The 112171-nt window shown below is 59.2% G+C and carries 116 protein-coding genes, 4 pseudogenes and 1 riboswitch; of the genes and pseudogenes, 52 read left to right on the top strand and 68 right to left on the bottom strand.

The window, feature by feature from the left end:
* Positions 1-75: 75 nt before the first annotated feature.
* The 6 genes from ASE07_RS11170 to ASE07_RS11145 all read right to left on the bottom strand — a co-directional run bounded on the left by ASE07_RS11170 (position 76) and on the right by ASE07_RS11145 (position 8173).
* Complete coding sequence (locus ASE07_RS11170; protein WP_156396530.1) at positions 76-909, bottom strand: citrate/2-methylcitrate synthase; 834 nt, start codon at positions 907-909, stop codon at positions 76-78.
* Positions 906-1739 (bottom strand): hypothetical protein, encoded by an 834-nt coding sequence (locus ASE07_RS11165; protein WP_057290893.1) that lies wholly within the window; start codon positions 1737-1739, stop codon positions 906-908. Before ASE07_RS11165 ends, ASE07_RS11170 begins: the two co-directional genes overlap by 4 nt.
* 13 nt (positions 1740-1752) lie before the next feature.
* Positions 1753-3573, bottom strand: coding sequence for a thiamine pyrophosphate-binding protein (locus ASE07_RS11160; RefSeq protein WP_082584084.1), 1821 nt, complete (start codon positions 3571-3573; stop codon positions 1753-1755).
* A gap of 511 nt (positions 3574-4084) precedes the next feature.
* A complete protein-coding gene (locus ASE07_RS11155; protein ID WP_057290892.1) occupies positions 4085-5326 on the bottom strand; it encodes a multifunctional CCA addition/repair protein in 1242 nt (413 codons plus the stop codon).
* Between the two features lie 10 nt (positions 5327-5336).
* A complete protein-coding gene (locus ASE07_RS11150) occupies positions 5337-6050 on the bottom strand; it encodes a glutathione S-transferase family protein (protein ID WP_057290891.1) in 714 nt (237 codons plus the stop codon).
* 155 nt (positions 6051-6205) lie between these two features.
* Positions 6206-8173, bottom strand: a complete 1968-nt coding sequence (locus tag ASE07_RS11145; protein ID WP_057290890.1) for a lytic transglycosylase domain-containing protein — start codon at positions 8171-8173, stop codon at positions 6206-6208.
* Positions 8174-8268: 95 nt separating this feature from the next.
* On the opposite strand from ASE07_RS11145, the gene ASE07_RS11140 reads away from it, so the two are divergent.
* Positions 8269-8835 (top strand): 5-formyltetrahydrofolate cyclo-ligase, encoded by a 567-nt coding sequence (locus ASE07_RS11140; protein ID WP_057290889.1) that lies wholly within the window; start codon positions 8269-8271, stop codon positions 8833-8835.
* 146 nt (positions 8836-8981) lie between these two features.
* On the opposite strand, the gene metF is transcribed toward ASE07_RS11140, so the two are convergent.
* The 5 genes from metF to metK all read right to left on the bottom strand — a co-directional run bounded on the left by metF (position 8982) and on the right by metK (position 14079).
* Positions 8982-9818: a methylenetetrahydrofolate reductase [NAD(P)H] gene (gene metF, locus ASE07_RS11135; protein ID WP_057290888.1), complete on the bottom strand. Its 837-nt coding sequence runs from the start codon at positions 9816-9818 to the stop codon at positions 8982-8984.
* Complete coding sequence (locus ASE07_RS11130; protein ID WP_057290887.1) at positions 9815-10156, bottom strand: phage holin family protein; 342 nt, start codon at positions 10154-10156, stop codon at positions 9815-9817. Before ASE07_RS11130 ends, metF begins: the two co-directional genes overlap by 4 nt.
* A gap of 180 nt (positions 10157-10336) precedes the next feature.
* A complete protein-coding gene (gene ahcY, locus ASE07_RS11125; protein WP_057290886.1) occupies positions 10337-11755 on the bottom strand; it encodes an adenosylhomocysteinase in 1419 nt (472 codons plus the stop codon).
* 33 nt (positions 11756-11788) lie between these two features.
* Positions 11789-11867: riboswitch (S-adenosyl-L-homocysteine riboswitch) on the bottom strand.
* A 67-nt stretch (positions 11868-11934) separates the two neighbouring features.
* Positions 11935-12912, bottom strand: coding sequence for a M14 family murein peptide amidase A (locus ASE07_RS11120; RefSeq protein WP_235548432.1), 978 nt, complete (start codon positions 12910-12912; stop codon positions 11935-11937).
* Between the two features lie 3 nt (positions 12913-12915).
* On the bottom strand, positions 12916-14079 hold the full coding sequence (gene metK / locus ASE07_RS11115; RefSeq protein ID WP_057290885.1) for a methionine adenosyltransferase: 1164 nt from the start codon (positions 14077-14079) through the stop codon (positions 12916-12918).
* A gap of 204 nt (positions 14080-14283) precedes the next feature.
* Between metK and ASE07_RS11110 the strand changes: the two genes are divergently transcribed.
* The 8 genes from ASE07_RS11110 (at position 14284) to ASE07_RS11075 (ending at position 21804) form a co-directional block, all read left to right on the top strand.
* Complete coding sequence (locus ASE07_RS11110) at positions 14284-15135, top strand: lysophospholipid acyltransferase family protein (protein ID WP_057290884.1); 852 nt, start codon at positions 14284-14286, stop codon at positions 15133-15135.
* Positions 15135-16034: an LpxL/LpxP family acyltransferase gene (locus ASE07_RS11105; RefSeq protein WP_057290883.1), complete on the top strand. Its 900-nt coding sequence runs from the start codon at positions 15135-15137 to the stop codon at positions 16032-16034. The genes ASE07_RS11110 and ASE07_RS11105 overlap by 1 nt, the downstream gene beginning before the upstream one ends.
* A 64-nt stretch (positions 16035-16098) precedes the next feature.
* Positions 16099-16950 carry a diaminopimelate epimerase gene (gene dapF / locus ASE07_RS11100; protein WP_057290882.1) on the top strand — a complete coding sequence of 284 codons (852 nt, stop codon included), beginning with the start codon at positions 16099-16101 and terminating at the stop codon, positions 16948-16950.
* A gap of 196 nt (positions 16951-17146) precedes the next feature.
* On the top strand, positions 17147-17815 hold the full coding sequence (locus tag ASE07_RS11095; protein ID WP_057290913.1) for a DUF484 family protein: 669 nt from the start codon (positions 17147-17149) through the stop codon (positions 17813-17815).
* Positions 17808-18791: a tyrosine recombinase XerC gene (locus ASE07_RS11090; RefSeq protein WP_442946064.1), complete on the top strand. Its 984-nt coding sequence runs from the start codon at positions 17808-17810 to the stop codon at positions 18789-18791. Before ASE07_RS11095 ends, ASE07_RS11090 begins: the two co-directional genes overlap by 8 nt.
* Positions 18792-18924: 133 nt before the next feature.
* Positions 18925-20127: a class I SAM-dependent rRNA methyltransferase gene (locus ASE07_RS11085; protein ID WP_057290881.1), complete on the top strand. Its 1203-nt coding sequence runs from the start codon at positions 18925-18927 to the stop codon at positions 20125-20127.
* 129 nt (positions 20128-20256) lie between these two features.
* Positions 20257-20742, top strand: a complete 486-nt coding sequence (locus tag ASE07_RS11080) for a Fur family transcriptional regulator (RefSeq protein ID WP_057290880.1) — start codon at positions 20257-20259, stop codon at positions 20740-20742.
* 12 nt (positions 20743-20754) lie between these two features.
* The gene (locus ASE07_RS11075) at positions 20755-21804 is read left to right on the top strand and encodes a CobW family GTP-binding protein (RefSeq protein WP_057290879.1); all 1050 of its coding nucleotides are present in this window, start codon (positions 20755-20757) and stop codon (positions 21802-21804) included.
* Between the two features lie 116 nt (positions 21805-21920).
* On the opposite strand, the gene ASE07_RS11070 is transcribed toward ASE07_RS11075, so the two are convergent.
* Complete coding sequence (locus ASE07_RS11070) at positions 21921-22367, bottom strand: hypothetical protein (RefSeq protein WP_057290878.1); 447 nt, start codon at positions 22365-22367, stop codon at positions 21921-21923.
* 37 nt (positions 22368-22404) lie between these two features.
* On the opposite strand from ASE07_RS11070, the gene dksA reads away from it, so the two are divergent.
* From dksA to ASE07_RS11045, 5 genes are all read left to right on the top strand, one after another.
* Positions 22405-22890 carry an RNA polymerase-binding protein DksA gene (gene dksA, locus ASE07_RS11065; RefSeq protein ID WP_082584082.1) on the top strand — a complete coding sequence of 162 codons (486 nt, stop codon included), beginning with the start codon at positions 22405-22407 and terminating at the stop codon, positions 22888-22890.
* 511 nt (positions 22891-23401) lie between these two features.
* The gene (locus ASE07_RS11060; protein ID WP_057290877.1) at positions 23402-24859 is read left to right on the top strand and encodes an STAS domain-containing protein; all 1458 of its coding nucleotides are present in this window, start codon (positions 23402-23404) and stop codon (positions 24857-24859) included.
* Positions 24860-25063: 204 nt separating this feature from the next.
* Positions 25064-25600 carry an ATP-dependent protease subunit HslV gene (gene hslV / locus ASE07_RS11055; protein WP_057290876.1) on the top strand — a complete coding sequence of 179 codons (537 nt, stop codon included), beginning with the start codon at positions 25064-25066 and terminating at the stop codon, positions 25598-25600.
* 40 nt (positions 25601-25640) lie between these two features.
* Complete coding sequence (gene hslU / locus ASE07_RS11050; RefSeq protein ID WP_057290875.1) at positions 25641-26990, top strand: ATP-dependent protease ATPase subunit HslU; 1350 nt, start codon at positions 25641-25643, stop codon at positions 26988-26990.
* 17 nt (positions 26991-27007) lie between these two features.
* Positions 27008-27205, top strand: coding sequence for a hypothetical protein (locus ASE07_RS11045; RefSeq protein WP_057290874.1), 198 nt, complete (start codon positions 27008-27010; stop codon positions 27203-27205).
* Positions 27206-27475: 270 nt separating this feature from the next.
* Here ASE07_RS11045 and ASE07_RS28010 read toward each other — a convergent pair whose 3' ends face one another.
* The 12 genes from ASE07_RS28010 to gspG form a co-directional block, all read right to left on the bottom strand.
* Positions 27476-28357, bottom strand: coding sequence for a type II secretion system protein N (locus ASE07_RS28010; protein WP_082584081.1), 882 nt, complete (start codon positions 28355-28357; stop codon positions 27476-27478).
* A 73-nt stretch (positions 28358-28430) separates the two neighbouring features.
* Positions 28431-29651: a type II secretion system inner membrane protein GspF gene (gene gspF, locus ASE07_RS11035; protein ID WP_057290873.1), complete on the bottom strand. Its 1221-nt coding sequence runs from the start codon at positions 29649-29651 to the stop codon at positions 28431-28433.
* Positions 29652-29708: 57 nt separating this feature from the next.
* Entirely contained in the window at positions 29709-31148 is a 1440-nt protein-coding gene (gspE, locus tag ASE07_RS11030) for a type II secretion system ATPase GspE (RefSeq protein ID WP_057290872.1), read from the bottom strand.
* A 16-nt stretch (positions 31149-31164) separates the two neighbouring features.
* Positions 31165-33411, bottom strand: coding sequence for a type II secretion system secretin GspD (gene gspD, locus ASE07_RS11025; RefSeq protein ID WP_082584080.1), 2247 nt, complete (start codon positions 33409-33411; stop codon positions 31165-31167).
* A complete protein-coding gene (locus ASE07_RS11020) occupies positions 33408-34181 on the bottom strand; it encodes a type II secretion system protein N (RefSeq protein WP_057290871.1) in 774 nt (257 codons plus the stop codon). The genes gspD and ASE07_RS11020 overlap by 4 nt, the downstream gene beginning before the upstream one ends.
* Positions 34182-34226: 45 nt before the next feature.
* Entirely contained in the window at positions 34227-34760 is a 534-nt protein-coding gene (gene gspM, locus ASE07_RS11015) for a type II secretion system protein GspM (RefSeq protein ID WP_057290870.1), read from the bottom strand.
* Complete coding sequence (gene gspL / locus ASE07_RS11010) at positions 34757-36007, bottom strand: type II secretion system protein GspL (RefSeq protein WP_235548431.1); 1251 nt, start codon at positions 36005-36007, stop codon at positions 34757-34759. The genes gspM and gspL overlap by 4 nt, the downstream gene beginning before the upstream one ends.
* Positions 36008-36026: 19 nt before the next feature.
* Entirely contained in the window at positions 36027-37034 is a 1008-nt protein-coding gene (gene gspK / locus ASE07_RS11005; RefSeq protein ID WP_057290868.1) for a type II secretion system minor pseudopilin GspK, read from the bottom strand.
* Entirely contained in the window at positions 37031-37705 is a 675-nt protein-coding gene (locus ASE07_RS11000; RefSeq protein ID WP_057290867.1) for a prepilin-type N-terminal cleavage/methylation domain-containing protein, read from the bottom strand. The genes gspK and ASE07_RS11000 overlap by 4 nt, the downstream gene beginning before the upstream one ends.
* A complete protein-coding gene (gspI, locus tag ASE07_RS10995) occupies positions 37702-38097 on the bottom strand; it encodes a type II secretion system minor pseudopilin GspI (protein WP_057290866.1) in 396 nt (131 codons plus the stop codon). Before gspI ends, ASE07_RS11000 begins: the two co-directional genes overlap by 4 nt.
* A gap of 1 nt (position 38098) precedes the next feature.
* Positions 38099-38587 (bottom strand): GspH/FimT family pseudopilin, encoded by a 489-nt coding sequence (locus ASE07_RS10990; RefSeq protein ID WP_235548429.1) that lies wholly within the window; start codon positions 38585-38587, stop codon positions 38099-38101.
* A 20-nt stretch (positions 38588-38607) separates the two neighbouring features.
* Positions 38608-39072 carry a type II secretion system major pseudopilin GspG gene (gene gspG, locus ASE07_RS10985; RefSeq protein ID WP_057290909.1) on the bottom strand — a complete coding sequence of 155 codons (465 nt, stop codon included), beginning with the start codon at positions 39070-39072 and terminating at the stop codon, positions 38608-38610.
* 621 nt (positions 39073-39693) lie between these two features.
* On the opposite strand from gspG, the gene ASE07_RS10980 reads away from it, so the two are divergent.
* Complete coding sequence (locus ASE07_RS10980) at positions 39694-40053, top strand: cupin domain-containing protein (protein ID WP_057290865.1); 360 nt, start codon at positions 39694-39696, stop codon at positions 40051-40053.
* A 33-nt stretch (positions 40054-40086) separates the two neighbouring features.
* On the opposite strand, the gene ASE07_RS10975 is transcribed toward ASE07_RS10980, so the two are convergent.
* The 5 genes from ASE07_RS10975 to ASE07_RS10955 form a co-directional block, all read right to left on the bottom strand.
* Positions 40087-41097 (bottom strand): NAD(P)H-dependent glycerol-3-phosphate dehydrogenase, encoded by a 1011-nt coding sequence (locus ASE07_RS10975; RefSeq protein ID WP_057290908.1) that lies wholly within the window; start codon positions 41095-41097, stop codon positions 40087-40089.
* A 97-nt stretch (positions 41098-41194) separates the two neighbouring features.
* Positions 41195-41641, bottom strand: a complete 447-nt coding sequence (locus ASE07_RS10970) for an SH3 domain-containing protein (protein WP_057290864.1) — start codon at positions 41639-41641, stop codon at positions 41195-41197.
* A gap of 99 nt (positions 41642-41740) precedes the next feature.
* The gene (gene secB, locus ASE07_RS10965; RefSeq protein ID WP_057290863.1) at positions 41741-42241 is read right to left on the bottom strand and encodes a protein-export chaperone SecB; all 501 of its coding nucleotides are present in this window, start codon (positions 42239-42241) and stop codon (positions 41741-41743) included.
* A gap of 94 nt (positions 42242-42335) precedes the next feature.
* Positions 42336-42599, bottom strand: coding sequence for a glutaredoxin 3 (grxC, locus tag ASE07_RS10960; RefSeq protein ID WP_057290862.1), 264 nt, complete (start codon positions 42597-42599; stop codon positions 42336-42338).
* 56 nt (positions 42600-42655) lie between these two features.
* The gene (locus ASE07_RS10955) at positions 42656-43057 is read right to left on the bottom strand and encodes a rhodanese-like domain-containing protein (RefSeq protein ID WP_057290861.1); all 402 of its coding nucleotides are present in this window, start codon (positions 43055-43057) and stop codon (positions 42656-42658) included.
* A 129-nt stretch (positions 43058-43186) separates the two neighbouring features.
* Between ASE07_RS10955 and gpmA the strand changes: the two genes are divergently transcribed.
* The 4 genes from gpmA (at position 43187) to ASE07_RS10935 (ending at position 48123) form a co-directional block, all read left to right on the top strand.
* Positions 43187-43933, top strand: a complete 747-nt coding sequence (gpmA, locus tag ASE07_RS10950; RefSeq protein WP_057290860.1) for a 2,3-diphosphoglycerate-dependent phosphoglycerate mutase — start codon at positions 43187-43189, stop codon at positions 43931-43933.
* 104 nt (positions 43934-44037) lie between these two features.
* Positions 44038-45393, top strand: a complete 1356-nt coding sequence (locus tag ASE07_RS10945) for a peptidoglycan DD-metalloendopeptidase family protein (RefSeq protein WP_057290859.1) — start codon at positions 44038-44040, stop codon at positions 45391-45393.
* Between the two features lie 3 nt (positions 45394-45396).
* Complete coding sequence (locus ASE07_RS10940; protein WP_057290858.1) at positions 45397-46875, top strand: S41 family peptidase; 1479 nt, start codon at positions 45397-45399, stop codon at positions 46873-46875.
* 438 nt (positions 46876-47313) lie between these two features.
* Complete coding sequence (locus tag ASE07_RS10935; RefSeq protein WP_057290857.1) at positions 47314-48123, top strand: HesA/MoeB/ThiF family protein; 810 nt, start codon at positions 47314-47316, stop codon at positions 48121-48123.
* 36 nt (positions 48124-48159) lie between these two features.
* On the opposite strand, the gene ASE07_RS10930 is transcribed toward ASE07_RS10935, so the two are convergent.
* Positions 48160-48573, bottom strand: coding sequence for a hypothetical protein (locus ASE07_RS10930; RefSeq protein ID WP_057290856.1), 414 nt, complete (start codon positions 48571-48573; stop codon positions 48160-48162).
* A 241-nt stretch (positions 48574-48814) separates the two neighbouring features.
* On the opposite strand from ASE07_RS10930, the gene ASE07_RS10925 reads away from it, so the two are divergent.
* Together ASE07_RS10925 and ASE07_RS10920 are read left to right on the top strand one after the other, a co-directional pair.
* A complete protein-coding gene (locus ASE07_RS10925) occupies positions 48815-49705 on the top strand; it encodes a DMT family transporter (RefSeq protein ID WP_057290855.1) in 891 nt (296 codons plus the stop codon).
* Positions 49706-50908, top strand: coding sequence for a YbfB/YjiJ family MFS transporter (locus ASE07_RS10920; RefSeq protein WP_057290854.1), 1203 nt, complete (start codon positions 49706-49708; stop codon positions 50906-50908).
* A 68-nt stretch (positions 50909-50976) separates the two neighbouring features.
* Here ASE07_RS10920 and ASE07_RS10915 read toward each other — a convergent pair whose 3' ends face one another.
* Positions 50977-51321 (bottom strand): hypothetical protein, encoded by a 345-nt coding sequence (locus ASE07_RS10915; RefSeq protein WP_057290853.1) that lies wholly within the window; start codon positions 51319-51321, stop codon positions 50977-50979.
* Entirely contained in the window at positions 51322-52560 is a 1239-nt protein-coding gene (locus tag ASE07_RS10910) for a PAAR domain-containing protein (RefSeq protein ID WP_162256872.1), read from the bottom strand.
* Positions 52561-52881: 321 nt separating this feature from the next.
* On the opposite strand from ASE07_RS10910, the gene ASE07_RS10905 reads away from it, so the two are divergent.
* Positions 52882-53778: a DMT family transporter gene (locus ASE07_RS10905; RefSeq protein WP_057290851.1), complete on the top strand. Its 897-nt coding sequence runs from the start codon at positions 52882-52884 to the stop codon at positions 53776-53778.
* Here the strand turns inward: ASE07_RS10905 and ASE07_RS10900 are convergent.
* The 4 genes from ASE07_RS10900 to ASE07_RS10885 all read right to left on the bottom strand — a co-directional run bounded on the left by ASE07_RS10900 (position 53752) and on the right by ASE07_RS10885 (position 58110).
* Positions 53752-55605 carry a chorismate-binding protein gene (locus tag ASE07_RS10900; RefSeq protein WP_235548428.1) on the bottom strand — a complete coding sequence of 618 codons (1854 nt, stop codon included), beginning with the start codon at positions 55603-55605 and terminating at the stop codon, positions 53752-53754. The two genes, ASE07_RS10905 and ASE07_RS10900, sit on opposite strands and share 27 nt — an antisense overlap.
* Before the next feature lie 68 nt (positions 55606-55673).
* Positions 55674-56564 carry a DMT family transporter gene (locus ASE07_RS10895; RefSeq protein WP_057290849.1) on the bottom strand — a complete coding sequence of 297 codons (891 nt, stop codon included), beginning with the start codon at positions 56562-56564 and terminating at the stop codon, positions 55674-55676.
* Positions 56565-56790: 226 nt separating this feature from the next.
* Positions 56791-57366: a nucleoid occlusion factor SlmA gene (slmA, locus tag ASE07_RS10890; RefSeq protein WP_057290848.1), complete on the bottom strand. Its 576-nt coding sequence runs from the start codon at positions 57364-57366 to the stop codon at positions 56791-56793.
* A gap of 15 nt (positions 57367-57381) precedes the next feature.
* Positions 57382-58110 carry a pyrimidine 5'-nucleotidase gene (locus ASE07_RS10885; RefSeq protein WP_057290847.1) on the bottom strand — a complete coding sequence of 243 codons (729 nt, stop codon included), beginning with the start codon at positions 58108-58110 and terminating at the stop codon, positions 57382-57384.
* 49 nt (positions 58111-58159) lie between these two features.
* Here ASE07_RS10885 and ASE07_RS10880 point away from each other — a divergent pair, with 49 nt between their 5' ends.
* Positions 58160-59125, top strand: coding sequence for a TraB/GumN family protein (locus ASE07_RS10880; RefSeq protein ID WP_082584077.1), 966 nt, complete (start codon positions 58160-58162; stop codon positions 59123-59125).
* Between the two features lie 77 nt (positions 59126-59202).
* On the opposite strand, the gene argB is transcribed toward ASE07_RS10880, so the two are convergent.
* Entirely contained in the window at positions 59203-60114 is a 912-nt protein-coding gene (gene argB / locus ASE07_RS10875; RefSeq protein ID WP_057290846.1) for an acetylglutamate kinase, read from the bottom strand.
* Between the two features lie 129 nt (positions 60115-60243).
* Here argB and ASE07_RS10870 point away from each other — a divergent pair, with 129 nt between their 5' ends.
* The 4 genes from ASE07_RS10870 (at position 60244) to ASE07_RS10855 (ending at position 62547) form a co-directional block, all read left to right on the top strand.
* Positions 60244-60807: a sigma-70 family RNA polymerase sigma factor gene (locus tag ASE07_RS10870; protein ID WP_057290845.1), complete on the top strand. Its 564-nt coding sequence runs from the start codon at positions 60244-60246 to the stop codon at positions 60805-60807.
* Between the two features lie 38 nt (positions 60808-60845).
* Positions 60846-61061, top strand: coding sequence for a zf-HC2 domain-containing protein (locus tag ASE07_RS10865; protein WP_057290844.1), 216 nt, complete (start codon positions 60846-60848; stop codon positions 61059-61061).
* Positions 61058-61270: a cysteine-rich CWC family protein gene (locus tag ASE07_RS10860; protein ID WP_057290843.1), complete on the top strand. Its 213-nt coding sequence runs from the start codon at positions 61058-61060 to the stop codon at positions 61268-61270. Before ASE07_RS10865 ends, ASE07_RS10860 begins: the two co-directional genes overlap by 4 nt.
* A gap of 152 nt (positions 61271-61422) precedes the next feature.
* Positions 61423-62547: a branched-chain amino acid ABC transporter substrate-binding protein gene (locus tag ASE07_RS10855; RefSeq protein ID WP_057290842.1), complete on the top strand. Its 1125-nt coding sequence runs from the start codon at positions 61423-61425 to the stop codon at positions 62545-62547.
* 50 nt (positions 62548-62597) lie between these two features.
* On the opposite strand, the gene ASE07_RS10850 is transcribed toward ASE07_RS10855, so the two are convergent.
* Genes ASE07_RS10850 through ASE07_RS10840 form a run of 3 tightly spaced genes read right to left on the bottom strand, consistent with a single transcriptional unit; the run spans position 62598 to position 65022 of the window.
* Positions 62598-63428: an SPOR domain-containing protein gene (locus tag ASE07_RS10850; protein ID WP_057290841.1), complete on the bottom strand. Its 831-nt coding sequence runs from the start codon at positions 63426-63428 to the stop codon at positions 62598-62600.
* A complete protein-coding gene (locus ASE07_RS10845; protein WP_057290840.1) occupies positions 63422-64195 on the bottom strand; it encodes a type III pantothenate kinase in 774 nt (257 codons plus the stop codon). The genes ASE07_RS10850 and ASE07_RS10845 overlap by 7 nt, the downstream gene beginning before the upstream one ends.
* A 2-nt stretch (positions 64196-64197) precedes the next feature.
* Complete coding sequence (locus tag ASE07_RS10840) at positions 64198-65022, bottom strand: biotin--[acetyl-CoA-carboxylase] ligase (protein WP_235548427.1); 825 nt, start codon at positions 65020-65022, stop codon at positions 64198-64200.
* 119 nt (positions 65023-65141) lie between these two features.
* On the opposite strand from ASE07_RS10840, the gene ASE07_RS10835 reads away from it, so the two are divergent.
* The 10 genes from ASE07_RS10835 (at position 65142) to ASE07_RS10790 (ending at position 73064) form a co-directional block, all read left to right on the top strand.
* On the top strand, positions 65142-66269 hold the full coding sequence (locus ASE07_RS10835) for an MlaE family ABC transporter permease (RefSeq protein WP_057290905.1): 1128 nt from the start codon (positions 65142-65144) through the stop codon (positions 66267-66269).
* Positions 66269-67045, top strand: coding sequence for an ABC transporter ATP-binding protein (locus ASE07_RS10830; RefSeq protein ID WP_057290839.1), 777 nt, complete (start codon positions 66269-66271; stop codon positions 67043-67045). Before ASE07_RS10835 ends, ASE07_RS10830 begins: the two co-directional genes overlap by 1 nt.
* Before the next feature lie 10 nt (positions 67046-67055).
* Positions 67056-67991, top strand: coding sequence for an MlaD family protein (locus ASE07_RS10825; protein WP_057290838.1), 936 nt, complete (start codon positions 67056-67058; stop codon positions 67989-67991).
* Between the two features lie 12 nt (positions 67992-68003).
* Entirely contained in the window at positions 68004-68663 is a 660-nt protein-coding gene (locus ASE07_RS10820; protein WP_235548426.1) for an ABC-type transport auxiliary lipoprotein family protein, read from the top strand.
* Positions 68664-68744: 81 nt separating this feature from the next.
* The gene (locus ASE07_RS10815) at positions 68745-69893 is read left to right on the top strand and encodes a VanZ family protein (protein WP_057290837.1); all 1149 of its coding nucleotides are present in this window, start codon (positions 68745-68747) and stop codon (positions 69891-69893) included.
* Between the two features lie 50 nt (positions 69894-69943).
* On the top strand, positions 69944-70261 hold the full coding sequence (locus ASE07_RS10810; RefSeq protein WP_057290903.1) for a (2Fe-2S) ferredoxin domain-containing protein: 318 nt from the start codon (positions 69944-69946) through the stop codon (positions 70259-70261).
* A gap of 29 nt (positions 70262-70290) precedes the next feature.
* Complete coding sequence (locus tag ASE07_RS10805) at positions 70291-70914, top strand: alpha/beta hydrolase (protein ID WP_057290836.1); 624 nt, start codon at positions 70291-70293, stop codon at positions 70912-70914.
* Positions 70915-71054: 140 nt separating this feature from the next.
* Entirely contained in the window at positions 71055-72200 is a 1146-nt protein-coding gene (locus ASE07_RS10800; protein WP_057290835.1) for a D-alanyl-D-alanine carboxypeptidase family protein, read from the top strand.
* Between the two features lie 199 nt (positions 72201-72399).
* Positions 72400-72690 (top strand): DUF1330 domain-containing protein, encoded by a 291-nt coding sequence (locus ASE07_RS10795; protein WP_057290834.1) that lies wholly within the window; start codon positions 72400-72402, stop codon positions 72688-72690.
* Between the two features lie 104 nt (positions 72691-72794).
* Complete coding sequence (locus ASE07_RS10790) at positions 72795-73064, top strand: DUF493 family protein (protein WP_057290833.1); 270 nt, start codon at positions 72795-72797, stop codon at positions 73062-73064.
* On the opposite strand, the gene gcvA is transcribed toward ASE07_RS10790, so the two are convergent.
* Positions 73061-73975, bottom strand: a complete 915-nt coding sequence (gcvA, locus tag ASE07_RS10785) for a transcriptional regulator GcvA (RefSeq protein ID WP_057290832.1) — start codon at positions 73973-73975, stop codon at positions 73061-73063. The two genes, ASE07_RS10790 and gcvA, sit on opposite strands and share 4 nt — an antisense overlap.
* A 148-nt stretch (positions 73976-74123) precedes the next feature.
* Between gcvA and ASE07_RS10780 the strand changes: the two genes are divergently transcribed.
* From ASE07_RS10780 to ASE07_RS10770, 3 genes are all read left to right on the top strand, one after another.
* Entirely contained in the window at positions 74124-74489 is a 366-nt protein-coding gene (locus tag ASE07_RS10780; protein WP_057290831.1) for a DUF2917 domain-containing protein, read from the top strand.
* A 144-nt stretch (positions 74490-74633) separates the two neighbouring features.
* Positions 74634-75098 carry a DUF3291 domain-containing protein gene (locus ASE07_RS10775; RefSeq protein WP_057290830.1) on the top strand — a complete coding sequence of 155 codons (465 nt, stop codon included), beginning with the start codon at positions 74634-74636 and terminating at the stop codon, positions 75096-75098.
* A gap of 47 nt (positions 75099-75145) precedes the next feature.
* Positions 75146-75457 (top strand): cupin domain-containing protein, encoded by a 312-nt coding sequence (locus ASE07_RS10770; RefSeq protein ID WP_057290829.1) that lies wholly within the window; start codon positions 75146-75148, stop codon positions 75455-75457.
* 22 nt (positions 75458-75479) lie between these two features.
* Here the strand turns inward: ASE07_RS10770 and ASE07_RS10765 are convergent, their stop codons facing one another.
* From ASE07_RS10765 to ASE07_RS10750, 4 genes are all read right to left on the bottom strand, one after another.
* Positions 75480-76646, bottom strand: a complete 1167-nt coding sequence (locus ASE07_RS10765) for a benzoate/H(+) symporter BenE family transporter (RefSeq protein WP_057290828.1) — start codon at positions 76644-76646, stop codon at positions 75480-75482.
* Between the two features lie 104 nt (positions 76647-76750).
* Complete coding sequence (locus ASE07_RS10760) at positions 76751-77827, bottom strand: tartrate dehydrogenase (RefSeq protein WP_057290827.1); 1077 nt, start codon at positions 77825-77827, stop codon at positions 76751-76753.
* A gap of 184 nt (positions 77828-78011) precedes the next feature.
* Complete coding sequence (locus ASE07_RS10755; protein ID WP_057290826.1) at positions 78012-78974, bottom strand: Bug family tripartite tricarboxylate transporter substrate binding protein; 963 nt, start codon at positions 78972-78974, stop codon at positions 78012-78014.
* 112 nt (positions 78975-79086) lie between these two features.
* Positions 79087-80145, bottom strand: a complete 1059-nt coding sequence (locus ASE07_RS10750; protein ID WP_057290825.1) for a tartrate dehydrogenase — start codon at positions 80143-80145, stop codon at positions 79087-79089.
* A gap of 237 nt (positions 80146-80382) precedes the next feature.
* Here ASE07_RS10750 and ASE07_RS10745 point away from each other — a divergent pair, with 237 nt between their 5' ends.
* On the top strand, positions 80383-81321 hold the full coding sequence (locus tag ASE07_RS10745) for a LysR family transcriptional regulator (RefSeq protein WP_057290824.1): 939 nt from the start codon (positions 80383-80385) through the stop codon (positions 81319-81321).
* Between the two features lie 123 nt (positions 81322-81444).
* Here ASE07_RS10745 and ASE07_RS10740 read toward each other — a convergent pair whose 3' ends face one another.
* From ASE07_RS10740 to ASE07_RS10705, 8 genes and pseudogenes are all read right to left on the bottom strand, one after another.
* Positions 81445-82461 (bottom strand): type I asparaginase, encoded by a 1017-nt coding sequence (locus ASE07_RS10740; protein WP_057290902.1) that lies wholly within the window; start codon positions 82459-82461, stop codon positions 81445-81447.
* A 39-nt stretch (positions 82462-82500) separates the two neighbouring features.
* Entirely contained in the window at positions 82501-83277 is a 777-nt protein-coding gene (locus ASE07_RS10735) for an aspartate/glutamate racemase family protein (RefSeq protein ID WP_057290823.1), read from the bottom strand.
* Positions 83278-83460: 183 nt separating this feature from the next.
* Positions 83461-83773: pseudogene (locus ASE07_RS29425) on the bottom strand (ABC transporter substrate-binding protein); the annotation flags it as partial.
* A 1-nt stretch (position 83774) separates the two neighbouring features.
* Positions 83775-84464 (bottom strand): annotated as a pseudogene (locus tag ASE07_RS29420) (branched-chain amino acid ABC transporter substrate-binding protein); the annotation flags it as partial.
* Between the two features lies 1 nt (position 84465).
* Positions 84466-84683 (bottom strand): annotated as a pseudogene (locus ASE07_RS29665) (ABC transporter substrate-binding protein); the annotation flags it as partial.
* A gap of 1 nt (position 84684) precedes the next feature.
* A partial coding sequence (locus ASE07_RS29415) for an ABC transporter substrate-binding protein (RefSeq protein ID WP_235548425.1) occupies positions 84685-84906 on the bottom strand: 222 nt, incomplete at its 3' end.
* A gap of 124 nt (positions 84907-85030) precedes the next feature.
* Positions 85031-85552 (bottom strand): Rrf2 family transcriptional regulator, encoded by a 522-nt coding sequence (locus ASE07_RS10710; protein ID WP_156396528.1) that lies wholly within the window; start codon positions 85550-85552, stop codon positions 85031-85033.
* 87 nt (positions 85553-85639) lie between these two features.
* Positions 85640-85825, bottom strand: coding sequence for a hypothetical protein (locus ASE07_RS10705; protein WP_057290818.1), 186 nt, complete (start codon positions 85823-85825; stop codon positions 85640-85642).
* Here ASE07_RS10705 and ASE07_RS10700 point away from each other — a divergent pair.
* The 4 genes from ASE07_RS10700 (at position 85824) to ASE07_RS10685 (ending at position 89407) form a co-directional block, all read left to right on the top strand.
* On the top strand, positions 85824-86672 hold the full coding sequence (locus ASE07_RS10700) for a helix-turn-helix domain-containing protein (protein WP_057290817.1): 849 nt from the start codon (positions 85824-85826) through the stop codon (positions 86670-86672). The genes ASE07_RS10705 and ASE07_RS10700 overlap by 2 nt on opposite strands.
* A gap of 17 nt (positions 86673-86689) precedes the next feature.
* Entirely contained in the window at positions 86690-87328 is a 639-nt protein-coding gene (gene lipB / locus ASE07_RS10695; RefSeq protein WP_057290816.1) for a lipoyl(octanoyl) transferase LipB, read from the top strand.
* A 43-nt stretch (positions 87329-87371) separates the two neighbouring features.
* Entirely contained in the window at positions 87372-88373 is a 1002-nt protein-coding gene (gene lipA / locus ASE07_RS10690) for a lipoyl synthase (protein ID WP_057290901.1), read from the top strand.
* Positions 88374-88711: 338 nt separating this feature from the next.
* The gene (locus ASE07_RS10685; protein WP_082584085.1) at positions 88712-89407 is read left to right on the top strand and encodes a phosphatase PAP2 family protein; all 696 of its coding nucleotides are present in this window, start codon (positions 88712-88714) and stop codon (positions 89405-89407) included.
* 103 nt (positions 89408-89510) lie between these two features.
* On the opposite strand, the gene ASE07_RS10680 is transcribed toward ASE07_RS10685, so the two are convergent.
* The 7 genes from ASE07_RS10680 to ASE07_RS10650 form a co-directional block, all read right to left on the bottom strand.
* Positions 89511-90038 (bottom strand): peroxiredoxin family protein, encoded by a 528-nt coding sequence (locus tag ASE07_RS10680; protein ID WP_057290815.1) that lies wholly within the window; start codon positions 90036-90038, stop codon positions 89511-89513.
* A gap of 94 nt (positions 90039-90132) precedes the next feature.
* Positions 90133-90573 carry a DsrE family protein gene (locus tag ASE07_RS10675; protein ID WP_082584076.1) on the bottom strand — a complete coding sequence of 147 codons (441 nt, stop codon included), beginning with the start codon at positions 90571-90573 and terminating at the stop codon, positions 90133-90135.
* A gap of 182 nt (positions 90574-90755) precedes the next feature.
* The gene (locus ASE07_RS10670) at positions 90756-91343 is read right to left on the bottom strand and encodes a LemA family protein (RefSeq protein ID WP_057290814.1); all 588 of its coding nucleotides are present in this window, start codon (positions 91341-91343) and stop codon (positions 90756-90758) included.
* A gap of 88 nt (positions 91344-91431) precedes the next feature.
* On the bottom strand, positions 91432-92073 hold the full coding sequence (locus tag ASE07_RS10665) for a BON domain-containing protein (RefSeq protein ID WP_057290813.1): 642 nt from the start codon (positions 92071-92073) through the stop codon (positions 91432-91434).
* Positions 92066-92662 carry a phosphoheptose isomerase gene (locus tag ASE07_RS10660; RefSeq protein ID WP_057290812.1) on the bottom strand — a complete coding sequence of 199 codons (597 nt, stop codon included), beginning with the start codon at positions 92660-92662 and terminating at the stop codon, positions 92066-92068. Before ASE07_RS10660 ends, ASE07_RS10665 begins: the two co-directional genes overlap by 8 nt.
* Before the next feature lie 69 nt (positions 92663-92731).
* Positions 92732-93106: a YraN family protein gene (locus ASE07_RS10655; protein ID WP_057290811.1), complete on the bottom strand. Its 375-nt coding sequence runs from the start codon at positions 93104-93106 to the stop codon at positions 92732-92734.
* Positions 93106-94341: a penicillin-binding protein activator gene (locus tag ASE07_RS10650; RefSeq protein WP_057290810.1), complete on the bottom strand. Its 1236-nt coding sequence runs from the start codon at positions 94339-94341 to the stop codon at positions 93106-93108. Before ASE07_RS10650 ends, ASE07_RS10655 begins: the two co-directional genes overlap by 1 nt.
* 12 nt (positions 94342-94353) lie before the next feature.
* Between ASE07_RS10650 and rsmI the strand changes: the two genes are divergently transcribed.
* Positions 94354-95262, top strand: a complete 909-nt coding sequence (rsmI, locus tag ASE07_RS10645) for a 16S rRNA (cytidine(1402)-2'-O)-methyltransferase (RefSeq protein ID WP_057290809.1) — start codon at positions 94354-94356, stop codon at positions 95260-95262.
* A gap of 66 nt (positions 95263-95328) precedes the next feature.
* Here the strand turns inward: rsmI and ASE07_RS10640 are convergent, their stop codons facing one another.
* The 6 genes from ASE07_RS10640 to ASE07_RS10615 all read right to left on the bottom strand — a co-directional run bounded on the left by ASE07_RS10640 (position 95329) and on the right by ASE07_RS10615 (position 102965).
* Complete coding sequence (locus ASE07_RS10640) at positions 95329-96510, bottom strand: septal ring lytic transglycosylase RlpA family protein (protein WP_057290808.1); 1182 nt, start codon at positions 96508-96510, stop codon at positions 95329-95331.
* A 202-nt stretch (positions 96511-96712) separates the two neighbouring features.
* The gene (gene rodA, locus ASE07_RS10635) at positions 96713-97837 is read right to left on the bottom strand and encodes a rod shape-determining protein RodA (RefSeq protein ID WP_442946063.1); all 1125 of its coding nucleotides are present in this window, start codon (positions 97835-97837) and stop codon (positions 96713-96715) included.
* Positions 97837-99855, bottom strand: a complete 2019-nt coding sequence (gene mrdA / locus ASE07_RS10630; protein WP_057290807.1) for a penicillin-binding protein 2 — start codon at positions 99853-99855, stop codon at positions 97837-97839. The genes rodA and mrdA overlap by 1 nt, the downstream gene beginning before the upstream one ends.
* A 150-nt stretch (positions 99856-100005) precedes the next feature.
* The gene (gene mreD / locus ASE07_RS10625; protein ID WP_057290806.1) at positions 100006-100518 is read right to left on the bottom strand and encodes a rod shape-determining protein MreD; all 513 of its coding nucleotides are present in this window, start codon (positions 100516-100518) and stop codon (positions 100006-100008) included.
* Complete coding sequence (gene mreC / locus ASE07_RS10620; RefSeq protein ID WP_082584075.1) at positions 100515-101831, bottom strand: rod shape-determining protein MreC; 1317 nt, start codon at positions 101829-101831, stop codon at positions 100515-100517. Before mreC ends, mreD begins: the two co-directional genes overlap by 4 nt.
* Before the next feature lie 90 nt (positions 101832-101921).
* Positions 101922-102965 (bottom strand): rod shape-determining protein, encoded by a 1044-nt coding sequence (locus tag ASE07_RS10615; RefSeq protein WP_057290805.1) that lies wholly within the window; start codon positions 102963-102965, stop codon positions 101922-101924.
* A 275-nt stretch (positions 102966-103240) separates the two neighbouring features.
* On the opposite strand from ASE07_RS10615, the gene gatC reads away from it, so the two are divergent.
* The 4 genes from gatC (at position 103241) to gatB (ending at position 107071) form a co-directional block, all read left to right on the top strand.
* On the top strand, positions 103241-103543 hold the full coding sequence (gatC, locus tag ASE07_RS10610; RefSeq protein ID WP_057290804.1) for an Asp-tRNA(Asn)/Glu-tRNA(Gln) amidotransferase subunit GatC: 303 nt from the start codon (positions 103241-103243) through the stop codon (positions 103541-103543).
* Positions 103544-103591: 48 nt separating this feature from the next.
* Positions 103592-105052, top strand: coding sequence for an Asp-tRNA(Asn)/Glu-tRNA(Gln) amidotransferase subunit GatA (gatA, locus tag ASE07_RS10605; RefSeq protein ID WP_057290803.1), 1461 nt, complete (start codon positions 103592-103594; stop codon positions 105050-105052).
* Positions 105049-105543 (top strand): hypothetical protein, encoded by a 495-nt coding sequence (locus tag ASE07_RS10600; protein WP_057290802.1) that lies wholly within the window; start codon positions 105049-105051, stop codon positions 105541-105543. Before gatA ends, ASE07_RS10600 begins: the two co-directional genes overlap by 4 nt.
* A 67-nt stretch (positions 105544-105610) precedes the next feature.
* Entirely contained in the window at positions 105611-107071 is a 1461-nt protein-coding gene (gene gatB / locus ASE07_RS10595; protein ID WP_057290801.1) for an Asp-tRNA(Asn)/Glu-tRNA(Gln) amidotransferase subunit GatB, read from the top strand.
* A 45-nt stretch (positions 107072-107116) separates the two neighbouring features.
* On the opposite strand, the gene ASE07_RS10590 is transcribed toward gatB, so the two are convergent.
* Together ASE07_RS10590 and pyrE are read right to left on the bottom strand one after the other, a co-directional pair.
* The gene (locus tag ASE07_RS10590) at positions 107117-107740 is read right to left on the bottom strand and encodes a hypothetical protein (protein WP_057290800.1); all 624 of its coding nucleotides are present in this window, start codon (positions 107738-107740) and stop codon (positions 107117-107119) included.
* Positions 107741-107767: 27 nt separating this feature from the next.
* Positions 107768-108433 carry an orotate phosphoribosyltransferase gene (pyrE, locus tag ASE07_RS10585; protein WP_057290799.1) on the bottom strand — a complete coding sequence of 222 codons (666 nt, stop codon included), beginning with the start codon at positions 108431-108433 and terminating at the stop codon, positions 107768-107770.
* A gap of 364 nt (positions 108434-108797) precedes the next feature.
* Here pyrE and ASE07_RS30640 point away from each other — a divergent pair.
* Positions 108798-110264 (top strand): annotated as a pseudogene (locus ASE07_RS30640) (DUF6861 domain-containing protein); the annotation flags it as partial.
* A gap of 1500 nt (positions 110265-111764) precedes the next feature.
* A partial coding sequence (locus ASE07_RS10565; protein ID WP_235548424.1) for a hypothetical protein occupies positions 111765-112171 on the top strand: 407 nt, incomplete at its 3' end.

Here is a 112171-nt window from a genome sequence, read left to right as displayed (position 1 = left end):
GTGCAACGATGTTCTACAGTCCATTCCGGCAAGCAAATTTTTCAGCCGGCTGCAACAGCATTGCCAAATGCACTTTCACTTCTGCCAAGGGCGCTTGCCGACGCCTTCATAGGCGATGCCGTCGCAAGGCGTCGGGAACAGTGTGCCTTCGGGCTTGTGTGCGGCTTCCACCAGGCAGGGGGGCATCCCGGCAAGGAACAACGGCAGCCGGAAGATCTGGAATTCCCGGACCGACAAGCCCATGTCGGCGCCAAGTGCCGCCGTCATCGCCGCATAGTTCATCTTGAGCGAAGGCTTGCCAAGTTCAGCCAGCGTGCGCTCCACCTCGAACGCCATCCGGAAATACCGTCCGTCGGCGAGGCCCAGCGACTTCGCGAGTCCCGACAACCAGGGCAGCCGCTCATCATGCGCCTCGATCGGGCGGCCGTAGCCATAGATGTAGCGCGCCGCCAGTTCTTCTTGCACGAAGGCCCGCAACGATTGTCCTGCATCGACCGCCCTGCCCGCGCGCTGGAAAAAGTCGATCGCCCGCAGCCCCGGGCCACCGCCGTAAATACGCGCTTCCGATACCGACAGCGCCGCCGCCAGACCGAGTATCGGCGAACTACGCACATTGCCGGCCAGTGCCGCAATCCGGTTGTTCCACAGGCGCGTGTCGGGATAGCTGGTGTTGGTCCAGATGCCATGCAACAGCTTGATCTGTTGCGGAGTAAAACGACGTCCGGTAATGCCGTAGAGGTAAAGCGCCATCCAGTCCGCATCATGGAATTCCTGGTGCAGGTCGACCCCGCGGAATACCGCCCGGCTGCCGGGCCAGCAGGCACCCACCCGGGTGCGAAGGATACCCGCGTGCTCATCGAGCAAGGCCGATCCCCTGGCAACCGGCGCTTTTGCATTGTGTCCGCTCATACCGACTCCTTCTTTTCGGCCGGGTCGTCTTCCAGTTCAACCGCGTAAAACGGGAACTGCGTGTAGTCCTTGCGTTGCTGTTCCAGTGCATGCGCTGCCGCGCCGGGCAGGCGTAACAGCAGGTACAGCATTTCGCCTTCCGACGGCTCGAACCCGAGATCGGCCAAGGCTGCAGCGGCAACGCCTGACATATCCAGACCCATCCCTGTCGCCTGCTCCAGCGCTTCCCGCTGCTCGAGCAGCCAGCCAAGGCGCGGTAATGCAGCGATGCGAGCGATTGCCTCGAGTCTTTCAAGCAGCGTCAGCGTTGCGCCCGGCGTGACGGCGGCATGCGGCTCGAAGCCCGGAGGATGTTCCGCTTGCGGCCAGGTATCTGCTGTTTCCTGGGGTACGGGAGCGAGACAAGCCTTCCATGCGGCCAGATCCATGCCGCACCTGGTCCATAACCGCATTGCGTCATGCACATCGCGCGCACCGTGGTAACGCCCGGCGCCGACCGATAAGGCGGCGATCAGCGACGCGGCCGCATTGGAGCCGGCAATGCCGCCGCACATGGCGGCATGTACCGAGGGATCACGCGGTCCGGGATTGGCGAGCGCCACCGCGAGCGCCTCGAGCAAGTCGAGCGCGGCCGGCGCGGGCAATTCCGGGCGAAACAACAGGAACAGCATTTCCACCCAGCGCGCATTGCCCACCATCTCGCCGAATACATCATAACCACGGCAATATGCGGCACGAGCGGCGTAGCGATTCCCGGGTTCGGGGTCTTCATTCCAGATTTCGGTATGGATGAGCGGAAGCGGTCTTTCGGTCAATTCGGTGTCTTTCATGAATGATGATTTGTCACAACAGCGTGCCAAGCACGCGCATGCGGACGCTAATGGGCGGCACTTCTTCGGGATCGATAAAGACGTCGAGCAGCGTCGGCCCCTTGCGCGCGCAGATCGCATCGATGTCCAGCGCATTCAGGTCGGCCGCGGTACGGATGGTATGCGCTTCGGCACCGAGCGCACGCGCCAGCATGGCAAAGTCGGTCGGCGGGAGCGCGAACGCAATCTGCTCCGCGCCCGCGAGCCGTTGCCCATGCTTGACCATCCCGAGCGCGGCATCGTTGAGCACGACAAAAATCACGGTCAATCCTTCGGCGACGGCAACCGACAACTCCTGGCCGTTCATCATCAAACTGCCATCGCCGGTGATGCATACCACCGGCCCGTCCGGATTACCGAGTGCGGTCCCGACAGCGCCGCCGATAGCCCAACCCATCGGGGCGAAATCCATGGTGGTACGCAGCCAGCCGCCATGGCTGCTGGTGCTGCGCTCATCGGGATGCGCGAATTGCGGCGCCAGGTGATGCACCGCCCAGGCGACGCTATTGCCGGCATCGGCGAGATACCGCGTCGTTGCGGGAAACAGGCGGCCCAGGTCATGCATCAGCTGCGATGGCTTGACCTTTGCATCCGGGGGCTGCGCCGGCCCGGCCGGCAGCGTGAACAGTAGCGCCTCATGACACGCTGTGACTGTGGTTGTGGCCGTAACCGTGGCGACATCAGCATCTGGACTAGTCGTCGTGGCAACCGTATCAAGCTGCGCGAACAATTTTTCAAACACGGTCAGGATGCGGCCGGACACGTGCAGCTTTGCCATTGGCGTCCGGGCAAGATGGTCATCGGACTCGTCCACATGCACGAGGCGGGTATTGAGCAAGGAATCGCTCCAGCCGCTGCTGGTCCATTCATTCATGCTGGTGCCGACGGCGAGAATCAGGTCCACCGATCTGTCGCGTAGCGCCGCTTCTGCCGACGCATGGCCGGCAAAACCGAACACGCCCCGGTACAACGGATGGCGCGGATCAACCAGACCCTTGCCGTCTGGCGTGGTCACAAAAGGCACCTGTCTCAGCTCGGCGACACGCAAAATGGAGGCGATCGCTTCGCCGCACCAGCCGCCAATCAGCAGCACCGGATTGCGGGCATCCCGCAGCATGAGCGACAAGCTGTCTACCGCCTGTTGATCCAGCATCGATGACGGCTTGAGCAGGGTGCGCAAGTCATACGACGGTGCAGCGACTGTCGCCGGACTGTTGAGAATATCAAGCGGAATGCTCAGGTGGACAGGTCCACGCGGCGTACGTGTCGCACGCATCAGGGCGGCGATGAGTTTTGCTTCCAGCTGTTGGGGATGGGAGACAAGGGAATTGTATTGTGTGCAGTGTCGGAACATGCCCACGGTGTTGATGCCGGTGCAGGACGACTCTTGTAAGGCGCGACGCCCGAAGCCCGGCAAGGCAGGCTGCCCTGTAATCACCAGCATGGGGATGCCGTTGTCGTAAGCACATGCCACGCCCGTGATCAGATTGGTGGCACCCGGACCGGAAGTAGCGCAGACGACGCCAAGTGCGCCGGTCTCGCGGGTATAGCCGTCCGCCATGAACGCCGCGCCCGCTTCATGACGCGCCACCACGGGACGCGGGCCACCGCGCCGGCTGCTTTGTGCAAGTGCATTGTAAATTGGTTCGATCGCGCCTCCGGGTACCCCGAACACCTGTTCTACCCCTAGCTGCTCCAGATAGGCAATCAGAAGCCCGGCGATATTGAGGGGCGGTGAAACCTGTGGTTCCGGCCAGCCCGCATCGGTTGATGCGAGCGAATTGTTAAAGCGCATGTCGGAAATATCCTCGATGATGATGGTCGGCCGCCAGTCTTTATAGGGACGGCAGGTAAGGCTTTGCTTTCGTCACGTTTGACTAGCCGCCGTATCTTAGGTGAGGGCAACGGCACTGTAAACTAGCAAGCGGAACCGCATGGCCTGAATGGCATTGGCGTGCGTACCGATATGGCATTGCGCTCCGATCCATGCCATGCGTGACATAAGTAATATGTACTGCGCCCTCCGCATGCGCATGCCGCATTACACCGACGGTCCAGTCTTATGCATGGTGTTCACTGGTATACATGAATACATGACGTCGTCACGTTGATGGGCGCACTCAAGAATTCTGTCAATCATTGAGCGTCGGTTGGATGCGAAAAGCTACTAGATGTTCCCATATGGAATCATCGTTATTTGTGCGGATAAACCACAGGGAAACGCACTACTGCGGGAGCAGCAGATGCGGCGCCACAATGAAAGGTATGACGAAGTCGCCTGCCTGCGGCGATGTGACTTGCGCCGCTCAGGCAGGTCCGCCTTCGCTCCTTGACGCGTTGACAACCTGGCTCACTGCATCGACACGAGCGGCATGGATTGCCTCCGCGATGCGTTGCGGCTGGCTGGCATGGCGCCTTGCTACTTCACCGGCATTGACCGATTGCGCTGCACGCAACGCCGCTTCCAGATAGGCCGCCTGCGGAAACGGCGTGTCCGCATAGCCGGTGCGGCCGCGACTATCGCATTCGGATGCGCGCAGCATGTCAACGAAGCGTTCAGGCTTGCGAAATCCGTCGCAGCGTTCAAGCAGGCTGACTAAGGTATTGGCGCGCAACTCAAAGGCACGCCCGATGTTGCCGTGCTCACGTGCCGTCATGACGGCGAGATCGCGGCAATCGTTGGGAATCTTCAGTCGCTTGCAGACCTGCTCGACCAGTTGCACACTGCGGCCTTCATGGCCGTAGTGTCTGGGCCACTGCTCCGGCGGCGTGGCGCCCTTGCCAAGGTCATGCAGCAGCGCCGCGCAGCGAATGGCGAGACCGTACCCCTGGCTGGCCGCGTAATCGATCACCATCATCACATGCACGCCGGTATCGATTTCGGGATGATGCTGTTCCGGCTGGGGAATACCCCACAGCACATTCAGTTCAGGCAGGATGCGCGCGAGCGCGCCGCACTCGCGCAAGACATCAAACATGCGCGATGGCCGGATTTCCATCAGGCCGCGCGATAATTCCTGCCACACGCGTTCCGGCACCAGGGCGTCCACTTCCCCGGCGTCGACCATCTTGCGCATCAGTTGATTGGTTTCCGGGGCGACGCTGAAGTCGGGAAGGCGAGCGGCAAAGCGCGCCACACGCAGGATGCGCACCGGGTCTTCGGCGAAGGCGTCAGAGACATGCCGGAAGACGCGCGCCTGCAGATCGCGCTGTCCGTCGAAGGGATCGACGATCTCCCCGTCGTCGCCGCGTGCCATGGCGTTGATGGTCAGGTCACGACGGATCAGATCCTGCTCGAGCGTGACATTGGCATCGGCATGGAATACGAAGCCCTTGTAGCCGGGTGCGGTCTTGCGCTCGGTACGAGCGAGCGCGTATTCCTCGTGCGTCTCCGGATGCAGAAAGACAGGAAAGTCCTTGCCGACCGGCGTGAAGCCCTGGGCAATCATCTGTTCCGGCGTCGCCCCAACCACGACATGATCGTGGTCCTGTACCGGCAGTCCCAGCAGTGCATCACGGACCGCGCCACCGACAACATAGGTTTTCATTGCGCAGCAATCAATCCGGGTAGACGTCGTACTTTTCCAGCGCTTCCTTTTCTTCAAGCGCCTCATGAATCCAGCGCGCGACCGCAGGATGCGCAACCACGCGATCGACATAAGCCTGCAACGCCGGCGGCAACCAGACGCCATAGGTGCGGAAGCGCATGACGACGGGAGCGTAGTAGGCGTCGGCAATCGAAAAGTCGCCGAACAGGAAATGATGCGGTCCGGAGCGCACAAGGCAGTCGTCCCAGATTTCGCAGATGCGGGCGATGTCGTTCTGCGCTTCGGTGGTGCGTCCCTTGCCGGGAAAGCTGGCCTTGATGTTCATCCACATCGCCGAACGCACCCCGGTAAATCCCGAATGCATTTCAGCGCAGATGGACCGGGCCATCGCACGTGCCGTCACTTCCTGCGGCCACATGCCCTTGTCCGGGAACTGTTCGGCCAGGTATTCGCAAATAGCCAGGGAATCCCACACCGTCGTTTCGCCCGCAACCAATACGGGCACCCGCCCCGCCGATGTATGCCGCGCGATCAGCGAGGACGTCTCGGGGCGGCCGAGTGAAACGCGCACCTCCTCAAACGGAATACCGAAGGCCTTCATCAAAACCCAGGGCCGCATCGACCAGGAAGAGTAATTCTTGTTACCGATGACCAGCTTGTAGCCTGCCTTGCCGGCGGCATCGAGGGTCTGCGACAGGGTGGGGTCAAGTTCTGTACTTTGCATACGTCGTGTCCATTCTTATCGGGCTCTGGAAGCATCAATGCCGCGCTGCAGATAAATTCGCTGCAACGCGGCATTCGAGGATAAAGCTTTTGCGGGCGTTTGCCAAACCGTCAAGGCACCACGCTATGTACAGCGCCCGGGCGGTGGCTTAACCCTCAAGGCAATTCGGTGGGCGCGAAGCCTTTCGGCGCCACCGTGCCAAGACGTGCCTTGAGCGATTGCGGCTTGCCTTCGAATACCCCCGCGTAATAAGTCGCGTTCGACAATACCTTTTTCACGTAATCGCGGGTTTCATTGAACGGAATCGACTCGGCAAAAATCGCACCATCGACCGAGCGCGTCAGGGTCGAACGCCAGGCGCGCGGACGTCCCGGCCCGGCGTTGTACGCGGCCGTCGCCATGGCTTGCGATCCATCGAGGTCGTTAAGCACCATGTTCAGATAGTTGGTGCCAAGGATGATGTTGGTATTGATGTCGTTCACCTGGTGCTGTGAGAAATCATTCATGCCGATCTTGCGGGCAACGAACTTCGCGGTGGCCGGCATCAACTGCATCAGGCCGGATGCGCCGACATGCGAACGCGCGTTCTGAATAAATCGCGACTCCTGGCGAATCAGTCCATACACCCAGGCAAGGTCCAGCCCAAGCCGTTCGGTGGACGCTTGCATCACATCCCTGTGCGGCGACGGGAAACGCTGTGTGAAGTCGAATTCCGACTTCGTGCGATCCGAAGTGTTGACCATGCGGTCGAGCACATTTTTCTGGCGCGCAAATTCAGCGGCGGCAAGATGCTGGCGATCGTTCATCTTGCGCAGTTCCCAGTTCCACTCACGATAGCCTTCGAAACGCATGTCGAGGTCGAAGAACTTCAGTGCCCGGCGGAATCCGGCGTTCCCGGCCATCGGTGCAAGTTCTTCCGCACTCACCGGCTGCGCGCGCGGCGGGATGACGATCTTGCGACCGAGTTCTTCCAGCGCGAGCTGGCCATAGAAGTTGGTCTGGTCGGAAATCGATTCAAAGAGTTTCTGGGCCTGTTCGATCTTGCCTTCGGTGCGATAGGCGCGGCCCAGCCAGTAGATCCATGTGGGGTCGTCCGCCAGGCTTGCAGGCATGGACTCAATGGTGGTTCTCACCAGCTTCCATTCACCCACGCGCAGTGCGGCGCGCACCTTCCATTGCTGCGCTTCGAGCGACAGTGTCGCTCCCGTGGTGCGGTGCCAGAAGATGGCAGCCTCAGGCGCAAGCTTCAACGAAGCCTGCAAAGCGATCTGTGCCCATGCCTGCGCCAGTTCACGTTCATTGAGGCGATCGGCTGCCGCGACCAATTTCGGCACAACGCGTTCAATATCGTTCTTGGCGCTACGACCGAGCGCGAGAATGAAGACTTCATGCGCGGCACGTCCATTTCCCGGTCCGCGCGCCAGAACCGCGTCGGGTTTCTCAAGCGCCTGCATCAAGGTGGTTTCGCTGACTTCGGTCAGTGGCGCAATGCGGCGAATCGATCCGGGAACGCCGGACTCCGCGATCAGCCGGACCTGTTCCCAGATATCGTCGGCGGTGAATTGGCCAGCTTGCGCCAGCGAAGTAATCAATGCCGGACAGGCTTCGCCATAATTCTGCGGCGCCACCAGCACGGCGCGCGCCTCCTTGGCGACGTTCTGGCCCTTTGCCGCTTTCGACATCAATGCATAGCATTTAAGCTGCGTGTCGTCATTGAGTACAAACTGCGGATATTGTTCATCGAACAGCGTCCAGTTACGCGCACGACCGAGTTCCAGCAACCAGTCATTACGCAACCGGTCGGCAATCGCCTGTCCGTCATAACGTGCCAGGTAATCGCGGATTTCCTGTTCCGACGCGATGGTGATGCGAGGACGCAACTGGAAATAGTCGACATACGAAGGGATGGCATAATTGCCAAGGCGGGCGGCGAGTTCACCGGTGCGGCCGATGTCGCCGTTGCGCGCGGCATCGCGCAATGCCAGAAAGGCATCGTCATCACTGGCAAAGTTTGCGGCGGGACGCGGGGCCGGGGCTGGCTTCTTGGCTTCGGCCACGGGTGCCAATATCGCTGCGGAGGCAGCGGCAAGCGCCACGCCGGCCATCCATTTCATTGGAAACATTTAAAAAAACCGCTTTCTTTAAAAAGTGCTGGGGTCACGCTAGGGTCATAACTTCTAGAATAGCATGTGAGAACATGGAGAGATGCATCATCACTATGCCGGAATCAAGTTCAGTCAAAACCGCGTTGCGTCGGCAACTGCTTGCCAACAGACAAGGCATCGCCGCGGAAGTTCGTCGCCATTCGGATCGTTTGATCGGCGAACGCTTGCTCGCGTGGCTGGAATGGCATCCTGTCGATGTACTCGGTGTGTATTGGCCAATACGGAGTGAACCGGATTTATCGGAAGCTTATGAGGTACTCGCTGCGCGTGGTGTAAAACTGGCATTACCAGTTGTCGTGGAAAATAATGCCTCGCTTCGCTATAACGCATGGACGCCGGGCGAGCCGATGCAAAAAGACGCGTTCGGCGTTGCCATTCCGGTATCCTCGACTGCCGTCGCACCGCAGGCTATTCTTGTTCCCTGCGTCGGTTTCAACCGCCAGGGTTTTCGTCTCGGGTATGGCGGCGGGTTTTACGATCGCACACTTGCCGCCGAAGCCCGCCCGCTTGCGATTGGTATTGCTTACACAATGGCGATGGTGAGCTTTGCGCCAGACATCCATGACATTGCGCTCGACGTGGTCATGACCGAATCGCTGCAGCTTGAGGCTGGGGACTAAGCTTGGAAGGTCATGCGCTCGCTGTGCTTCAATGCCAATACAATTTTCATAAAAAAAGCGGCACGATGTGCCGCTTTTCTTTTCAGTACTTCGTCAGTAGTTGGCACTTCAATACGCCAATGCCGCAATACTAAAGCTGCATCATTTCATGCCGACAGATTCAGCCGCTTCCACAATGCCGTGGTTGCCGCAGCCTGGTTCAAGGTATAGAAATGCATGCCCGGTGCGCCGCCAGCCAACAGCCTTTCGCACAATCCCGTCACGACGTCGAGCCCGAAGGCTTTGATCGATTCGGTATCGTCGCCATAGCTGGCCAGCTTGAGGCGAATCCAGCGCGGGATTTCGGCGCCGCACATGTCGGAGAACCGCATCAGCTGCGAATAGTTCGTAATCGGCATGATGCCGGCGACAATAGGTACGTCGGCACCGGCCTTGCGCGCGTCGTCGACAAACCGGAAATAGGCGTCGGCGTTGTAGAAGTACTGGGTGATCGCCGCATTGGCGCCGGCATTCACCTTGCGCACGAAGCTTTGCACGTCATCCTGCGGCGATTTCGCTTGCGGATGGGTTTCCGGATACGCGGCTACTTCGATGTGAAACCAGTCACCCGTTTCGGCGCGAATGAATTCCACCAGTTCATTGGCATAACGGAACTCGCCCGACGCGCCATAACCGCTCGGCAGGTCGCCGCGCAGGGCAACCAGGCGGCGGATACCATTCGCTTTGTACTCGTTGAGAATGGCCCGCAGGCTGTCACGCGAACTGCCGATGCATGACAGATGCGGCGCCGCTTCATGCCCTTCGCGCTGGATGTCGAGCACGGTTTCAAGCGTGCCCCTTTGGGTGGAACCGCCCGCGCCGAAGGTCACCGAAAAATATTTCGGCTGCAGTTCGGCCAGTTTCGCGCGCGTGATGCGCAGCTTTTCCACGCCTTCGGGCGTCTTCGGAGGATAAAACTCGATGCTGAAATTTTTCTGTGTCATTTTTTGAGCAAGAGACCAGAGAGTGCCCACGAGATAAGGCTGTACAGGATGGCGCCGCCAACGGCGGACCACAAGCCCGCGACATAAAAACCGCTGACGAAATTGGCTACCAGCCAGAACATGATGCCGTTGACAATAAAAATGAACAGCCCCAGTGTCAGCAGCGTGACCGGAAGCGTCAGCAACAACAGGATGGGACGGATCAGTGTATTGACGAGTCCGAGCACCAGGGCCGCGATCAACGCCACCACGAAGTTTTCGATATACACCGTCTTCAACAGGTAAGGCACCGCGAACAACGCCGCGGCATTGATCAACCAGGTAAGCAGCAAACGCATGTCGACCTCCTCTCGCCGGCAATGCAGAAACAGGGAGCCCGGCTGTGCGGCAAGCACAACCGGGCCAAGCAACTACGGACTTGCCTGAGCAGACAACCGCGACGCTCGCCAGCGGCAAGGATGCAAACGAAACCACTGCGCCCTGCCCTGGCAATGCGCCGCCGAAGCGGCTTGGCTATGTTAGTAGCGGTAGTGATCCGGCTTGTACGGACCGCTCTGCTTCACGCCGATGTAGCTGGCCTGCTCTTCAGTCAGTTCAGTCAGTTGTGCATTCAGCTTTTTCAACTGCAGGCGCGCGACCTTTTCGTCCAGGTGCTTCGGCAGCGTATATACGCCAACCGGATACGCCTTGGTGTTAGTGAACAGTTCGATCTGTGCAATCGTCTGATTGGCGAACGACGAGCTCATGACATACGACGGGTGGCCGGTTCCGCAACCGAGGTTGACCAAGCGGCCTTCCGCCAGCAGGATGATGCGCTTGCCGTCGGGGAAAATCACGTGGTCCACTTGCGGCTTGATGTTTTCCCAAGTGTATTGCTTCAAGGCGGCGACTTCGATTTCATTGTCGAAGTGACCGATGTTGCAGACAATCGCCTGGTCTTTCATCTTCTTCATGTGCTCGTGCGTGATCACATGGTAGTTACCGGTTGCGGTGACGAAGATGTCGCCGTGTTCGGCGGCATAGTCCATGGTGACGACGCGATAGCCTTCCATGGCGGCCTGCAGCGCGCAGATCGGATCGATTTCAGTCACCCATACCTGTGCCGACAAGGCGCGCAATGCCTGTGCCGAACCCTTGCCCACATCGCCATAGCCAGCGACCACGGCAACCTTGCCCGCAACCATGACGTCGGTGGCGCGCTTGATGCCGTCGACCAGCGATTCACGGCAGCCGTACAGGTTGTCGAACTTGGACTTGGTGACGGAATCGTTGACGTTGATGGCGGGGAAAGCCAGCTTGCCTTCCTTGTGCATCTGGTACAGGCGATGCACGCCGGTCGTGGTTTCTTCGGTCACGCCCTGGATTTTCGACAGGCGGGTCGAGTACCAGGTCGGATCGGTGGCGAGCTTCTTTTTGATCGAATTGAACAGGCAGACCGCTTCTTCCGAATCCGGCTTGGCGAGGACGCTGATGTCTTTTTCAGCACGGGTGCCAAGATGCAGCAGCAGTGTCGCGTCGCCGCCGTCGTCGAGGATCATGTTCGAAAATTCGCCGTTCGGCCACTCGAAGATGCGGTGGGTGAAGTCCCAGTATTCATCCAGATTTTCGCCCTTGAATGCGAATACCGGTGTGCCGTTGGCAGCGATGGCTGCAGCGGCATGGTCTTGTGTCGAGTAGATATTGCACGATGCCCAGCGTACGCGTGCGCCAAGCGCTTCCAGTGTCTGGATCAGCACGGCGGTCTGGATGGTCATGTGCAGCGAGCCGGTGATCAGCGCGCCCTTGAGCGGCTGCGCAGCGGCGAATTCCTCACGGATGGCCATCAGGCCAGGCATTTCCGTTTCGGCAATTTTGATTTCCTTGCGGCCCCAGTCGGCAAGACTCAGATCGGCGACGAAGAAATCCTGGGATGTGGTGTTCGAGATAACGGCGCTCATCACGCCCTCCTTTCCTGATAAAGATAGAAAAAAGTAACGTGAGCGCCGTTGCGAAAAAGATATCCAAGCCTGACACGATGTGGAACACCGTGCTGCAACGCTCCTTGGAATAAAAGATTATACCGTAGTCCTGCTGGCCCGAAGTCCAAAATGCTTTAGCGTTCGGGCTTGTTTTCAGGTCAGTGCTCGACCAAGACCTTCGATGCAATGCGCGGTCCCGGGACATCGAACTTGCCGGCCTTTGACGGCGCATCGCGCGCAATCCAGACCAGCATATCGCCCCAGATCCGCTGCACCTCATCCGATGGCGGCATCTTCAGCGCATTCGGCAATTCAATCGTAATCACCGGCACGTTCTTGTGCATCCCGCCATAGTTGCCCAGGGAACCGGGATAAACGCCGACGCGGCTGAAATGCAGTCGGCCGAATTTTCGCGGGGCCTTGGCCGGGCCATCGAAATCGAGCACGCCGAAAGGCGCATGGACCGAGATGATGACATCCGGCCGGAAGCGTTCCATTTCTTCATTGAGCCAACGGGTTTCCGGTTCCGACAGCGGCGACTGGCCGGGGAAACGACGCGGATCCTTGCCGGTCGTCTTGGTCCAGTAATGTTTGGCATCCTTTTCCCATCCGGGTGTTGGGAAATTGCGGTTGAGATCCACGCCGTTGGCATTCACGCGCTGCGGTTTGTGCGCGAGCAAACCGTCCGGATTGACCACCGGTGCAATGTGCCAATGAAATTGTTGCGCGGCCGGCGTTGGCAGCCACTTCATCCATTCGAAAACGATGGCTGCAGCGGTCAATTCATCGCCATGGATCCCGCCCAGCAGCAAAACGCGCTTCGCTTCCTGCTTGCCATTGGCCGCAGCGGGAACCGTACGCATCAGGATGGGAAAACCCTTGCGTGACATGGCACCGACCGGAACGAGACCGCCGGCCTTGCAGCTGGCGACAGAAATGCCGGGCAAGCGCGGCGTCAGGCGCTCACACCAGTCAGGATTGACTGCTGCGGGGGCAGCGGAGACAGAAGGTTTAGAGGCTGGAGATGTGGTGGCCGCATTACCCGGCACAAGGGCTGCGGCCAGCGAAACTGCGGCGGCGGTCTGGCAGATCCGCATGATCGACAGAGAGTGCCGATACCGCCGCCGTGTGGACATAGTTTACAAACCGGCAGCGGCGCGTAACGCTGCGGCCTTGTCGGTCCGCTCCCACGAGAACTCCGGCTCTTCACGGCCAAAGTGGCCATAAGCCGCAGTCTTGCCGTAGATCGGGCGCAGCAGGTCCAGCATCTGCACGATGCCCTTGGGACGCAGGTCGAACAATTCCTGCACCAGTTGCGACAGATGCTCGTCGCTGATCTTGCCGGTACCGAAGGTAGTCACCATGACCGAAGTCGGACGCGCGATGCCGATCGCGTAGGACACCTGGATCTGGCAGCGCTTTGCGAGGCCTGCGGCAACGATGTTCTTTGCGACGTAACGACCGGCATAGGCGGCGGAACGATCCACCTTGGACGGATCCTTACCGGAGAATGCGCCGCCGCCGTGCGGTGCTGCGCCACCGTAGGTGTCGACGATGATCTTGCGGCCGGTGAGGCCGCAATCACCCTGCGGACCACCAATCACGAACCGTCCGGTCGGATTGATCAGGTAACGCGTATTTTTCAGCCATTCCTGCGGGACGACCGGCTTGATGATTTCTTCGATCGCGGCTTCTTCAATGGTCTTGTGCTCGATCTCGGGCGCATGTTGCGTCGACAGCACGATGGTATCGATGGCGACCGGCACGCCATCGACATAACGCAGTGTGACTTGCGACTTCGCATCCGGGCGCAGCCAGGGCAGGCGACCGTCCTTGCGCAGTTGCGACTGGCGCTCGACGATGCGGTGGGCATAGTAGATCGCGGCCGGCATCAGTTCCGGGGTCTCGTCGCAGGCATAGCCGAACATCAGGCCTTGGTCGCCCGCGCCCTGATCAAGATCGATGCCCTTGCCTTCGTCGACGCCCTGGGCGATGTCCGGGGATTGCTTGTCGTACGCGACCAGTACGGCGCAGCTCTTGTAGTCAATGCCGTAGTCGGCATTGTCGTACCCGATGCGCTTGATGGTGTCGCGGGCGACGGTAATGTAATCGACATTCGCGGTGGTGGTGATTTCGCCGGCCAGCACGACGAGACCGGTGTTGCACAGCGTTTCGGCTGCGACACGGGCTTTCGGGTCTTGCGTCAGGATTGCATCGAGGATTGCATCCGAAATCTGGTCGGCGACCTTGTCAGGATGACCTTCGGAAACGGATTCGGAGGTAAAGAGGTATTCGTTTGCCATCGCAGGCTTCCTATCAATAGTTGGTGAGGACCATGTCGCGGCCATAACCAATGTGCCTGCGACGCTTTAGCGAAATTTGTATTCCGCCTCGCAAGTTGTCATTAACTCGGCGGATATCCGCTTCATATCATACAAAATGAATTGGATCATGTGATATTTTACGCGTCTGGAAAAAAATCACAAAATTTTCTAAAGCGCATCTTAATGCTCGTCATACTTTTTCGCCTGCTCGCCAGGTTGCCGTTGCCGGTGTTACATGCAATCGGCGCAATCCTTGGCTGGCTGGTCTACCTGTTGACACCTTCTTATCGGCGCAGACTAAAAAACAACATCGAGGCGGCGGGCTTCGGAGAGCATTTATCGTCGGCAATTAGCGAGGCTGGCAAGAATGTCATGGAACTCCCATTCGTCTGGTGCGCAGATCCGCAGCGCGTGGCCAGCAGCGTGCGCATAGAAAACTGGGAGGTCGTGGAAGCCGCGCTACAAACCGGACGTGGTGTGGTCTTTCTTACGCCCCATCTCGGCTGCTTCGAAATCACAGCACAAGTCGTCGGTGCCCAAAAGCCCCTCACCGTGTTGTATCGCCCGCCGCACAAAGCTGCGCTCAAACCCTTGATCGAAGGCGCACGGGCACGTGGCAAACTGAAGCTGGCGCCGGCCAATCTGTCTGGCGTACGGATGTTGCTGAAAGCCTTGCGCCAGGGCCAACTGATTGGATTGCTGCCGGATCAGGTGCCGCAAAACGGCGAAGGTATATGGGCACCTTTTTTCGGCAGGCCCGCCTACACCATGACCTTGCCGGGCAAACTGCAGCAGATGACTGGTGCGGTGGTCATCATTACCTTTGCGGAACGGCTGCCTCATGGCAAAGGTTATGTCATGCGTATGGTGGAACTGCCCGGGGCGCTTGGCGAATCAGCGCTGACGCAGGCTACCGCTGCCAACGCCGCCATGGAACACATGATTGCGCAATGTCCGGCACAATATTTCTGGAGCTACCACCGATACAAGGTTCCGGACGGCGTCGCTCCTCCCAACGAACAGGAAACTGATTAATGAGATTGCTGCTAGGCCTGATGTGGCTGCTGCACTGGCTGCCCCTTCCCGTTTTAGGCCGCATTGGCGACGCGATCGGCACTTTACTGTTTGCGACAGTACGTTCACGCCGCAAGATTACGCTCACCAACCTGCGGCTGTGCATGCCTGAGATATCTGAGCGCGAGCGACACAATATCGCAAGGAAACATTTCCAGGGCTATGCACGCAGTGTGCTGGAGCGCGGCATATTGTGGTGGGGTTCCGACGCACGTCTGAAACGCTTGCTGGTGATTGAACCGGGCGTGCCACTTGAAGCCATTGCGTCAGGGCCGACCATCCTGCTTTGTCCGCATTTTGTCTGCCTCGATGTCGCCGGCGTCGCCGTGATGCTCGAGTCAGCCTTGTGCTCCATCTATACCCGTCAGCAAAATCAGGTATTCGATGAAGCGCTGCGCAAGGGACGTACCCGCTTTCGCCCGGTAAAGCTGTTCTCCCGGGCGGAAGGTGTCAAACCCATCATCCGTGCAATGCGGGAAGGTTTGCCTTTTTTCATGCTGCCGGATATGGATTTCGGCGAAAAGGATGCGGAATTCGTGCCCTTCTTCGGCATTCCGGCGGCCACGCTGACCGCCCCGGCACGGATCGCTGCAGCCACCGGCGCCAAGGTGATTCCGGTCATCGCCACGTTCCTGCCCGGTTATCGCGGCTGGAGAGTCAGGTTTTTCCCGGCCTGGGAAAACTATCCCGGCACGGACATGGTGGCGGCAACACGCCATATGAATGCATTTATCGAGGATCGTGTCAGGGAAGCGCCGTCCGAATACTTTTGGGCGCACAAACGTTTCAAGACCCGGCCGCCGGGTGTGCCCAGCGTGTACGCAGCAAACAGTCCGGCCACTGTGCCGCTGGAGTCCTGAAGAACCCTGAATATCGGACGACGCTCGCAAAAATGAAATCTGCTCTAGCGACTATAATTTTCGCATGAAACTCAAATTCACCAAAATGCATGGGGCCGGCAATGATTTCGTTGTCATTGACGCGATCAGCCAGCACATCGACTTCACGCCGGAGCAATGGAAGGCGCTCGCAGACCGCCGTTTCGGCGTTGGCGCGGACCAGATGCTGGTTGTGGAAAAGCCGCAGTCGGACAATGTCGATTTCCGTTATCGCATCTACAACGCCGACGGCGGTGAAGTCGAGCAATGCGGCAACGGCGCCCGCGCCTTTGTCCGGTTCGTTACCGACAAGGGACTGACCGGCAAGCGTGCTATCAGGGTGGAGACCATGGCTGGCGTGATCGAGCCCCGACTTGAAGCCGACGGCCGTATTACCGTCGATATGGGCGCACCCATCCTGGATGCGGAAAAAGTACCGTTCAACGCTGCTGGCCTGGAAGCGAAACCGGAAGGTGGTGACAGCTTGTGGCCGCTCGACGTCAATGACAAGACCACATGGATTTCCGTCGTCTCGATGGGCAATCCGCATGCGGTGCAGGTAGTCGAGCATGTCGACACGGCGCCCGTCAATGTTGATGGCCCTGCAATTGAACACCACCCGCGTTTCCCCCGGCGGGTGAATGCCGGTTTCATGGAAATCATCGATCGCCACGCCATCAGGCTGCGCGTCTTCGAACGCGGCGCCGGGGAAACCCTGGCCTGCGGTACCGGCGCCTGCGCCGCGGTCGTCGCTGGTATTCGCCGCGGCCTGCTGGACTCCCCAGTCAAGGTGGCGACTCGCGGTGGCGAGTTGTCAATTGCCTGGGCCGGCACAGGTTCTCCGGTAATGCTGACAGGTCCGGCAGTGACGGTGTTTGAAGGCGAAATGGAAATTTGACAATCCTGCGACGCACCGCCGCGCCCTACATCCGACGCATCGGACAGTTGCGTGGCTTGCCTTTCCCTCCGAATACGGCGTCATGCGGGCCGGGATGTCGGTTAAAATCACGCCTTACCTCGGGCATGCCTTAACGCAAGAAGCAGCACGCGACAATGCAGGCCTCCGAATGCTGCGACCATCACCACACTGCGCTATGACTTACGAACTGGACTCCAACGCCGTCGCCGAATTCCTGTCGGACAATCCTCACTTTTTTGAAGAACATAGTGAACTGCTCGCGCGGGTCAAGCTGACCAGTCCTTTGGCCGGACGTGCTGTCTCGCTGCAGGAGCGCCAGATGGAAGTCTTGCGTGACAAGATCAAGTCACATGAATTACGGCTGGCGGAGTTGCTGCGCATTGCGCAGGAAAACGACGCGATCACGCAAAAATTTCTGTTGTGGACACGCTCGTTGCTGCTGGCACGCAATGATGTCGATATGCCGCATACCCTGGTCATTGGCTTGCAGACCATATTTTCGGTGCCGCACGTCACCCTGCGTATCTGGGGCGTGGCCGAGGAATTTGCCCATACCTGGTTCGCCGCGCCGGTATCGGACGATGCAAAGATTTTTTGCCATGGATTGACAGCGCCCTATTGCGGTCCCAACCAGGATTTCGAAGCTGCTGCCTGGCTCGAGGATGCCGAATCGGTCAAGTCGATCGCGATGCTGCCGTTGCGTGTCGGCGGCGCACCGGAAGCGTTTGGCCTGCTGGTGCTCGGCTCCCCCGATCCGGACCGTTTCGGATCTGAAATGGCAACCGACTACCTGTCGAAGATTGCCGAGATCGCCAGCGCCTCCATGAACTGCCTGCTTGCCTGAACACACCGTGTCACAGGAGACCAACCGGGCCCGCATTGCCGGCTACCTCGACCATCTGGAAAAACAGCGCAAGCTGTCTCCGCATACCGTTACCAATTACCAGCGCGACCTGCTCGACCTGGCGTTGATGGTGGAAGCCTTGCCGGGTTCGCTGGCAATGGCTGCAGTGGGTCACTTCCATATTCGCAAGTTTGCATCGCAGCTTCATGCAAAAGGCCTGAACCCGCGCTCAATCGCACGCAAGCTGTCAGCGTGGCGCGGCTTCTTCGAATGGCTGGCCGATCAGGAAACACTGGCCGCCAATCCGGTCGACGGTGTCAAGGCGCCCAAGCGCAGCAAGCCTTTGCCGAAGGCGCTGTCGGCCGACGATGCGGTACGCGTGGTCGCTGAAGGCACGCCGGGAAAAGATGCCCAGGCTCCCGGCCAGTTATGTAATCGCGCGATGTTCGAATTGCTCTATTCCAGTGGCCTGCGGGTATCGGAACTGACGTCGCTCGATTTGCGTTTTACGAAGGAAGGCGATTACCAGTCCGCAGGCTGGATCGACTTTGCCGAAGCCGAAGTAAATGTCACCGGCAAGGGCAACAAGCAGCGCAAGGTGCCGGTCGGCGGTCCCGCGATGGAAGCCTTGCGCGCCTGGCTGGCAGTGCGCGACACGCTGGTGCGACTGGACCCGCGCCCACTGTTTTTGTCCGACCGCGGTGTGCGAATAACGCCGCGCATCCTGCAATTCCGCCTGAAAGCCCACGCGCAGGCGCTCGGTATCCCCGCAAATGTGCATCCGCACGTGCTGCGGCACTCCTTCGCATCCCATGTATTGCAGTCTTCCGGCGATTTGCGCGCGGTGCAGGAAATGCTCGGACATGCGTCGATTGCGGCCACGCAGGTGTACACCTCGCTGGATTTCCAGCGGCTTGCACAGGTGTACGATGCTGCGCATCCGCGGGCAAAAAAGAAAGCGGATTCCGGCGCCTGAAGCGCCCTCGATGCGTCACCACAGCGCTAAAGAGTGTGGTGCACCGCATAAAACGACACTGCCATGGTGTCACGCTTCCCAATGCAATTCAGCGATACACTTCGCCCCAACAGATAACCGCGCCCGATCAGACATGCTTACCATCACTCTCAAACCCGGCAAGGAAAAAAGCTTGCTGCGCCGCCATCCATGGATCTTTCCGACCGCCATCGAACGTATCGAAGGCAAGCCGGAGGAAAAGAACAAACCGGGCACCACCGCTGTCGTGCAATCCGCTTCAGGACAATTCCTTGCCCGCGCCGCCTACAGTCCCAAGTCGCAGATCCGTGCGCGGGTCTGGAGCTTCAATGAAAACGAACCGATCGACCATGCGCTGATCAAGCGTCGCATCAAAAAAGCGATTGCCTATCGCATGGCGATGGTGAAGGGGTCCGATGCCATCCGGCTCATCTTTGGCGAAGCGGACGGTTTCCCGGGTCTGGTTGTCGACTGGTATGCGGGCAAACAGGGACACCTGGTCTGTCAATTCCAGTCCGCCGGCGTTGATGCCTGGAAAGTACCGATTGTGCAGGCGTTGATCGCGGAAACCGGTTGCCCGAATGTGTATGAGCGTTCCGACGCATCGGTGCGCGAGCGTGAAGGCCTGCCGCTGATCATCGGCACGCTGGCTGGCAATGAACCCGGCGATGAAACGCCCGTCACCGAAAACGGCGTGCGCTATGCAGTCGACATCAAGACCGGACACAAAACCGGTTTCTATGTCGATCAGCGTGATAACCGTCGACTGGTGATGGAACACGCCGCAGGTCGCGACGTGCTCAATTGCTTCTGCTATACCGGCGGCTTTTCGCTGGCCGCCCTGAAAGGCGATGCCCGCAGCGTCATATCAATCGACTCTTCCGGCGAGGCGCTTGCCATCGGAAAGCGCAATGTGCAGCTTAACGGCTTCGATCCGGCCAAAGCCGAATGGCAGGACGCGGATGTGTTCAAGGCCTTGCGTGCTTTCCGCGAACAGGGAAAAAGCTTCGATCTGATTGTGCTCGACCCGCCCAAGTTCGCCTCCTCGCCCGATCACGTGGACCGCGCCGCACGCGCATACAAGGACATCAACCTGCTGGGCTTCCAGTTATTGCGCGAAGGCGGTTTGCTGTTCACCTACTCCTGCTCAGGCGCGATCAGCGCAGACCTGTTCCAGAAAATCGTCGCCGGCGCAGCCAACGACGCCAAGGTCGATGCCCGTATCCTGAAGCGCTTGTCGGCCGGGGCCGATCACCCGATGACGACCAGCTTTCCGGAAGGCGAATACTTGAAAGGACTGATGCTGCATAAAGCGTGAAGCCTGAGGTTCCTGAGGTTCTATGCCTGGGGAAGCCGCTGCATGACGGTTTGAGAATGCCTATTTTTTGCAACTTGATTGCAAAATGCGTCATAATTTTACTTTCGCCTCCGATATCGCGGCAATCCGATGAATATCAAAGCAAAGCCATCCTACAGCCCTGCCGAAGCCAGCATTGCCCGCGCGGAAGTGCAATTGCGCGACGCGGCCGTGCGCCTCACGAGCGCGCGGGTCAAGGTGCTGGCGGCCCTGCTGGACGCCGAACGTGCCTTTTCCCATCAGGACATGCAGGACGCATTCACCGACATGGATCGCGTTACGCTGTACCGCGCACTGGATTGCCTGACCGACGCCGGTCTCGCTCACAAGATCGCGGGCGACGACCGCGTGTTCCGCTATAGCGCGGGTGCCGAACACGGCGCGCAAGGCGACGCCGCGCCGCATCATCAGCACGGGCATTTCAAGTGCACACGTTGCGCCAGGGTATTTTGCCTTGACAGCATCGCGGAAGCGGGCTTGCTGCGCAATGCGCTTGAGGAAAGCCTGGGCAAGGGCTTCCAGAGCCACGATATCGAATTCACGATCAAAGGATGGTGCGCTGATTGCGCACAATGAAAGGAAGCACCCATGACACTTGTTCCTGCCACGATCCTGACCGGCTTTCTCGGCGCCGGCAAAACCACCCTGCTCAACCGCATCCTGCGCGAACCGCACGGCTATCGCATCGCCGTGATTGAAAACGAGTTTGGCGAGGAAAATATCGACAATGAAATCCTGGTGCAGGATAGCAAGGAACAAATTGTGGAAATGAACAATGGCTGCATCTGCTGCACCGTCCGCGGCGATTTGATCGTTGCACTCGGTTCGCTCGCGCAAAAGCGTGAGGCTGGTGAACTCAACTTCGACCATGTGGTGATTGAGACAACCGGCTTGGCCAATCCGGGACCGGTTGCCCAGACGTTTTTCATGGACGATGAAGTCGCGTCGTACTTCCTGCTCGATGCGGTGGTAACCGTCGTCGACGCGCGGCATGCCATGCAGCAGCTCGATGAACATGAGGAAGCACAGCGCCAGGTCGGCTTTGCCGACAAGCTGCTGTTGTCGAAGACCGACGTGTCCACTGCCGAACAGGTCGAAGCGCTAACAGCCCGCCTCAAACGCATCAATCCGCGCGCATCAATGGCAAAAGCCGATTTTGGCAAGGTGCCGATCGGCGAGGTACTCGACCTGCGCGGCTTCAATCTCAACGACAAGCTCGAGATCGACCCGGATTTCCTGGCTGCTGAAGAGCATGCGCACGATGACCACGACTGCGACGAACATTGCGGCCACGATCACAGCGGCGACCATCACCACGATCATCATCATGCGCACCATTCGGACGATATCGCGGCGTTTGTCTTTCGCAGTGACCGCCCGTTCAACACGGCACGGCTGGATGAATTCCTGGGTGGCCTGGTGCAGGTTTTTGGTCCCCGCATGTTGCGCTACAAAGGCGTGCTCTGGATGGAGGATGCGGATCGGAAAGTGCTTTTTCAGGGCGTGCACCAGATGATGGGTACCGATATCGGTGCTAAATGGGACGACGCGGAACCGCGTGGCAGCAAGATGGTTTTCATCGGCAAAAACCTGCCCAAGGAAACGTTTGTCCAAGGTCTGGAACAGTGTTTGGTATAAACTGCTGTCGTTTTTGATTTTTATTCATGCAATAAGGAGTGTCATCTGGCAAGATATACAGGCACGTCGTATACCGCTTGATATAGCCCGGTTTTGCCGCGAACGCAGCAAGGGTTTCAGGCCGGGAGCTGAGTATTGGGTGTTTCACTGAGCGAGGGCATCATGAATGCAACCGTTACAAGGTCAGTCACGAAACGCAGCGCCGTCAAGACCGCGGCAAAGTCACGAACCCCGTCCAGCGGAAAAGCGGCTGGCAGCGATGCGGTAAAAATGGACAGTGCAGTGCCCAAAACCGCGTCGGCGCGCAAAAATCCCCCGGCAGCAACAAAATCGATTGCCAAATCCCCCCAAAGCACGGTAAAAAGCACAGTTAAATCCGCTGCAAAGACAGCGGCAAATATGAATGCCGGGGGGACGACACCGAAAACGGCAGCAGCCAGGTCACGAACCACCCTGGCATCGGAGACCTCCCTGGCAGCCAGCAAGGCAGTAACAAATTCGAAGCGACCGTCGACGACGGCCGCGACGAAGGTCGGTTCCAAAGAGACGCCCGGCTCTTCCATGAGCGGTAACAATGCAAGTGCCGGATTAATAGATACAATGGAAAAACCCGCAGTTTCGAAAGTAAGCGAAGTGGCTACCAAAACAACTAAATCGACCCCCGCCGTCCCGGATGGCACCCTGTTGACCGAAGAGCAGATCCTTCAGATGAGTGAGAAGGATTACATGAACGAGGCCCAACTGGCGTTCTTCAAGGCGCGCTTGCAGCAGCTTGAAAAAGACCTGCTGAAAAACGCCGGTGAGACAACCGAGCACCTGCGTGAGACCGTCCTGGTGCCGGATCCTGCCGATCGTGCGACGATCGAAGAAGAGCATGCGCTGGAATTGCGTACCCGTGATCGCGAACGCAAACTGCTGAAGAAGGTGCAGCAATCCATCGCGAGCATCGACGCCGGTGAATACGGCTGGTGCGAAGAGACCGGCGAACCGATCGGCATTCCGCGCCTGCTGGCTCGTCCGACCGCGACGCTGTCACTGGAAGCGCAACAGCGCCGCGAACTCAAGCAGAAGCTATACGGGGACTAAGTTCGGGCCGGAGCCATCCGGCCTTCCTCCCACGCCGCAAGCGTACGACGCATAGCCTCGTACGCTTGTTTGCTTTTGGGACCACGTTATTGGCAAATATGCCAGTCAGCAAAGCACTGATTGCTCCTTTCACAATGCTAGAGCGGATGGCGTGCAGGACAAGGCGCGCGAAGTGCCGTGTGGCGGGCCACACAAGCGACAAGCAACGCCGTCCTGCGCGTCAAGGCGGACCGAGGCGACAGTACAGACGATGAAATCCGCTCCTAGTTACGTTCGACCGCAACCATACCCGTTGATATCGATTGATATCCGTTGGGCTTGAAATAGGCATGACGAGAAATTGAGCACTGTTGAAGCGTGACACAAGCGGGAAACCACAGAAACATAACAAAAAAACATGTTTTCGGTCTCCCGCATGACAACCTGGCCAAGGGATGTGTTACCTTTATACAATTGTATTTTCCTTCTTTTCTATCGCGAAGAAGGCCGGCAACTTTGAGTTGGGAACACAGTGGGTATTTTTTCGCTTTTTGGAAAGAAGGATCGTCAGCCGGCAAAGCTTGCCGAGAAAGATGCTTCTCGCGCAAAGAAGCCCTCCTCCAGATCCGCCACTGATGCAGATCGGGCAAATACCAAGGCCCTGGCAGCCAAGCGAGATGCACAAACTGCGCTGCAGACCGCACTGAAGATTGATGCGATCGAATCGGAGATGTCTTCCGAGTTCGTCAATGTGGCGACAACGCTGGGTCCAAAGGTCAAACCGTCCCTTGCGAAGCCAAGCGCCCCTGCTTCAAATTCAATCACCCCATCTCCCTCCGGAAACCGGGCCGAAGTGCCCAAACTTGCCAGGGAAACGTCGCACAGACCGGCGGCCGAGCCTACATTGACCTTGCAACCGCTGAGCGCGGATATGGGCAGCACGACAGAGTTTCTTCTTGATGGGCAGACCGCGGTCAGCAACATTGCCACTCCCACATCGGAAGCGGAAGCTGTTATTGAAGAAGCCGCCATCATGTTCGCCAATGGCCAATCCGTCGTGGTTGAACAAATGCTGCTCGCCGCCATCGGTGCCGACGATCTCGGCAATGTCACGCAAACCGCGTGGCTGATGCTGCTGGATCTGTACCAGATCAATGGCAAGCAGCAGGAATTTGAAAATCTGGCGATTGAATTCGCTGGCAAGTTCGAGACTTCGCCACCTGCATGGAGCGGTCCCGAGTCATGTGACGCACCGCAGGCAAACGCTTCCGGCACGACGCCGATGGTGCCCTTTAGCGCACGACTCGACGCCAACTGCGCCAAACAGATCGAGCGCATCCAGAAACTTGCCGAAACCTTCCATACCCTGCGCCTGGAATTCGTACGCGTTACAGAAGTGGATGCCGCCGGCTGCGGCCTCCTGCTCGGTATCCTGCACAAGCTGCAAAAGTCCGGACACGACCTGATCCTGGTCGGCGCGTCGGAGCTGGCCGACAAGATTCGTGGCATCGTCGAAGTCGGTCGTCGCGACGACACTGAAGATGCCTGGCTACTGCTGCTGGAAGTGCTGCGCCTGCTGAACCGCGAAAAGGAATTCGAAGAAATCAGCATCGATTATTGCGTGACCTTCGAAGTTTCGCCACCCGCCTTCGTCGCGCCCCAAAACAAGGTGACGACTGCCGCCGCCGAACTGGCGGCGGCCGCTCCCAAGGCCGAAGGCTTCATGATGCCGCCGGTGGTCGAAGGACGCATCGATGACCTGATCGTTGCCATCGCCAGCTATTCCGATGACCATGATCCCGCCGTCATCGACTGCTCACGCCTGAACAGGATCGATTTCAATGCGGCAGGCCGCCTGCTGACGGGGCTCAGTCCGTTTTGCGGCAATGGCAAGGCGCTGGAGTTTCACCATGTCAACCATCTGGTTCATGCGCTACTCAATGTGATCGGTCTCAAGGACATCGTCCGCATCGTCCCGCGCAAGAACTGACGCGTGATATAAAGACGGCTTCGCTCCGTCGCCAGACCGGCCTCTTTCCTTCCGTTATCCCGTACTGCCGCACGCTACCGTGCACTATCGTTTTGTCTGGCTTCGTTCAGTTCCGCATGTGGACGCATTGTCACCGACACTTGTATTAACCGGTGCCGCCCTCATCTGCGATGAATTACAGACTCTGATTCCTTTGAGGCAAGCATGGAACAATTTCACGGCACGACCATCCTCTCAGTGCGACGCGGCAATACCGTCGCGCTTGGCGGTGATGGTCAGGTGACTCTTGGCAACGTCGTCATGAAAGGCACGGCCCGCAAGGTACGCAAGCTGTACCAGGGCAAAGTCCTGGCGGGGTTTGCTGGCGGCACCGCCGACGCCTTCACGCTGATTGAGCGTTTTGAAGCCAAGCTGGAAAAACACCAGGGCAACCTGCTGCGTGCTTCCGTCGAACTGGCGAAGGACTGGCGTACCGACCGCATCCTGCGACGTCTGGAAGCGATGCTGCTGGTCGCCGATCGTGAAGCAACCCTGATCATTACCGGCAACGGCGATGTACTGGAACCGGAAAGTGGCATCGGCGCGATTGGTTCGGGCGGTGTGTACGCGCAGTCCGCCGCCAAAGCCCTGCAGGAAAACACCGACCTGCCCCCAGCAGAGATTGTAAAGAAAGCGCTGACCATCGCGGGCGAACTCTGCATCTACACCAACCTGTCGCATACCATCGAAACTCTCGACTGATACAAATACGTCGACACTTCGCGAATACCTAATACCTATCATGAACATGACACCCCAAGAGATCGTTTCCGAACTCGACAAGCACGTTGTCGGCCAGTCGCGCGCCAAGCGCGCAGTCGCCATCGCGCTGCGTAACCGCTGGCGCCGCCAGCAGGTCGCCGATCCGCTGCGCCACGAAATCACTCCGAAGAACATTCTGATGATCGGCCCGACCGGCGTGGGTAAGACCGAGATTGCACGTCGCCTGGCCAAGCTGGCGGATGCGCCCTTCATCAAGATTGAGGCGACCAAGTTTACCGAAGTCGGTTATGTCGGCCGCGACGTCGACACCATCATCCGGGACCTGATCGATATCGGCATCAAGCAGACCCGCGAGTCGGAAATGCGCAAGGTGCGCACCCGTGCCGAGGATGCAGCGGAAGAACGCGTGCTCGATATCCTTGTGCCGCCGGCACGCGATTTCGGTTTCAGCTCCACGCCAAGCACGAGCGATAGCGAGAGTGGTGCTGGTAGCAACAGCACCCGCCAGACTTTCCTCAAGCGCCTGCGTGAAGGTGCGCTGGATGATCGTGAAGTGGAGATCGATGTCGCAGAAGCGGCGCCGCACATGGAAATCATGGCACCTCCCGGCATGGAAGAAATGACCGAGCAGATCAAGTCGATGTTCTCGGGAATTGGCGGCGGCCGCAAGAAGAAGCGCAAAATGAAGATCAAGGATGCGATGAAGATCCTGATCGACGAGGAAGCCGCAAAGCTGGTCAATGAAGACGAACTCAAGCAGAAGGCTATTGCCAACGTCGAGCAGAACGGCATTGTTTTCCTCGATGAAATCGACAAGATTGCGACCCGTTCGGAAGTCGGCGGTGCCGATGTCTCGCGTGCCGGCGTGCAGCGCGACTTGCTGCCGCTGGTCGAAGGCACGACCGTCAATACCAAGTACGGCATGATCCGGACCGATCACATCCTGTTCATCGCCTCGGGTGCCTTCCATCTGGCCAAGCCCTCAGACTTGATTCCCGAGCTTCAGGGGCGTTTTCCTATCCGTGTCGAACTGGAGTCGCTGGCCATCGCCGACTTTGAACGTATCCTGACCAGTACCGATGCCTGCCTGACGCGCCAATACGAAGCGCTGCTCGCCACCGAAGGCGTCAAGATCGAGTTTGCGCCCGAGGGCATTCAGCGTCTGGCCGAAATCGCGTTTTCAGTCAATGAAAAAACCGAGAACATCGGCGCACGCCGGCTGTACACGGTCATGGAAAAGCTGCTGGAAGAAATGTCGTTCACGGCGAGCGAATCGTCCGGCAAGACGGTGTCCATCGATGCTGCATATGTTGACGATAAACTTGGCGCCCTCGCGGTCAACGAAGACCTGTCGCGCTACGTCCTGTAAAGGAAAGGTCCTCCGGCATGGCGAACAAGGCCCTGGCAAAACGTCAGAAGATGACCATACGCGTCGAGCCATCGCAGCGGCCACTGAAAGGCCGCAATGTGGTGGTGGCCGGCGTTAAACAGAAAGCGGCGCAATCTCCGGAGAGCAAGCAACCGGGGGGATCGGTCACAGAGAAACTGCTGAGCAAGGTGCTCGGCAAGACCGGCGCAGATTAACGCCGCCTTTGCTGGAAGTTACCACGACGCAGGCAGACTCGATACACACCGTATCCAGCCTGCCCTGATCCGCATCAGTGAGGCCTATGCGTCGATGCCTGTGCGTTGATGCCGTACGAAAAAGGCACCGTCACGCTCCCCCATCTCCCTACACTTGATTTATAAAATTGGATCGACAACTGGCCGGTGCCATGTCTGCACGCCAAACCGATCAGCTTTTCCGCTCACCAATTCGACATTTGCCAAATCGGCGATCCGCAGAAATTTGCCCTAACGACTTTGCAGTGGCGGCTCACCAGGCGCCGTGCTGCCGCTTGCTGGTGGCCCGCCAGGAACCGGACTCGGTGCCATGTTGACTGCATTCGGCACGTTAGGCACTTGCGGCGTATTCGGGAGCGGCACACCACCGCCAACGGATTGCCCGGCAGATGGCGTACCCGCCGGCGGGTTGACAACAACGGTTGGCGGCGCAGTGGTTGGCTGGCCAGCCGCGCCTGGTACCGGCGTCGCAGGCACTCCGGTGGCAGGTGTCGCCGGTTGCGGTATGCCAACCTGAGGCGCCCCAAGAGCAGCATTAGGCGGCGCGGGCCGTGCCGGCTGCGTGGTGTTATTCGGCACCGCCGGCTGCTGCTGTTGCTGTGGCGTGGCTGCCGGTGGGCGTGCCGGCGCAGGAAAGTTGCGGCCCGGCTGACTTGGCATGGCGGGCACGGCCGGCGCAGTAGGAACCGGTGCCGCAGTGACGCCTCCGCTTTTCGCATCTTCCGGCAACTCGACGCGCTTGGTAGCGCCATTGTCCGAAAGCAGCACATAACCACGGTGGACTTCCTTGACGGTTACGCCCGGCAATATCTCCATATCGACTCGTACCGCTTGCGGCGGCTTGCCATCGGCACTCAGGATGGCGATGCTGTCACGTGCATTGCCGGAAAAGATTACACCGCGCAGCTGATAATTGCTGGCGGCCTGCGCCGGTGCGGCACGGCCACCAAATAATGCCGTGGCGGCGTCGGGCCGGATTTCCGGGGCAGCAGCTCTGGGCGGCGCGGCGACCGGGCGCAGCGGCGGTTTGAAGAGCTGCATTCCCCAGTACGCAATCGAGGCGCACAACAAAACGAACAATACGAAGCTCACGGCGAGCGGCAAGCGCTTCATCTCGATCCTTTATTCTTTTTCATAGTTGTATTCCTCCCGGAATTCCTCACACCGGTGGTTCTGGCATTCGCCTTCAACGCACCAGCTGGTTGATCTCGATAATCGGCATCAGCACCGCCAGCACGATCAGCAGCACCACCACGCCCATCACCAGAATCAGCGCCGGCTCCAGCAAGCCGGCAATCGTCAGCGCCCGGCGTTCCAGATCGGCTTCCTGCGCATTCGATGCGCGTTCCAGCATGGCCGGCAGCTCGCCGGTCACTTCGCCGGCACGGATCATGTGGATCAGCATGGGTGGAAAATGCTTGTGCGCTGACAACGCACGCGCCAGGCCTACGCCTTCACGTACGCTGGTGGTGGCCTCTTCCACCTGTTCGCGCATGGCGACGTTCGACAAGGTATCGCGGCTGGTCTGCAGCGCACGCAGGATAGGCACGCCGGACCCGGTCGTAATCGCCAGCGTGCTGGCAAAACGGGCGGTATTGAGGCTGCGCTCGAACTTGCCGTAGAGCGGCGCGGTCAGTAGCCATCGATGCCAGCGGAATTTGATGTCGGGATTTTTCAGCGCGCGCCGCCATAACAGGAAGCCGCCGACTGCAAGCAATGCGACGATCCAGCCGTAGCTGCGCACAAAATCGGAGATCGCCAGCATGATGACGGTCAGCAAGGGCAACTTTTGCTTGGTATTGGCGAACACCGAGACGATCTGCGGCACCACATAGGCAAGCAGGAAGATCACGATGGCAAACGCAACCACGGTAACGATAGCCGGATAGGTGAATGCCAGCCTGACCTTTTGTACCAGCGAATTACGGCGCTCGATGTAATCGGCAAGGCGGGACAGCACACGCGACAGCTGACCGATCTGTTCGCCAGAAGCAACCAGCGCACGATAGATATCGGCGAAATCGCGCGGATGGCGCGACAGCGCGTCGGACAGGGAGGATCCGCCCATCAGTTCGGAGCGAATCGATGCAATCAGGTCACGCACATAGGGACGCTCGGCCTGCTCCAGCAACGCGGTGAACGCCTGTTCCAGCGGCAGGCTGGCTTCCAGCAGGCTGGCCAGCTGTCGTGTGAACAAGGCCAGCTCAGTGGTCGAGAGTTTGTCGCCGAAGGCGCGGCTGCGGGTCTGGCCGAGTTCATCGACCTGGGCTGCGATCGCATCGACCAGAATGGGCACCAGGCCCTGCGCACGCAAGTCCGATCGTGCGGCGCGCGCACTATCGGCATTGACAACGCCTTTCCTGGTTGCGCCGGCGGCGTCGACGGCTTCGTAGCGAAATGCGGGCATGGTGGTTCAGGCTTCCATCAAATCAGTCGTGCATGCCGGTCGTTGGGCGGCATGGGTTCATTCCTTCGCCACACGCAGCAACTCGGCCGGCGTGGTGGTCCCGTCGGCCAGCCAGCGCTCGCCGTCTTCACGCATGGTCTTCATGCCATCGCGCTGGGCGGTGACGCGGATCTCGGCTTCCGAGGCGCGGTCGTGGATCTGCTTGCGGATTTCGTCGGTGGTGGTGAGCAATTCATAGATACCGACACGTCCCTGGTAGCCGGTATGGCCGCACTTGTCGCAGCCGACCGCATGCCACTCATGGCCGTCGTTGCGTTTGCAGACAGGACAGAGCTTGCGCACCAGGCGTTGCGCAACCACACCCAGCAGCGACGACGACAGCAGGAAGGGCTCAATACCCATGTCGAGCAGACGGGTGACGGCGGACGCGGAATCGTTGGTGTGCAGGGTGGCCAATACGAGGTGACCGGTGAGCGAAGCCTGCACCGCGATCTGCGCGGTTTCGAGGTCGCGGATCTCACCGATCATGATGATGTCCGGATCCTGACGCAGGATCGCGCGCAGCGCCTTGGCGAAGGTCATGTCGATACGTGCATTGACCTGGGTCTGTCCGACGCCGGGCAATTCGTATTCGATCGGATCCTCGACCGTGAGGATATTGGTGGCCGGAGCGTTCAGGCGCGTCAGCGCTGCGTACAGTGTCGTGGTTTTACCGGAACCGGTCGGGCCGGTCACCAGCACAATGCCGTGTGGCTGGCTAATCAGGTTGTCGAACTGCTGTTGCACATCGGGACTCATGCCCAGATGGCTCAGGTCCATGCGGCCACCTTCCTTGTCGAGCAGACGCAGCACGGCGCGTTCGCCGTGGCCGGTGGGCAATGTCGAGACCCGCACGTCGACCGGTTTGCCGCCGACGCGCAGGGTAATGCGTCCGTCCTGCGGCAAGCGTTTTTCCGCGATGTCGAGCTGGGCCATGATCTTGATACGCGAAATCAGCGAAGCATGTATCGCTTTCTTCGGCCGCACGATGTCGCGCAAGGCGCCGTCGACGCGGAAGCGCACGACCGACACCTGCTCGAACGGTTCGATATGGATATCCGACGCTTCTTCGCGCAACGCCTGGGTCAGCAGCGCATTGATCATGCGGATCACCGGCGCGTCGTCGGCGGATTCCAGCAAGTCTTCGATGGCCGGCATGTCCAGCATCAGCTTGGCGAGGTCGAGGTCGGATTCGACTTCATCGACCACTTGTGCGGCATCGTTGCCGGAACCGGCATACGCTTTGGCAATGGCGGTTTCAAGGTCTTCGCGCGAAAGCGACTTCAGCTTGACCCGGCCGAAACGGCGGCTGACCTCGGCGATCGCCGAGGGCACGGTCGCCTCCGACACCCACACTTCAACTGCATTGCCGGCCGTCTCGCTGCGCCGCGCGAGCAGTGCATGATCGCGTGCGAAAGCGTACGGGAGAAGGCGGGCGTCGGTCAGGATTGTGCTCATTACTACTGTCCTACTTTCATTTGGGGTTGGGGGTGCGCTGCGGCATTCCCGCATCCGGTACGGGCGGTACCGCAGGGGCTGGCCCAGGGGCAAGCGGCGGCGGGTTGTCCACGGTGCCTGCAGGTGGCGTGGTTGCCGCCGGGGTGCGTGGATCGACGTTGACGAAATCGCCACCGACCGGCCGTCCATTCTGGAGCGGAGGCGCAACCGGTGTCGTCATGTCACGCAGCAGGAGAGAATCAGTGGACTGCGAATTTCCCTGGACGTTCCGTATGTATTCATAGCGGTCGCCGGTCACGCTCATGCTTTGTTCGTTACTGCGCAAGACCGTGGGCTTCAGGAATACCATCAGGTTGGTTTTCCGGCCATTGCGGCTGCGATATTTGAACAGATTGCCAACCACCGGGATATCGCCGAGCACCGGCACCTGTTCGTTGCCATCGGTAACACGGTCTTCGATCAGGCCGCCTAGCACGATGATCTGGCCATCGTCGACCAGCACATTGGTTTCAATTGAGCGCTTGTTGGTGATGATGTCGGAAGCGTTGCTGGTCGGCTGGATGTTCGATGTCTCTTGATAAATCGCCATCTTGACCGTGCCGCCTTCGGACACTTGCGGACGCACGCGCAGCGACAGGCCGACGTCCTTGCGTTCGATGGTCTGGAACGGGTTGACGCCGGCCGCACCGCCGGATGCGGCGGTGGTGAACTGACCGGTCACGAAAGGCACGTTCTGGCCGACGATGATACGGGCCTCCTCGTTATCCAGCGTGATCAGGTTAGGCATTGACAGGATATTGGCGTTGCCTTCGGATTCGAGCGCGCGTGCCAGCGCACCCAGCGTCAGCGAACCGCCGACCTGGCGGAAAATGCCGAGGTTCAGACCGTTACCAGGCGGCAGCGGATTACCTGTGGTCGCATTGGCAACGGCCTGGCTGATCAGGTTGTTGCCACCGCCCGCCGTGGTGAATCCGGTCGCGCCGCCGACACGATAGCGGCTGGTGGCATCGCCGGATAGACCGGCCCACTGGATGCCGAACTCGGCCGCGCGGTCGGCAGTTACTTCGACTATGAGCGATTCCACGTAAATCTGCGCGCGGCGTGCATCGAGCTGGTCGATCACTGCGCGCAGGTTGCGATACACCGCTTCACTGGCGGTAATGATCAAGGCATTGGTGGCCGGGTCGGCTTGAATGAATCCGCCCGCGCCGCCGGTTGGCAACGCGGCGGGAGTCTGCTGGCCCTGGTTCAGTGCGCCCTGTCCGAGCTGGGCCTGCTGGCCTGGCGAGGTCACTTGCGGCTGCTGCGGTTGTTGTTGGGTGCCTGCGGTATTGTTGGCCTGGGCCGACGGATCGGACGCGACCACCGCACGCAAGGTTTGTGCGAGCCGGACCGCATCGGCATTGCGCAGGTACACCACGTGGACGTTACCCGGCTGCGAGGTCTGCTGGTCGAGTTTGGCGATCAGCGACTTGGCAAGATTGGCGCGCGCCACGGAAGGCGCACGGATGATGACCGAATTGGTCCGGGAATCCGCCAGCACCGTGACACGTCCCGCATCGCCACCGGCGACCGCGCCGCCCTGTTCGAGCAAGCGGTTGGCGAGTACCGCAATGTCGGTGGCGACCGCGTATTTGACAGGCACCACATCAAGGTCGCCGACCGCCGGAGAATCGAGCGCGGCGATGATGCGGCCAAGACGCTTGAGGTTGTCCGCATAGTCGGTGATGACGATGCTGTTATTGCCGGGATTGACGTTGATCGTGTTGTTCGGCGAAATCAGCGGGCGCAGCACCTGCACCAGGTTGGGTGCGGATTCATAGTTGAGACGGAAGATCTGCGTTGCGATCTGGTCGCCACGCACTTCTCCCGCCTGTATCGGCCCGGCCTGCAGCTTGGCATCCGCTTCCGGCACCACCTTGGTGACGCCGCCGCTGCTTACCATCGCAAAGCCCTGCAGCCGTAGCGACGAGGCCAGCATCTGCAATGCTTGCGGCTTGGTGACCGGCTTCTCGGAGACCAGGTTGATCGTGCCCTTGACCCGTGGGTCGATAATGAAAGTGGTGCGGGTGTAATGGCCGATGGCCTTGACCACCGACTCGATATCGGCACCGACAAAATTCAGCGTGGCCTGATTCGAGGAGGGATCCTGGGCGTTCACGTTCGGCATGCCCGCCATTGCACACAGCAGCAATGCGGCTGCGCCAACACGGCGCATGCGCGCCGTACCTTGTAATGTTTCTGCTGATTGATTTTTTTTCATTTGAACTCTAGCGCGATAACATCCTTATCGCCGACTCGTCGGCGCTGTCCCAGCAAATTCAAAAGATTTGCCAGCCTTTCTTCCTGCCCTTCTTCCGCTTCAGCCTTTCCCGAAAAACGCAACCTGCCATTGACCAGTTCGCCGGTTCCGCTCAACAGCAGGGGTCCCCTGGTACTCGTCAGCGCCACCGGCGCCCGCTGGCCGCGCCAATCCATTATCAATTGGTAAGCTCCCAGCGGTTTGATCGGTGACAGACGCGACGCGATGTTTTCCATTTGCAAGTTCATCGTGCCATTTACCGCCACCGCGTTGCCCTGCCGCGTAATCTGCAACGGCGTCCAGGTCAGACGCATGCTTCCGGATGGCTGAATCGTGTTGAGCGGCGCACCGAGACCGGCAAGCCGCTCGGCCGGCAGATTTACACCACCGGCCGTAACCTGCCACTGATTCCAGCTGCCGGTGATCCGTACCGGCTGTCCCAGCGACTCGGCATTCTCCAATGCAACATCTACTTGTCCCAACAGCACCAGCGGCGACAGACGCCAGGAAAACCTTCCTGGCAACAACGGTGTAACGGGGTCCGCCGCACTGGGTGCCCCACCGATAAAGCCGGAGCCGTTCCAGAGCGTACCTTGTGCATCACCAAGCGTCAGACGGCCTCCGGTCTGCTTCTCCAGCAGCACCGTCATCCAGGACGCTGGACAAAACACAACCACGGTCAGCGCCACGGCAACCACCGCAGCAAACAACCATATCACGAGGCGTCGCACTTTTATTGTTTCTCCCTTGTGCTGCTTGTTTAGGCTTATCCCGGCTTATTCCGGTTTTTGCTGGCGCAGTGTCAGCGTCGCGTTGACTGTGTCTTGCTGGCCCTGTGGTTCGATCACGGCATCGACGACGGCAATGCGGGCGTTGCGCTGCATTTCCGCCAGCCAGTCAACCGTGCCTGCGAAGGATACGCCGTTCAGCTGCAGCTTGGCCAGTTCGCCGGTCACCGTCAGGTTTTGCGGTTTCAGACCCTTTGCTGTCAGCGAAGCCTCAAGGCTTTCACGTGTCATGGGTGGCGGTGGCGGCGTATTGGCGTTTGTGGCGCCGCCGGCCGCAGCCGCTTCCCGCGACAAGGCTTGCACTTCTGCCGCTTGCTGGCGCAATGCCGGCAGCGTCTTTTCTAAAGTACTTCGCCCGCTGAGCGCGGGGTCGACCAAGAGCAGGTACAGCAAGCCGAGGACAATCACGACTGCCGCCGCCGTCAGCATATTCTGTTCACGCTTGTTGCGCGCGCTCCAGAAATCGGTGAAAGATTGCTTCAGGCCCGACGTGCGGGCGCGGCTTGTGGTGGTGGCGTTCATTTGCCGCTCCTGATTTGCCATACGCCCGCATTGGGCTGGGTTGCGGAAAGATGGCGAGAGGCCAGAGCACTGGTCAATTGATCCGCAGGGATTTTCGCGTCCGGTTTAAGCTTTACCGTCAGGCTGCGATCCCGGTATTCCAGTCCGGCGATAGCATTGGGGCCCTGTCCGATACTTGTCCATGCCTCGCCAAACTGTGCCGCAAGAGCGACAAAATCGTCCGGTGCGAGTTGACCAGACTGCCGCTGGCCTGCCGCAAGCTTTTGACGCACCTGTGCGAGCGGATCGATGACCACCGTGTCTTTCGGAAACGCCGATTTGTAGGTCTGTACCATGCTGTTGCGCAAGAACTCGGCCTCGCGCTTCATGCGCATCCAGTCGACGTTCAGGCCAACAATATTTACCGCCAGCAAAGCGACGGCGAGCGCCATCGGCCAGCGCCAGCGAGACCAGTCAAACTTGGGACCGGTTGACGCGCCCAGACCCGTCATCAGGTCGACCTGCACTTTGTCGGCAGCACCAATCCAGCGTGGCCAGTTGTCTGCGTGCAGAGTAATGCGCTCATTGAGCGTCGGCGCAATATTCAGCGATTCCTGGTAATCGCGTACCCGGGCTTGCGGCACGTACAGGGTGACGGCACCGTTCGGCACCATCATTGCCAGCGACTGCATCACTTCGAATGCAGCGGACTCTGGCTGGTCGGCAACAATAGACAAACCAATGCCCTCGTGTTCCGACAGTCGTACCGCAACATCAATATCCTCACCATGTTCCGCAACGGCGGCGCTGGCCATGTCGCGCTGATATGGCAGGCACAGTTGCGCAGGCAAGGCGACGATCCGACGCGCACCCATGGTGACGAAGGTCCGTGCCAGCAGTTCAAGCCAGGTGCGCTGCACCACGGCGACAGTGCGTGTATCGCTGCGTGTGTTGTCGGCAACGACGACGCACTCCTCCGGGTCGCTCATCAACTGATCTTCGACCAGGTTCGGCAACGCGGCCTTGAGTCTTGCCGGCGACAGCGGCGGCACTTTGACGCGCAACAGCGTGACGTCTCCGGGCGCAAGCAGCAACACGACGCGCTGTGCCTTGCGTACCAATTCGGTCATGTCGGGCAAGGCGGTCATGCCTTCGCGCTCCAGCGCTCCGCCATTGGTGGCCATTGCGTACTCGCAGTACAGCGGCATGCCGGGCTGCAGGCTTTCTGCAAAGACGTGCGAAGGTAGACGGATATACAGTGTGCTCAAGATAGGTTTTTCTTTCTTATTAGAATTCGCGTATCCAGATGACTTGCGCGGTACGGTTGGAATTGCGCTTCACTAAGGTTTGCATTTCCATGCCGGCGCGATTAAGGCGTACTTTGCCATAAACCAGAAAATATTCGCTGTTAAATCGAATTTTGGTATTCAACGCTCCTTGGTCTTTTGATAAAGGGGCGAGACGGGTATCGCTGAAAGAAGTGATCGGGCGCCCTTTACGTGAAGCAACAATGGTGTTGGCATCCGAAAGATTTACACCATCGAACATTGCCGCAATTACCTCGGCTGGTGCGGTATTGATGTTGATTGCAGCACTGGTCGCTTCCATCGGTAGCACAATGACAAAATTTCTGAGCTTCTCTAGTATTTCAGGCGTGTATCCAGGAACGAATAACAGATCGTCGATTTGTCTAAACTCCATAAATTGCGGTGCCGAGCCAGGGACGGAGATTGTGGACGTTCCGCCTGTGCCTGTGCCTGTGCCTGTGCCCGTGCTGGTGCCGGTGCCGGTGCCGACAGCGGGCTTCGATGCAGCGGCAATCGTTGTGGCCGCCGGAAGCGCCAAGCCGGGATCAATTTGCAATAAGGTCAGCAAACGCCTGAACGCTGCCACCTGTTCCTGATTGGGCTGGTTACCACTAACAAGTCTGATGAGATTGAACCTGGCATACGCATCTTCAATTCCCCCTGAAAGAACCGCATCCGGCACATCGGTATCGGCCCGTCCATTTTCTACATAATCGTCCAGGCGAGTTTCCGCCAGTGGCACCGCCCAAGGGTCATCCAGACTGTCGATAGTCGTACTCGTGTCAGCCGTCAGAATCACGCGCGCATAATCGATTGCGCCCCGCAGAATCCACTGCTTCTGCAATTGCAGTCGCTGGTTTTCAATCGAACGCACCTGTACCTGCTGTTGCCAGAACAGGCTCGCAACAATCGTGATGGCCAGGGTCGTCAGCAGCAGCGCCGTAATCACCGCGACCCCATGCTGCCGCCTGAGTGACCGGGACTTCATACGGAAGTCCCCAGCAGGAACACTTTTACCAGGCCGGCAGAACGCTCACGCAATTGCAGTGTGACCTCCAGCCCGACCGGCTGGTTCGTCGCCGCCACCTGCGCCAACTGTTCTTGCATGGCGGGAGGCAGTGACGCATTCGGCTGCGCGCTACCCGCGATGGTGCTGGCGTTTTCTTCCGCCTGCCGCCATCCGCTATTGGGGATGTAGACACGTATCGGCATGGCTGCCACATCGCTTGTCAGCCTCACGATCGGGGCAGTATCGGTATCGGCAAGGATCGCACGCCATGCCGCATCGAGTTCCACCAGGCTACGGGTTGGGATCGATTCCTTGCGAATCAGCACGCCATCGCGAATGCGATACGCGACGACTTGCACGCGCGACGGCTGGTTCTCGGCGAACACGCTGCGCACGACCGTAATGCGTCCCGCCTGCGATGAGAGCACGGAACGCCCTCCGATATTTTTGGGGTCCGCGATACTTCCAAGATCGCTTTGCATCTGCGCAAACGCCAGCTGCATGCCGCGCGTCTGGTCCAGGTCCGCGTTGAGCGCCTGGCGTGCACGCACGATGCTGTCGAGCCCGCGCCATCCGAGCACGGCGACGATGGCCAGTACCGTGATGGCGACCAGCAGTTCGATCAAGGTGAACCCGTTCCGCTTTGTCATTTTGTTCTTCTCGGATCAGGAACGATCTGCGCCAGCTTGATCAGGCGGCGCTGGTTGTTGTCCGTTTCGAGCACGCTGACTTCGACACGGCGGAAAAATGGATTGGGCGTGGCCAGCACTTCCTCTTCGCACACCAGCTTGAGGTCACCTTGCGTGCAATCGAAACTGCGCTTGCCGAAGCCTGGGTATTCGCGCGTCAGCCTGATCATCGACAGACGGTTTTCCGCCGACCAGGTCGCCATCATCGAGGCTCGCAGGCCCGAACTGTTTTGGGTGAGGCTGCCGACAGCGCGCAGGCTTGCGCCCAGGGCAGTACCGACAATCACCAGCGCGACCAGCACTTCGAGCAGGGTAAAGCCATGAGGAGAGCGAAGGGAGCGAGCGGTGCGCATCTCATTCCACCGTAAAATGCCCGACACCGTCGGCGCGCACGGCAACGCTCACTTCGCCCATCGCCAGCGTCAGCACGAAAGGTTTGTCGACAGGCTCGCGGCCGAATACGATACGCAGCGGCATGGCATTGGCTTCAATAGCGGGCGCGATGGACAACGCAATCGGGGCGCGGGCGAATTCGCGCTCATGCAGCAAATCGTCCTGAGGAATCAGTTGCCATTGTTTTTCATCGCGGATCAGGAAACGATAGCGGCTGTTATCGGCCTCGAAGGCGATGGGACGGTTGCGCACGATCGCCTCGTCGCGCGCGAGTTGCAGCAACAAGGCGATGCGTTGCGCTTCGTTCTGCAATACCTGGCGCTCGCCCGGCATTGCATTGAAGGCCACCATGCCCAGGAGGAGGCCGGCGATGACCAGCACCACCAGCAATTCCAGCAGGGTGAAACCGCGTGCGTTATGACGTGACGCGCGCGGCATGATGGTTTTCATTGAGGCTGAAATCCTTTGAATCAAAGGTCCCAGGAACCGACGTCCGCATCATTCCCGCTGCCTCCCGGCTGGCCGTCGGCGCCGTAGGAAAACACGTCGACCTCGCCCTTCACGCCGGGAGACAGGTACTGATAAGGATTACCCCATGGGTCCTTGGGGAGTTTGTCGATATAGCCGCCGGATTTCCAGCCATTGGCAGCCGGTCCGCTGCTGGGCTTGGTGATCAGGGATTGCAAGCCTTGTTCGGTCGATGGGTAACGCTGGTTGTCCAGCTTGTACAGCTTGAGTGCCGACATCAACGTCGCGATATCCTGCCTTGCTGCCGTGATGCGCGCGTCGTCGGCCCGCCCCATCAGCTTGGGGACGACCAGTGCGGCGAGAATGCCCATGATGACAACCACTACCATGATTTCAATCAGGGTAAAGCCACGGCTTGCGGCACGCGACAGGGCGCGCCGGGGAGCAAAGGAGAGTTTTTTTTGCATAGAGTTAATGTAGTTGATTGACAAACGAATCACTAGTATAAGGCCGAAGTATGCCATTGCCCGATGACTGCCTTATTACTCTAAAGCAAGCTGCCGCCGTTTCGGTCCACGGGTTGGAATCGGCAAGACTACACCGGTAGCCACATGGCTGCATGGCACCATCGGCGGTCTGCGTCAGGCAGAGCCTTTGTAATTATGTAATGCTCATCGGCTTGGCGCATGCGAGCATTAATCATCGGCTCACATACTAATGAATGGAAGGCGGCACAGTGCCTGTGCCGCGACTTCTCTGACTTGAGATATCTCAAATAGTTTGCCGCCAGAGCCGATTGATACAAAAAAACTTGCAGGGCGGATTCCTTGCTCATATCAAGCTTATATCAAGCTCGGGTGAGGCTTATTGGTCGATTCGATCAACCTCTGATATTGTTGAATCCCCACGGAAGCATTGGGAGTTCTCCGTTGAACGCATGATTGCTGAAAGCGGTGCGTTATTTCGCTATAGCGGACAAGCTTACCTTCGCCTCCGCACGCAACATGAATGCGCAGCAACAAAGGAACAAACGGGATGTTGATGCAGTCTCGACAACATCAAGAACAATCTGCACCAGGAGAGCGCCCATGTCCCTGTACCATCCCGCATCCGGCGAGCTGATCGACATTCGTCCGCTCGGCGACAGACTGACCGACTCTGCATCGATTGCACTGGTGCGAACGGAAGATTTCGAAGTGATGCGTCTGGTGCTGCCAAAGGGCAAATCGATTCCTGAGCACACGGTTGAAGGCGAGTTGACGCTGCAGTGCCTGGAGGGAATCGTGGAAGTGCAAGCGCAAGGTAAAAATCAGCAGCTCCAGCCAGGGCAGCTGATCTATCTGCAGGGAAAAACGCCCTATGCGATCAATGCGCTCGACAATGCATCGGTCCTGATGACAATGCTGCGCAAAGGCGATGACAGCAAGGGCAATGGCGGCAGCATGTAAGCTTGCCGCCGCTTAGGGTGATGGTATTGAAAGTCAAAGCGCTTCGCCGCGCGGATCGCGCGATAACAGGCGGTGCACCATGTCACGCGGTGAATCGCCATCGAACAGGACTGCGGCTACGGCATTGCTGATTGGCATGTCCACGCCCTGATCGGCAGCCAGCGCGCGCACTGCCTGCGCGCAGCGCACCCCTTCCGCCACATGGCCGAGTTCGGTCACGATGGTGTCGAGATCCTTGCCTTCGGCGAGCCCCAGCCCTACCCTGCGGTTACGCGACAGGTCGCCGGTGCAGGTCAGGATCAGGTCGCCAACACCGGCAAGTCCCATGAAAGTTTCGGCACGTCCGCCCAGCGCCATGCCGAGGCGGGTGATCTCCGCCAGGCCTCGCGTGATCAGCGCGGCGCGCGCATTCAATCCGAGGCCGAGGCCGTCGACCACGCCTGTCGCGATGGCCAGGATGTTCTTGACCGCGCCACCGACTTCCACCCCGACAAGATCGTCCGTCGAATAGACCCGAATTGAACGACCATGCACAGCATTGACCACCGTGTCGCACAAGGCAGGTGTGTGAGACGCGATGGTCAGCGCGCATGGCATCCCGTGCGCTACTTCCTGCGCAAAGGATGGGCCGGATAACGCGCCATGCGGAATGCCATGACCAAGTACTTCATGTACGACCTGATGCGGCAGCAAGCGCGAGCTTTCCTCAAAGCCCTTGCACAGCCAGACAATATTGGGAATAGGATAGGCCTGCAGGCGTTGCGCCAATGGCCGCAAGCCCGCCACCGCAGAAGCGACGATCAGCAGGCTCTCGGCACTCCCGGCACTGCCAGTGACATGGGCGACTGCCTGCTCGAAATCATCTGCGATGCGCAAGGTGTCCGGCAAAGGAAAGCCCGGCAGGTAAAGCGTATTCTCACGTTTGGCGGCCGCATCCTGCATCGCTTGCTGGTCTCGCCCCCAGAGCACGACGTCATGATGATCGGCAAGCGCGATGGCGAGCGCCGTACCCCAGGCGCCGGCGCCGAATATGCTGATGTTCATGTTGTACTTGTTGTGTTTGCTGCGATGACGGAAATAGGAGCGATAAACGCTGGCAATGCCATTGACGACGCGATTGACAATGCGCCGCAAGCAGACGTCACTCCCCCCATACTTCGCCAGCCTTCACAAAACCGCTCGGCCCATCGCGGTGCCGGACCTTCAGCCACCCGGCCGGCGCAACTTCGACCAGTTCAAGCAATACCCCCTTGTCGGCGCTGAAGCTGACTGCGGCATTATCGGCAGCGGCTTCGCGTACGCGTGCTCCAGGCGCACGGACCACGACATTGCGCCGGGCGACGAGCATCTTGGATTCAACCCAGTTCAGGTCTCCTGCCGCATCGCGTATCTTCACCCATTCGCCATAGGTCAGGACCACTTCGACCGGCATGCCGCGCGGTGCGATGAAGACCTTGCGTCCCTTCAGCGACGGTGCGTCATACAGCACGGCGGGGGCCGGGCCGATGGACTTGTATTCGATCGCGTGGGCGACGGCGGTTGCGCACATCAGCGCAGCGGACAACAGGAATAGTCGCGCGGATTTCATGATTCACTCCCTGTTTTATACGCAGGACACGGCCTGTGCGGCGGCTTGCGCCGACACAGGCCTGACCGGTGCTTGGATGCTATGGTGCTATTGATACTCTTAGTGCTTGGCTGCTGTGCCGTCGGGCATCACCAGACCGGCACCGCCAGCTTCCTGTTGCTGCTGCTCTGCTAGTGCCTGCAGGCGCTGCTGGTAAAAGGCTTCGAAATTGATTTCGGCCAGGTGCACCGGCGGGAAACCCGCGCGCGTCACCATGTCGGCGATATTGGCACGAAGATACGGATAAATAATGTTCGGGCAGCCGATGCCGAGCAGCGGATCGAGTTGCTCCGGCGGAATGTTGGCGGCTTCAAAGATACCGGCCTGCTTGCCCTCGACGAGGAAGGCAACCTTATCCTTGATCTTGGCTGTCACGGTGATGGTGACGGTCGATTCGTAGATCGTTTCGGCCAGCGCTTCAGCGCCAACGTCGACCGCAACTTCAATGTTCGGGGATTCCTGCTCCAGGAAGATTGCCGGCGAATTCGGCTGTTCCAGCGACAGGTCCTTCAGGTAGATGCGCTGGATCTGGAAGATGGGCTGTTGGTTTTGGTCGGACATACGCTGCTTTCTTTGAGCTTTCGTTGAGAATAGGAAGGAAAAAGGACGGCATGACTGCCGTCCTTTTTACTCGGATGCTGCGGATAATGCCGTATCAGGCAGCGGCAAGCAACTGGTCCAGCTTGCCCGCATGATCGAGCGCACTGAGATCGTCGAAACCGCCGACATGGGTATCGCCGATGTAGATCTGCGGCACCGTGCGGCGACCGGTTTTCTGCATCATCTCGGCGCGTTGTTCGGGTTGCAGGTCAACCCGGATTTTCTCGATGTTATCGACACCCTTGGCTTTCAGCAGGCGTTCTGCCATCACGCAATACGGGCAGACTCCGGTGCTGTACATTAAGACGCGTGCGGTCATGTTGTTACTCCGTTACGTCGCGACAGGCCGTCGCGCTGATATTGAACATGTTGGGGTTATTTTACAATCGGCAAGCCCTGTGCCTGCCAGCCAGTGACGCCGCCATCAAGGCTCACCACCTCGTTGAAACCGGCTTTCTTGAGCTGTGCGGCGGCCTTGGATGACTGCACGCCGGTCTGGCAGACTGCGATCACTGTTTTATTCTTGGCTTTGTCGAGTTCGCCTATCCGGTTCGACAGTTCCTTCAGCGGGATGTTCTTGGCGTCGCGCAAATGGCCTGCGGCAAAGGCCGATGGTTCACGGACGTCGATGATCACGGCTTTGCCCTGGTTGATCAACTGGGTGGCTTGCAAGGTCGTTACTTTGCTGCCGCGACGCTGCAGGTTTGGCCATAATAATGCACCGCCGGAAATAAGGGCAATGCCGATCAGCCAGATGTTATCAATCAGAAATTTCACGCTACTCCTGTGGTTTCAATGGTTTTAAGCAATCCCAACATTATAAAATAGAAGCCGATCTAGTATTTCAATTCGCTTCAGTCCACTGAATTCACCCACTCTCTCACTTCTTTCCTTTAATCAATCAATATGTACAAAATCGTTTTGATGCGCCATGGCGAGTCCACCTGGAACCTGGAAAACCGTTTCACCGGCTGGACCGACGTCGACCTGACCGAGAAAGGCATCAATGAAGCCCGTGAAGCGGGTCGCATTCTGCGTGAAGCCGGTTTTACTTTCGATCTTGCCTACACCTCGGTGCTCAAGCGCGCCATCCGCACGCTGTGGCTGACCCTGGATGAAATGGACTTGATGTGGTTGCCGGTCAAACATGACTGGCGTCTGAACGAGCGTCATTATGGCGCGCTGCAAGGCCTGAACAAGGCGGAAACCGCCGCCAAGTACGGCGACGAGCAGGTGCTGGTATGGCGCCGCAGCTATGACACGCCGCCCAATCCGCTGGAACTTAACGATCCCCGCACTTCGTACAACGATCCGCGCTACGCCGGCCTCTCCAAGGAACAGATCCCGCTGACCGAGTGCCTGAAGGACACGGTTGCCCGTGTCATGCCGGCCTGGGACGAGTCGATCGCACCGGCAATTCGCGCTGGCAAGAAAATCATCATTTCGGCCCACGGCAATAGCCTGCGCGCACTGATCAAGAGCCTGGACGGCATCAGCGACGCTGACATTGTCGGCCTCAACATTCCCAACGGCCAGCCGCTGGTCTATGAACTGGACGCCGATCTCAAGCCGATCAAGAGCTATTATCTGGGGGACCAGGCTACGATCGAAGCCGCGATGAAGGCTGTCGCCAGCCAGGGCAAGTCCAAGTAAGCGCGAATTATCGCCGCATGGGTCCGTCCATCCAGCATCAGATAGGAATCTCCTTGTTCAAGCAGCATCATCAGTCCCTGAGGAGCATCCTCCCTGTTCTTGGCATGGCGGTCATGCTGGCGTCGGCGCCGGCACATGCCCAAAAGCCCAGCGAGCGCGCGAAACAAAAGCAGGCTGCCGAAGCCGAACGTGCCGAGCTTCAGCAGAAGCTGAACGCACTGAAACGCGACATTACCCAGACCGAAGCAGCCAAAAGCCATGCCGCCGATGCATTGGCGCAGGCGGAAACCGCCATTTCGGACGCCAATCGCGCGCTGCGCGATCTGGCCGGCGACCAGCGCGCGACCCAGTCCAGGCTGACCCAGCTGAACCATGAGCAGGAGCGCCTCGCCAAAACCATCGACACCCAGCAGAAACGGCTGTCATTACTCCTGCGCGACCAGTATGTCGCGGGCAAGGAAGACCGTATCAAGCTGCTGTTGTCCGGCGACAATCCCAACCGGATCAACCGCGAATTGCAGTACATGGGCTATGTATCGCAAGCCCAGGCCAAACTGATCGATTCCCTGCGCGCCAACATGGCGGCGGTCGAGAGCAACAAGATCGCTACCCAGGAAGCCAGGGACGAACTGGATGACATCGCCCGGGAGCAGCGCGAACAGAAAGCCCAACTGGAAAAGGAAAAGGCCCGCCGTGGCGCCCTGCTGGCGCAGCTTTCGGGCAAGCTTGCCGGGCAGCGCAAGGAAGCCGGCAACATCGAACGCGACGAGCAGCGGCTTGGTGGCCTGGTGGATAAACTGGCAAAGTTGATCGAAGAGCAGCGAAAGGCGGATGCTGCCGCTTTGGAAAAGCGCCGGCGCGAGCAACGGGAGCATAATGAGCGGCAGGAGCAACTGGCCCGGGCGAAGGCAAAAAGGGAAGCCGAAAGCAAAGCAAAGGTGATTTCAGGCAAGACGGCGAAAGCCAATCCTGATGCAATTGACAACGATGAACCGCCGTCGAAATTGGTGGCCCGAAATGAACTCGTGCCGGAACCCGCCGTCCAAGCCGTTGGCGCCGGGCGTGCTTTCAGCAGCCTGCGCGGGCAATTGCGTCTGCCGGTAAAAGGAGACCTCATTGCAAGATTCGGTGGCAGCCGCAGTGACGGACCAAGCTGGAAAGGTCTGTTCATCCGCGCCATCGAAGGCGCCGAAGTCAGGGCAGTCGCGGGCGGACAAGTCGTGTTCGCCGATTGGTTGCGCGGATTCGGCAATCTGATCATCATTGACCATGGCGGCCAATACATGACAGTCTACGGAAATAACCAGGCCGTCCTGAAAAGGGCAGGCGACATGGTCAACACCGGGGACACCATCGCCAGCGCGGGCAATAGCGGCGGCAACGAACAATCGGGTTTATACTTTGAAATGCGGCATCAAGGCCGTGCCATCGACCCATCCGGGTGGATTACTTTTAGGTGACACATGAGCAGCAAACTGAAGAACTTCGGCCTTATTGGTTTAGGCGTAGTGGCAGGCATCGCAGGCTCGATGCAATTCGAGGCCAGCGCGCAGAAAAGCGGCTCGCCACTGCCGCTGGAGGAATTACGCCAACTATCCGAGGTATTCGGTCTGATCAAGACTGATTACGTCGAACCCGTCGAAGACAAGAAACTGCTGACCGAGGCGATCTCGGGCATGGTGGCGTCACTGGATCCGCATTCGGCGTATCTGGACAAGAAATCCTTCAAGGAACTGCGCGAAGGCACCCAGGGCAAGTTCGTCGGTCTCGGCATCGAGGTCGGGATGGAAGACGGCTACGTCAAGGTCATCTCCCCGATTGAAGACTCCCCGGCATTCAAGGCAGGCCTGAAAGCCGGCGACCTGATCACCCGTCTCGATTCGACCCCGGTCAAAGGCCTGACACTCGATGAGGCCGTCAAGCGCATGCGCGGCGAACCCAATACCAAGATCACACTGACCATTGCCCGCAAGGACGAGGACAAGCCGCTCATCATCAGCATCGTGCGTCAGGAAATCCGCGTGCAGAGCGTGAAATCCAAGGTAATCGAACCGGGCTACGCCTGGCTGCGCGTATCGCAGTTCCAGGAGCCAACTGTCGATGACATGGCCAAGAAGATTTCCGCGATCTATGCGCAGGAACCCAATCTGAAAGGCCTGGTGCTGGACCTGCGCAACGATCCGGGCGGGGTGCTGCCGGGGGCAATCGGTGTATCGGCGGCCTTCCTGCCAAAGGATGTGCCGGTGGTTTCGACCAACGGCCAGCTGCCGGATTCCAAGCAGACCTATTACGCACGTCGCGACGCTTATACCTCGTCGCGCATCTCGACCAGCGATCCGCTGTCCAAGCTACCCGAGGGGATCAAAAAGGTGCCGATGGTGGTGCTGGTGAATACCGGTTCCGCGTCAGCGTCGGAGATCGTTGCCGGTGCGCTGCAGGACTACAAGCGCGCCACCATCATGGGCACGCAGACATTCGGCAAGGGCTCGGTGCAGACCATTCGCCAGTTGTCCGCGGATACCGCGATCAAGCTGACCACCGCGCGCTATTACACGCCGAACGGCCGCTCGATCCAGGCCAAGGGCATCGTGCCGGACCTGCTGGTTGATGAAACCGCGGAAGGCGATGGCCTCAATGGCCTGCGCCTGCGCGAGGCGGACCTCACCAAGCACTTGCTGAACGACAAGGACAAGGATGAAGCCGCCCGCAAGGTCGATGAACTTGAAGAAGAGCAACGCCTGGCCGCGCTCGAAAAGAAGCGCAAGCCGACGGAATTTGGCGGCAAGGACGACTTCCAGCTGGCACAGGCGCTGAACCACCTGAAAGGCCTGCCGGTTCAGCTGTCGAAGGCACCGAAGGTCGAAAGTAAGAAGGAAAACACCATTAACGATGAGAAGAAACCTGGTAATGGTAATGGCAATGGCAACGGGGACAAGAAGTAAGCCGTTGGCAAAGTAAGCTGAAGTAAAAAGGGCCGCAGTGATGCGGCCCTTTGTTTATGGGCTGTCGATGCAGGACTGCGAATACTGTGTATGGCAAAGTGTCTTGCGTCGGGGCCGGTCGATAATGCTAAGCTGTTAGCTAAGGTGATTTGCGATGTTCGATGTCCGGGGCTCGGGCTGATCAGCTCCTTCCCCCTTTTAGGGGCGCCCGGCGAGGGGGAAGGTTGGGATGGGGCGGGCCGCGGAGGCGTAAGCTGGTCGAGTCAACACCGTAGATAACTCGAGCGCACTAGCCTGCGCGGCCCGCCCCACCCTAACCCTCCCCCTGCAAGGGGGAGGGAAGCTGACGGCGTGGACATCAACCGGCAACATTAGAAACATCAGCATCAACAAACCCCGCCAATATTACACACCCAACAAGAACGACATACCGCCGCCATGAACGACAACCAGCTCCTGCGCTATTCGCGACATATCCTCCTCGATGAAATCGGCATAGAAGGCCAGGAAAGCCTGCTGGCGGGCCATGCGCTGATCATCGGTGCGGGCGGCCTCGGTTCTCCCGCCGCCCTCTATCTTGCCTCGGCAGGCATGGGCAGCATCACACTGGTCGACAACGACACCGTCGATCTCACCAATCTGCAGCGGCAGATCCTGCACACGACAGCGCGTGTCGGTCAGCCCAAGGTCGAATCAGGCAGGCAGGCGCTGGCGCAGATCAATCCCGAGGTTAAGGTCGTTGCACTTTCCGAACGCGCTGACGAAGAGCGTCTCGCGGAACTGGCGTCGCAAGCCAGCGTGGTGCTCGACTGCAGCGACAACTTCACGACACGTCACGCTGTCAATCGCGCCTGCGTACAGCATAAGGTGCCCCTGGTGTCTGGTGCCGCGATACGCTTTGATGGCCAGATCTCGGTATTCGATTCACGCCATGGCGACACGCCTTGTTATGCCTGCCTGTTCCCGCCAGAGCAGCAATATGAAGAAGTCTTGTGTTCGACCATGGGTGTATTCGCGCCGCTGGTCGGGATCATCGGCACCATGCAGGCAGCCGAAGCATTAAAGCTTGTCGCGGGAATCGGGGAATCGCTGGCGGGGCGCTTGCTGCTGCTCGATGCGCGCAACATGGAGTGGACCGGCATCCGCATTACTCGCAATCCATCCTGTCCGGTGTGCGGAAAGTCAGCGCATGCGGCGGAGACGACACATGCGACACACACCGCGCACACCACGCCACACCATTCGTAAAATTGATTTGTAAAACGGTCGTTGAAAGATCGATGCTCAGTCGGCCACCGTCATTGTCGGCAGCGGACAATCGCTGAGCGCCGGATCCATGCGCCGCTCCGAAAAAGTCATGGCGGCGTGCTGCACACGAACATCGTCCTTCGCACTATCTGGCTTGCGCATGACAGGTTCATCCATTGCACTGGTCACGGCACGATAGTGTTGGTAAACATGGAAATGCCGGAGTTCGGCCTGGATGAGCTGCTGACCTGCAGCGGTGGCATCGTGCGTGACCGCCACCTCCTTGTCGCGATCGGCAGCGCGCTGCGATACCGAATTCGGATTCGGCACCGACCGCGGTTGCCGCGCATGACGCGAATCACCTACGGCGTCAGCACAGCCAACGAGTGGAATCGCCAGCATTGCCATCGTCAGCACGTCCGCAAGCCGCCAAGAATATCGCTTCAACATGTGTTTCTCCCTTGACGTGATTATTTTGCTTTTCGGATGTTGCCTCTTTGGCTTCTATCAATCGCCATACAGGATTGGACAAAGTGCTTGTCCGGCCTCAATGCAATACCTGACCAATACCTGACGCACTGAGGCGTCTGAAGTGGCGTGTCGCACGATTCCAACAGCCACGGCAGCAAGTGAGTGCGGGTGCTACAATCGACCGACCGTTTTATTTCCCCTGAGCATCTCGCCCATCCCCATGTCTTCAGCCGACCTTGCCAAACTGGTATTCCTTTCTGCAATCTGGGGCGGTTCATTCATCTTCCTGCGCATCGCTGTTCCCGAAACCGGTCCGCTACTGACTGCAGCCTTGCGCACGGGACTGGCCGGACTGGCATTGATGGCGTTTGCGCTGCTGACCGGTGTGCAGATGAACTGGCGCAGCAATGCCAAACCGTTTGCCATCGTCGGCTTGTTTGCCGGCGTGATTCCATTCACTTGCTTTTCATTTGCGGCGTTGTACATCCCCGCCGCCCACTCGGCGGTGCTGAACGCCACGGCGCCCTTGTTTGGCGCGATATTTTCGGTGATCTGGCTATCGGAACGACTGACGATACGCAAGCTGACAGGCCTGGTACTCGGCGTCGTTGGCGTCGGCATTCTGGTTGGCGTGGGCACGGTGGCGATGACGCCGTCGACCTTGCTGGCCATTGCGGCCTGTCTCGTTTCCGCCGCGTCCTATGCGCTGTCGAGCATCATCGTGCAAAAGACCGGTCGCCCAGGCGGTATTCATCCGATCGCCATGGCGACTGGCTCGCTCGCATTGGGTGGCCTGATGATGGTGCCCGCACTGCCTTTCACCTTGCCGCCCGCGATGCCATCGGTCACGGCGCTCGCCTGTATCGCAGCGATGTCGCTGCTCTCCTCCGGACTGGCTCAAGCGCTTTTCATTCCGCTCATCGTGAAGGTCGGGCCAACGCGTGCGATGTCCGTGTCCTTCCTGATTCCCTTGTTCAGTATGCTGTGGGCCTTTATCTTCCTGCATGAGTCGGTCGGCATGTCGACCCTTGTCGGTGGGGTCATTGTGCTGGTGGCAATGGGACTGGTGCTGACATCATCGCGCTCCCCTGTTCATGCACAGGACACCTAGATGGAGCACAGCAGCCTCGCCGATCGCCGCCCTTTGCTGACCGCGCTCGGCATCTCGCTGGGTGCTGCGATTTCGCTTGGCCTGTCGCGCTTTTCATATGCGCTGCTGTTGCCACCGATGCGAGCCGACCTGTCCTGGTCTTACCTGCTTGCCGGGTCCATGAATACGGCGAACGCCTTCGGTTATTTTGTCGGTGCGCTGGTCACCCCCGCATTGATGCGGCGCTTCGGTGCACAGCGTGCACTGATGGCCGGCGCCATCCTGACCGCGCTGTTCATGCTGCTGTCCGGCGTGGTGACGGAAGCGACGATGCTGCTGACGCAGCGTGTGCTCGCAGGAATCGCCAGCGCATTCATTTTCATTTCAGGCGGCGTGCTGGCCGCACGCCTGGGCGCCATGCATGCCCAGCGCGCCGGATTCCTGATTGGACTGTATTACGGCGGCACCGGGTTTGGTATCGCGAGTGCCGCATTGCTGGTGCCTGCAAGCATTGATGCGGCAAGCGCGCATGGCGCGGCACACGCGTGGCAATGGGCATGGTTTGCGCTCGGTGGCCTCTGCCTGCTGATGACGCTTGCGATGACCGGACCGGCGTACAGCATTGACGGGACGACGGCAACCGCCAGTGGCCGTGGAACTTTCAAGGTACGGGCCTTTGGCTTCGGGCTGGCCGGCTATTTCATGTTTGGCGTCGGCTATATCGGCTACATGACGTTCGTGATTGCCTTGCTCAAGGAGCAAGGCATGCAGCAATCGGTCATTACCGTCTTTTATGCCGCACTGGGCATTGCGGTGCTGGCTTCCTCGCGCATCTGGGCAGGCATGCTGGATCGCTTCAAGGGCGGGCAGTCACTCGCCATTCTGAATGCCTTGCTGGCGCTCGCAACATTGCTGCCGGTCCTTTCGTCGGCACCGGTGGCGGTGTTTGCATCCGGCATCCTGTTCGGCGCGGTATTCCTGTCGGTTGTCGCATCAACGACGGCACTGGTGCGGCACAATCTTGCGCCGCATGCCTGGTCGGCCGGCATCAGTGGCTTTACCACGGTGTTCGCTTTCGGCCAGATCGTTGGGCCGACGATTGTCGGCTGGATTTCGGATGCGGCGGGTGGCTTGCAGCGAGGCCTGGTGTTTTCAGCAGCGGCCTTGTTGCTTGGCGCGGTGCTGGCGTCGGGGCAGCGTGCGTTGCCTTTGGACGAGATGTAAAGCGAGTAATTGATTCACGGCTTAATTGTGCTCCACCATTTGCTTCAAATGACGGCCAGACTTACAGTTTAAGTCTTCCTAGGATCTTCCAACTCTTTTAGCAAGGTCCTCATAAAAGCACGCCGATCAGTAACCGAATCCTCAAACACCAACTCCACACGATCAAACAATTTTTCAAAATCTTCTGCCGGATTATCGAGACACGAGCGAAGTAATTCTTTCAGTCGAGCCTGCACAGTCGGCAAATAGCTACGGAACTCCAAAGTAAGCAATGCATTGACAGCTTTTGATACATCCTCTGGATTGTTGACATCCAGATCCTGCACAGCGTTACAATCCTCCTCACTTGCATAGTTAACATCAAAAACTTTCAGCAAACTGAGTAAGTCAAAAATTTCATTTTTCGAATTCATTTACTGTCCCCATATTGGAAATGCGGTATTAACGTTCCCTTGGCGGAACCATACCTGCGCAGAATAGGACTGCCCGTACGTCAACGATGTTTTCTTGTACCCCTCGCCGATCAAATAATTGAAATTGATTGGGCGTTCAGCCAATGTTGGGTCACCTGTGAACCGGTAAATATTTTGTGCTCGATCAATCGCGTTCAGTTGATCTCTATTGCTGAGGAAACGAGTAGCCGAAGATGGGATCTTAGGCTTTCCATTGGCATAGGTCTCAACTATACCGGTAGTCGGATTTGCGCCAGATTGTGCTCGCTCACGTTGTGATTGCAAAGTGGTTTTCGCACCGTGCTTTTCCAAGAAATGGGCGCCCGGGGTCGATGATTCGATTTCTTGAAGACGACGATATGCATTACCTTCGGCAAGCTCGTCCAATCGAATTGCCCGTTGTTCAGCCGTCATGTAAGCGTACTTCGCTCGCAACGCTTCGCCTGGACTGATTGTATTTGCTCCGTATGGTTTCCCCTCTATGGCTCCCTGATTTTTCAATAGGAGTTGAGCAGTCCGCTTCCCTGCAATACCTGCGCCACTTTTGGCCCCTGCAACACCACCTAGCAAAGAGCCACCGAGCATGGCCCACTTCTGTCCATCCGATTCAATACCGAATACTCTCCCACCTACCCATTTCCCGCCAAGTTGCCCTGCCGCGCCGCCTATCAGCCCTGCCGTCGCGATGATCGGCCCACCTAGTGCGATGGCACTTCCTACTCCCGCGACAAGCAGCGCGACATGCACGCCATCCGGCACCAGTTTTTCCGGTTCAAGCATGTCCGTCTGAACGGTACCGCCGCCGATGTAGACGTTGTGCGATCCGCTGCTGATGACGGCGGAGCAGCCGGCCTTGTCGCCGACACGTGCCGCCGGCAGACCATTGATGAAGACGGTGGCACTACCCGTTGCAATGGGAGGATACGGTGGCGAATGCTTGTAACAATCAACGACATCGACATGCCCGCGGGCCGCCGGTATGCCGTTGGTGAAGACATTGCCGGAACATGCTCCCTTGATGACACCGCAGACTTCCTTGGGCACCCAACTCATAGTGCTGAACATCTCACCAATGCCGGCACCGCCTGCGACGAGCCCGCCGACGATTGCTGTTGCGGCTAATCCACCGGTTCCTGCAATGGCAATGGTGCCAAGGCCGATTGCCGCACCGGCCATCACACCATTCACCAGCCAGCTCATGCTTGGGCTATGTCCAATGGGATCGTTAATACGCGCTGCTTGAGACATCGATACAGTGACCCTTCAGGCAATGAAATAGTAGGCCGACAATGCATATTGCAGGAATTGCATTTATATCAACATATTGCGGTCTATGCAATTTATCTCTTGCGAGGGGGACCGCGTGCCAACCATTCACGCCAAAGAGGGTGCAACACAAAGGAGTCCAGTCATAGGTCAATGCAAGACAAATGAGAAGCCGGTGGCTTCGATGTCCGATTTCGGCCAGCCTGTCGTACGGCCTTGTCCTATGCTGGACACTTAACGAATCCGGGAGTGGCCATGCGTAGCGCCGATATCTGCCGTCTGCTGATCCTTGCCGCCATCTGGGGCGCATCCTTCCTGTTCCTGCGTATTGTTGCACCGGTACTCGGCGCATTGTGGACAGCGGAAGTCCGTGTCGCGCTGGCGGGATGTGCGATGTTGTTGTTCATGGCGATCAGCAAGCGCGCGATGAATTTCAAGTCCAACTGGAAACAGTATGTGTTGATAGGCACGCTCAATTCCGCATTGCCGTTTTCCTTGTTTTCTTATGCGGCGCTAACGCTGCCGGCCGGTTACTCGGCGATCCTGAATGCCACCAGCCCGCTGTGGGGTGCACTGGTCGGCGCTGCCATCCTGGGTGAACGGCTCTCGGCACGAAAACTGGTCGGCTTGCTGATCGGCGTCAGTGGCGTGGCCTTCCTGGTGCGACTCGGTCCGGCGGCGTTTACACCGCAGGTGCTGATCGCCGCCCTGGCCTGCGCCGGTGCGGCGTTGTGCTACGGTTTGGCCGGCGCTTACTCCAAAAAGACATCGAGCGACATTGCCCCGCCGTTAATGGCAACCGGCTCGCAGGTCGGTGCCGCGCTGGTGCTGTTACCCTTCCTGCCGCTGTCACCGATTAAAGCCGAAGTCACGCCCTTCATCGTGCTGGTCGCCGCCATGCTTGCGCTGCTATGCAGTGCGGTGGCCTACCTGATTTATTTTCGACTGATCGCCGATCTCGGTCCGACCAAGGCCTTGACCGTGACCTTCCTGATTCCGCTATTTGCCTTGCTATGGGGTGCGCTTTTCCTGCACGAAGCGATCACCGTCAACATGTTGATCGGTTGTACGATGGTGGTCGTGGCGACCTGGCTGGTCGTGTTTCAGCCGACGCCTGCCCTCACCTCAGTCCCGGACCACGTCCACCGTTAAGACGCCGCGCAATGCGTTGCAGACGACGACTTCTTCTGCTGCCTGCAATTGGTCGATCGTGATGATGCGTTCTGCTGCATTCCATGTTGGGTCGGACAGCAACACGCTGCGCATGACACCCGGTAGCAGACCGCATTGCAAAGGCGGAGTAAGCCAGCGGCCATCGAGGCGCACAAAAACATTGCTGCGCCCGCCTTCGGTCAGTTCGCCTTTCTCATTGAAGAACAGCATGTCGAACGCACCCCTGGTTTCGGCATGCCGCCACGCGGCGTCATAGCGTTCGCGCACCGTCGTCTTGTGACGCAGGAACAGGTCCTGCGAGCATGTGGGTTCCGGCGACAGCAGCACATTCACGCGTGACGGCAAACCGGTGAGCACTGAACTCTGTACGCTGCACTGTCCGTTGCGACCGAGTGCAAGTCGCATGCGGTAAACGCGTTCAGGCGCCAGCGTGCTGCACGCCTGCAGCACAGCAAACCGGATCGCTTCTTCATCGAAGACAAAGCCAAAATAATCAGCGGATGACCGCAAGCGTTGCAGATGCAGCGCAAGGTGGCGGCAGCCATCCGCATGCGTCGCGCGCATGGTCTCGAACAGCTCGAATTCGTTGTCGAGCCCTGTCAGAAATCCGGCTTTCAGGCGGCATTCGGCAAACTCATCTTCCGCACGGCTGTCATGCACGATACCGGCACCGACGCCCATCTCACCGCTGCGTACGCCGGCCGCTGTTTCAGGACCAAGCACCAGTGTGCGTATCGGCACCGACAGGCAGAAATCACCGACACGCTGATCGCTTACAGGTGCATCGAACCAGCCAATAGCACCGGTGTAATAACCGCGGGCATCGTCCTCCAGTTCGCGAATGATTTGCATGGTGCGACGCTTGGGCGCGCCGGTGATGGAGCCGCAAGGATAGAGCGCCTCGAATAGTTCGGCCAGATCCACATCATCACGCAGCGTTGCCTGCACTGTCGATGTCATCTGCAGCACGCTGCTGTAACGATCGACGCTGAACAGCTTCGGCACATGAACGCTGCCAGATTCCGCAATGCGCCCGAGGTCGTTGCGTAGCAGGTCGACGATCATCAGGTTTTCGGCGCGGTTTTTGGGGTCCCTGGCCAGGGCGATGGAACGCTCGTCGTCGATGGCATCCTCCCCGCTCGCCGCGGCGGTACCCTTCATGGGACGCGCGGTCAGTGTGCCCTTGTCATGGCGGACAAAGAGTTCGGGCGACAGCGACAGGATCGTTTTACCATCGGGCATGGCGATGAGTGCGCCATACGGAACCGGCTGTCGTTCGCGCAATCGGCGGTATAGCGAGAGCGGTGTACCGAAGGCATCGAAGCGCAGCCGGTAGGTGTAATTGATCTGATAGGTATCGCCCGATTCAATGTAAGCGTGGATCGCTGCGATGTCTTTTGCGAAGCGATCCTCCTGCACACTCGCATGCAGGCCAGCGATACCCGCCGGCATCACATTGTCGTCGTGTTGCTCCAGCCATTGGCTTACTCCGGTGCTGGAAAGTAAGGTGCACTGTCTGAACAAAAGGATATGCGACGGCAGACCCGCATCCGTGCCTGCATCAATGCCCTGCAGACTGGCACCCAGTTCGTAGGAAAAGACGCCGACGGCGTGCAAGCCCTGCTCAAGGGCGCTTTCCATCTGCGCCAATACTTCGGGCAAGGAAGCCGCATCGTCGCACGACAGATTACGCGCAAGGTCGGTGTAGAGGCGGGAACGCGGATGGCGTTCGTCGGCATTGCAGTCATCAAGCAGCGCAAAGCATGCCGGATCATTACGGGGGAATACCACAGCAGGTTCAGTCAATCACAGGCGTCAAAACGGCTATTGTACGGCGCGGAGACTGTATAGCGCGTAGTGATGATCGCCGCAATTCAACTGCCTTTCTTCGACAAATAAATGCCCCATAGCAGCAACGCGCCGCCGGCCATTTGCAAGGGACCGATTGCTTCCTGAAAGATCAACCAGGCGGCGACCGCGGCGGTCAGCGGCTGGATCAGCAGGCTGACCGATGACAGCGAGGCAGGTAGATGCGCAAATGCATAAGCAATCACGGTTTGTCCGCCGATCTGCGCAACCACGGCCAACGCCAGCAAAGGCCACCAGCCGGCGGCCTGCGCAGGCATGAAGTCGCCCGGCGCCATCAGGGCGAATGGCAGCAATGCCAATCCGGTAATGGTAGTGCTCCAGGCCATCAGGCGGGCCGTCGAATATTCGCTGCGCGCGTCCTTCACCACCAGCTGATAGGCAGCATAGAAGATGGCACTCGCCAGACCCAGTCCATCACCGATCAACTTGTTACCGCCCTGCTCGCTTCCTGCTGCGTTCGGACCGACCAGCATCACGGCGCCCACCAGCGCAATGGTCATGCCGACGATGAAGATACGGGCAAAGCGCACGCGATGTGCAATCCACATCCACAGGGCGATGAAAATGGGCGCAAAGTTGGACAACAATGTGGCATTGGCGACCGTGGTGTAATGCAGCGACAAGTGCCAGATGCCCATGTCGGCGGCAAAATAGATACCGGCCAGCAGCAGCGAACGCGCAAAGTCGGTGCGCTTGTTCAGCGCCTTGTCCTGCTTGCTGACGGCAAACGCCCAAGCCCACAGCAGCGGCGCGGCCAATGCCATGCGCCAGAATGCGGATGCGATGGGATTGACGTCGGACAGGCGCATGAAAATGCCGGCGAAGCCAATCGCCATACCGCCCAGCAAGAGGGCAATGAATGCAAAGGTGGGAAACTTGTGTTGGGAGGGCGTCATGGGTCGATGGGTTGGAAGCGCGTACCCACACGCGACATCGCGTGCGAACGCTACCTCGCTCTTTACACTGCTGCGAGTATAGAAGGCTGAGAGTGTAATGAGATTCGGATTTTTCCGCTTGCGCCCGAACGACCGGCAAGAGCAAGGCGGATACGCCGGGGAGAACGAGAGAAAATTCGGCGCAGCAGCGCTGCGCTTGTTGCCGTGCTGCGCTGACGTGTTTTGCTCAGCCCAGCAGAATAGCGAGCTGGGCTGGAACGTTATCGGTTGGTGACTGCTTGAATCCGCTCTTGGCAAAGCGATGCCAGCGGCCGACCACCAGACTGGTGATCATGCCGGCGCGCGTGACTGCTTCCGCTTCGCTGGCCTGGCCTTGCGTCGCCGCCAGCCGCAGCGACTGGCGCAAGGCCATCTCGACACGCTCGATGAACTGGTTCATCCGCAATTGCAGGCGTTCATCTTCATTGACCAGCGCATCGCCAATCAGCACGCGCGTCATGCCCGGATTGCGCTCGGCGAAATTGAGCAGCATGCCCGCGATCGCCTGGGCTTGCGACAGACCGTTTTCCTGCTGCTCGTTGATCTGGTTGATCAGGCCGAAGACCGTGGATTCGATAAACTCGATCAGGCCTTCGAACATCTGGGCCTTGCTGGCAAAGTGCCGGTAAAGCGCCGCCTCCGATACTTCCAGTTTTGCGGCGAGTGCCGCAGTGGTGACCTTTTCTCCTTTGGGATGCTCCAGCATCTCGGCGAGTGTCTGGAGAATCTGTAGCTTGCGTTCGCCCGGTTTGGTATTTGCCATGATGTTTAATAGTCGTTAGTGGCGCAATCGGTGCAGCGTTGCAGGCAGCTGTGTCACTGATTTTACTTTGACATCGACGAATGCGGGGAGCTTCGTAAGACGCAGTGCAGCACGGCTGCCCGCAATCTGCTGGTGATTGGGGCTGGTCGCGAGGTATTGCGTGATCCACACGGTGTGCATGCCCAGCGATTTGGCCGCGCGCAGGTTCTCCGTCGTATCCTCTACCAATATACAACGGCTCGCCGAGGTCTTTTCTTTAGCGACGAGTTTGCGCAACAGCTGTTTTGACGGTTTCGGGCGCAGCTGGCGATGCACATGCATGGCCTCGATCGCCATATGTTTGGCGAAATGGCGATGCAGCCCGAGATGTCGCATCACATCGCGTGAATAGCGGCGCGGGGCATTCGTCAGCAGGATCTTCCGTCCCGGCAGACGTGCCAGCAGGCGCCCCAGGCCGCGCTCGGCACGGATCATCGATGGCAGATCGTCAAACAAATGCGCCTCATGCAGGAAGTCGGCCATCTTCACATTGTGATGCTTGACCATGCCAAGCAGTGTCGCGCCATAGCGCTTCCAGTACGCGATGCGCGCAGCGTTGACGGTATCCGCGTCGGCCAGCGTGTCACCGTCGCCAAGCACCTTTGCCATAAAGGCATTCATGTTGGCGTTAATCGCCGGGAAAATCGCGTGAGACGCGTTGTGCAGGGTGTTATCCAGGTCGAACAACCAAATCGGCTTGCGCATCTGTTAGAGTATTTTTGAAGCCAGTCGAAACCGGCTCGCAGGGAGAATCATGAAGGGCGGGATTGTTTTTTTACTAAGCGTCGTCGCAGGTCTGGTGATCCGACCCGCTTATGCAGAGAATAATGCAGCAGCGGCGGCATCTGCACAAGCGGTCGTCATGCCGGCCTCGGTGTCGGCATTGTCCGATGCAGACACACCACAGCGCGGGACACTTTACCGGATTCGGCACCATGGCAACACCGCCTGGCTGTTCGGCACCATCCATGTCGGCAAGCCGGCTTTCTATCCGCTGGAGCGCGAGGTGACCGCAGCCTTGCATGCCGCCGGCAAGCTTGTCCTTGAAATCGATATCCGCGACAACGCGCCTTTCCAGCACGCCCTGCATGCGCACGGCACTTATGCCAATGACGACGGGGTTGAACGACACCTTTCGCATGACACGCTCGCCGTACTGCGGCAGGCGCTGGACCGGCATGGCATCTCCTTCGACAGCATGCGGCGCTTCAAACCCTGGCTGCTGGCCAACATGCTGATCGGGCTTGATCTCGAACGACACGGTTACGACCGCACGCACGGCATCGAAAGCTTCTTGCTGTCGACCGCCGGCAAGTCCAAGGATGTGCAGGAGCTGGAATCGGCCGAATACCAGATGTCGCTTTATGACGACATGACCGATGCCATGCAGGAGCAATACCTGCGCGAAAACCTGGCTGAACTTGCCGACGGCAATGCGCTGCGCAAGGCGCAGGCATTGATCGAGGCTTGGGCCAGCGCTGACGGTAATGCTGTCGAGCAGTTCATGCGCGAGTCGGCAAATGAAAAAACCACTTCTTCAGAATTCATGCAGCGTGTGTTGCTGGACCGGCGCAATCCGGAAATGGCGCGCAAGATCGAAGCCTTGCTGGAAAAGGAAGAAAGCAGTTTTGTCGGAGTCGGACTGCTGCACCTGGTGGGCGACAGCGGCGTGCCGAAACTGCTGAAGGAAAAGGGGTACGAGGTGGAGAAGCTGTACTAGCCCTCCCCCTGAAAGGGAGAGGGAACCTGACGGCGCATGTCAAAAGCTTATTGAATGTATAAGCGGGACAAATGACATCAATGCGAACGGATCATCGTGCCGAAAGCCTGTTCGGTCAGCACTTCCAGCAGCAGCGAATGCTCGATGCGGCCATCGATGATGTGCACAGTGTTCACGCCTGACTTGGCGGCGTCAAGCGCCGATGAAATCTTTGGCAGCATGCCACCCGAGATGGTACCGTCGGCGAACATTTCATCGATCTCGCGCGCGGACAGATCGGTCAGCAGGTTGCCCTGCTTGTCCTGCACGCCGGCGATATTGGTCATCATGATCAGCTTTTCCGCTTTCAGGATTTCGGCGATCTTGCCGGCGACGAGGTCGGCATTGATGTTGTAAGCCTGGCCATCTTCACCGAAGCCGATCGGAGAAATGATGGGAATGAAGGCATCGTCCTGCAGCGCCTTGACCACCGCCGGATTGATCGCGTCGATTTCGCCGACGAAACCGATATCCAGAAACTGGCCCGGCTTTTCGCGGTCGGGCATCTTCATCTTGCGCGCACGGATCAGGCCGCCATCCTTGCCGGTCAGGCCGACTGCCTGGCCGCCGTAGTGATTGATCAGCATGACAATGTCCTGCTGGACTTCGCCGCCCAGCACCCATTCCACCACTTCCATGGTTTCTTCGTCGGTGATACGCATGCCTTGCACGAAGGTGCCCTGCTTGCCGATCTTCTTGAGCGCATTGTCGATCTGCGGACCGCCGCCATGCACCACGACCGGGTTCATGCCCACCAGTTTGAGCAGGATGACATCGCGCGCGAAACCGTGCTTCAGCCGCTCTTCGGTCATCGCGTTGCCGCCGTATTTGACGACGATGGTTTTGCCGTGGAACTTGCGGATATAAGGAAGCGCTTCGGCCAGGATTTCCGCCTTGATCTGCGGGGAAACCGCACTCAGATCGGCGGCAGGATCGGTAATATCGGTCATGGTCAGTCCTGAAAATCAATTCACGCGATTTTACAGGAAAGCGCCGCCGTTTCTTGCGGTTTCCTGCGGCTTCCTTGTATTTAGGAAGGCGATCCGTTACGCTTTTGCCCAAATGACAAGCGGCCCATTATGACTCCGGAATTTCACCGCGATATTGAAAACCTGCGCCCTACCCTGGTGCGTTTTGCACTCCTGCAGTTGCGCAATCAAGCGGTCGCCGAGGATGTGGTGCAAGAGACATTGGTGGCCGTGCTGGAAAAGCCCGACCGCTTCGCCGGCCAGTCTTCCTTGCGAACCTATGTGACCGGCATCCTGAAACACAAAATCATCGATGTGCTGCGCGCGTCAAAGCGGGAAGTGCAGTTCAACACGGCGGATGGCGAGTCCGAGGCCGACGTGATTGATGCACTGTTCCGGCCGGACGGACACACTATCGAGATGCCGCGCCAATGGGGCAGTCCGGATGCCACACTGGAACAGAAAGATTTTTTCCGCGTCATGGAAATCTGCCTGGAAAAGCTTCCGCCCAAGACTGCCCGTATTTTCATGATGCGCGAATGGCTGGAACTCGATACCGAAGAAATTTGTAAGGAACTGAGCATCACCACGTCTAATGCATGGGTCATGCTGTATCGGGCGCGGGTGCAATTGCGCGAATGCCTGGACCTGAACTGGTTCGGTAAACGGCCATGAGCGGGCCATGAACACGGCCTGAGCCACAAGGAATTTCTATGTCGATCAAACCTACTTGCAGGGAAGTACACCAGCTGACGTCCGAAAGCATGGACCGCGACTTGTCGATGGTCGAGCGGGCGCGCATGCATATGCATTTGCTGATCTGCACCGCTTGCCGCAATTTCACGGAGCAAATGCAGTTGCTGCGTCGTGCCATGCACGAAATAGTACCGACCGATCAGGACGAAAACCAGGAGCGGCCTCCGCGATGAGTACCTGCAAGCGCTGCGGCGCGGAATTTGCCTGCGGCATGACTGACCTCTATGGCGACGAACCGTGCTGGTGCACGCAGATTCCGGCATTGCCACGTTCAGCGTATGTTGGACCCGATACCGGCGAAGGCAACCCATCCTGCTTTTGCCCGCAATGTCTGCGCACCTTGGTTGCAACGCAGCAAAAATCTGCAACCGACGGTCAATAGACCTCCGTAACTTCCTTTGCGCAGCGCAACATAAGTTGACGGCTTGCCGGTGTTCGCAGAATCTTGTACCGAAAATTGCCCATAATACATAATTAAATCTGTAGCAGGGCCTTCTATGATCGGCTTGCATTAATGCCATCACAGGAGGAGACATGAAGCAACTGCAACACTTTGTAGTACTCGTCGTCGCGCTGTTATTCCTGAACGCCTGCAGCCGGCAAGTCTCGGTAAAGATTGGCGTGGTCGCCCCCATGTCCGGGCCGCTTGCGCAGTACGGCAAAGACATTGCCAATGGCGCCCAGGTTGCCATCGATGAACTCAATTCCGATTACTTTTCCATCCACGGCAAACGTGCAAATTTCGAACTCGTCGTCGAGGATGATAAGGCTTCGCCCGACGAAGGCAAAGCCGCTGCCCAGCGCCTGATTGATGCCGGCGTAGTCGCGGTCTTCGGGCATTTCAACTCGGGTGTAACGATTGCGGCGGCGCCGTTGTATGCGGCTGCCGGCATTCCGCAATTGTCGGTCTCCACCAATCCGAAGTACACGCGGATGGGGCTGAAAACTGCCTTCCGCATCACTGCCGACGATATCCAGCAGGGTGCAACACTGGGACGCCTGATCAGCGAAAAGCTTAAAGCCAGGTCGCTGTACATTGTCGACGACCGCACCACCTTCGGACTCGGGATCGCCGAGGAAGTCGACCGCACGGTGAAAGTGAAGAACCTCAAGGCATCGCGTGAGAGCGTGGATCCGAAAGCGGCCGACTATGCGGCCCTGGCAAAGAAGATCAACGATGCCCGTGCTGATGCGGTCTTTTTTGGCGGCGACGAAGCGGCCGGCGTGCCGTTGCTGAAAGCCCTGCGCAATTCGGGTTCGACAGCAAAGTTCGTGGTCGCGGATGCGATGTGCGACGGATCGACCATCAAGGCGTCGGAAGGCAATGCCGACAGTAATTACTACTGCACGATTGCCGGCGTGCCGCCATCCTGGCTGTCGTCCGGCATCGCCTTCATGGACCTGTACAAGGCCAAGTTCGGCACGCCTGGCGCTTACTCGACGCTCTCATATGATGGCGTCCATATCCTCGCGCAGGCGATGCAGCAGGCCGGCTCCGTCGAACCCAGGGAATATCTCTCGACACTGACCAAGGGTTCGTTTTCCGGCAAGATCCAGGGCTCGATCGAGTTCGATGAAAAAGGAGATATCAAGGACGGCACCGTCGTGATTTACCAATCGATCGGCGGCCAACTGGTGGAGCAGCGTAACCTGCTGTAATCCGCCGGCGATGCGGGCCGGGCGGCCCAGCCTGCCCGCATCGCTCACGTTCAGCTTTCCCGTGACGTCACGCCAGCATTTGGCTGCGCCTTCGTGCAGTCGCGGATTTCCTGCTTTACAAATCCCGCCTTGATTTTCTCCACTGCGCTCTTCGTGTCTTCATCCAGCTCATGCAATTGAAAGGCCACCATGGATGAAGTAACGCTGCGCTGTCCGATCCGTGCGGAGCGCACGCCTTTCTGGTTAAGACTTGCCAGATGCGCGCGGGCCGCTTCCTCCATGCGGAACACCCCCAAGGAAATACCCCACCGCATCGGTGAATTGTCCTGAATGATGTAAAAGTCACTGATGCCGAGACGGCGTAGTTCACTGGCCTTCTTTTCGGCGGCTTCCCTGTCACCCTGTGGCGGGATATACACCATATGCGTCGCCGCTTCCTGCACCGGGTGTTCCGATACCCGAGCGCCTAGCGCGAGCGATGCAAGGCGGGCGCTGAACTTTTTCGCTTCCTCTGCATTGAAGTTGCCGATCTCGGTACAGGCAAGCACTGCGACTTTCTTTGGCGCAGGTTCGGGAGTCGCTGCCGGCGCTGATGTTGTCACGGAGGTTGTCACGGGTGCCGGCGTCGTTGCTGGTGTCGGTGCAGTTGCGGCTACGGTCTGAACTGCCCTCATCTCGGGCGTCGCTTCCGACGTCGGCTTTGGTTCCGGTTCCGGCCTAGATTCCGGCGGCGGGATCAGCTTGACCTTGTCGGGATTGAGCTGATTCTTCAGCCGCGCAGGCTCATGGCCGCTTGGCACCATGGCATCGAAGTAACCCTGCTGGTAGGCGAACAAACCGCCATTGGCAAGAACCAGGGACCAGAAAATGAATTTCAGCATGATGCGTTCATCACAACGTGGTGCAAACCGATCAACACAAGATTGTCAACCCGTGCCGCGGAAAAGGAAAGATGGGGAGCGATCAAGGCCGCCGCGCCGCCCGACAGGATGCATTGCACGTCGCCATGGCTGCGACAGTGGGCGGCAACCGCTCTTTCGATGGCGCCGGCCTGCGCTGCAAGGCAGCCACTCACGATGGCGGCATCGGTATGGTCGGCAAACGGTCCGACGATCTCCATCGCTTCGGCGACTTGCGGCAATTGCGCCGTATTGCGCGCCAGCGAACTTGCCATCAGCCCCAGTCCGGGCAGGATCATGCCGCCAAGGAAATCGCCCTCCGCCGTTACCGCATCAACCGTGGTCGCCGTACCGCAGGTGGCAACGATCAGTGGCGCTCCCGGAAACAGCGCATGCGCGCCGATGGCCGAGGCAAAGCGGTCACAGCCGAGCTGGGTCGGCGTGCGGTAGCGGTTATGGATACCGGCCAGCGCTGCGCTCGATGCAAACCACTCCAGCGGTACCGGTTGCATGCCGAGCACGCCCAGCAATATCTGTTCAAGGGTGTCGCGCATCGATTGCCCGGCGACATTTGAAATCAGCACCCGCACGATCTTCTGTCCACGCCAGTTGTCCGCCAGTTGCCGCACTTGCGCATGGTCCACCATTCCGGATGCGGACCAGCGTCCCAGCGCTTCCGTGCCACGCATGCCGTTTGGCACCAATGCCCATTTCACCCGTGTATTTCCCGCATCGATCAGCAGCAGCATGTTCAGGCCTCTCTCGGGCGCAGCGACACATCGCCCGCCATCACCGCGACACGGCCGCCCGGCGTATCGATCAGGAAGCGCCCGATGCCATCGACGCCCGCGCCTATACCTTCATGCACAACCTGACCATTGTCAATGATGGTTACGACCTGCCCGGCATACGCATCCAGGCTATTCCATCGCCCGGTAAACGCAGCCAGGCCTTCATGCTCGAACTGCACCAGCGCGTCGGCCAGGCCGCTGAGCAAACCCGCCATCAAGGTGTTCTGGTCCAGCTCCGCCATCCATGGAATACTGGCGACCGGACGGCCAATGTGCTCGGACACGCTCTGGTCGAGTGACATGTTGATGCCAATGCCGATCACCGCCCAGCTGACATCATGCGGAACGCTGCCTGCGCCAGCCGACTCGATCAGGATGCCGGCGAGCTTGCGTCCGTTGTACAGCAGATCATTTGGCCATTTCAGCTTGACGTCGATATTGAACATCGCCAGGGCTTCGGCCAGTGCGACACCGACGGCAAGCGGCAGACCGACCAATGCGTGTACCGGCACGCCGAATTTCCAGGCGAGCGAAAAGGTCAATGATTTGCCCTGCGCCGATAGCCAGGTGCGGCCTGCACGCCCGCGTCCCGCAGTCTGGTGTTTGGCCAGTAACAAGGTCGGTCCGGCAAGCATCGGCAAGCCGGCAAGCAGGTCGGCATTGGTGGAGCCGGTTTCTTCCACAATGCGTATCCGGACGGGTTGGGCGGAAGGCCGGCACAAAGCGGCGATCTGTTCTGGGGAAAGAGTAGCTGTCATATCGGCATTGTAACGGCATGCCGACATGGAAAGTCCTGTATGTGCTGCTTTCAGGCAACAGCAATTACCACCAGGCATGATCAGATCGTCGTTTTCGGATGAGCAGTGGCAATGTGGGCTTCGGCTTTCTCCTTTACACTAACGCGATGCCAAATCAACAAGCGCCCTCACTGCAGGTCATTGAGCAAACACCGTCCAGGGTAGTTGCGACTGGCTCATGGCAGATTCATGTGCTCGCCCGCAGCCAACTGATGAGTGAACTGGTGAATAAGCTTCGCTCGGCAGCCCGTAATCCGGCGCATGTCTGGGACCTGTCGGACATTGAAGGGCTCGACCATATTGGCGCACAACTATTCTGGAATGCGTGGGGCAGAAGACGACCACCTACGCTGTTGCTTGCGCCGATCCATGAAGAAATCTTTGCGCGCATCGAGCAGGCCGGCACGCTGGTATTGCCGGCGACGCCGCAAGAGCACTGGTATTCGGTCGCGGTGATACGGCGCGGCGTGCGTACTATTGTTGGCCACGGTCTCAGTTTCATCGGACTGATCGGCCAACTGGTGCTCGACATCGGGACGTTTATCGCGCACCCGCTGCGCGGTCCCTGGAAAGAAATTTCGTCGAACATTTTCCATATCGGCTATCAGGCGCTGGGAATTACGGCGCTGGTGGGATTTTTGATCGGCGTTGTGCTGTCTTATCTGTCGGCACAGCAATTGCATTCATTCGGCGGTGACGTTTATCTCGTCAATATCCTCGGCATGAGTGTCATCAGGGAGCTCGGGCCGCTGCTCGCCGCTATCCTGGTTGCCGGACGTTCCGGTTCGGCAATCACCGCGCAGCTTGGCGTCATGCGGGTTACTGAAGAACTCGACGCCATGCTGGTGATGGGCATGCCGCATGGCTTCAGGCTGATCATGCCGCGCGTCCTGGCGCTGGCGCTGTGCATGCCGCTGCTGGTGGTCTGGACCGACGCGGTAGCACTCGCCGGCGGCATGGCGGCGGCACAGCTGGAACTGGGCTTGTCAGCCCATTACTTCCTGCAGGAATTACCGAACGCGGTACCGCCAGCCAATTACTGGATCGGCATCGGCAAGGGCGTGGTATTCGGCAGCCTGATTGCCCTCGTTGCCTGTCATTTCGGCTTGCGCATCAAGCCCAATACGGAAAGCCTGGGCCAGGGCACCACCTTGTCGGTCGTCACCGCGATCACCGTGGTGATTGTCGCCGATGCAGTATTTGCAATTCTTTTCAAGGGAGTGGGGTTTTATTGATGACGGCACCGGTCATACAGATCAGCCATTTGCGCACGCAGTTCGACGACTTCATCGTGCACCAGGATCTGAACCTGGAGATCCATGCAGGTGAAATCGTGTCGCTGGTCGGCGGCTCCGGCTCCGGCAAGACGACCCTGTTGCGACAGATGCTGGGGCTTTCAACACCGACCAGTGGTACCGTGCGCGTGTTCGGAGAGGATATCAATGACTGCGGCGCCATGCGACGCCAGCAGTTGCGTAATCGCTGGGGCATGCTGTTCCAGCATGGCGCATTGTTTTCCGCACTCAACACGCTCGACAATGTCGCCCAGCCAATGCGCGAATTGCGCGCATTGCCGGAAGACCTGATCCGCGATGCCGCGCTGCTCAAGCTGAGCATGGTCGGCATCACGCCCAAGGATGCCTTGAAAATGCCGGCCGACCTTTCCGGCGGCATGATCAAGCGGGTGGCACTTGCGCGTGCGCTTGCGCTGGAACCCGAGCTGCTGTTTCTTGATGAGCCGACTGCGGGACTCGATCCCGATCTGTCCGAAAGTTTTGTCTCGCTGATTCGCGGACTGCATCAGCAGATGCGGCTCACGGTGGTGATGGTCACGCATGACCTCGACACGCTGTTTGCGTTGTCCACACAGATTGCGGTGCTGGCCGACAAGCGGGTGATTGCGATGGGCCCGCCGCAGGAAGTGATCGCCTTGCCGCATCCCTTCATTCAACATTTTTTCCTCGGCGAACGCGGCCAGCGTGCGCTCGAGGTGTTACGCGAGAAGGAATAGGAAAGCACTTATGGAAAACAAGTCGCATGCATTGATCGCCGGCGTGTTCACGCTGGCATTGCTGGCGGCCGCCATCCTCATCGGCATATGGTTCAACCGCGACCAGGTCCAGTGGGTGCCGTACCAGATCGCCACCAAGCTGTCGATTCCCGGGCTGAATCCCCAGGCCGATGTGCGGTACCGCGGGCTGGATGTCGGCAAGGTCAACGAAATCAATTTCGATCCCAATGTCCCCGGCCAGATCCTGGTACAGATCAGCGTCAAGCCCGACACGCCCATTACGCAATCGACGTTCGCCACGCTGGGCTATCAAGGCGTGACGGGTATCGCCTACGTGCAGCTCGACGACGACGGCAGTCGTCCGGTGCGCGTGCCAAGCAGCCCCGCGCAGATCGCACGGATCGAAATGCGGCCCAGCCTGTTTGACCAGTTGCAGAATCGCGGCCTGGCCATCCTGGAGCAGACCGAAGAAGTCGCCAAGCGCATCAACACCATGCTCGATCCGGCCAATCAGAAAGCGATACTGGGCGCCTTCGACAACGTCAGCAAGGCAGCGACCGCACTGGAGACCATCCCGCGCAATCTGCAGCCGACGCTCGATCGTCTGCCCGCCGTGACCGCGCAGGCGCAGCGAACGCTGGCCACATTGGATTCGCTGTCGAAGGACGCCGGCAACCTCACCCGCAGCCTCAATGGACTGACGACCGGCCTGCAGGGGCCGAACGGCGCGATTGAACGCATTACCAACAGCGTCGAACAGGTCGGCGCGGTGGCCAACAAGATCGAATATGAAACGCTGCCGCTGGCCAATGATGCACGCTCGTCTCTGCGCGCACTCAACCGCACCCTCGACAACCTGAGCGAACGTCCGCAAAGCGTGCTGTTCGGCTCCCCGACGGTTGCACCGGGGCCGGGTGAGCAGGGCTTCAGCGCGCCGACCAACTAGGGAGAAATACGCATGATCACGTTTTCGATGTTTGCCGCAAGAATGACGATGGCATCGCTCGCCCCGTTCGCGCTTGCCGCGCTATTGTCAGCCTGTTCGACCGTCATCCGTCCGGACTCCGCCACGCTCTACGATCTGGGTCCATTACGCACGAGTACAAGCACGAGCGCGAGCACCGGCGCCGCCACCGGACCGGCATTGCCTGCCCTGCCGCCGATCAGTGTGGCCGAGATTGGCGTGCCGAACTGGCTCGACCGGCCAACCATTTTCTACCGGCTTGAATACGTCAACGGGCAGCAGCCGCGTCCTTATACGCAAGCCCGCTGGACCATGCCGCCGGCGCAGCTGCTGGAGCAACACCTGAAGGTGCGCATCGCCCAGGCCGGCGGCGCGGTACTTTCGCCAAGCGACGGCGCCAACTACGTCCCGGTGCTGCGCATCGAAGTCGATACCTTTATCCAAAGCTTTACATCACCGGAACAAAGCACGGGAAAAGTCGGGATGCGCGCTTCAGTCTTCAAGGGACGCAGTCTGCTGGCCCAGCGCTCGTTCAACCGCGAAGCGCCGGCACCAAGCGCCGATGCGGACGGCGGCGTGCGCGCACTGGCAGCAGCAAGCGACGCGATGATTGTCGACACGATGATGTGGCTGGGCACGCTCGATCTCAAATAATTCACTTGCCGCAGGCTGCGCATCTGCCGAGAATACGCAACAGGGGCATCGTCCGGTGTCCGTACCGATGTCACGAACGCCATGTTGTCAAAAGAGGAAAACCCGTCCACCGCGATAGATCCCGCCCTGCCCGCCAGCGCCTCCACCTTTGCGCGCGTCGGCCTGCTGATGTACAGCTTTCTGATTGCCTACGCCAGCCTCTATCCGTTCTCAAACTGGCATAGCATCGGCCTCTCGCCATGGGATTTCCTGTTCATGCCCATGCCGCATTACTGGACCGCCTTCGACGTCGTCACCAACATCGTCGGCTATCTGCCGCTCGGCATGCTTGTGGTGTTTGCACTGTATCCGAGAATACGTGATGGTAGCGCGGCGACTGTCGCGGTCCTTTACGGGCTGATGTTCTCCGGCACGATGGAAGCGGTGCAGACCTTCCTGCCCAATCGCGTGTCATCCAACCTGGATTTTTTGACCAATACCACCGGGACCGCGTTGGGCGCCATCGTCGGCGTGCTGCTGAGCGGACTCTTCCTTGAGCAAAGCCGCTTGCTGCATATCCGTCGCGAATGGCTGATTCCGGAAGCAGGCCGTGGCCTGATCGTGATCGGCTTGTGGCCACTGGCGCAGATTTATCCGCAAAGCTATCTGTTTGGCCATGGACAATTCATACCGACCTTGTCGGAATGGCTGTCAGACTGGCTGGAACAACCGGTCGACCTGCATGCCATGATGACCAGCGATTTCCACCTGACCGTACAGGAATACTGGCTGGCCGAAACGCTGATCACCGCCGGCGGCATGACAGGCGCGGTGCTCATGCTGTCCTGCCTGTTGCGCAAACAGGCGCCCAAGGCGCCGTTACTAGTTGGGCTGGTCGTCGCCGCACTCACGGTCAAACTGACTGCGAACGCGCTACTCTTCACACCGGCCAATGCATTCGCATGGCTGACGCCGGGCGCCAAGGGCGGCATCCTGATCGCCGCAATGATGGTCGGCGGACTGAGCTTTGCGCCGGCGATTGTGCAACGCCGGCTGGCGGCGCTCAGCCTGTTGTTGAGCCTGGTCGCAATCAACTTCGTGCCCGCCAACCCTTATTTTGTCGCCACGCTGCAAACCTGGGTACAGGGAAAGTTCCTCAATTTCAATGGCGCCGCGCACTTCCTGTCGGTGGTGTGGCCGCTGTTCGCGCTGTGGATCCTGTCGCATCGCATGCATCGCCTGAAGAGGTGAGCGCTGCGGTGTATGATTGCCGCTTTCCCATTGCATCAACGAGTACCGACATGTCCGACAAGCCGTACTACGAACATCACGTGTTCTTCTGCCTGAATCACCGTGAGGAAGGACGTCCCTGCTGTGCCGACAAGGGCGCGCAGACCGCGCAAGAACATGCGAAGAAACGCATCAAACAGCTCGGCCTGAGCGGTCAGGGTAAAGTGCGGATCAACAAGGCCGGATGTCTCGACCGCTGCGAGGAAGGCCCGGTACTGGTGGTCTATCCACAGGGAACCTGGTACACCTATGTGGATAAGGAAGACATCGATGAAATCATTGATGTCCACATCGTCGGCGGCAAGATCGTCGAACGCCTGAAGATCTGATCAGCACTTCCCGTAAACATCATCACGCAATGAACGCACAGACCCAACGTTTCTCCATCATGGGTGCAGCCGGCTCCCTGGAATGCGCACTCGACCTGCCCGAAGGGACGCCGCGTGGACTGGCACTCGTCGCCCATCCGCATCCGCTCTACGGTGGCACGATGGACAACAAGGTGGCGCAGACTCTGGCCCGCGCTTTTGTGGCCATCGGCTATGCCACGGTACGCATGAATTTCCGCGGTGTCGGCAAATCCGAGGGCGTGCACGACGCCGGTCGTGGCGAGACCGACGACATGGCGCTGCTGCTTGCCCATATGAAGCAGCAGTATCCGGATCTGCCTGTCGCGCTGGGCGGTTTCTCTTTTGGCACTTTCGTACAATCCCAATTGCAAGTCCGGCTGACCGAGCAAGGTACGCCTGCCGAGCGCCTGGTACTGGTTGGCAGCGCCGCCGGTAAATGGGCCATGCCGAATGTGCCCGCCAATACCATCCTGATCCATGGTGAGCAGGATGACACTATTCCTCTCTCCGATGTGCTCGACTGGGCACGTCCGCAAGATCTGCCAGTGATTGTCATCCCTGGCGCCGATCACTTTTTTCATCGCAAGTTGCAACATATAAAGAGTTTCGTGGTCGAAATGTGGCATCGGTAATTGCTTGCCGGAAATATGTAATTTAAACGCTGTCTGAATGGCAGGGTTTCCGGTTTTGGCGATTTCGCGAGGCTATAATTCGGTCATTGTTTCCTCTTGTCATCCGCTGCGGTCTGGGGCGGAGCTTAATCATTACGTCCATGAAAAAATTACTCGCGGCTCTGGCCGCCTTCGCTTTCTCGGTGTCTGTCGCCTTCGCGCAGGCGCTACCGCCGCCCACCATTGCCGCCAAATCGTGGCTGCTGCTGGATGCTACCAGCGGTCAGGTGCTGGCTTCCCAGGATCCGACCATGCGTATCGAACCGGCATCGCTGGTCAAGATCATGACGGCTTATCTGGCCTTTTCCGCCATCAAGGAAAAACGCCTCGACCCGCAGCAAATGGTGAATGTTTCCGTCCGCGCATGGAAAGTCGATGCCAGCAGCTCGAAAATGTTTATCGATCCGGCAACGCCAGTAAAGGTAATCGACTTGCTGTACGGTCTGATCGTGCAATCCGGCAACGATGCCGCCGTGGCGCTGGCCGAAGCGGTCTCCGGCACCGAGGATGCGTTCGTGGTTTTGATGAACCGTGAAGCCGAGCGCATGGGTCTGAAGAACACGCATTTCGCCAATTCCCACGGTCTGCCGAGTCCGGAAAACTATTCGACTGCGCAAGACTTGTCCATCCTGGCATCACACATCGTCAACGACCACCCGGATTACTACAAAATCTATTCGACCAAGGATTTCACCTATAACAAGATCAAGCAGCCGAACCGCAATCGCCTGCTGTGGCTGGACCCAACCGTCGATGGCATGAAGACCGGCCATACTGCCGCTGCGGGCTACTGTCTGATTTCCACGGCCAAACGTCCGAACGGCAGCGGCGACCGTCGCCTGATTTCCGTCGTGCTGGGCACCGTGTCCGACCAGGTACGCGCGCAGGAAAGCCAGAAGCTGCTGAACTGGGGCTTCCAGAATTTCGACACCGTGAAGCTGTATGCGAAAGGTCAGCCGGTCGCCACGCCGGAAGTCTGGAAGGGATCGCAGAACCAGGTCAAGATCGGCTTTACCCAGGATATCTACGTGACCGTGCCGAAGGGCGTCGCCGACAAGATGAAGCCTGTGCTCGAGCGCAAGGATCCGCTGGTTGCGCCGGTTGCGCAAAACAGCAAGGTCGGCATCATGAAGATGATGGTCGACGGCAAGCCGCTGACAGAACTGCCGGTCGTTGCTCTGGAACAGATCAACGAAGCCAGCATCTTCGGCCGCGCCTGGGATTCCATGCGTCTTTGGATGAAATAACACTGCAACAAGAACAAGAACAAGAACAGGCGATCGCTGCAAGCCGGTCGCCTGTCCTCTTCCCGAGGCCGGGATGCCGTCATGCGGCATCCCGGCCTCTTTGTTTCTGATCTTTCTTTCTGCCTTCGCACTGTTGGCCATCCCCGTGCATGCCGGGCTGCATTACACTCAATGATCTTCAACGACATCCAGGAGCGCCATGACTGCCTACATCATTGGTCACATCCGCATTACGGATCCGGAAAAATGGCATGCCTACCGCTCGCGTGTCGGTGCGACAATTGCTGCCTGGGGCGGCGAACTGGTGTTTCGCGGCGAAGTCGCGGAGGTGTTGAATGGCGTGCACCCACAGACCGACACCGTGGTTGCGCGCTTTCCCGACAAGCAAGCAATACGTGCATGGCATGATTCGCCGGAATACCAGGCGCTGATTCCGTTACGGGATGCAGGCGCCGAAGTGGTGCTCATCAGCGTCGACGCAACGGCGTAAAATACCGGCATTGCGACCTCGGGAGCTGTCATCGGCGCCAGGGTCATTTCAATTTGGCTGCACCCGCGACAAGGACGCGAGGCAGCCCCAGCCGGAATATCGTCATGTCTCAGCCTACCGAAAGCCTCATTGAATATCCCAGCGATTTCCCCATCAAGATCATGGGGGTGATGCAGGATGCCTTTGCACAAACCATGGTCGATGTCGTGGTACGTCACGATCCCACCTTCCACGCCGGAAAAATGGATATGCGTCCATCGTCCAAAGGAACCTACCTGGCACTGACCGTCACTGTGCGCGCGACCAGCCGCGAACAGCTGGATAACCTGTATCGGGAGCTGTCTTCCCATCCCATGGTCAAGGTTGTCCTTTAAGCTTGTTTGATACGCACTGCCGGGTCAGGGCGTGCCACCTCATCCAGCATCCATTGCCGGAATGCCTGGACCTGCGGCTTCTGCAGCGATTCCTGCGGACACACCAGAAAATACGATAGCGCACACTGCGATGCGATATCGAACAGGCGTACCACATCGCCGGATGCCAGATCGGTCAATGCCACCACATGACGTGCCAGGGCAATGCCGTGCCCATCGGCCGCGGCACGCACCAGCATTGAGGAATCCTGGAACACCAGGCCGGCAGCCGGCTCAAGCAGGTCAAGGCCGGCCGCGCGGAACCAGGGCGTCCACGGCTCCCCTTCACAGCGCAGCAAGGGGCAATGCGCCATTTCCTCCGGCGTACGCGGCAACTTGCCGCCATTGAAGCGCGGGCTGACGACCGGATAGTAATAGTCGTCCAGCAGTTTTTCGACCACCAGGCCGGGATAGTGGCCGCGACCGAAACGAATACCGATGTCGACCGACTCGCGCACGAAATCGGTCAGGTGCCCGCTCGATTGCAGTATCACTTCCAGATCGGGATGCTGTTCGATGAAGCGTCCGATACGTGGAGAGAGCCAGCGCGCCGCAAAAGAAGGCAAGGCGGTAATGGTCAGCCGCTTATGCTTGCTGTCCGCCTTGAGCGCGGCGGCAGCCGCCGCGATATCGCCAAGCGCCTTGCGCAGGGTAGCGGCGAAGCGCTCGCCTTCCGGCGTGATGGCAATGCGCTTGCCATGGCGCGCGAACAGCGCAATACCCAGTTCCTCTTCCAGCGCCCTTATTTGGTGACTGATGGCCCCGTGCGTGACATGGATTTCTTCCGCCGCGCGGGAAAAGTTTTGATGGCGCGCCGCTGCTTCGAAAGCACGCAGCGCGGCAAGATTGGGCAAGCGTCGCAGGTCAGCCATCTTTGTGAATTTTTCTAACAAAGAAAGCCAAAATATATCGTTTAGTCATCGTCTCGGCAAGCTCTACAATAAACTCAACTGATCGGGGATTGCCTCCAACTGCGAGCCTGCAGCGGCACCCGCCCAGCCATTTCAGGAGTGTACTGTCATGAGAGGACTATTCACAAACCAGCTGCTATCCATCCAACCTGGCGAAGCCGTTTCCGGTATTGCCTCGCGCCCCCAGACCCTGCGCGTGACACGCGGCAATGTCTGGCTGACCGTTGAAGGCATCAAGCACGATTACTGGCTCAGCGCCGGCGATACCTTTACTGCCATTCCCGGTCGCCTGATCGTGGTGGAAGCCGATACCGACAGCAGCATCGACAGCCGTCGTGCCGGTGCGGTACAGGCAAAACAGGCTGTGCAAAACGTGGCAACCTGGATTAGCGGTCTTGGACAGCGTCTCTTTGGGCATGCCACCGTCCAGACCAGCCTGAAGCGGCATCGTACCTGCAGCGACGCCTGCTGCTGATTTATCAACGCCAGGTGAGGCCAATGCGCGTACCTATCGTTAGGCGGTCCGGCGCGGGAGATGTCGACTACTGAAGAAGTCGACATGCCCGGACCGGCTACCGGCTGCATGCCCTTCTGCAAAATAAAAACAAGGAGATCGTCCATGAAGTGCCATATCGCACAGGTCAATATTGCCCGCGCCCTCGCCCCGATCGATGATCCGGTCATGGCAGGTTTCGTTGCCCGCCTCGACGATATCAATGCGGTTGCCGACAGCAGTCCGGGATTTGTCTGGCGCCTCAAGACCGATGACGGCAATGCAACCTCGCTCAATCCTTACGACGATGACCACATCCTGTTCAACATGTCGGTCTGGGCGTCGATTGACCACCTGAAGCACTTTGTCTATCGCAGTGCCCATGCGCAGGTAATGCGTCAGCGTAAGAACTGGTTTGAGCACATCCGCGATCCGTATACCGCACTGTGGTGGATTGAACCCGGACACATACCGACGATTGCCGAAGCCAAGGAACGACTCGCTTATCTGCGGCTTTATGGCGATACGGAATTTGCGTTTTCATTTGCCAGGGTGATTCATCCGCCCGGCAAGCTGCAGGCCGTCGAATAAAATAAATAACAGAACCGCCGTCCACTTTACCGTCTCAGGGAAACAACGTGAACATCATCCGAAGCAAGGAATTTACCGCCGATCGCGCATGGGGTGCGCTCGATATCGCCAACATGGGCGGCGTCACCACGCGCCTGCACTGGACCGACAAGCCGTATGAATGGCACGTCAATGATGGCGAAGAAGTATTTGCAGTACTCGACGGCACGGTCGACATGCACTACCGCAGCGAGGGTGTGGAGAAGGTCGCGGAACTGCAGACGGGCGACGTGTTTTTTGCGGGTGTGGGATGTGAACACGTCGCGCATCCGCGTGGCGCTGCGCGCATTCTGGTCGTTGAAAAGGAAGGCAGCGTTTGACTGCCCTGCTGACATGCCTGCTTTAACGTTTCCCCGCCTGCAAGGTCACCATCGCAATCACCCCGGCCACCAGTCCCCAAAACGCGGAGCCGACACCAAATAGCGACAGACCTGATGCCGTCACCAGAAAAGTGACCAATGCCGGTTCGCGTTCACGCTCGTTCGCCAGCGCGGCCGCCAGGCCATTGCCGATGGTGCCGAACAAAGCCAGCCCCGCAATCACCAGCACCAGTTCCGTCGGGAAAGCGGCGAACACCGCACCGACCGTCGCACCGAACAAGCCGATCAGCAGATAGAACATGCCGGCCGCAACCGCTGCGACGTAACGGCGCTTTGCATCCTCATGCGCTTCGCGTCCCATGCAGATCGCGGCAGTGATCGCCGCCAGGTTCAATGCATACGCACCGAAGGGCGCCAGCAGCACATTGACGACACCGATCCATCCGACCACGGGAGAAATCGGCGCCGCGTAGCCCGAGGCGCGGATCACCGCGACGCCGGGCACATTCTGCGAAGCCATGGTGACGACGAACAACGGCAATGCGACACCGATCACCGCCGACAGCGACAATGTCGGTGTGATCCATTTCGGCTTCGCGAATTCGAGATGCACGGTCTCCAGATGCAACAGCCCCTGCGTCGCTGCAATCACGATGCCCAGGGCCAGCGTCGCGATCACCGCATAACGCGGAAACAATCTGCGGCCAGCCAGGTAGGCAAGGAACATCGCGAAGGCCATGACAAACTGCGTCTTCATGGCAATGAAAGCATCGAGGCCAAAACGCAGCAGCACACCGGCCAGCATGCCGGAAGCGATTGATACCGGAATACGGCTGATCATGCGTTCGAAGAATCCTGAGAATCCGCATACCATGATGAGCGCAGCCGACAGCAGGAACGCGCCGGTGGCGTCGCCAAGCGATACGCCGGCCGCGCCGGTGATCAGCATCGCGGCGCCCGGTGTCGACCAGGCTGTGACGATCGGGATGCGGTAGCGCAGCGAGAGCAGGATGCAGGTGAGCCCCATGCCAAGCCCGAGCGCCCACATCCATGAACTGATTTCTTCCGGACCGGCGCCAAGTGCGCGCGCGCCTTGAAAGACAATGACTGCCGAACTGGTAAAGCCGACGAGTACCGTCACAAAACCGGCGGCGACAGCGGACAGCGAAAAATCCTTGGCGAATGACATGGCGGGTGCTGAAATTGTGCGAGCCCGCATTGTTGCATGGATGCAGTGCGCCTGCACCCATGCGGCGTGATGCGATGACAGTCTATTGCAAGTCTATTGCAAGACTATTGCAGCGCTTCGGCGATCGCCTTGCCGAGGTCCTGCGTGCCGGCGGACCCGCCGATGTCACGTGTGAAGGGTGCGTTTGCCGGACCGGCTTCCAGTACCTTTTCGATGGCTTTGAGCACTGCCGCACCGGCTTCCGGATAGCCGAGGTGTTCGAGCATCATCGCGCCGCACCACACCTGCCCAATCGGGTTGGCAACACCCTTGCCGGCGATATCGGGGGCCGATCCGTGTACCGGCTCGAACAGCGAAGGAAAGAGTCGTTCGGGGTTGATATTGGCGGACGGTGCAATGGCAATCGTGCCCGTGCACGCCGGACCCAGATCCGAAAGAATATCGCCGAACAGATTGGATGCCACCACGACGTCAAAGCGGTCCGGGTTCTGCACGAAGTGGGCGGTCAGAATGTCGATGTGATACTTGTCCCAGCGGATCTCCGGATAGCTCTTCGCCATCTCGACTACACGGTCATCCCAGTACGGCATGGTGATGGAGATGCCGTTGGACTTGGTGGCCGAGGTCAGGTGTTTCTTTGGTCGGCTCTGCGCAAGGTCGAACGCAAACTTGAGGATGCGATCCACACCCTTGCGGGAAAACACGCTTTCCTGGAACACGATTTCACGGTCCGTGCCTTCGTACATCTTGCCGCCTACCGACGAGTACTCGCCCTCGGTGTTTTCGCGCACGACATAGAAGTCGATATCGCCCGGCTTGCGATTGGCGAGTGGCGATGGAATGCCCGGCATCAGGCGGCAGGGGCGCAGATTGACATACTGGTCGAACTCGCGGCGGAACTTGAGCAACGAGCCCCACAGTGAAATATGATCGGGCACGGTGTCGGGCCAGCCAACCGCACCAAAGAAGATGGCGTCATGCCCGCCGATCTGGTCCTTCCAATTGTCGGGCATCATTTGCCCATGCTTCTGATAATAATCGCAGGAAGCAAAATCGAAATGGTCCCATTGCAGGTTGATGCCGAATTTGCGCGCCGCGGCGTCCAGCACGCGCAGTCCTTCAGGAACGGTTTCCTTGCCAATGCCGTCGCCGGGTATTACTGCTATACGATGAGTTGCCATAGTGATTGTTAGTGATTGTTCAAGCCTGATGGTGAAAACGAAAATTCTATTGTGCTGACGGGACAGGCCGCCCCGATAAAAGTGGCGGCCATGGGAGTATCGCCGGTTGGCGATGTCAGGCAGCAAAGCGGCCATGCAGCGGTATACCTCTGCCGCATGGCCACATGCCCGCGCGGATAGGATATTACTTTTTGCCGAGGCCTGCGTCCTTGGCATCCTGCAGGTAAACCTTGCTGCGCTGGGCCATGAATTCGGGCATCTTGTCGACCGAAATATCCACGATGTCGAAGCCGCCATCTGCCAGCTTCTTGCGCATGTCGGGATCGCTGTTCAGGTCCGCCATTATGTCGGAAATTTTCTTCTGGATATCCTTTGGGGTGGACTTGGGGACGGCGACGCCGCGATACGCGCCATCCACCCAGTCAAGCCCGACTTCCTTGAAGGTCGGTACGTCCGGAAAGGCCGGGTGACGCTTTTCCGAGGCTACCGCAAGCAGGCGCATCTTGCCTTTCTGCTGAATCGCGAATGGCAGGTAAGTCATCGCCGCGTCCACATGGCTGCCCAGCATCGAAGAGATCAGGTCGCCTGTCCCCTTGAACGGGACATACGTCGTTTTGACGCCGGCCTGCTTGTTGAAACGCTCATGCGCCATGTGGTTGGCGGACAGGCTGCCCGAGCCGGCAATATTGATCGAATTCGGCTTTTCCTTCGCCGCTTTCACCAGGTCCTGGTAGGTTTTGAAGGGGCTGTTGCCGGGCACCACCAGCGCGTCCGCCGTGAAGTGATAGAAGTAGACCGGCGTGATGTCGTCGGTCTTGTATTGCACCGAACCTTCGAGCGGCTGCAGCACGATATGCGGCAGGTTCACGCCGGCAATCGTATAGCCGTCGGCAGGCATGCTGTTGAGTTGCCCCCACACCAGGCCGCCGCCCGCGCCCGCTTTGTTCAACACCACCATCGATTGCTTGTACTTGGTCTTGAATAATTCGGCTTGCAAGCGCGCCACATAGTCCGACTCGCCGCCCGGCGGGAAGGGAATCACGTATTGAACCGGCTTGTCGGGATAATTCTGCGCCTGAGCGTGGGCTGCGGGATGCAGCGCAGTCAGGCCCAGGGCAACAATGCTGATCAGCTTTGTCAGTGTCATTTCAGTCTCCAGTCCGTAGTTGTTTTATCTGCACGGTGTTGTCTCCAACTCGCTTGCATGCCGCCTGACGACATTACTGCATTACTCGATTGCCATATTACTGCGGGGCGTGCTAGCCATTGATACGTTCACATACTGCGCGGGTCACATCGGCAGTCGTTGCGCTACCTCCAAGGTCGGGTGTGTGGATACCACTTGCCGTCACCTGTTCAATCGCCTTCATCAATGCGCGGGCCGCCTCCTGCTCGCCAAGATGCTCAAGCATCATTGCGGCCGTCCAGAACGTGGCAATGGGATTGGCAATGCCCTTGCCGGTGATATCGAATGCGGAGCCATGGATGGGCTCGAACATGGAGGGGAAATTGCGCTCGGGATTGATGTTGGCCGTGGGACCAATGCCAAGGCTCCCGGACAAAGCCGCCGCCAGGTCCGACAAAATATCGGCGTGCAGATTGGTGCCCACGATGACGTCCAGCGTGTGCGGCTTGAGCACCATGCGGGTGGTCACCGCATCGACCAGTTCGCGGTCGGTCTGCACGTCGGGGTATTGTTTCGCGACTTCAAAAAAGATTTCATCCCACAGCACCATGCCGAAACGCTGCGCGTTGGATTTGGTCACCAGTGTCAGTCGCTTGCGCGGACGCGTGCGGGCGAGCTCGAATGCAAAGCGGTGTATGCGTTCGACACCGACACGGGTGAACACTGCGGTCTCGGTCCCCACTTCAGTTGGCAGGCCGCGATGGACGCGTCCGCCATTGCCCGCATATTCGCCTTCCGAATTCTCACGGACAATAATCCAGTCGATTGCACTACCCTGATGCAGCGGACTTTTTACGCCAGGCAGCACACGTGCCGGGCGCACATTGGCATACTGATCGAAGCCTTGGGCGATCGGCAGGCGCAGGCCCCAGAGTGAAACGTCGTCCGGCACTTTCTGGCTGCCGACGGCGCCAAAAAAGATGGCGTCGAATTGTTTGAGACGTTCCAGTCCTCCCGGCGGAATGTAGTGACCGTGCTCAAGGTAGTAATCGGAATTCCAGGGGAAATGCTCGACCTCAAGCCGGAATCCGCCGATGCGGCGCGATAGCGCTTCCAGCACTTCCAGTCCTGCTGAAATGACTTCCGGCCCGATGCCATCGGCCGGGATCGAGGCGATTTTGTGTACACGCATAAATTTGGTCCTTGGAGAAATATGTGGGCGCAAAAGCGGCAATTTCCCGAATGCAAATGCGGGACTCGCATGATGCGCATGACAACTTTAGTGCGTTCTCAGACTGGCAGAACGCGAGTAAAGTTAAACTACCTTGTCGTCAGAGTTAATACTATGAACACCGCCATCAGCATGAAAGCGCATGGCAAATGGCAGAGCAGGGCATTTTGAGGGGCGCTTGAACATGACGCGGACATCATGAAGCAGACATCGGAACTGAACTTCTTCCTTACCATCATCAAGGCTGGCAGCCTCTCCGGCGCGGCGCGAGAATTGGGCATCACTCCGCCAGCCATCAGCAAGCGCCTGGCGCAGATGGAAGAGCGCCTTGGCGTCAGCCTGCTGAACCGGTCGACGCGCCGCCTCAGCCTGACGACCGAGGGAGAGCTGTATCGCGATGATGCGATGCGCATCCTGGCGGATATTGATCGTATGGAGCAGCGCGTCAGCCGTGGCCGTACCGACGTAAAGGGTCGGCTGCGGATCAATGCGCCGCTCGGCTTCGGCAGGGTGTACATCACGCCGCTGGTCTCCGACTTCGTCAAGCGGCATCCCGGCATCGAGATTCAGCTGCAGCTGACCGACGCACCGCTCAACCTGGTGGATGAAGGCTTCGACCTCGGGATACGCTTTGGCGAATTACCCGACACCCGCATCATTGCGCGCAAGCTGGCGGCCAATCGCCGGTTGCTGTGCGCCAGTTCCGCTTACCTGCAGCAACACGGCACGCCTGTCGTGCCGCGAGACTTGCTTGCACATAACTGCATCGTGCTACGGCAGAATGAAACGGCTTATGGTGTCTGGACCTTCAGCAAAGACGGCAAAACCGAAACGGTCAAGGTGACCGGGCCGGTGACAAGCAACGATGGTGAGGTGACGCTCAACTGGGCGCTGGAAGGGCACGGCATCATCATGCGTGCCGAATGGGATATCGCCAAGTACTTGCGCAGCGGACGGCTGCAACTGGTGCTGGAAGACTATACAACGCCGCCGGCAGATATTTTTGCAGTCTACCCGGAGCGGCACAGCGCTTCGGCCCGGGTGCGGGCGTTCACTGATTTTTTGGTGGCAAGCTTTGGCGAACGGGCCAGCGCATCGACGGACGCCGTTACCGCGGCATCGCCCAGGACATGGTAAATGGCAAGGCACAGGAAATGACGTGCGGCCCGGCCATGTGCGGCTTGCCGCTGATCCCGGTCGTTGATGCTGGCCGTTGAGGCTGGTCGTTGAGGCTGCTTGTGATACCGGTGATGCCAGGTTTTACAGTGCGCTTACTTCACCGCAGAGAGGGCGCTGGAATTGCTCCCTGATTACGTCGGCGGAGAGTCCCATCGCAAGCAGATGATGCAGCTTGACGTAAATCGCCTCGAAGGTCATGTCGCATGCGCCGATCACGCCAACCGCACTCATGCCCGCACCGGCCGCATAGGTACCAATGGCCACTTCCGCATGCAGGGACTGGCTGCAGGCGACAGTGACCACGCCATTGCGTCTTGCCTCGTTCAGCATCTGCAGCAACGCCGGGTCGCGGTCGGGTGCATTTCCCGAACCAAAGCATTCCAGGATCAGCGCCCTGGGCTTCAGATCCAGCATCGCCCTGACGACACTCATCGGCATACCCGGCACGAAACGTACCGGCAATACCAGGTCCTGCCTGTAGTCCGGCAACTCGAAATGCTCGTGCGTGGGGCGCGGCAGCAAGGCATCTTCGTTCAGCCGGACCTCAATGCCGATCTCGGCAAGCCGGGGATAGTTCGGGCTGTCAAAGGCTTCCAGCCGGGTCGAGCTGACCTTGGTCGAGCGATTGCCTCGCAGCAAGCGCTGATGAAAGCAGATCGCGACTTCATGGATTGCATCCGACGCCGCCAGCTGCAAGGAGGTGATCAGGTTTTGCGCCGCATCGGAGCGCGGTACGCCCAGTGGAATCTGTGAACCGGTGACAATGACGGGCTTGCGCAAGCCTTGCAGCATGAAGGACAAGGCAGTCGCCGTATAAGCCATGGTGTCGGTGCCATGCAGGATCACAAAGCCGTCGTAATCCTCATAACGCGCAGCGATGTCGCGGCCGATGGTCTGCCAGTCCTGGGGTCTGGCATTGGTACTGTCAATCGGGCTCGGATAGGCATGCAGGGTATAGCGCGGCAGACCGTCACGATAGGTGTCCAGCAGACGCGTCAGCACGCCGGCGAAGTCGGGCATGGGTGCGTAACCGTTGGCGGCCTTTGCCATACCGACGGTACCGCCGGTGTAGATCAGGCCGATGTGTTTTCCGTTCATCGTTGTCAGCATTCTTCAGGGTAAGCGGGGATGGCTGGTTCAGCCTTCCCCGGGTGCTTGGTATGCCAGTTGCGCCAGTCGCCGCGCAACCAGTGCGGTGACATCGATCAGCTGCTTGCCGGCGGCATCTTCGTTCTGCAAGGGAATCAGCGGCAGTTCAGTACAGGCCAGCAGCACAGCGGGTGCCTGCAATTGCCGGAGCAGCGCCTGGAATTGTTCGCGCACATGCGGTGCCGTGCCGCCGTAGGTTTTCACGTCATAGATCAGTTGATGCAAGCGCGCGGCCTGTTCTCCTTGCGGCACTTCCACCTCCACATGGTTTGCCAGTTTCCGGTAATGGGACCAGTCGCCGAGGTCGGTCACCGGTCGCGCGCCAAGCAGCGCTACGCGTTGTATGCCGCTGTGCTGCAGAAAGTCGACAACGACGTCGGCGAAGGACACCAGTTTGGCCGGCAGGCCAAGCGCGTCGAGCTGCGGCTGATAAAAATTCAGGGTGTTGCAGGCGATTGCGTAATAATCCACGCGTTGCGCGATGGCCGTCGCGGTATCGCGCATGCAGTGCCATACAAGCTCATGATTGCGGTCCAGCTCCATCGACAGGCCCAGTGTCGGCTCGGACAGGATGGTCACGTTCGGCGCATCGAGATCGCCGCGGAAGCGGCTTCCGTACAGCGCGCGATTTGCCTGCAGCAGTTTGTTCCACAGGTCGATCCCCGCTTCCGGACCGGAACCGGTAATAATGCCTATCCTGCTGCGGGGCGAAGCCTGCGGTAAGCGCGACGACTGCGATGACCGGAAAGAAGATATCGAATGCATTGCCGGCAATTCCCTGTGTGAGATGGTCAGGGTAGTTTGGCAGCAGTTTGACCTCACGTCATTATTTCAGACAATGGCGCGCCCTTCCCGGCGGTGTGCCGGTACCGGGCTGTCAGACTGGGATTCTGGTGAGATGCGGCCGTCCGGCTTACCGGTCGGCCGCATTGATGCACTGTTTGCGAATTACTTCACGACAGCGATTTGCTCACGCTTGCCACCCTTGTAGGTGTACAGGGTCAGCGTGCCGTTCTTGATGTCGCCCTTCGGGTCGAAGACGATATTGCCGGTCACGCCCTTGTAGTTGATCTTCTGCAGTTCTGGCAGGTACTTCGCCGGATCTGCGGAATCAGCCTTCTTCATTGCTTCGACCATCACCATGATGGAGTCATAGACGTACGGAGCGTAGATCTGGACGTCGGCATTGAACTTCTTCTTGAAGGCAGCACGGAAGTCTTCCATGCCCTTCTTCTGTGCTTCTTCCACACCGCCTGCTTCGNGGAGCGTAGATCTGGACGTCGGCATTGAACTTCTTCTTGAAGGCAGCACGGAAGTCTTCCATGCCCTTCTTCTGTGCTTCTTCCACACCGCCTGCTTCGGCGCAGACCACCTGGCCGTCGCCAAGCGCATCGCCAGCCAGATTTGCCAGTGCTTCGGAGCAGATGCCGTCGCCGCCCATGAACTTGGCGTTGATGCCCAGTGCCTTCATCTGGCGCAACATCGGACCTGCAACCGCGTCCATGCCGCCGAAGAAGACGACGTCCGGGCTCTTGGCCTTGATGGAAGTCAGAATCGCGTTGAAGTCGGTTGCCTTGTCATTGGTGTACTGCTGTGCCACGACTTGCGCGCCCTTGCCCTTCGCGCCCTTGAYGAATTCTTCAGCAACGCCCTGGCCGTAGGCGGTACGGTCGTCGATCACGGCGACCTTCTTGGCYTTGAGCTGSTCTGCTGCGTAACGGCCGAGTGTGCCGCCGAGCTGGCCATCGTTAGCCACGACGCGGAAGGCCGACTTGAAGCCTTGCTGCGTGTACTTYGGGTTGGTCGCGGACGGGGAGATCTGCGGGATGCCTGCTTCGTAATAGATCTTCGATGCCGGGATGGTGGTGCCGGAGTTCAGGTGACCGATCACGCCGTTGACCTTGGCGTCGACCAGCTTCTGTGCTGCAGCCGTGCCCTGCTTCGGGTCAGCCNGCCGGGATGGTGGTGCCGGAGTTCAGGTGACCGATCACGCCGTTGACCTTGGCGTCGACCAGCTTCTGTGCTGCAGCCGTGCCCTGCTTCGGGTCAGCCGCATCGTCTTCCGCCAGCAGTTCGAACTTGACCTTCTTGCCGCCGATGGTCACGCCCTTGGCGTTGAGTTCGTCGATCGCCATGCGGGCGCCGTTTTCGTTGTCCTTACCCAGGTGAGCNTTCGAACTTGACCTTCTTGCCGCCGATGGTCACGCCCTTGGCGTTGAGTTCGTCGATCGCCATGCGGGCGCCGTTTTCGTTGTCCTTACCCAGGTGAGCGATCGCGCCGGAGATCGGACCGACGTGGCCGATCTTGACGACTTGTTCCTGTGCCGAAGCGGCGCCTGCGAATGCAAATGCGATTGCGCCAGCCAACGGGATCATTTTTGTATTGAACAGCATGTGTTGTCTCCTAAGGATGAACAGGATGAAAGATACTACTAGCTTGCCTGGACAGCGCAGTGCGTCCAGGCGAAGGTCGCTGGCCTCGCGGCCGGAATGCTTGAATGCGTAAGTGCTTATGTAATCACGTAAATGCCACATCAAAAGCCTTGTTTGCAAAGTGGCTCTGCGTGCTGCTTCGCGGCGCTGGAAACATACCGGCAGCGCTGATTTTCAGCCGGTCGAGGGAGAACTGGCGTAAATGGGTGAACACGCTTTGATTTATCGCAATCATCGCCTGCATCACAAGCAGGTCAACGTCATTGGGCACACGATCGGCGGCGTTCCTGCCGCCGGGACGGCAGCGCGTTTGCTGGGTAGCAAGGACACAGCGGAATACATCTTCAAGCGTGACCAGGCTGGCTTCGCAGGCCAGCATCCAGCGTTCGGGCGCATGCGGATCGGGCCGAAGCAGGCCGTCGCGTGCCAGGGCGGCGCAGAGTTTGGTAATTTCTTTCTCGGGGCGGCCGGTTTCTTCTTCGATCTGGGCGATGCTGACGGAACGCGGTGCGCTCGATACCAGTCTGGCGAGAACCTCTGTCACGGCGAAGAAGCGATCATGCAATCCGCTGTTCCCGAGTATGCAATCTTCTACGGTAACCATCATGTCTCCTTTGTGAGGTCATTCTGCGTAAACAGGCATCGGTTCGTGGCCGTGCCGGGGTACGCAGGTAGTGCTCCGTTGTGATGTGTTCTATTTTTTTCTCCCCCGTTTGGGGAGTCGCTTCTTTGTTAAAAAAGCGACTACAACTTGGATGGCAACTTTAGGGATAAACCACACCGAATACCATTTCGCTAATTGGCGTGACTTGATGCTGCTTGATGCTAAAATAGCGTCAAGCAGCATCATAGTTTCCATAAACCAAGGAAATGCATCCATGTCCACACTGTCCGTTCCCGCCAAGGCACCCCACGCCGCCCAGCGCGAATTCAGCGACAACTTGCGCATGCTGTGCACCTATTACCGCTCGGTCGCCGATGTATGCCGGAAGCTCAACGTCAACCGGGCTCAGTTCAACCGCTACCTGAACGGCACCAGCAAACCATCGAGCCACACACTGGAGCGCATCTGCGATTTCTTTGGCGTCGAACCGGCCGAGATTTACCTGCCGCGCGAGCATTTTCACCAGATCATCCAGGTTCGTCCAAAGCAGCGCACCGAACGCGCTGTCCACAGTGAACACATCAGCCGCCTGCAACACCAGACCATCGGCAAGTTCGACAAATACCTTGGCTACTACTACGAGTATTACCACTCGATGAGTGCGCCCGGAAAAGTGCTGCGCGGACTGGTTCACATGTTCAACCACGAAGGCGCGATCTACCATGAGCGGCTGGAACGCTTTCCCCAGCATGCGAACCTGGACGAAACCTACAAGTGCAAATACATTGGCGGCGCGTTTTACCTGAACGACCGTATTTTCCTGGTGGACTATGAATCGCTGACCGGCAACGAAATCGCGCAGACCATCCTCTTCCCGACCTATAAGAACAAAGTGGCTCGCCTGTCCGGCCTGATGCTCGGCGTTTCGTCGAGCAACCAACGTTCCATCGCCTGCGCGCGGGTAGTATTTGAATACCTCGGCAAGAGCATCGACGTGCGCAAGGCGATGCGACTGTGCGGCCTGTTCGATCCCAAGCGGGACGACATCGATCCGACCATCCTGAAAGTGATCGACAATTCTCCGCACAAGGACCAGCACCACTTCTACACAATTCCGCTTTAAGGTCTACACTCGCGTCCATGCGCACTCCCTTGCTGACCGACCGCGGCGTCGAACCCTACGAAACCACGTTTACGGCGATGCGCGCCTTTACCGATGCGCGCGATGCCGAGACGCGGGACGAGCTCTGGCTGGTCGAGCATCCCCCTGTCTACACACTCGGACTGGGCGCCGATCCTTCGCATGTGCTCGATGCGCACGGGATTCCGGTGGTCCAGACCGACCGCGGCGGCGAAGTCACCTACCACGGACCGGGCCAGGTAGTGATCTATCTGCTCATGGATCTGCGACGCAAACCGGGCGCACGGCTGTTTGCGCGCGAGTTTGTGAACAAGATCGAGCAATCGGTGATCCAGACCTTGCAGGCGTATAATCTTTCGGGTGAACGCAAGCCCGGCGCCCCGGGCATTTACATGGCCGATGGTCCCTGGAAAGGCGCGAAAATCGCCGCCCTGGGCTTGAAGGTCAGGGGCAACGGCTGCACCTATCATGGTGTGTCGCTCAACGTCGCCATGGACCTTGCCCCGTTTTCCTGGATCAATCCCTGCGGCTACGAAGGCCTGGCCACGGTGGATATGCGGACAGTGGGGGCCGACGCGCCGACGCGCGATGTCCGGCTGGCACTGGCGCACAACCTGACCGAACTGCTGACTGCGTAACCACAAATCAAGCTCTAGCCCTCGTCATCGCGGCATGGCCGAAATGACAACTGAACAAGCGATCTGCACGATGACCACTGAAAAAGAAGCTCTCGCCTCCTCCGTCTACAACCCGAGTGAAAAGCAGAAAGGCGCCGGCAAGACCGCCCGCATCCCGATCAAGATCATTCCTGCCGAAAAGCTGGCCAAACCGGACTGGATTCGCGTCAAGGCGGCGTCGCCGACTACGCGCTTCTATGAAATCAAGGACATCCTGCGGGCCAACAACCTGGTCACCGTCTGCGAAGAAGCCAGTTGCCCCAACATCGGCGAATGTTTCGGCAAGGGCACCGCAACCTTCATGATCATGGGCGACAAATGCACCCGCCGTTGCCCGTTCTGCGACGTTGGCCATGGTCGCCCGGATCCGCTTGACCCGAATGAACCGGAGAGCCTGGCCAAGACCATTGCCGCGCTCAAGCTGAGCTATGTGGTCATTACGTCGGTCGACCGCGACGATTTGCGCGATGGCGGAGCGGGTCACTTCACCGACTGCATCCGCCGTGTCCGTGAATTGTCTCCACAGACACGCATTGAGATCCTGACACCCGATTTCCGCGGCCGCATGGACCGCGCGCTGGAGATCCTGAAGACGGCGCCGCCCGATGTGATGAACCATAACCTCGAAACCGTGCCGCGCCTCTACAAGGAAGCCCGTCCCGGTTCCGACTATGCCTACTCGCTGAACCTGCTCAAGCGCTTCAAGGAATTACACCCGGAAACACCGACCAAGTCCGGCATCATGGTTGGCCTGGGTGAGACCGATGAAGAAATCCTGCAAGTGATGCGCGACCTGCGCGCGCACAACGTCGACATGCTGACCATCGGCCAATACCTGATGCCGTCCGGCGATCATTTACCGGTACGCCGCTATGTCCACCCCGACACCTTCAAGATGTTCGAGGATGAGGCTTACAAGATGGGTTTCGTGCATGCCGCAGTCGGCGCCATGGTGCGCAGCTCTTACCATGCGGACCAACAGGCGCACGGCGCAGGAGTCGTCTGACATTGCCATCGTTGCAGCGGCGTTGATGTACGCGCCGCTGCACCTTATCTCCTCCCAACTAAGTGTCACCTTCCTGCTACATGTCTATTGGGGCATCGTTCGCCTTTGAGGTGAATTAAGGCCGCTGCCATCTGCTGCCGAGACAATACGTGGCACGATGCTGGCAACACTGATGTGCCCGTGCACTGGCGCGTACTGGTGCAATTTTCCACGTGGCCGATGACCGCCTCCTGTCCGGAAATGTGCCGGACGCCTGCGTGGCGCCATCCGGCGCAATTGCAGAATCAGTTACAAATCCGCATGAACTTCCCATTGGCGCCTTTGCCATATTGGTATCTATGATTGAATGGTCTGAAATTACACGCTTCGGCGACGTCACTATCACCTGCTTCGCAGCACTTGCGATCGCAGCGTGGCTGCTTGCCGAAAATGAAAACCGGCTTGCACTGTGCTGGAGCCTGTTGTTTGCTACCGGTATGGCAGTGGTCGTGGCAACCAAGATGGCTTTTATCGGCTGGGGTATCGGCATTCGCGCAATCGATTTCACCGGATTCAGCGGACATGCGATGCGTTCTACCGCAGTCATGCCGGTGCTGTTTTATCTGATGCTGGAAAAAGCGCCACGGTCAGTGCGGGGAGTCGGTGTACTGTTCGGCCTGGTGTTCGGCATTGTGGTGGGGATTTCGCGCCTTGCTGTCCATGCGCATTCGGTGTCTGAAGTGATCGCCGGCTGGATGCTGGGGGCGGCAGTGAGCGTCAGCTTCATCTGGGTTGCGGGGAATACGCTGCGTAATCAGGTATTTAATCCCCTACGTGTCATGGTCAGCATGCTGGCACTGCTGACCGCGCCCTATGTCCATCCGGCGCCAACCCAGCAATGGCTGACAAAAATCACCCTGTTTGTGTCAGGCCATGACGAGGCGTTTCCCCGCCGCGATTGGCAACAACTGCGGCCGCGTATCGAATTTGGACAGCGGGTACCCGCATCCACTTCAACCATGCCTGCGCGATCCGGCGCAGCCACTTCGCTGTAGACAATGCAATGCGATAGCATTCAACGCCACACTAATAAAAAAGCGCCCGTCGGGCGCTTTTTTATTGGTGCTGCGGTATTGCGACTGGCGACTGCGGTGGAACTCACGCTGCCAGCGCTTTTTCCAGTAATTGATGCAAGGCGGCGAAATCCGGTTCGCCGACATAGCGCTTGATAATGTTGCCATTCTTGTCGATCACATAGGTGGTCGGTGTAAGTTTGACTTCATCGAACGACTTGGCTACGTCACCCTTGGTATCGAGCGCGACGCGGAATGGCAAGCTTCGCGTCTGCGCATAATTGAGCACATAGTTGGGGGGGTCGTAGCTCATTGCCACTGCAATAAAATCCAGTCCCTTATCCTTGAACTTGTTATAGGTCTGCACCATTTCCGGCATCTCCTTGACGCAGGTCGTGCAGCTGGTCGCCCAGAAATTAACCATCACCACCTTGCCACGCAGGCTTTGCAAGCTTACCTGTTCACCGTTGATGCCATTGAACGTGACATCGGGCGCCGCTTTCTCGTTGGAAAGAGAAAAATAACCGACCGCCGCGATCACAGCGATGATCACAACCCCCAGCACCTTGATCCAGGTGCGATTGCGTTGTGTGGAATGTTCTGCGGTTTGCATGGAGAGGGTCCGAATGACAAATGACGAATGACGAGTAACGACAGGAGAATAAGGTGATTATAGTCCGCGGTAGCAAACGCCGCCGGTTACCAGATCAAGGACGGATGTAAACGTAGCCCTCTTTCGCCTGCAGTCTTGCCAGTTCAACCACACCCGCAGGCACCAGCTTTGCCTCCGGTACCAGTTGGGAAGGTGAGACATCATGCGCTGTGAGTGTATTGCCGCACACCTTGAATTCAACGCCCTGGGCAGCGAGCGCCGTAATAGCGACATCAAAGGGCTTGCCGTTACGCTCCCTGGCGCCGGCCAGCAAAAAGCGAATGCCATCCCCATTGGCGACCACCGCGATCCTGGTATCGGGCTCTGCGCGCAAATGGTTGCGGATGTTTGCCATGGCGCGCGATGCCTGGTCGATGCCATCAGCAAGGTGATAGACCACCTTCACGGGTTCTGCGGCAACTGCAGGCAAACCGTGGCCGAGTGTGAGCGCGGGCAGCAAGACGGCGATGGAGGTCAGAATGGTGCGTCGCTTCATGGTGGTCGGGGAAGATGAGAATGTTGAAATACTGGAATGTTTGTGTGACGAAACGTTCTTGATCGCAGGTACGGTGCCAGCGTAACCGAATGATAATCCGGCTGGCAAAAACCTGCCTCGGCGACCGGAAGTCCACGATCTGGCTAGAACGCTAATAATGCATGGACGGTGCCGCGCTCGTCTCAGCCAATTGGCAACACTGTATCGTGACGCTCGCGAATTTCGGCGATCGGCAATGGGAAGGCAGGTGTAAAAGCAAATACCGCCGCAATGACCGAGCGTGGAAACAATGCGCGGGAGCCGTTGTACTGCTCGACGCTTTCATTATAGGTGTGCCGTGCAAATGCGATGCCGCTCTCCACGTCGCGCAAATCGTCAAGGATGGACATCGCGGTGCCATTGTCGACCGCAGCGCCTTCATTCCATGCCTCCAGCATGTGGCCTAGCACCCGCGCAAGCTCGCCTTCGGTCAGCGCCATGCGCTGCATCGCCCTCATGCTGTTCATATTGGCCGCAGCTGCGGTGTTGGCTTCGAGCGCACGGTTGCGTGCAACAACCACAGCTTCAAGGAGCTCTCGCTGCTGCTTCATCGCACCATTGGCTGTCTCCACCAGTGCCGGGGCCAGGTCGTAACGTCGCTTCAGGCAAACATCCAACGCCCGGAAGGCTTGTCCCACCTGGCGGCGCAGGCTACCCAGGCGGCGGTACGCTCCCACTCCCCAGAACAGTAGCAGCAGTGCCAATACGCCTGCGGCGATCCATGCTGTCATCGTCTTCCTCAAAACAAAAGGCCGCAGATCGGTGTGATCTGCGGCCCAATATAGCATTGCGAATGCCGGGTACCCGGCGGTTTTACAATTATTTGCCGTTCTGCGTGTCAGGCGAGTTGGTCAACTGGCGCAGGTCTTCCTCAGAGATGTATTCGAATACCTTGACGACCTTTTGCACGCCATTGACGCCACGCGCCACTTCCGCCGCCAACTGGCCTTCACGCTGGGTGACACGGCCCATGAGATAGACCACGCCGCGCTCGGTGACAACCTTGATCGAGTTGGCCGACAGGTCGCGCGCATCGACGAATGCCGCCTTCACCTTGCCGGTAATGAGAGAATCGTTGGAGCGCGAGGTGAAGCTGGAGGTGCCGGCGATTTCAAGATCGTTGACGATGGACTGCACGCCTTCGATAGCGCCAACTTCGCGCTCTACAGCGGCCTTCATCGCCTCGTCACGGACTTCTCCGGTGAGCAGCACCTTGCGGTTGAAACTGGTGACGTTGACATGGCCGGCATTGCCGACCACGCTGGGTACGCGTGTCTCGCCCTTGAAAACGATGGCCTTGTCTTCTGTTTGCGCGCCAAAGGTACGGCGATCGGTAGCCGACAACGTGCCGACAACCGCGCTTCCGACTGCCATTTCAACGCAGCCCTGCAGGCTGGTAACGACAACACCGCACAGTACTGCTGCGGCCAACGGACGTGTAATACGCGTCCACTTATTCATGCAGATCCTCCCCAAATAACGCGACATCAATGCCGTCGCAAATACAATGAATCGTGAGCAGATGCACTTCCTGGATACGTGCGGTACGGTCGTGCGGTACGCAGATATGGACATCGGCTTCCGTCAGGCGCTTGCCAATGGTGCCGCCGCCCTTGCCTGTCAGCGCCACGATGCGCATGTCGCGCTCAAGTGCGGCATCCACGGCCGCCAGCACATTGGCCGAGTTCCCCGATGTCGACAAGGCCAGCAAAATATCGCCGGCCTGGCCGAATGCCTGTACCTGCTTGCTGAAAATGTCGTTGAAGCTGTAATCATTTCCTACTGCGGTCATGATCGAGGTGTCGGTGGTGAGGGCCAGCGCCGGCAGGGGCAGGCGCTCACGTTCGAATCGGCCGACCAGTTCGGCAGCGAAATGCTGGCAATCGGCAGCCGAGCCGCCATTCCCGCAGGCAAGTATCTTGTTGCCATTAGACAAGGCCGTGAACATGAGTTCCACAGCCTGCGAAATCGGCTCCGCCAGCTCTGCGGCGGCACGGGTCTTGAGTTCGGCACTTTCCTGGAAGTGCGCCTGGATGCGTTGGTTCATCATGATGCTGGGGATTATAGTGCACACGCGCCGGATGAATCGCGCAGACAACAAATTGATGCAAAGTATTGATTATGACTGGATGGCATTGGTGATCCAGGAAAGCCGGTCGCCATCGATTGCAATGACATCGAAACGGCATGCGGGCGGTGTACGGTAACGTTGCAGAAACAATTGGGCCGCCAGGATCAACCGGGCTTGCTTGCGTGCGGTGACGCTGGCCGCTGCTCCGCCGAAAGCACGGCCACCACGCTTGCGAACCTCGACGAATACCAGCCCGGAGCTATCTTGCATCACCAGATCGATCTCGCCGCCCTTGCAGCGAAAATTGCGTTGCAGCAGCGACAGTCCTTGTCGCTGTAAATAGTGCAATGCGAGGTCCTCGCCGATTTCGCCATCACGTTGCTGCGCGGTGCGGGCAGGGCCGAACGCAGGTGGCAATCCCATTATTCAACATCCTGGAATTCAACATCCGGGATGGGTGCCACGCTTCCGTCCCGATACACGGCACGCTGTGCAACACGATCGATATGTGCCTTGTTGCTATCAAACTGGACGATCAGCTTGCCGGTTACACCATCGATTTCGAACTGATCGTTCTGCAAGGCCAACTCTCGGGCAACACGATACGCGTCGATCCCAAGCGCATAAAAACGCTCCATGTCGGCTGTACGCCTCTGATCAGCGGCAACAACGAGGCGGGGATAGACCATCACGGCGGGATGATCCGGCTGCAATTGCCATGGCATATCAAGCAGTCGCGTGCCGTCCATGTCAGGTGCGCGTTCGTTTGCCATCCGGTCGGTCAGCGTATAAGGATTGATTTGCGAGGTGCCGTACATCGTCACGCCGTTACCCATGACGGCATGCACCTGTCGCGCCTGGCGTGCGTCGAGTGCCGCGAACAGGATGATGGGACGGTCCGGCGGTACATCCTTCTTGAGTTGCAGCAGCGACCGGCCATTGAGAAACCCATCATTGGACGGCAACTCGATCAGTTGCACATCCTTGCCGTTCTGTTGCCATTGTGTTTCGAAGGCGCTGGCTGCGCGGCGCTGCCACGCGGTGCCGGTATGCAGCACAATCGCTGTCGCACCCGGGTTGTCCCGAGCGGCCCAGGTGGCGACTTGTCTGGCTTCGTCCTCTATTGACAAACCCATCACCAGCATTTGGGGCGGCAGGTTAACAGGAGTATCCGAAGCTGATTCCGGCTGGGCCAATGCAATGGTGGGTTTGAGGATGCTGCTGCTTTGTGCAACAGCTGCGACACCGGTCCGTGTAAGCGGACCGACGACGATATCGTTCATCGTCGCGGCTTCCTGATAGCGTGTCAGAACATCCTGTGGCGCCTCGCCGCTATCCACCAGGCTGACTTCTACTCCTGCGGGTTCGCGCTCGTAGGCGGCTTGTACGCCTGCGCGCACGGCGTCGGCAATCGGGCCAAGCACTTGGGAATGCAGCGGCAACAGCAATCCGATACGTACCTGGCGGGGCGCAATGTAGACAGGCGCTTCACGGGGAATGGATAAATCGGTTTGTGCAATGATCAACGGCTTGCCCTTTACGGACACGGGTGTCGCAAGTGGTGCCGCTTCTGCAACGGTTGTGTTTGCCGCCAAGGGCAGGCAAAATCCACTCAATACTGCGATCAATACACCTGCTCGCGCCATTTGGCTCAACATTCGCACTCCCTTATGACTTCGTCTGCATTTGATCTGCCGCCGCTTTCCCCGGTGCTGCAAGAGGTGGCGCAACAAGCCTATCCCTTGTCGACATTATATGTGGTGGCTACTCCCATCGGAAACGTCGGCGATATTACGTTGCGAGCAGTCAATGTGCTTGCGATGGCCGACGCAGTCGCCTGCGAGGATACCCGCAATACCGCACATCTGCTGACACGCTATGGCTTGTCGAAAGAATTGATTGCAGCGCATGAACACAATGAACGGGAAGTCGCCGACAAACTGATCACGCGGCTGCGCGCGGGCCAAAGGATTGCGCTGGTCTCTGATGCCGGAACACCGGCCGTTTCCGACCCCGGGGCGCGTATCGTTGATGCTGTGCGTGCGGCCGGCTTGCGCGTGATGCCCCTGCCCGGCGCTTCGGCCGCGGTGTCGGCGCTGTCGGCCAGCGGTCTGGTGAATGACCGTTTTTATTTCGCAGGTTTTCTTCCGACTAAGGGAAAGCAGCGCGAAGCCGTCTTGCAAGATTTGCTCGCAGTACGCGCCACGCTGGTGTTTTACGAAGCGCCGCATCGTATCGTCGATGCCGTCGCCGCACTGGCGACGGTATTCGGGCCAACGCGGCAAATCGTTTTTGCGCGTGAACTGACCAAGCTCTTTGAAGAACTGCATCGCTGCTCCCTGAGTGAGGCGTCGGCCTGGGTCGCTGCGGATGCCAATCGTGAAAAAGGCGAATACGTGATCCTCGTCGAAGGCGCGGCTGCGGATGCCGATCACGACGACGCGGACGCAGAACGCATCCTCGGCATTCTGCTCGCCGAATTGCCCCTCAAACAGGCGGCTGCACTGGCCGCGCAGATTACCGGCAGAAAAAAGAACGCACTCTACGAGCGTGCGCTGCAACTGAAAGGCGAAGCCTGACCCGTCCAGGTTACGTCGGCTCGTAGCCTTCAATACCCCATTACATCAGCACCTTGGCCTGCTGCTTCAGCGTTGCACGATCATTGCCCGCACGCCCCGCTCCTGCAGCTGTGTGGCAGCGATGGCCGCGTCCGCCCTGGTGGCAAACGGGCCGCTGAACAAACGGTGGAATGTGCCAATCTCCACGACTTCGATCGCGGCGAGTGTGCCGGCATGTTCCTTCATCAGGCGGTTGCGCACCGCTTCCGCATTCGCAGCCTGACCATACGCCCCTAGCTGGAGATAGTAGCCGGAACCGGCGTTCGCAACCGGTGAAACGACGATCGTCGGCTTGATACTGGTTGAATCGGCTTGCATGGAAACCGGGGCCGTGTCGGGCAAGGCGAATGTGCCCGTGTCGCTGGTGAAGGCAATCGGTTTGGCCTCCACTGTGGCGGATGCCGCGGGAGGCACAGATGCAGGTACAGATGCTGATGCAAGCTCCACGGCGACACGTGGCTGAGCCGGTGGCGCGGTGACTGCCGCAACCGATGGGGCGGATTTCGCGGCAGCGAGCTGCGTATCCTTTGCGGCGCTGTTGATGCGCGCGATTTCGTCCGGCAGCAGGCGCTCGATTTCGAGCTGAGTACTGCCGCTGCCCAGATAACCGAGCTTGAGTGCGGCCGTGTAGGACAGGTCGATGATGCGGCTCGAGTGGAAAGGCCCGCGGTCGTTGACCCGGACAATGATTTGCTTGTCGTTGGTCAGATTGGTTACACGTACATAGGAAGGAATCGGCAACGTAGGGTGTGCAGCCGTCATTTTGTACATATCGTAGAGTTCGCCGGACGCGGTCTTCTGCCCATGGAACTTCTTGCCATACCAGCTACCCACGCCACGCTGCTTGAATGGTTGATCGTGAGTAATCGGCGTGTAAGTCTTGCCGAACACGACGTAAGGCCGGCTGTTCCTGGCGTAATACGGCTCGACGCGGGGCTCTGCATCCGGTGTATCAAGCAAGCCTTCCGGCGGCGCATCACCGGGACCATCATCCTTGTAGTAGCCGCCGCGGCCGGAGCCTGCTGGAGGCAGTGCCGGCAAGTTTGACGCCGTCTTCGGTACTCTAGATGCCGGAGCGGGACGTGACGCGGTCTCTGCAGGCGGATTTACCGGCACGCTGTTACAGCCGATCATGGCCATTGGCGGCAGAACGGCGACCAGCAACCTGGCAATGCATTGATAGCGATGAGCATAAGCGCGCAATGACATTGCGTCCTCCCTGTTTCTTTGATAACGATGGAAGGCGCCGACGCGTTGGGCAGCCCGCCAAATTGGCAACAGTGTGCCTTGGCAATGCGTTTGCCGCAAGGATAGAGTTTTTAGAAATTGTAAAATGACTATGCCGGCCACACGGGCCGGCATAGGACGGAGGATAGGCTGCCGAAAAGGCTCTAGCTTCGGAGGGGCCTGATCAGCTTTGCACGAGCTTGCGATGCCGCTGGATGCTCATCAGGATGCCCATGCCAAGGCCGAGGGTCACGAATGCCGTGCCGCCGTAACTCATGAACGGCAGCGGTACGCCGACTACCGGCAGGATGCCGCTGACCATGCCCATATTGACGAAGGCATAGGTAAAGAAAATCATCGTGATCGCGCCCGCCATCAAGCGGCTGAACACCGTCGGCGCATTGGCTGCGATGAACAGGCCGCGGGCGATCAGCATCAGGTACAGCACGACCAGCACGCAATTACCGATCAATCCGAATTCCTCGGAAAACACGGCGAACAGGAAGTCGCTGGTACGCTCCGGTATGAATTCCAGGTGGGCTTGCGTGCCGCTGCGCCAGCCTTTCCCGGCGATGCCCCCGGAACCGATGGCAATCATCGATTGAATGATGTGAAAGCCCTTGCCGAGCGGATCCGTGGTGGGATCGATCAGGGTCATCACCCGCTGGCGCTGATAATCGTGCAGCATCGACCACACCACCGGCAAGCTGGCCATGCCGGCAATCGCCACTCCAAAGATAATCTTCCACGACAGGCCGGCGAGGAAGATGACATAGAATCCGGCAGCCATCACCAGCGTTGCCGTTCCCAGATCGGGCTGCTTCATGATCAAGCCCGCCGGAATCGCCAGCAGCACCGCGGCGAGCGCGAATTCATGCCAGCGCAACGCGCCCTCGCGCTTCTGGAAAAACCAGGCCAGCATGAGCGGCACCGCGATCTTCATGATCTCGGACGGCTGAATGATGACGCCGATGTTGACCCAGCGGCGCGCGCCTTTCTTGACGATGCCGAACATCGCCACCGCGACCAGCAGGGCGATGCCTACGGTGTAGAGCGGCACGGCAAAGCGCATCAGCAGCTGCGGCGGCACGCAGGCGGCAATCCACATCACCACGAAAGCAATGATGGTATTGCGCAGGTGATCCTCGAAGCGTCCCGGCGCGTCCATGCCGGCCGAGAACATGGCGAAGCAGCTGACCGAGAGGATCAGGAACAACGTGAGCGTCAGCGGCACATCGAACACCGTGATGTAGCGCTTGATGATGGGCCAGACCGCCGGCCGTTCGTTACTGAATTGCATGGTCGGCATTAGTGCGCGTGCTCCTCGGCTGTGGCCGAAACGGGGATGACTGCGGCCGGCGCACTCCGGCGAACCGACTGCTCGGGCCTGGCTTGCGGCCGGGCGGGTTGCTGTGTTGTCGGTGACGGCGCCACGGCATCGTTCAAGACCGGCGCGGTTTTGTCCAGTGCCGGTGTGGGCCGCTTGCCGAGCAGGTGATAATCGAGCACGATGCGCGCGATCGGCGCGGCCGCCTGCGCGCCGAAGCCGGCATTCTCGACGATCACCGCCAGGGCGATGGTCGGATTGTCGGCGGGTGCGAAGGTCATGTACCAGGAATGGTCACGATGGTGCTCCGCCATTTTCTTCGCATCGTACTTTTCATTTTTCCTGATGCCGATCGCCTGCGCCGTGCCGGTCTTGCCGGCCGATACATACTGGGCCCCGGCAAACACGCGCGCCGAGGTTCCTTCACGCGTTACGCCCACCAGTGCCTTCTTGACGAAGTCGATGTTTTCCTGCTTGAGCTTGATCCGTGCGCTTTCGGCGTTCACCACCGGCACCTGCTCCTTGGTGACGCTGTTTTCGATGGTCTTGACCAGGTGCGGCTTCATCACGATGCCGTTGTTGGCCAGCGTTGCCGTGGCATGCGCGAGCTGTAGCGGCGTGAAGGCGTTGTAACCCTGTCCGATCCCGATGGAAATGGTTTCGCCGGCATACCACTTCTGCTGTTCAGGGCGCTTGTAGGCTGCCCGCTTCCATGCGGTGGATGGCAGGGTGCCGGTGCGCTCGTTGTCGAGGTCGATACCGGTCAGGCGGCCGAAGCCGAAGGGCTTCATGAAGTCATGGATGGTGTCCACGCCGAGATCGTTGGCCAGAGTGTAATAGTAGGTGTTGCATGACTGGACGATCGACTTGTACATGTCGACCACGCCATGGCCGTCCACCTTGTCATCACGGAACTTGTGATTGCCGAACCAGAAATAGCCAGGATCGGAAATCGTATTGGCCGGAGTGCGCTTGCCGGTCTCCAGCGCCGCCAGCGCCATGAACGGCTTGTAGGTCGAGCCCGGTGGATAGGTGCCGATCAGCGGACGGTTCAGCAGCGGACGGTCGATGGACGTGTTCAATTCGTCCCAGCTCAACTGGTCGATGCCCTCGACGAACAGGTTGGGATCGTAGGTCGGCTTGGAGACATAGGCGAGCACGTCGCCGGTCGAGGGATCGATCGCGACCAGCGCGCCGCGGCGGTCGCCGAACGCTTCCTCGACGATCTTCTGCAATTCGATGTCGACCGACAGGACCAGGTTGCTGCCCGGCGTGGCCGGAGTACGCGACAGAGTGCGTACGGCGCGACCTCCAGCCGAGACTTCGACCTCTTCATAGCCGGTGACGCCATGCAGGACCTCTTCGTACTTCTTTTCGACACCCTCCTTGCCGATATAGTCGGTCCCCATGTAATTGGCGGCATCATCCGAATCGGCGATCCTTTCCGCGTCACGCCGGTTGATGCGGCCGATGTAGCCGATGACATGCGAGGCGGTCTCGCCGAGCGGATACTGGCGGAACAGGCGCGCCTGGATCTCGACGCCGGAAAAGCGGTAGCGCTGCGCGGTGAAGCGGGCGACTTCCTCGTCGGTCAGGCGCGTGCGGATCGGCACGCTTTCAAAGTTTTTCGCTTCTTCCTGCAATCTGCGGAAGCGGCGACGGTCCTTGGGCTGGATGTCGACCAGCGTGGAGAGATTGTTGATCACCGTGTCGAGCGGCTCGCTCAGCTTGGACGGTGTGATTTCAAGCGTGTACGCGGAGAAATTGCGCGCCAGGACTACGCCGTTGCGGTCGAAGATCAGGCCGCGGTTGGGCACGACCGGCACGACCGAGATGCGGTTCTCTTCTGCCTGCGCCTGATAATGGTTATGCCGCACCACCTGCAGCCAGACGAAGCGCGAGACCAGCAGGCCGAAACAGATCAGCACGAATACGCCGGCAGCCGACAGCCGCAAGCGAAACAGGTGGACTTCACGTTCAGTGTTTTTGAATTCGGTCATGTTCCATCTTGCGCAAACGCCATCATGCAGTCTGCACCATCACACTTATCTCTATTACATGCATCGCCGGCGGCGACGCGGCGAGGATGGCGCCCACGAGAGCGCTGTTGCATTCAACATTCGGGACGAGCAGCCAGGGCTGATCGCATGTCATATCGGACGGGTGTCGTCGCGGTTGATCGCCCGGCGCTGCGGCGCCAGGAGAATGGCCGATACGACGGGCCATAATGCGGCGGCAACCAAGCTCTCCAGGAAATACATCCATCCGGGAAACCTTCCACTGACCAGCATGCGGATTACAAGTTGCACCACCTGCATAAATAAAAGCAGGGGCAGCACATGCGCAGCCTGTGTTCCCATCTTGAACCACAGCACGCGGCGATGGATCATGATCGAAAAATAAGACAGCAGGGTATAGGACAAGGCATTCTCGCCGAGCAGCGTAGCGTCATGCACGTCCATCAGCAAGCCCATCATGAAGGCAATGCCGATACCGACCTTGCGCGGCTGATGGATGCTCCAGAACACCAGTACCAGCGCGACGAAATCCGGAACGCCAACCCAGTGCCCCCAGGGCAGCAGGTTCAGCAGGAAGGCCAATGCGATGCTGGCGGCGATAAACAGCGGGTTGGCCGGCAACAGGATGTAATGCGGACTGTTCATGGCGTTGCCCTTTGCGCCGGAGCGTCGTTATTGGTCTGGGTGTTAGGCGTCGGCGCCGTCCTGTTTGCGGGAGCTGGAGCGGGAGCTGGAGCGGAGGCAGGCCTTCCAGGCGTGACCGCGCGTGGCGCTGTCGTTATTGGAGGTGTTGCCGGTGTTGCCGTTGTCGGCTTCGCATCCGCCGCAGCGGGCGTCGCTCTCGATGTCGCTGCTGCACCGGCAGGTGCCGCCTGATTCGGCGCAGGCTTGTTCGCAGCGCCCGGAGCGGCGGCTTGCGCATTGCCCGAAGCCGGCTTGGCAGGCGCCGATCCTGTCGCATTTTGCGGCGTAGCGGCCGGGGCTGTCGCCGCATTCTGGCCGGCGGGTTTGGCGGCGTCTTTCGCGGCATCGGCGGGAGCCTGCTGTTCCTTGGCGGCTTCGCCATGGCGCTTGCCGGCCTTGGCCTTCTCCTTCGGATTGTCCGGCTCCGGACGCGGCGGCAGATTCTGTTCCGTCAGCAGTATCAGCAGATGGCGGTTGCGGTCGATGCCTGCAATCGGCAGGCAGACAATGCGGGCAAACGCATCGGAAGACTTGCTCTCGACCTGCACCACCTTGGCGACCGCAAGCCCGGCCGGATAAATGCCGTCGATGCCGGAGGTGACTAGCACATCGCCGTTCTTGATGTCAGCGTTGACCGGCATGAAACGCAGGTCCAGCGAACCGGAATGGCCCTGGCCGTAGACGATGCTGCGCAAGCCGGTGCGCACCACCTGCACCGGGATGGCCTGCTCCTTGTCGGTCAGCAGCGTGACTTCCGACGTGAACGGGAATACCCGCGTCACCTGCCCGACCACGCCGATATCGTCGATCACCGGCTGTCCGGGGCGCACGCCATTGCGGCTGCCGCGGTCAAGTATGACCTTGCGGGTGAAGGCGTCGCGCGCATCGTAGAGGATTTCGCTCAGCACCGACTTGCCCGGCAGGCGCTCGCTGGCGTCGAGCAGTTTGCGCAACTGCGCATTCTCGGCCTCCAATTGCTGCACCTGCTGCAGTGTCTGGGCATTGGCCACCTGCTCCTGCTTAAGCTTGTCGTTTTCGCGCTGCACCGAGGACAGCGTCGAGAAATAGTCGCCGACCATGTAGATCGCGTCGCGCGGCAGCAACGCCACGACCTGCAGTGGATACAGGCCGGTGCCGACCAGTTGGCGAATGGTGCCCATGGTGCGCAGGCGCGCATCGGCAATCAGCAGGACCAGGGCAATCAGGGAGAAGAACACCACTTTGACGCGTGCGGAAGCGCCTTGCTTGAAGAGTGGCGGTGGACTGTATTCCATCAGGGGCTAACTATATTTCCGGGAATGTGACTGGGATGTCGTTCCACCGGACGCGCCCGCGAATGCTCGGCGGGCGCGACGCAATGCATGTTACTCGTAGGAGAAAATGGAGCCCAGCTTGTCCATGCGTTCGAGCGCCATGCCCGAACCACGGACCACGCAGGTCAGCGGATCTTCGGCGACGATCACCGGCAGGCCGGTTTCTTCCATCAGCAGACGATCAAGGTCGCGCAGCAGCGCGCCGCCACCGGTCAGCATCATGCCCTTTTCGGCAATGTCTGCACCGAGTTCCGGCGGAGTCTGCTCCAGCGCGTTCTTGACGGCGGACACGATGTTGTTGAGCGGATCGGTCAGCGCTTCAAGGATCTCGTTGCTGGAAATGGTGAAGGAGCGTGGAATGCCTTCGGACAGGTTGCGGCCCTTGACTTCCATTTCCTTGACTTCGGAACCCGGGAAGGCGGAACCGATTTCCTTCTTGATCGCTTCGGCGGTCTGCTCGCCGATCAGCATGCCGTAGTTGCGGCGGATGTAGTTGACGATCGCTTCGTCGAACTTGTCGCCGCCGACGCGGACTGAACCCTTGTACACCATGCCGCCCAGCGAGATGATGCCGACTTCGGTCGTACCGCCGCCGATATCGACCACCATCGAACCGGTCGCATCGGAGACAGGCAAGCCGGCGCCGATTGCGGCGGCCATCGGCTCTTCGATCAGGTAAACCTGGGAGGCGCCTGCGCCGAGTGCGGATTCACGGATCGCGCGACGCTCGACCTGGGTGGAACCGCAGGGAACGCAGATGATGATGCGCGGTGAAGGCTTGAACAGTTTGGAGTCGTGGACCATGCGGATGAATTGCTTGAGCATCTGCTCGGTCACGGTGAAGTCGGCGATCACGCCATCTTTCATCGGGCGGATGGCTTCAATGTTGCCCGGCACCTTGCCCAGCATCTGCTTGGCTTCCTTGCCGACTGCCTGGATGGTCTTTTTGCCATTGGGGCCACCCTGCTGGCGAATCGCCACGACCGAAGGCTCGTCCAGTACGATACCCATGTTACGCACGTAGATCAGCGTGTTGGCTGTACCCAGATCGATTGCCAGGTCGTTAGAGAAATAACTGCGTAAAAATCCAAACATGTATTGTCCTGATGCGCAATAAAGGCGCGCTTAACATTGGTGGTGAAATTCCGGGTACCCTTTGCGCTTTGCTGCGCCGCGCCGACAAGGTATTAACCCGTCATTCTACCTTATAATTTAACCGAAATTAGTCGCGGGAAACTCCAAAAATGCAGTATGGATACACGCTTTATCCGGCCTTTTGACAAGTTTTTGCCAGAACTAAAACACATTTTGCTTTCTTGATGTTTTCCTGAAAATACCAGCCGACAACGGCCAGTTCCAACTACACAATCATGTCACTCGACCTCAACGACGTTAAACGCCTGGCCCGCCTCGCGCAACTCGACCTGGATGAATCCCAGGCCGACAAAACCCTCGACAAGCTTAACGGCATTTTCGCGCTTGTCGAGCAAATGCGCGCGGTCGACACCAGCGGCGTCGAACCCCTGAACCATCCGATCGCTGCCCACCAGAGCGATGTGGCCCTGCGGCTGCGCGACGATGCCGTATCCGAACCGAATCGCCGCGACGATTACCAGCAGGTCGCTCCGGCAACACAGGACGGCCTCTACCTCGTGCCTAAAGTCATCGAATAACCATTTGCCGGACCACGGCCGGTTCCGATCGAGCCGGCCGCCCAACCTATGCATACCAAGACTCTAAAAGAACTCTCCGCGCTGCTGCAGGCAAAACAGGTTTCCGCGACTGAACTGTCGAAGCTGTTCCTCGACCGCATCAAGCAAAGCGACCTCAACGCCTTCATTCATGTCGATGAAACACTGACACTGCAACAGGCCGCCGACGCCGATGCGCGTATTGCGAAAAACGATACGACGCCCCTGACCGGCATACCCATCGCCCACAAGGACATTTTTGTCACACGCGGCTGGCGTTCGACCGCCGGCTCGAAGATGCTCTCAAATTACGTCAGCCCCTTCGATGCAACTGTCGTCGATCAGTTCCGCACGGCAGGTATGGTCACGCTCGGAAAATTGAATTGTGATGAATTCGCCATGGGTTCTTCCAACGAGAATTCTTTCTTCGGCCCGGTGAAAAACCCTTGGGACAAGAAGGCCATTCCGGGTGGTTCGTCCGGCGGTTCGGCTGCAGCGATCGCGGCAAGGCTCGCACCGGCCGCCACCGCCACCGATACCGGCGGCTCGATTCGCCAACCGGCATCGCTGTGCGGCGTCACCGGCATCAAGCCTACCTATGGCCGCGTCTCACGCTTTGGCATGATCGCTTTTGCATCGTCGCTGGACCAGGGCGGCCCGATGGCGCAGACCGCGGAAGATTGCGGACTGCTGCTCAATGCCATGGCCGGCTTCGACCCGCGCGACTCGACCAGCCTCGAACGGCCCACGGAAGACTTCACACGTGATCTGAACAACAAGCTGCAAGGCCTGAAGATCGGCATTCCGCGTGAGTATTTCGGCAAAGGCCTGGCGCCGGATGTCGAACAGGCAGTCCGCGCCGCACTGGCAGAGTATGAAAAACTGGGTGCGACGCTGGTTGACATTTCGCTACCCAAGACCGAGTTGTCGATCCCCGTGTATTACGTGATCGCGCCCGCCGAAGCCTCGTCCAATCTCAGCCGTTTCGATGGCGTGCGTTATGGTCATCGTGCCAAGGAGTACAAGGACTTGGGCGACATGTATCGCAAATCGCGCGCGGAAGGTTTCGGCGACGAAGTGAAGCGCCGCATCCTGGTCGGTGCGTACGTGCTGTCGCACGGCTATTACGATGCGTATTATCTGCAGGCGCAAAAGATCCGTCGGCTGATTGCGCAGGATTTCCAGAATGCCTTCAAGCAGTGCGATGTAATCATGGGACCGGTATCGCCAACCGTGGCATGGGATCTGGGCGACAAGGCGGATGATCCGGTCGCCAACTATCTGGCCGATATTTTTACGCTCTCGACCAGCCTGGCCGGTTTGCCCGGCATGTCGATTCCTTGCGGTTTTGGCCAGGGTGACAAGAATGGCAAGCGCCCGGTCGGCCTGCAGATCATCGGCAATTATTTTGCAGAAGCGAAGCTGCTGAACGTCGCACACCAGTATCAGCTGGCGACCGACTGGCATCAGCGCACACCGGAAGGCATATGACCATGACACCGCGCGCCCTTGTTCTCGCCCTCACCCTGTCCGCTACGTCGGCCAGCGCGCTGGCGCAGCAGCTGAATGCGCGGTTCTCGTGTAGCGACGCACGCACGGAAGCGGGCGAAAAAACCATCTATGCCGACAGCGGCGAGTTTCGTCTGAACGGCTCGAAGATCGAGGCTTTACGGTGGGAATCATCGCTGTTTCGCAGCACGCACGGTTTTGATTGCAGTATCGATCAGAGCGACGGTCCGCTGGCGGAAGCCAGGGAAGACGGATCGAATGCCTCCTGGCGTATCAGCCTGAAGGATGCGCCAGCCGCACGCTTTCAGCGAGGTTTCGATTTCGGTCGTCGCCTGAACTGCACGATACGCCTGGAGCGCGATGGCGATACGCTCAATGTCAAGCCGACTTGCCCCGCCCTCTGTGGATCACGCGAGAATTTCACCGAGCTTTCGGTCAACCTGAAGACCGGGCAATGCCGGTATGAAGAATAACCAGCAACCTGCCGCCATGCCTGTGCGCTGACGCTGGCGGGAAGCAAGCAACAATGAGGACAACACCATGCAATGGGAAGTCGTAATCGGTCTTGAGACGCACGCGCAGCTCTCGACCCAATCCAAGATTTTCAGCGGCTCGCCGACACGTTTCGGCGCGGAGCCCAACACGCAGGCTTCACCAGTGGACCTGGCCTTGCCTGGCGTGCTGCCCGTAATGAACAAGGGTGCAGTCGAACGCGCGATTCAGTTTGGCCTGGCCATCGGTGCCAAGGTCGCACCGCAGTCCATCTTCGCTCGCAAGAATTATTTCTATCCTGACCTGCCCAAAGGTTATCAGATCAGCCAGTATGAAATTCCCGTGGTGCAGGGCGGCACCGTTTCCTTCGTGCTCGAGAAAGACGGCAAGGCGGAAATGCGTACCGTGCAACTCACGCGCGCGCACCTCGAAGAAGACGCCGGCAAGTCGCTGCACGAGGACTACCACGGCATGACCGGCATCGACCTCAACCGCGCCGGCACACCGCTGCTGGAAATCGTGACCGAACCCGACATGCGCAGCGCCGGAGAAGCGGTCGCCTACGCAAAGGCGTTGCATTCGCTGGTGGTCTGGCTCGGCATCTGCGACGGCAACATGCAGGAAGGCTCTTTCCGTTGCGACGCCAACGTGTCGGTGCGCCCGATGGGACAGAAGGAATACGGCACACGCTGCGAAATCAAGAACCTGAACTCCTTCCGTTTTCTTGAAGAAGCGATCAACTTCGAAGTGCGCCGCCAGATCGAACTGATCGAAGATGGTGGCAAGGTGGTGCAGGAAACACGCCTCTACGATCCGGACCGCAAGGAAACACGTTCGATGCGCAGCAAGGAAGACGCGCAGGATTACCGTTACTTTCCCGACCCCGACCTGCCGCCATTGGTCATTGCGCAAGACTGGATCGAGCGCGTGAAAGCCACCATGCCGGAACTGCCGGGCGCGATGCGTGAGCGTTTTATCAGGGACTATGCGTTGCCCGAGTACGACGCCGCAGTGTTGACACAATCCAAAGCGATGGCTTCGTATTTCGAAGCGGTCGTGACCAGCGCCGGCAAGGAACAAGCCAAGCCTGCTGCCAACTGGCTGATGGGCGATGTCTCTTCGACCCTGAACCGCGAAGGCGTCGAGATCGCCGAATCACCGGTGAAGGCGGAGCAACTTGCCTTGCTGTTGCAGCGCATCGCCGACGGTACGATTTCCAACAAGATCGCCAAGGAAGTGTTTGCCGGCATGTGGGAAGCAAAGTCGGACAAGGCCACGATCGTCGACGACATCATTGAATCGAAGGGCCTGAAACAGATCTCCGACAGCGGTGCGCTGGAAAAGATTGTCGATGAGGTACTGGCGGCCAATGCCAAGTCGGTTGAAGAGTACCGCTCCGGCAAGGAGAAGGCCTTCAATGCGATTATTGGTCAGGCGATGAAAGCCACCAAGGGCAAGGCCAACCCCGCGCAATTGACGGAGTTGCTGAAGCAGAAGCTGGCTGGTTGAGGCTGATGTGCTGATGGCGGGATGCCTCATCCCGCCAATCATTGTTCAGCGGCTGGCCGTCATGCCTGACAGTTCACGAAACCGCTTCAAGGTATCGTCATAACGCGCACTTACATGAGTGCGCTCCTCTTCCGCTTCCTCAAGCTGCTTTTTTGCCGCGATCACACTTTGTGTAGCATCGTCCAGAGTGCGTTGTACATAGGCGGGAGGTTGCCGGTTTTTCTTTTGTGCGGTATCGGCTTCGGCCTGCGCTTCCGCCTTCTGCTTTTCGGCGTCCGCAAGAAAGTTCTTTTCCCTGCGAATTTTTTCCTCAATGGGAGCCGTTGCACGTCCTCTCGCCATCTCGATATCGGCTTCGCTGCGATAGCGTGTCCTGATCGCCAAGTCGATACGACTGCGCTCCGCAGCGACAATCGCATCGGACTTGCGTTGCTCTTCCTGTTCTTTCAGCTTGCGTTTCTGTTCGGCTGTCAGCGGTGGCTCGATGACGCGCTTGGTGTTACCGCGTCCGTCGAGCACACGGATGGTCCGGTCGGCGCATTCAGGGATGGGGCGATCTGATGTCAGCGTGCGTCCGCTGCCGTCCTTGCACACAAAAATTTGCGCATTGGAGCTCACGTGAACGGCCAACAGCGAAAGCATCAAGGTTACACCGACTGCTGACTTCATCGCACCTCCCGGAAATGCGAATGCGGTTTACACGACTCCGTAGCGGCTACGGTAGGCGGCGACCGCGTCTTTGTATTGGGCCAGGTCCTGGTTTGCACCGGCCTGGGAAATATATTCCAGCAAATCGGCCAGGTTGCCAATAGAAATCACCGGCATGCCATAGGTTTTCGTGACTTCCTGCACAGCCGAATGCTCGGACAATGCGCCATCCTTGCCCGAACGCTCCATCCGGTCCAGCGCGATCAGCACCGCACAGGGCGTTGCACCGGCTGCGCGGATCATCTCGACCGATTCGCGCACCGAGGTCCCGGCGGAAATAACGTCATCGATGATCACTACCCTGCCCTGGAGCTTGGCACCGACGATGGTGCCGCCCTCGCCATGGTCCTTGGCTTCCTTGCGGTTGTAGGCGAACGGCACATTGCGGCCCTTGTTCGCCAGCGCGATCGACGTTGCCGCCGCCAATGTGATGCCCTTGTAAGCCGGACCGAACAGCATGTCGAATTCAACGCCGGAATCGATCAGGGTCTGTGCATAAAAATCGGCCAGCTTGCCAAGGGTGGCGCCTTCATTGAACAGTCCGGCATTGAAGAAATAGGGGGAATTCCGCCCTGCCTTGGTAACGAAATCACCAAAGCGCAGCACGCCGGTGGAGACGGAGAAAGCGATGAATTCCTGACGTAGATTGCTCAAGATGGTCCTCGGTAAGAAACGAATGTTGTGGCGGGAATCGGACCGGGGCGCATGCGCATGCTTGCGGTGGCCGGCGAAGCCGACATTTTAAGTCCTAAGGCGAAGGCGTCATACAGTGGCGTGGAGACTTTTGTGTTTCCTAGCGTGGATGATGACATTGAAGCCGGGACGGCAAAGCGCGCCACTTACGGCAAGTGGCGCAAAGTGCTTGTGCCCGCATGAAATGTTGATGTATTGTTAACATATCTGTTTGACAATATTTTCCATGCCACCCGCTGCTCCACCCTCCCGCTCGCCCGGTCCCGCCGGTCCCACCTCGCCCGACTTCCTGCTGGCCGAACTCCAGCGCAAGTATCACNTTTCCATGCCACCCGCTGCTCCACCCTCCCGCTCGCCCGGTCCCGCCGGTCCCACCTCGCCCGACTTCCTGCTGGCCGAACTCCAGCGCAAGTATCACGACGCCGACCGCGTCGTTACCGCCCACATCGAACAGCGCATCCGCCACTACACCCACCAGGTCGCCGATACCTACGACGGGCTGGCCAGGCGCGTCGCCACCCTGCCCGGCGTGCACCAGGGCGCCTGCGTGCGCTCCGCCTTTGCCGCCAGCACCCCGCGCGCGGCCGCCATGATCGGCCAGGCGCTGCCGGCATTCGACGCATCCGGCCTTGCCCGGGCCGCGCTGCACAGCCTGCAGGCCATGGCCGAGGAAGTGGCGATCTATATCGGYGGCGGGCTGGTGCTGGGGGCGGTGGTCGGCGGTGCCGGCGGTGCATTGGCCGGCGGCGTCGGYGCCATTCCCGGYGCGCTGGCCGGCGCCTCGGCGGGCGCGGCCATCGGCGGCGAAGTCATGCTGTATATCGGCCTGGGCAGCCTGGCCARGGAAACGCTGCACGGCCTCGGCGAGACGGCGCAGCACTTTGCCCAGGGCTTTGCGCTGGCCTGGCAGGCCGCCTCGCGCAAGGACAACGATACCGGCCGCTATGTGGCCGACATGGCACGCGCGGCCGAGGCGTTTGCCCGCGGCCAGCTGGCCCTGCTCATGGCCATTTTGTCCGCGGTGATGCTGGTGCTGTCGCGCGGACAAGCGGCCAGGACCGCGTTGTACCGGGAACTGGCCGACAGCAAGCTGGGGCCCTCGTTTGCCGGCTGGCTSGCYGCCAATGAAGCCGCGCTGGCCAGGAGCCCTGTGCTCAAACCACGCACCGCGCCGGTTGCCACACCAGCAGCAGCGCGGCCCAGGCCCGTACCCATTGACAAGACACCCGAGCCCGCTCCCCAGCCCGCCGCCGACAAGCCGCCCGARGGGCGTGGCAAGTCTTGTAAAAGCTGCACCACCACCGGCTATCCGGTCAATCCGGTGTTCGGCAACAAGCTGCTCACGGAAGACACCGAACGCGATTTCGCTTTTGCCGCCCCGATGCCCTTGCTGTGGCAACGCCAGTACAGTTCCGACAATCCTCTGGTCGGCTGGCTGGGACAGGGCTGGAGTGTGCCGGCATCGCTGGCGCTGCAAGTCCAGGCCGACCAGGTGGTGATCCTCGATGCACAGCACCGCGAAGTCACCTTCAGCCTGCCGGCCATCGGCCAGAGTATTTATTCGCCGTACGAGCACGTCACACTCACCCGSACCGATGCGCTGCATTTCGAGCTGACCGATGCCGAGCAGACCCGCCATCTGYTCACGCTGCCCGATATCCATGCCGATGTGGCTAGCCTGTGCGCCATCATCGACCGCAACGGCAATACCACCCGCATCCAGTACGACCAGGACCAGCAGCCGGTGCGCATCTTTGACAGCGCCGGGCGCACCTATCAATTGACCTTTGCCNCGAGCAGACCCGCCATCTGCTCACGCTGCCCGATATCCATGCCGATGTGGCTAGCCTGTGCGCCATCATCGACCGCAACGGCAATACCACCCGCATCCAGTACGACCAGGACCAGCAGCCGGTGCGCATCTTTGACAGCGCCGGGCGCACCTATCAATTGACCTTTGCCAGCCAGCGCCTGCAGACGGTGGCGTTGCTGCGCGAGACGCCTGATGACCTGGTGCCGCACCGCTTCGAGCCGCTGGTCCATTATGAGTATGACGACGCCGGCGACCTGGTGCGGGTGCGCAACCGGCTGGGCCAGGTGACCCGCGAATTTGCCTATCGGCAGCACCTGCTGATCCGCCACAGCCAGCCCGGCGGCCTGGTGGCCGACTACGACTACGATCACTACCGGCCCACTGGCAAGGTGATCCGGCACTGGGCCAATACCGGCGAATCGTGGACCTTTGCTTACCATCCCCGTGAAACCGTGGTCACCGATGCACTGGGCCGCACCCGCCGCTACCGCTTCGACGATCAACAGCGCCTGACCGGCGAGACCGATCCGCTGGGCGGACACACCGAACGGGTGCTCGACCGGTACGGCAACCTGCTGTCCATCACCGATGCGGCCGGGCGCACCACCCGCTACCGCCATGACAGCCGCAGCCTGCTGACCCGCATCGAGCTGCCCGACGGCTCCGCGACCGGCATCGTGCAGGATGGCCGGGTCGGCCAGCCGGCACTGGTCACCGATGCGGCCGGCAACATCACCACCTATCGCTATGATGCGCGCGCAACCTGGCGTCGGTGACCGATGCGCTGGGCCACCAGACCCAATACCGGCATGACGCGCAGGGCTTGCCGGTTGCCATCATCGATGCGCACGGCAAGACCAAGACGCTGGCGTACAACCATGCCGGGCAAGTGCTCGCCTATACCGATTGCTCCGGGCATCGCACCACGTTCGCCTATGACGACGATGGCCGCTTGACCGCGACTTGCAATACGCTGGGCCAGCGTACCGGCTACGACTACGATGCGCTGGGCCAGCTTGCCGCCGTGCATTACCCGGATGGCAGCAGCGAGCGTTATGACTACGATGCGCTGGGGCGCCTGATTGCCCATACCGATGGCGCCGGCCAGCGCACCGTGTATGCGTTCGATGTCGACGGCAAGCCGCTGATGCGCACCAATGCGCTCGGGCATGCGTTGCAATACCGCTATGACGGCGCCCGGCGGCTGGCGCAACTGGTCAACGAGAATGGCGCGGTGTCTGCGTTTGCCTATGATGGCGCGGACCGGCTGGTGCAGGAAACCGGTTTCGACGCGCGGCTGACCCGCTACCGCTACGATGGGTCGGGGCTGGCCATCGGCCGCGAAGAGTTCGGTACCGTGCCGGGCGTGGAGCAGTTCGACGACCACCGTGTCGAGTCAAAGATTTCTACTCTGTATGCGCGCGACCGCAACGGCCGGCTGGTCGANGTAACGCTCGGCACCACGCGCAATGAAAGCCGGTGGCCATTGGCCGCGAAGAATTCGGTACCGTGCCGGGCGTGGAGCAGTTCGACGACCACCGTGTCGAGTCAAAGATTTCTACTCTGTATGCGCGCGACCGCAACGGCCGGCTGGTCGACAAGATCGTGTCGCAACTGACCGGTGCGGCGCAGGCCGCGCAGTTGCACACCAGCTATGGCTATGATGCGCTGGGCCGGCTAGTGCAGGCGCGCAATGGGCACGCCACTGTGACGCTGCAGTACGACGCGCTGGGGCAACTGCTGTCGGAAACCACCACCGCTGAAGGCATCGCCGCGACGCTCAGCCATGCGTACGATGCGCTGGGCAACCGGATCCGGACCACTCTGCCCGATGGCCGGGTGCTGCAGCAGCTGTTCTACGGTGCCGGTCACCTGCACCAGGTGCG

Source organism: Noviherbaspirillum sp. Root189, assembly GCF_001428545.1.
Classification (GTDB): domain Bacteria; phylum Pseudomonadota; class Gammaproteobacteria; order Burkholderiales; family Burkholderiaceae_D; genus Noviherbaspirillum.
This window is presented reverse-complemented; position numbering and strand designations above follow the sequence as displayed.

Coding starts and splice junctions, on each gene's coding strand:
- ASE07_RS11170 (WP_156396530.1), bottom strand. CDS start 909: ATGAGCGGACACAATGCAAAAGCGCCGGTTGCCAGGGGATCGGCCTTG.
- ASE07_RS11165 (WP_057290893.1), bottom strand. CDS start 1,739: ATGAAAGACACCGAATTGACCGAAAGACCGCTTCCGCTCATCCATACC.
- ASE07_RS11160 (WP_082584084.1), bottom strand. CDS start 3,573: ATGCGCTTTAACAATTCGCTCGCATCAACCGATGCGGGCTGGCCGGAA.
- ASE07_RS11155 (WP_057290892.1), bottom strand. CDS start 5,326: ATGAAAACCTATGTTGTCGGTGGCGCGGTCCGTGATGCACTGCTGGGA.
- ASE07_RS11150 (WP_057290891.1), bottom strand. CDS start 6,050: ATGCAAAGTACAGAACTTGACCCCACCCTGTCGCAGACCCTCGATGCC.
- ASE07_RS11145 (WP_057290890.1), bottom strand. CDS start 8,173: ATGTTTCCAATGAAATGGATGGCCGGCGTGGCGCTTGCCGCTGCCTCC.
- ASE07_RS11140 (WP_057290889.1), top strand. CDS start 8,269: ATGCCGGAATCAAGTTCAGTCAAAACCGCGTTGCGTCGGCAACTGCTT.
- metF (WP_057290888.1), bottom strand. CDS start 9,818: ATGACACAGAAAAATTTCAGCATCGAGTTTTATCCTCCGAAGACGCCC.
- ASE07_RS11130 (WP_057290887.1), bottom strand. CDS start 10,156: ATGCGTTTGCTGCTTACCTGGTTGATCAATGCCGCGGCGTTGTTCGCG.
- ahcY (WP_057290886.1), bottom strand. CDS start 11,755: ATGAGCGCCGTTATCTCGAACACCACATCCCAGGATTTCTTCGTCGCC.
- ASE07_RS11120 (WP_235548432.1), bottom strand. CDS start 12,912: ATGTCCACACGGCGGCGGTATCGGCACTCTCTGTCGATCATGCGGATC.
- metK (WP_057290885.1), bottom strand. CDS start 14,079: ATGGCAAACGAATACCTCTTTACCTCCGAATCCGTTTCCGAAGGTCAT.
- ASE07_RS11110 (WP_057290884.1), top strand. CDS start 14,284: ATGCTCGTCATACTTTTTCGCCTGCTCGCCAGGTTGCCGTTGCCGGTG.
- ASE07_RS11105 (WP_057290883.1), top strand. CDS start 15,135: ATGAGATTGCTGCTAGGCCTGATGTGGCTGCTGCACTGGCTGCCCCTT.
- dapF (WP_057290882.1), top strand. CDS start 16,099: ATGAAACTCAAATTCACCAAAATGCATGGGGCCGGCAATGATTTCGTT.
- ASE07_RS11095 (WP_057290913.1), top strand. CDS start 17,147: ATGACTTACGAACTGGACTCCAACGCCGTCGCCGAATTCCTGTCGGAC.
- ASE07_RS11085 (WP_057290881.1), top strand. CDS start 18,925: ATGCTTACCATCACTCTCAAACCCGGCAAGGAAAAAAGCTTGCTGCGC.
- ASE07_RS11080 (WP_057290880.1), top strand. CDS start 20,257: ATGAATATCAAAGCAAAGCCATCCTACAGCCCTGCCGAAGCCAGCATT.
- ASE07_RS11075 (WP_057290879.1), top strand. CDS start 20,755: ATGACACTTGTTCCTGCCACGATCCTGACCGGCTTTCTCGGCGCCGGC.
- ASE07_RS11070 (WP_057290878.1), bottom strand. CDS start 22,367: ATGGAAGAGCCGGGCGTCTCTTTGGAACCGACCTTCGTCGCGGCCGTC.
- dksA (WP_082584082.1), top strand. CDS start 22,405: ATGGAAAAACCCGCAGTTTCGAAAGTAAGCGAAGTGGCTACCAAAACA.
- hslV (WP_057290876.1), top strand. CDS start 25,064: ATGGAACAATTTCACGGCACGACCATCCTCTCAGTGCGACGCGGCAAT.
- hslU (WP_057290875.1), top strand. CDS start 25,641: ATGAACATGACACCCCAAGAGATCGTTTCCGAACTCGACAAGCACGTT.
- ASE07_RS11045 (WP_057290874.1), top strand. CDS start 27,008: ATGGCGAACAAGGCCCTGGCAAAACGTCAGAAGATGACCATACGCGTC.
- ASE07_RS28010 (WP_082584081.1), bottom strand. CDS start 28,357: ATGAAGCGCTTGCCGCTCGCCGTGAGCTTCGTATTGTTCGTTTTGTTG.
- gspF (WP_057290873.1), bottom strand. CDS start 29,651: ATGCCCGCATTTCGCTACGAAGCCGTCGACGCCGCCGGCGCAACCAGG.
- gspE (WP_057290872.1), bottom strand. CDS start 31,148: ATGAGCACAATCCTGACCGACGCCCGCCTTCTCCCGTACGCTTTCGCA.
- gspD (WP_082584080.1), bottom strand. CDS start 33,411: ATGAAAAAAAATCAATCAGCAGAAACATTACAAGGTACGGCGCGCATG.
- gspM (WP_057290870.1), bottom strand. CDS start 34,760: ATGAACGCCACCACCACAAGCCGCGCCCGCACGTCGGGCCTGAAGCAA.
- gspK (WP_057290868.1), bottom strand. CDS start 37,034: ATGAAGTCCCGGTCACTCAGGCGGCAGCATGGGGTCGCGGTGATTACG.
- ASE07_RS11000 (WP_057290867.1), bottom strand. CDS start 37,705: ATGACAAAGCGGAACGGGTTCACCTTGATCGAACTGCTGGTCGCCATC.
- gspI (WP_057290866.1), bottom strand. CDS start 38,097: ATGCGCACCGCTCGCTCCCTTCGCTCTCCTCATGGCTTTACCCTGCTC.
- ASE07_RS10990 (WP_235548429.1), bottom strand. CDS start 38,587: ATGAAAACCATCATGCCGCGCGCGTCACGTCATAACGCACGCGGTTTC.
- gspG (WP_057290909.1), bottom strand. CDS start 39,072: ATGCAAAAAAAACTCTCCTTTGCTCCCCGGCGCGCCCTGTCGCGTGCC.
- ASE07_RS10980 (WP_057290865.1), top strand. CDS start 39,694: ATGTCCCTGTACCATCCCGCATCCGGCGAGCTGATCGACATTCGTCCG.
- ASE07_RS10975 (WP_057290908.1), bottom strand. CDS start 41,097: ATGAACATCAGCATATTCGGCGCCGGCGCCTGGGGTACGGCGCTCGCC.
- ASE07_RS10970 (WP_057290864.1), bottom strand. CDS start 41,641: ATGAAATCCGCGCGACTATTCCTGTTGTCCGCTGCGCTGATGTGCGCA.
- secB (WP_057290863.1), bottom strand. CDS start 42,241: ATGTCCGACCAAAACCAACAGCCCATCTTCCAGATCCAGCGCATCTAC.
- grxC (WP_057290862.1), bottom strand. CDS start 42,599: ATGACCGCACGCGTCTTAATGTACAGCACCGGAGTCTGCCCGTATTGC.
- gpmA (WP_057290860.1), top strand. CDS start 43,187: ATGTACAAAATCGTTTTGATGCGCCATGGCGAGTCCACCTGGAACCTG.
- ASE07_RS10945 (WP_057290859.1), top strand. CDS start 44,038: ATGGCGGTCATGCTGGCGTCGGCGCCGGCACATGCCCAAAAGCCCAGC.
- ASE07_RS10940 (WP_057290858.1), top strand. CDS start 45,397: ATGAGCAGCAAACTGAAGAACTTCGGCCTTATTGGTTTAGGCGTAGTG.
- ASE07_RS10935 (WP_057290857.1), top strand. CDS start 47,314: ATGAACGACAACCAGCTCCTGCGCTATTCGCGACATATCCTCCTCGAT.
- ASE07_RS10930 (WP_057290856.1), bottom strand. CDS start 48,573: ATGTTGAAGCGATATTCTTGGCGGCTTGCGGACGTGCTGACGATGGCA.
- ASE07_RS10925 (WP_057290855.1), top strand. CDS start 48,815: ATGTCTTCAGCCGACCTTGCCAAACTGGTATTCCTTTCTGCAATCTGG.
- ASE07_RS10920 (WP_057290854.1), top strand. CDS start 49,706: ATGGAGCACAGCAGCCTCGCCGATCGCCGCCCTTTGCTGACCGCGCTC.
- ASE07_RS10915 (WP_057290853.1), bottom strand. CDS start 51,321: ATGAATTCGAAAAATGAAATTTTTGACTTACTCAGTTTGCTGAAAGTT.
- ASE07_RS10910 (WP_162256872.1), bottom strand. CDS start 52,560: ATGAGCTGGCTGGTGAATGGTGTGATGGCCGGTGCGGCAATCGGCCTT.
- ASE07_RS10905 (WP_057290851.1), top strand. CDS start 52,882: ATGCGTAGCGCCGATATCTGCCGTCTGCTGATCCTTGCCGCCATCTGG.
- ASE07_RS10895 (WP_057290849.1), bottom strand. CDS start 56,564: ATGACGCCCTCCCAACACAAGTTTCCCACCTTTGCATTCATTGCCCTC.
- slmA (WP_057290848.1), bottom strand. CDS start 57,366: ATGGCAAATACCAAACCGGGCGAACGCAAGCTACAGATTCTCCAGACA.
- ASE07_RS10885 (WP_057290847.1), bottom strand. CDS start 58,110: ATGCGCAAGCCGATTTGGTTGTTCGACCTGGATAACACCCTGCACAAC.
- ASE07_RS10880 (WP_082584077.1), top strand. CDS start 58,160: ATGAAGGGCGGGATTGTTTTTTTACTAAGCGTCGTCGCAGGTCTGGTG.
- argB (WP_057290846.1), bottom strand. CDS start 60,114: ATGACCGATATTACCGATCCTGCCGCCGATCTGAGTGCGGTTTCCCCG.
- ASE07_RS10870 (WP_057290845.1), top strand. CDS start 60,244: ATGACTCCGGAATTTCACCGCGATATTGAAAACCTGCGCCCTACCCTG.
- ASE07_RS10865 (WP_057290844.1), top strand. CDS start 60,846: ATGTCGATCAAACCTACTTGCAGGGAAGTACACCAGCTGACGTCCGAA.
- ASE07_RS10860 (WP_057290843.1), top strand. CDS start 61,058: ATGAGTACCTGCAAGCGCTGCGGCGCGGAATTTGCCTGCGGCATGACT.
- ASE07_RS10855 (WP_057290842.1), top strand. CDS start 61,423: ATGAAGCAACTGCAACACTTTGTAGTACTCGTCGTCGCGCTGTTATTC.
- ASE07_RS10850 (WP_057290841.1), bottom strand. CDS start 63,428: ATGCTGAAATTCATTTTCTGGTCCCTGGTTCTTGCCAATGGCGGTTTG.
- ASE07_RS10845 (WP_057290840.1), bottom strand. CDS start 64,195: ATGCTGCTGCTGATCGATGCGGGAAATACACGGGTGAAATGGGCATTG.
- ASE07_RS10840 (WP_235548427.1), bottom strand. CDS start 65,022: ATGTCGGCATGCCGTTACAATGCCGATATGACAGCTACTCTTTCCCCA.
- ASE07_RS10835 (WP_057290905.1), top strand. CDS start 65,142: ATGCCAAATCAACAAGCGCCCTCACTGCAGGTCATTGAGCAAACACCG.
- ASE07_RS10830 (WP_057290839.1), top strand. CDS start 66,269: ATGACGGCACCGGTCATACAGATCAGCCATTTGCGCACGCAGTTCGAC.
- ASE07_RS10825 (WP_057290838.1), top strand. CDS start 67,056: ATGGAAAACAAGTCGCATGCATTGATCGCCGGCGTGTTCACGCTGGCA.
- ASE07_RS10820 (WP_235548426.1), top strand. CDS start 68,004: ATGATCACGTTTTCGATGTTTGCCGCAAGAATGACGATGGCATCGCTC.
- ASE07_RS10815 (WP_057290837.1), top strand. CDS start 68,745: ATGTTGTCAAAAGAGGAAAACCCGTCCACCGCGATAGATCCCGCCCTG.
- ASE07_RS10810 (WP_057290903.1), top strand. CDS start 69,944: ATGTCCGACAAGCCGTACTACGAACATCACGTGTTCTTCTGCCTGAAT.
- ASE07_RS10805 (WP_057290836.1), top strand. CDS start 70,291: ATGAACGCACAGACCCAACGTTTCTCCATCATGGGTGCAGCCGGCTCC.
- ASE07_RS10800 (WP_057290835.1), top strand. CDS start 71,055: ATGAAAAAATTACTCGCGGCTCTGGCCGCCTTCGCTTTCTCGGTGTCT.
- ASE07_RS10795 (WP_057290834.1), top strand. CDS start 72,400: ATGACTGCCTACATCATTGGTCACATCCGCATTACGGATCCGGAAAAA.
- ASE07_RS10790 (WP_057290833.1), top strand. CDS start 72,795: ATGTCTCAGCCTACCGAAAGCCTCATTGAATATCCCAGCGATTTCCCC.
- gcvA (WP_057290832.1), bottom strand. CDS start 73,975: ATGGCTGACCTGCGACGCTTGCCCAATCTTGCCGCGCTGCGTGCTTTC.
- ASE07_RS10780 (WP_057290831.1), top strand. CDS start 74,124: ATGAGAGGACTATTCACAAACCAGCTGCTATCCATCCAACCTGGCGAA.
- ASE07_RS10775 (WP_057290830.1), top strand. CDS start 74,634: ATGAAGTGCCATATCGCACAGGTCAATATTGCCCGCGCCCTCGCCCCG.
- ASE07_RS10765 (WP_057290828.1), bottom strand. CDS start 76,646: ATGTCATTCGCCAAGGATTTTTCGCTGTCCGCTGTCGCCGCCGGTTTT.
- ASE07_RS10760 (WP_057290827.1), bottom strand. CDS start 77,827: ATGGCAACTCATCGTATAGCAGTAATACCCGGCGACGGCATTGGCAAG.
- ASE07_RS10755 (WP_057290826.1), bottom strand. CDS start 78,974: ATGACACTGACAAAGCTGATCAGCATTGTTGCCCTGGGCCTGACTGCG.
- ASE07_RS10750 (WP_057290825.1), bottom strand. CDS start 80,145: ATGCGTGTACACAAAATCGCCTCGATCCCGGCCGATGGCATCGGGCCG.
- ASE07_RS10745 (WP_057290824.1), top strand. CDS start 80,383: ATGAAGCAGACATCGGAACTGAACTTCTTCCTTACCATCATCAAGGCT.
- ASE07_RS10740 (WP_057290902.1), bottom strand. CDS start 82,461: ATGAACGGAAAACACATCGGCCTGATCTACACCGGCGGTACCGTCGGT.
- ASE07_RS10735 (WP_057290823.1), bottom strand. CDS start 83,277: ATGCATTCGATATCTTCTTTCCGGTCATCGCAGTCGTCGCGCTTACCG.
- ASE07_RS10710 (WP_156396528.1), bottom strand. CDS start 85,552: ATGATGGTTACCGTAGAAGATTGCATACTCGGGAACAGCGGATTGCAT.
- ASE07_RS10700 (WP_057290817.1), top strand. CDS start 85,824: ATGTCCACACTGTCCGTTCCCGCCAAGGCACCCCACGCCGCCCAGCGC.
- ASE07_RS10705 (WP_057290818.1), bottom strand. CDS start 85,825: ATGGATGCATTTCCTTGGTTTATGGAAACTATGATGCTGCTTGACGCT.
- lipB (WP_057290816.1), top strand. CDS start 86,690: ATGCGCACTCCCTTGCTGACCGACCGCGGCGTCGAACCCTACGAAACC.
- lipA (WP_057290901.1), top strand. CDS start 87,372: ATGACAACTGAACAAGCGATCTGCACGATGACCACTGAAAAAGAAGCT.
- ASE07_RS10685 (WP_082584085.1), top strand. CDS start 88,712: ATGATTGAATGGTCTGAAATTACACGCTTCGGCGACGTCACTATCACC.
- ASE07_RS10680 (WP_057290815.1), bottom strand. CDS start 90,038: ATGCAAACCGCAGAACATTCCACACAACGCAATCGCACCTGGATCAAG.
- ASE07_RS10675 (WP_082584076.1), bottom strand. CDS start 90,573: ATGAAGCGACGCACCATTCTGACCTCCATCGCCGTCTTGCTGCCCGCG.
- ASE07_RS10670 (WP_057290814.1), bottom strand. CDS start 91,343: ATGACAGCATGGATCGCCGCAGGCGTATTGGCACTGCTGCTACTGTTC.
- ASE07_RS10665 (WP_057290813.1), bottom strand. CDS start 92,073: ATGAATAAGTGGACGCGTATTACACGTCCGTTGGCCGCAGCAGTACTG.
- ASE07_RS10660 (WP_057290812.1), bottom strand. CDS start 92,662: ATGATGAACCAACGCATCCAGGCGCACTTCCAGGAAAGTGCCGAACTC.
- ASE07_RS10655 (WP_057290811.1), bottom strand. CDS start 93,106: ATGGGATTGCCACCTGCGTTCGGCCCTGCCCGCACCGCGCAGCAACGT.
- ASE07_RS10650 (WP_057290810.1), bottom strand. CDS start 94,341: ATGTTGAGCCAAATGGCGCGAGCAGGTGTATTGATCGCAGTATTGAGT.
- rsmI (WP_057290809.1), top strand. CDS start 94,354: ATGACTTCGTCTGCATTTGATCTGCCGCCGCTTTCCCCGGTGCTGCAA.
- ASE07_RS10640 (WP_057290808.1), bottom strand. CDS start 96,510: ATGTCATTGCGCGCTTATGCTCATCGCTATCAATGCATTGCCAGGTTG.
- rodA (WP_442946063.1), bottom strand. CDS start 97,837: ATGCCGACCATGCAATTCAGTAACGAACGGCCGGCGGTCTGGCCCATC.
- mrdA (WP_057290807.1), bottom strand. CDS start 99,855: ATGACCGAATTCAAAAACACTGAACGTGAAGTCCACCTGTTTCGCTTG.
- mreD (WP_057290806.1), bottom strand. CDS start 100,518: ATGAACAGTCCGCATTACATCCTGTTGCCGGCCAACCCGCTGTTTATC.
- mreC (WP_082584075.1), bottom strand. CDS start 101,831: ATGGAATACAGTCCACCGCCACTCTTCAAGCAAGGCGCTTCCGCACGC.
- ASE07_RS10615 (WP_057290805.1), bottom strand. CDS start 102,965: ATGTTTGGATTTTTACGCAGTTATTTCTCTAACGACCTGGCAATCGAT.
- gatC (WP_057290804.1), top strand. CDS start 103,241: ATGTCACTCGACCTCAACGACGTTAAACGCCTGGCCCGCCTCGCGCAA.
- gatA (WP_057290803.1), top strand. CDS start 103,592: ATGCATACCAAGACTCTAAAAGAACTCTCCGCGCTGCTGCAGGCAAAA.
- ASE07_RS10600 (WP_057290802.1), top strand. CDS start 105,049: ATGACCATGACACCGCGCGCCCTTGTTCTCGCCCTCACCCTGTCCGCT.
- gatB (WP_057290801.1), top strand. CDS start 105,611: ATGCAATGGGAAGTCGTAATCGGTCTTGAGACGCACGCGCAGCTCTCG.
- ASE07_RS10590 (WP_057290800.1), bottom strand. CDS start 107,740: ATGAAGTCAGCAGTCGGTGTAACCTTGATGCTTTCGCTGTTGGCCGTT.